The organism is Massilia sp. S19_KUP03_FR1, from assembly GCF_036688685.1.
Lineage (GTDB): Bacteria > Pseudomonadota > Gammaproteobacteria > Burkholderiales > Burkholderiaceae_D > JALYUM01.
In genome coordinates this window covers 55960-137715 of sequence record NZ_JAQQPS010000018.1, presented here as the reverse complement: position 1 = coordinate 137715, position 81756 = coordinate 55960, and the positions used below count along the sequence as shown (strand labels likewise).

Annotated in this window: 72 protein-coding genes and 1 pseudogene (1 of these 73 only partly in view); 21 read left to right on the top strand and 52 right to left on the bottom strand. The window is 59.2% G+C overall.

Going from position 1 to position 81756, the window contains the following annotated elements; translation table 11 throughout:
* The first annotated feature begins 472 nt into the window (after window positions 1–472).
* On the top strand, window positions 473–1144 hold the full coding sequence (locus tag V6M87_RS19805) for a hypothetical protein (RefSeq protein WP_332878377.1): 672 nt from the start codon (window positions 473–475) through the stop codon (window positions 1142–1144).
* A 409-nt stretch (window positions 1145–1553) separates the two neighbouring features.
* Window positions 1554–2078, top strand: coding sequence for a GNAT family N-acetyltransferase (locus tag V6M87_RS19800; RefSeq protein ID WP_332878376.1), 525 nt, complete (start codon window positions 1554–1556; stop codon window positions 2076–2078).
* Between the two features lie 146 nt (window positions 2079–2224).
* On the opposite strand, the gene flgL is transcribed toward V6M87_RS19800, so the two are convergent.
* The 11 genes from flgL to flgB form a co-directional block, all read right to left on the bottom strand.
* Window positions 2225–3451: a flagellar hook-associated protein FlgL gene (flgL, locus tag V6M87_RS19795; protein WP_332878375.1), complete on the bottom strand. Its 1227-nt coding sequence runs from the start codon at window positions 3449–3451 to the stop codon at window positions 2225–2227.
* Window positions 3452–3466: 15 nt separating this feature from the next.
* The gene (flgK, locus tag V6M87_RS19790) at window positions 3467–5434 is read right to left on the bottom strand and encodes a flagellar hook-associated protein FlgK (RefSeq protein WP_332878374.1); all 1968 of its coding nucleotides are present in this window, start codon (window positions 5432–5434) and stop codon (window positions 3467–3469) included.
* A gap of 131 nt (window positions 5435–5565) precedes the next feature.
* Window positions 5566–6480 carry a flagellar assembly peptidoglycan hydrolase FlgJ gene (gene flgJ, locus V6M87_RS19785; protein WP_332878373.1) on the bottom strand — a complete coding sequence of 305 codons (915 nt, stop codon included), beginning with the start codon at window positions 6478–6480 and terminating at the stop codon, window positions 5566–5568.
* A gap of 10 nt (window positions 6481–6490) precedes the next feature.
* Complete coding sequence (locus V6M87_RS19780) at window positions 6491–7597, bottom strand: flagellar basal body P-ring protein FlgI (protein WP_332878372.1); 1107 nt, start codon at window positions 7595–7597, stop codon at window positions 6491–6493.
* A 10-nt stretch (window positions 7598–7607) separates the two neighbouring features.
* Complete coding sequence (locus V6M87_RS19775; RefSeq protein WP_332878371.1) at window positions 7608–8252, bottom strand: flagellar basal body L-ring protein FlgH; 645 nt, start codon at window positions 8250–8252, stop codon at window positions 7608–7610.
* The gene (gene flgG, locus V6M87_RS19770; protein WP_332878370.1) at window positions 8249–9031 is read right to left on the bottom strand and encodes a flagellar basal-body rod protein FlgG; all 783 of its coding nucleotides are present in this window, start codon (window positions 9029–9031) and stop codon (window positions 8249–8251) included. The genes V6M87_RS19775 and flgG overlap by 4 nt, the downstream gene beginning before the upstream one ends.
* A 66-nt stretch (window positions 9032–9097) precedes the next feature.
* Window positions 9098–9841 carry a flagellar basal-body rod protein FlgF gene (gene flgF / locus V6M87_RS19765; protein WP_332878369.1) on the bottom strand — a complete coding sequence of 248 codons (744 nt, stop codon included), beginning with the start codon at window positions 9839–9841 and terminating at the stop codon, window positions 9098–9100.
* Between the two features lie 140 nt (window positions 9842–9981).
* Complete coding sequence (locus tag V6M87_RS19760) at window positions 9982–11520, bottom strand: flagellar hook protein FlgE (RefSeq protein WP_332878368.1); 1539 nt, start codon at window positions 11518–11520, stop codon at window positions 9982–9984.
* A 74-nt stretch (window positions 11521–11594) separates the two neighbouring features.
* Window positions 11595–12287 (bottom strand): flagellar hook assembly protein FlgD, encoded by a 693-nt coding sequence (locus V6M87_RS19755; RefSeq protein WP_332878367.1) that lies wholly within the window; start codon window positions 12285–12287, stop codon window positions 11595–11597.
* 13 nt (window positions 12288–12300) lie between these two features.
* A complete protein-coding gene (gene flgC, locus V6M87_RS19750; RefSeq protein ID WP_332878366.1) occupies window positions 12301–12702 on the bottom strand; it encodes a flagellar basal body rod protein FlgC in 402 nt (133 codons plus the stop codon).
* Window positions 12702–13121: a flagellar basal body rod protein FlgB gene (gene flgB, locus V6M87_RS19745; protein ID WP_332878365.1), complete on the bottom strand. Its 420-nt coding sequence runs from the start codon at window positions 13119–13121 to the stop codon at window positions 12702–12704. The genes flgC and flgB overlap by 1 nt, the downstream gene beginning before the upstream one ends.
* 156 nt (window positions 13122–13277) lie before the next feature.
* On the opposite strand from flgB, the gene flgA reads away from it, so the two are divergent.
* From flgA to V6M87_RS19725, 4 genes are all read left to right on the top strand, one after another.
* Window positions 13278–13979, top strand: a complete 702-nt coding sequence (gene flgA / locus V6M87_RS19740) for a flagellar basal body P-ring formation chaperone FlgA (RefSeq protein WP_332878364.1) — start codon at window positions 13278–13280, stop codon at window positions 13977–13979.
* A gap of 104 nt (window positions 13980–14083) precedes the next feature.
* Window positions 14084–14410: a flagellar biosynthesis anti-sigma factor FlgM gene (gene flgM, locus V6M87_RS19735; protein WP_332878363.1), complete on the top strand. Its 327-nt coding sequence runs from the start codon at window positions 14084–14086 to the stop codon at window positions 14408–14410.
* A gap of 7 nt (window positions 14411–14417) precedes the next feature.
* Window positions 14418–14888: a flagella synthesis protein FlgN gene (locus tag V6M87_RS19730; RefSeq protein WP_332878362.1), complete on the top strand. Its 471-nt coding sequence runs from the start codon at window positions 14418–14420 to the stop codon at window positions 14886–14888.
* Between the two features lie 81 nt (window positions 14889–14969).
* Window positions 14970–15683 (top strand): hypothetical protein, encoded by a 714-nt coding sequence (locus tag V6M87_RS19725; protein ID WP_332878361.1) that lies wholly within the window; start codon window positions 14970–14972, stop codon window positions 15681–15683.
* 52 nt (window positions 15684–15735) lie between these two features.
* Here V6M87_RS19725 and V6M87_RS19720 read toward each other — a convergent pair whose 3' ends face one another.
* The 15 genes from V6M87_RS19720 to rfbB form a co-directional block, all read right to left on the bottom strand.
* Window positions 15736–16221, bottom strand: a complete 486-nt coding sequence (locus tag V6M87_RS19720; RefSeq protein ID WP_332878360.1) for an NAD(P)-dependent oxidoreductase — start codon at window positions 16219–16221, stop codon at window positions 15736–15738.
* Window positions 16218–16358, bottom strand: coding sequence for a hypothetical protein (locus tag V6M87_RS19715; protein ID WP_332878359.1), 141 nt, complete (start codon window positions 16356–16358; stop codon window positions 16218–16220). Before V6M87_RS19715 ends, V6M87_RS19720 begins: the two co-directional genes overlap by 4 nt.
* On the bottom strand, window positions 16355–17032 hold the full coding sequence (locus tag V6M87_RS19710) for a transglycosylase domain-containing protein (protein WP_332878358.1): 678 nt from the start codon (window positions 17030–17032) through the stop codon (window positions 16355–16357). Before V6M87_RS19710 ends, V6M87_RS19715 begins: the two co-directional genes overlap by 4 nt.
* 146 nt (window positions 17033–17178) lie before the next feature.
* Window positions 17179–18018: a DUF5672 family protein gene (locus V6M87_RS19705; protein ID WP_332878357.1), complete on the bottom strand. Its 840-nt coding sequence runs from the start codon at window positions 18016–18018 to the stop codon at window positions 17179–17181.
* A gap of 77 nt (window positions 18019–18095) precedes the next feature.
* On the bottom strand, window positions 18096–18848 hold the full coding sequence (gene motD, locus V6M87_RS19700) for a flagellar motor protein MotD (protein WP_332878356.1): 753 nt from the start codon (window positions 18846–18848) through the stop codon (window positions 18096–18098).
* Window positions 18849–18855: 7 nt separating this feature from the next.
* Window positions 18856–19602: a flagellar motor protein gene (locus tag V6M87_RS19695; RefSeq protein WP_332878355.1), complete on the bottom strand. Its 747-nt coding sequence runs from the start codon at window positions 19600–19602 to the stop codon at window positions 18856–18858.
* Entirely contained in the window at window positions 19584–20315 is a 732-nt protein-coding gene (locus V6M87_RS19690) for an RNA polymerase sigma factor FliA (protein ID WP_332878354.1), read from the bottom strand. The genes V6M87_RS19695 and V6M87_RS19690 overlap by 19 nt, the downstream gene beginning before the upstream one ends.
* A 16-nt stretch (window positions 20316–20331) precedes the next feature.
* Window positions 20332–21153, bottom strand: a complete 822-nt coding sequence (locus tag V6M87_RS19685) for a MinD/ParA family ATP-binding protein (protein WP_332878353.1) — start codon at window positions 21151–21153, stop codon at window positions 20332–20334.
* On the bottom strand, window positions 21146–22465 hold the full coding sequence (flhF, locus tag V6M87_RS19680; RefSeq protein ID WP_332878352.1) for a flagellar biosynthesis protein FlhF: 1320 nt from the start codon (window positions 22463–22465) through the stop codon (window positions 21146–21148). Before flhF ends, V6M87_RS19685 begins: the two co-directional genes overlap by 8 nt.
* 363 nt (window positions 22466–22828) lie before the next feature.
* Window positions 22829–24949 (bottom strand): flagellar biosynthesis protein FlhA, encoded by a 2121-nt coding sequence (flhA, locus tag V6M87_RS19675; protein ID WP_332878351.1) that lies wholly within the window; start codon window positions 24947–24949, stop codon window positions 22829–22831.
* Window positions 24946–26124, bottom strand: coding sequence for a flagellar biosynthesis protein FlhB (flhB, locus tag V6M87_RS19670; protein WP_332878350.1), 1179 nt, complete (start codon window positions 26122–26124; stop codon window positions 24946–24948). Before flhB ends, flhA begins: the two co-directional genes overlap by 4 nt.
* Before the next feature lie 144 nt (window positions 26125–26268).
* Complete coding sequence (rfbC, locus tag V6M87_RS19665) at window positions 26269–26820, bottom strand: dTDP-4-dehydrorhamnose 3,5-epimerase (protein WP_332878349.1); 552 nt, start codon at window positions 26818–26820, stop codon at window positions 26269–26271.
* Between the two features lie 8 nt (window positions 26821–26828).
* Entirely contained in the window at window positions 26829–27707 is an 879-nt protein-coding gene (rfbA, locus tag V6M87_RS19660) for a glucose-1-phosphate thymidylyltransferase RfbA (protein ID WP_332878348.1), read from the bottom strand.
* Window positions 27708–27718: 11 nt separating this feature from the next.
* Entirely contained in the window at window positions 27719–28609 is an 891-nt protein-coding gene (gene rfbD / locus V6M87_RS19655; RefSeq protein WP_332878347.1) for a dTDP-4-dehydrorhamnose reductase, read from the bottom strand.
* Window positions 28606–29664, bottom strand: a complete 1059-nt coding sequence (rfbB, locus tag V6M87_RS19650; protein WP_332878346.1) for a dTDP-glucose 4,6-dehydratase — start codon at window positions 29662–29664, stop codon at window positions 28606–28608. The genes rfbD and rfbB overlap by 4 nt, the downstream gene beginning before the upstream one ends.
* Window positions 29665–29869: 205 nt before the next feature.
* Here rfbB and V6M87_RS19645 point away from each other — a divergent pair, with 205 nt between their 5' ends.
* Together V6M87_RS19645 and V6M87_RS19640 are read left to right on the top strand one after the other, a co-directional pair.
* Window positions 29870–30259 carry a hypothetical protein gene (locus V6M87_RS19645; protein WP_332878345.1) on the top strand — a complete coding sequence of 130 codons (390 nt, stop codon included), beginning with the start codon at window positions 29870–29872 and terminating at the stop codon, window positions 30257–30259.
* A 111-nt stretch (window positions 30260–30370) separates the two neighbouring features.
* The gene (locus V6M87_RS19640) at window positions 30371–30730 is read left to right on the top strand and encodes a diacylglycerol kinase (protein ID WP_332878344.1); all 360 of its coding nucleotides are present in this window, start codon (window positions 30371–30373) and stop codon (window positions 30728–30730) included.
* A gap of 31 nt (window positions 30731–30761) precedes the next feature.
* On the opposite strand, the gene V6M87_RS19635 is transcribed toward V6M87_RS19640, so the two are convergent.
* Window positions 30762–33545, bottom strand: coding sequence for a YjbH domain-containing protein (locus tag V6M87_RS19635; RefSeq protein WP_332878343.1), 2784 nt, complete (start codon window positions 33543–33545; stop codon window positions 30762–30764).
* A gap of 485 nt (window positions 33546–34030) precedes the next feature.
* Between V6M87_RS19635 and V6M87_RS19630 the strand changes: the two genes are divergently transcribed.
* Window positions 34031–35971, top strand: coding sequence for a nucleoside-diphosphate sugar epimerase/dehydratase (locus tag V6M87_RS19630; protein ID WP_332878342.1), 1941 nt, complete (start codon window positions 34031–34033; stop codon window positions 35969–35971).
* 559 nt (window positions 35972–36530) lie between these two features.
* Here the strand turns inward: V6M87_RS19630 and V6M87_RS19625 are convergent.
* The 13 genes from V6M87_RS19625 to V6M87_RS19565 form a co-directional block, all read right to left on the bottom strand.
* Window positions 36531–37094 (bottom strand): sugar transferase, encoded by a 564-nt coding sequence (locus V6M87_RS19625; RefSeq protein ID WP_332878341.1) that lies wholly within the window; start codon window positions 37092–37094, stop codon window positions 36531–36533.
* Entirely contained in the window at window positions 37091–38035 is a 945-nt protein-coding gene (locus V6M87_RS19620; RefSeq protein ID WP_332878340.1) for a UDP-glucose 4-epimerase family protein, read from the bottom strand. The genes V6M87_RS19625 and V6M87_RS19620 overlap by 4 nt, the downstream gene beginning before the upstream one ends.
* Before the next feature lie 62 nt (window positions 38036–38097).
* A complete protein-coding gene (locus tag V6M87_RS19615) occupies window positions 38098–39018 on the bottom strand; it encodes a glycosyltransferase (RefSeq protein ID WP_332878339.1) in 921 nt (306 codons plus the stop codon).
* A 60-nt stretch (window positions 39019–39078) separates the two neighbouring features.
* Entirely contained in the window at window positions 39079–40200 is a 1122-nt protein-coding gene (locus tag V6M87_RS19610; RefSeq protein WP_332878338.1) for a glycoside hydrolase family 99-like domain-containing protein, read from the bottom strand.
* A gap of 4 nt (window positions 40201–40204) precedes the next feature.
* Window positions 40205–41134: a glycosyltransferase family 2 protein gene (locus V6M87_RS19605; protein ID WP_332878337.1), complete on the bottom strand. Its 930-nt coding sequence runs from the start codon at window positions 41132–41134 to the stop codon at window positions 40205–40207.
* Window positions 41131–42210: an EpsG family protein gene (locus V6M87_RS19600; RefSeq protein WP_332878336.1), complete on the bottom strand. Its 1080-nt coding sequence runs from the start codon at window positions 42208–42210 to the stop codon at window positions 41131–41133. The genes V6M87_RS19605 and V6M87_RS19600 overlap by 4 nt, the downstream gene beginning before the upstream one ends.
* Window positions 42211–42224: 14 nt before the next feature.
* On the bottom strand, window positions 42225–43328 hold the full coding sequence (locus V6M87_RS19595) for a glycosyltransferase family 4 protein (RefSeq protein ID WP_332878335.1): 1104 nt from the start codon (window positions 43326–43328) through the stop codon (window positions 42225–42227).
* Between the two features lie 126 nt (window positions 43329–43454).
* On the bottom strand, window positions 43455–44699 hold the full coding sequence (locus V6M87_RS19590; protein WP_332878334.1) for an O-antigen translocase: 1245 nt from the start codon (window positions 44697–44699) through the stop codon (window positions 43455–43457).
* On the bottom strand, window positions 44700–45806 hold the full coding sequence (locus V6M87_RS19585; RefSeq protein WP_332878333.1) for a DegT/DnrJ/EryC1/StrS family aminotransferase: 1107 nt from the start codon (window positions 45804–45806) through the stop codon (window positions 44700–44702). It lies immediately after the preceding gene.
* A complete protein-coding gene (locus V6M87_RS19580) occupies window positions 45803–46738 on the bottom strand; it encodes a WxcM-like domain-containing protein (protein ID WP_332878332.1) in 936 nt (311 codons plus the stop codon). The genes V6M87_RS19585 and V6M87_RS19580 overlap by 4 nt, the downstream gene beginning before the upstream one ends.
* A 236-nt stretch (window positions 46739–46974) precedes the next feature.
* Entirely contained in the window at window positions 46975–48168 is a 1194-nt protein-coding gene (locus V6M87_RS19575) for a Wzz/FepE/Etk N-terminal domain-containing protein (RefSeq protein ID WP_332878331.1), read from the bottom strand.
* A gap of 60 nt (window positions 48169–48228) precedes the next feature.
* Window positions 48229–50490 (bottom strand): SLBB domain-containing protein, encoded by a 2262-nt coding sequence (locus V6M87_RS19570; RefSeq protein WP_332878330.1) that lies wholly within the window; start codon window positions 50488–50490, stop codon window positions 48229–48231.
* Window positions 50491–50795: 305 nt separating this feature from the next.
* A complete protein-coding gene (locus V6M87_RS19565; RefSeq protein WP_332878329.1) occupies window positions 50796–51944 on the bottom strand; it encodes an MraY family glycosyltransferase in 1149 nt (382 codons plus the stop codon).
* 490 nt (window positions 51945–52434) lie between these two features.
* Here V6M87_RS19565 and V6M87_RS19560 point away from each other — a divergent pair, with 490 nt between their 5' ends.
* Both V6M87_RS19560 and V6M87_RS19555 read left to right on the top strand, forming a co-directional pair.
* Window positions 52435–53568: a hypothetical protein gene (locus V6M87_RS19560; RefSeq protein ID WP_332878328.1), complete on the top strand. Its 1134-nt coding sequence runs from the start codon at window positions 52435–52437 to the stop codon at window positions 53566–53568.
* Window positions 53569–53786: 218 nt separating this feature from the next.
* Complete coding sequence (locus V6M87_RS19555) at window positions 53787–54476, top strand: pentapeptide repeat-containing protein (RefSeq protein WP_332878327.1); 690 nt, start codon at window positions 53787–53789, stop codon at window positions 54474–54476.
* 8 nt (window positions 54477–54484) lie between these two features.
* Here the strand turns inward: V6M87_RS19555 and V6M87_RS19550 are convergent, their stop codons facing one another.
* The 3 genes from V6M87_RS19550 to V6M87_RS19540 all read right to left on the bottom strand — a co-directional run bounded on the left by V6M87_RS19550 (window position 54485) and on the right by V6M87_RS19540 (window position 56710).
* Window positions 54485–54907: a hypothetical protein gene (locus V6M87_RS19550; RefSeq protein ID WP_332878326.1), complete on the bottom strand. Its 423-nt coding sequence runs from the start codon at window positions 54905–54907 to the stop codon at window positions 54485–54487.
* Between the two features lie 103 nt (window positions 54908–55010).
* Window positions 55011–55994, bottom strand: coding sequence for a fumarylacetoacetate hydrolase family protein (locus V6M87_RS19545; RefSeq protein ID WP_332878325.1), 984 nt, complete (start codon window positions 55992–55994; stop codon window positions 55011–55013).
* Complete coding sequence (locus V6M87_RS19540) at window positions 55991–56710, bottom strand: pseudouridine synthase (RefSeq protein ID WP_332878324.1); 720 nt, start codon at window positions 56708–56710, stop codon at window positions 55991–55993. The genes V6M87_RS19545 and V6M87_RS19540 overlap by 4 nt, the downstream gene beginning before the upstream one ends.
* A gap of 198 nt (window positions 56711–56908) precedes the next feature.
* On the opposite strand from V6M87_RS19540, the gene V6M87_RS19535 reads away from it, so the two are divergent.
* Entirely contained in the window at window positions 56909–57259 is a 351-nt protein-coding gene (locus V6M87_RS19535; protein WP_332878323.1) for a hypothetical protein, read from the top strand.
* A gap of 251 nt (window positions 57260–57510) precedes the next feature.
* Here V6M87_RS19535 and V6M87_RS19530 read toward each other — a convergent pair whose 3' ends face one another.
* The 4 genes from V6M87_RS19530 to V6M87_RS19515 all read right to left on the bottom strand — a co-directional run bounded on the left by V6M87_RS19530 (window position 57511) and on the right by V6M87_RS19515 (window position 60594).
* Window positions 57511–58512 carry a S49 family peptidase gene (locus tag V6M87_RS19530; protein ID WP_332878322.1) on the bottom strand — a complete coding sequence of 334 codons (1002 nt, stop codon included), beginning with the start codon at window positions 58510–58512 and terminating at the stop codon, window positions 57511–57513.
* Between the two features lie 8 nt (window positions 58513–58520).
* A complete protein-coding gene (locus V6M87_RS19525) occupies window positions 58521–58892 on the bottom strand; it encodes a Rieske (2Fe-2S) protein (RefSeq protein WP_332878321.1) in 372 nt (123 codons plus the stop codon).
* Window positions 58889–59548: an HAD-IA family hydrolase gene (locus tag V6M87_RS19520; RefSeq protein WP_332878320.1), complete on the bottom strand. Its 660-nt coding sequence runs from the start codon at window positions 59546–59548 to the stop codon at window positions 58889–58891. Before V6M87_RS19520 ends, V6M87_RS19525 begins: the two co-directional genes overlap by 4 nt.
* A gap of 65 nt (window positions 59549–59613) precedes the next feature.
* Complete coding sequence (locus V6M87_RS19515; protein WP_332878382.1) at window positions 59614–60594, bottom strand: RluA family pseudouridine synthase; 981 nt, start codon at window positions 60592–60594, stop codon at window positions 59614–59616.
* Between the two features lie 664 nt (window positions 60595–61258).
* Here V6M87_RS19515 and V6M87_RS19510 point away from each other — a divergent pair.
* From V6M87_RS19510 to moeA, 3 genes are all read left to right on the top strand, one after another.
* Window positions 61259–64267, top strand: a complete 3009-nt coding sequence (locus tag V6M87_RS19510; RefSeq protein WP_332878319.1) for an Rne/Rng family ribonuclease — start codon at window positions 61259–61261, stop codon at window positions 64265–64267.
* A 110-nt stretch (window positions 64268–64377) separates the two neighbouring features.
* Window positions 64378–65487, top strand: a complete 1110-nt coding sequence (gene moaA, locus V6M87_RS19505) for a GTP 3',8-cyclase MoaA (protein WP_332878318.1) — start codon at window positions 64378–64380, stop codon at window positions 65485–65487.
* A gap of 17 nt (window positions 65488–65504) precedes the next feature.
* On the top strand, window positions 65505–67352 hold the full coding sequence (gene moeA, locus V6M87_RS19500) for a molybdopterin molybdotransferase MoeA (RefSeq protein WP_332878317.1): 1848 nt from the start codon (window positions 65505–65507) through the stop codon (window positions 67350–67352).
* Between the two features lie 84 nt (window positions 67353–67436).
* Here moeA and V6M87_RS19495 read toward each other — a convergent pair whose 3' ends face one another.
* The 3 genes and pseudogenes from V6M87_RS19495 to V6M87_RS19485 all read right to left on the bottom strand — a co-directional run.
* Window positions 67437–68759 (bottom strand): DNA recombination protein RmuC, encoded by a 1323-nt coding sequence (locus V6M87_RS19495; protein ID WP_332878316.1) that lies wholly within the window; start codon window positions 68757–68759, stop codon window positions 67437–67439.
* A complete protein-coding gene (locus tag V6M87_RS19490) occupies window positions 68759–69148 on the bottom strand; it encodes a group II truncated hemoglobin (RefSeq protein ID WP_332878315.1) in 390 nt (129 codons plus the stop codon). The genes V6M87_RS19495 and V6M87_RS19490 overlap by 1 nt, the downstream gene beginning before the upstream one ends.
* Window positions 69149–69268: 120 nt before the next feature.
* Window positions 69269–69484 (bottom strand): annotated as a pseudogene (locus V6M87_RS19485) (DDE-type integrase/transposase/recombinase); the annotation flags it as partial.
* A 391-nt stretch (window positions 69485–69875) separates the two neighbouring features.
* Between V6M87_RS19485 and V6M87_RS19480 the strand changes: the two are divergent.
* From V6M87_RS19480 to V6M87_RS19470, 3 genes are all read left to right on the top strand, one after another.
* Window positions 69876–71483 (top strand): OmpA family protein, encoded by a 1608-nt coding sequence (locus V6M87_RS19480; RefSeq protein ID WP_332878314.1) that lies wholly within the window; start codon window positions 69876–69878, stop codon window positions 71481–71483.
* Window positions 71484–71549: 66 nt separating this feature from the next.
* A complete protein-coding gene (locus tag V6M87_RS19475) occupies window positions 71550–72980 on the top strand; it encodes a hypothetical protein (protein ID WP_332878313.1) in 1431 nt (476 codons plus the stop codon).
* Window positions 72980–73822 (top strand): hypothetical protein, encoded by an 843-nt coding sequence (locus tag V6M87_RS19470; RefSeq protein ID WP_332878312.1) that lies wholly within the window; start codon window positions 72980–72982, stop codon window positions 73820–73822. The genes V6M87_RS19475 and V6M87_RS19470 overlap by 1 nt, the downstream gene beginning before the upstream one ends.
* 151 nt (window positions 73823–73973) lie before the next feature.
* Here the strand turns inward: V6M87_RS19470 and V6M87_RS19465 are convergent, their stop codons facing one another.
* Window positions 73974–76511, bottom strand: a complete 2538-nt coding sequence (locus tag V6M87_RS19465) for an ABC transporter permease (protein WP_332878311.1) — start codon at window positions 76509–76511, stop codon at window positions 73974–73976.
* Window positions 76511–77521: an adenosine deaminase gene (locus tag V6M87_RS19460; RefSeq protein ID WP_332878310.1), complete on the bottom strand. Its 1011-nt coding sequence runs from the start codon at window positions 77519–77521 to the stop codon at window positions 76511–76513. Before V6M87_RS19460 ends, V6M87_RS19465 begins: the two co-directional genes overlap by 1 nt.
* 535 nt (window positions 77522–78056) lie before the next feature.
* On the opposite strand from V6M87_RS19460, the gene V6M87_RS19455 reads away from it, so the two are divergent.
* From V6M87_RS19455 to V6M87_RS19445, 3 genes are all read left to right on the top strand, one after another.
* On the top strand, window positions 78057–79979 hold the full coding sequence (locus V6M87_RS19455; RefSeq protein ID WP_332878309.1) for a PrkA family serine protein kinase: 1923 nt from the start codon (window positions 78057–78059) through the stop codon (window positions 79977–79979).
* 98 nt (window positions 79980–80077) lie between these two features.
* Window positions 80078–81346: a YeaH/YhbH family protein gene (locus V6M87_RS19450; RefSeq protein ID WP_332878308.1), complete on the top strand. Its 1269-nt coding sequence runs from the start codon at window positions 80078–80080 to the stop codon at window positions 81344–81346.
* 12 nt (window positions 81347–81358) lie between these two features.
* Window positions 81359–81756, top strand: the start of a protein-coding gene (locus V6M87_RS19445; RefSeq protein WP_332878307.1) for a SpoVR family protein. It continues 1126 nt past the right edge of the window; 398 of the gene's 1524 nt are visible here — the first part of the coding sequence; it begins with the start codon at window positions 81359–81361; its stop codon lies beyond the right edge, outside the window.

The window sequence follows — 81756 nt, the reverse complement described above, 5'->3', positions numbered from 1 at the left end:
AAACGGATTTGTGGAACTCCAGTTTGCCACCAACGTGGCCTCGGGTGAGGAGGAGTCCATCCCATTGCTTTGGGTCGTTTCCGGTCTGTAGCGCCGGCGGGTGGATTTCTGACCTGGCAATCTGCTGTGCTCGACCGAGCGGATTCGACCCAGCCTGTGTGAAAACGTGAAGAAAATCCAAGGGCAGAAAAATCGACCGCTCAGGACGACCGCTACGCGATTTTCTCCGGGTCGGGAATGGTAATCCTACCCATGAAATTTTCTAGTTTTTGCGTTTTTACACAGCCTGGGTCGAATGCGGTCCTTCGCTCAGTATTACCGGTGCCAAAAAAGATTTTCCCCAGCAATCCATGCGGTAGACTGAGTCCTCACGAACGACCGAATTCGGCCAAAAATGGTCATTTGTCCAGAGCCATCTGAAAGCAGTAGCAGCATGCCATCGTTCTGCCTTCACCTGCTACGTACTTTTACCATGCATATTCTCGCCACAGCCCTGTTTGCCCTCCTCACATTATCGTCCTCGACTGCTCATGCCGTGCCCGGTTCGCCGTGCGTCAGCGATGACTTTCTCGTGCATCGAGATACCCTCAAGGCTGCCAAGGTGGCCTTGCCAGTGTTTGACCATTTCTGCTATCGCGACAGTAGCGGCGACTACGTGGTGTACCTGACCGAAAGCCGTGACCGGAGCTACGATGGCGAAGCCTTGTCGAGCAAAATCGGCGCGTACTTGTTCAAGATAAACGCTGGGCCGACCCTGATGGCCAGGGGCACGGTCAGCGATGGCGCACCTGAGGGAATGGCCGGTATGCAATGGTGGCCCAAGCTGACAGAGTTGAGCGATATCGACGGCGATGGCCTGGTCGATCCGGTCCTGGTCTACCGCTTCTACGCGAAAGACAGTGGAAAAATGCTGAGCGACCCTTATGAAGGCGGGCTGAAGATGATCGTTTTTCATCGTCATGCCAAGGCCGCTATCAGGGCAATTACGGGCAACCTCGACTTGCAACGCTCGACAACTGCGAGCGCGCCCTACTTCAAGCTGCCGCCCGTTCTGCAAATGCACCTGGTACGCAAGATGAACCGGATGTATGACGAAGATCAGTTTGGATTCGACAACAGCCACGCGTTCAAGCCGCAGAAGTAAACCGGCCTCACACCAACCTAAGGTAATGGCGCTTCAGCGAAGTTCGTGCAACAAGCGGCTGCGTGGCCTCCAGGATACTCGCCGGGAAATTATTGTGAATTTATAGCGAACAGAAACGGATGCGATGCAAGGCCCGCGCCGCGACGCAGTGCAAGCACTGCCAGCGGTGGGAAACGCAGCAGGTCAAACGCTCGATAAAGTTGTGGTTGTCCGACCAAAAATTGTGGACTGCGGATGACGGCGTTGTGTCGTTTCCGCCTTGTCGCGGCAACCGCTGGATTTTCGTGTTAACAAACTGCTATGCTGGGCCGAACGGCCGGGTTCGGCCAAAAACGGCCAGTCGCCGCAGCGATACCTCCAAGGCTCACACCAAGCTGCTCCTTCCAACTCCTGACAGGAACTAAGTACCATGATTAAAGGCAGCAATTTTGTTATCCGTCATATTGTGTCCAGTGATCTATCAGCACTTATTCCTCTGCTAAACGATCCCGACGTGCGTGGCGAATATCTTCCGAGCGCAATACAGTCGCCGGTCGAGCTTGAAAAGAAAATTCAGGCTGATGGTATGGCAAACGATAGTCTGGTGCGTCTTCTAATTGTGGAACAGCAGAGCAATTCTGTGATTGGAACAATCTGGCACTCTAGAGCCGTACCGTATTTCAATGCCCGTGAGATCGGCTACACGCTGTCAAACGAATACCGTGGCCAGGGCATTGGGACAGAGGCTGTCCGTCTCTTGGTGCGTCATCTGTTCAGTTCTACTCTGGTGAACCGGCTCGAAATTCGCATGGACACGCGTAATCAGGCGTCTGAGAATGTCGCGATTAAATGCGGGTTTGTAAAGGAAGGCGTGTCACGGGGAGCCAATTTCGTGCGGGGTCAACATGTCGATATGAACCTGTACGCGCTTCTGCGAGATGAGGCATTCGGTTGACGTTCTGTCGGTAGTCTTGTCAACCCGGACCATGAAGTCGCATCAATCGCGGCGAGACGAACGTACGGAATGGGTCGAAAGCCGCCTCTCAACTTAGGTGTACGTCTGGTCCACGCATGGCCCGCTTCAAATGCGCGCCGCTATGCTTACCCGCTGATGTAATTGAACAGCGACAGCCCCGACATCGTCGTGAACGATTTCTGCGCCGCCGTCAGCGTGACCTGCTGCTGCGAAAACGACGAATACGCCGCCACCAGGTCGAGGTCGGTCAGGTCGGACAGGGTCGACGCGTACTGGATGTTCAGGTCGCTGCCGGTACTGTCCAGGCTGTCGAGCTCCTGCAAGCGCGAGCCAATCGCGGAGCGCGCCGTCAGCACGGTGTCGAGCGCCGATTTGATGTTGTTGCTGGCCTGGTTCAGCCCGTTCGTCAACGCCGCCTTGCCGGTCGAACCGAGGGCGCCGCCGCGCAGGGTCTCGATCAGGCTGGTGATGGTGGTGAACACCGACTGCTTCTGGCTCGGCGCCGTGGTAAAGCTGTCGCCGTTGGCCGGCTCGCCCTTGATGTCCATCGACATGCCGTCAAAGGTGATGCTCTGGCCCGATTTGTAGGGCTGGGCGGTCTGCACGGCGCTCGGCGGGGTGGTCGAGTTATCGGTGATGTTGTAGGTCGTCACGGCCGGGCTGCCGGTTACCGTGAAGTCGAGTGCGTAGTTGTGGCCGGTCAGCTTGGTGACATCCACAACGGTGCCCGACGAAATGATGCCGGCGCCCTTGTTGGTGGTCGCGGCGCTGGTCTGGTAAGTGCCGTTGCCGGTGGGGTTGTTCTCGAACACGCCGGTGCCCGAATCGCTGATCGGCACCGAGCGGGTCGAGCCGATCTGCACCTGGCGCTGGCCCTGGTCGCCGGCGTAATCGGCGCCGGTGGCGGTCTGGTTGAACGGCTGCGTGGCCGACTTGTAGCCGGAAAACATATAGCCGCCATTCCCGTCGGTCGAGTTGGCAAGACCGAGCAAATCGGCCAGTCGCCCTTCCAGTTCGGTCGCCTTCGATGCGCGGTCGCTGTCGGTGAAGGTCGCGTTGCCGGAGCTGACTACCAGGTCCTGCACATCCGTCAGCAGCGCGGTAACGCTGTTGAGCACGACTTCTTCCTGCGACAAGGAACTGCGCGCATTCGAGCGGTTCGTGGCCAGCTGCGTGTTGAGCGACTGCGACTGGGTCACTTCCAGCGCGCGCGACGCGGCAATCGGGTCGTCCGACGGCGTGACCACGCGCTTGTTGGTGGACATCTGCATCTGCAGCTTGGCCATGCCGGTTTGCAGCGTGCCGAGCTGGCGGACACCGGCGTCGAAGATGGTACTGGTGGCGATACGCATGATCAGCTTCCTGGATTAATTGCCGAGCGACAGAAGTGTGTCGAACAGGGTGCCGGCGATTTGCATGACTTTGCCGGCCGCCTGGTAAGCCTGCTGGTATTTGAGCAAATTGGCCGCCTCTTCGTCGAGGTTCACGCCGGACACGTCCTGCTGCGAGGCGGTGACCTGCGCCAGCAAGGTGGCGCCGGCATCGGCATTGACTTTCACTTCGCGCGTCTTGTTGCCGACGAAGCTGACCAGCTGGGCATAGCCCGACTGGAACGTGGCGGTGCCGTTATTGAGGATGTTCTTGGTCTGCAAACCGGCCAGCAAGGCGGCATTCCTGGTGTCGCCCGACGCATCGGTGTTCTTGCTGATCGTGAACTTGTCCTGGTCGCCCGGCACGCCGGAGAGGGTGACGTTCATGCCACTGACGTTGTAACTCGAACCGGCAGTGAAAGGAATATTCGTGGCGCCCGCTGGATACACGGTTTTGGCGCCGGCCGAATTGGTGACGGTTACCGGCGCGGCCGCGGGAAAACCGGACAGGTTGCCGCTGGTTTTGTCGTACGTCAGCGTCACCGGAGTCGTGATGGCATTGCCGGGCTTCAGATAGCCGATGTCGACGCTGCCGGCACTGATCTTGCCGGTGCCGGTATTGGTCAGCGGCAGGCTGGTGGCGATGGGCGCGGCGGCGGCGATCTGGCTGACGTCGGTCAGCTTCACGGCAATATTTGCCGCGCCGTTGACGGTCGGCTTGATCGAAAAATTATCGCCCGCAGCGGCGCTGCCGGTCACCGTGAAATCGAGGCCGTCGATGCGCTGCGCGTTGGCCTGCGGATAAGGATTAATGACCGTTTTGGCGTTATCGGACAGGCGCGTGACGGTAAAATTGGCGCCGTCATAGGCGAGCTTGTAGTCGCTTTGCGTCAGCGCGCTGGCATCGGCCACCACGGCCTTGACGGCAGTGGTGCTGTTGACATCGTTCTTGATGCTGCCACCCACATACGCTTCGGGTGCGACAAAAAAATCCTTGCCTTGGGCGCCGGTCGAATCGATACCCAGGTTTTGCTGGGCATTGAAGGTAGAGGCCAGGCTGATGGCGATGCGGCCAATGGCGTTCTGCGTCTTGTCGAGCGTCTCGCTGCGAAACGCCATCAGGCCGCCCAGCGCGCCGCCTTTCAGCGAATCCTCGGCCAGGTTGACGACCTTGCCGCCGGTGATGACGCCGACTTCGACCCGGGTCTGGTCGGTATCGGACGTCGAGGCGGCCAGCTCGAAGGACTGCTTGCCCACCACCAGCGGCTGGCCGTTGCCGATCGACACCGTCAGGCTGTTGTTGTTACCCTTGCTCACGGTGGTCTGGATTTGCTTGTTCAGCTCGAGCACCAGCTGGTCGCGCGCATCGAGCAAATCGTTCGGCTGGCGTCCGGAACCGCCGGAGTAGGTCGCGATCTGGTCGTTCAGCTTGGCAATCTGGCTGGCGTAGGTGTTTATTTCAGTGACGGTCGAAGTGATCTGGCTGTTCACGCCCGATTGCAGTTCGTCGAGCCGGCCATCGATATCGTTCAGGCGCGTGGTCAACGTCGATGCCGACGACAGCATCGCCTGGCGCGCCGAGTCCGACCCGGTGGTGGCACTGATGCTCTGAACGCTTGCAAAGAAATCCTGCAAGGCCGGCGACAGGCCGGACGTGGTATCGGCCAGCAAATTGTCGATCTGGCTGATTTGGGTGTAATAGTTGTCGAGCGAGCTTTTCGTGGTCTGCGCGCTGGTAACCTGCCCGTTCAGGAAGGAATCGCTGTAACGCATGATGTCGGCCACGGTCGTCCCATTGCCGATGAAGCCGCTGCCGCTTTGCTGCCCGCCCATGCTCGCCTGCACCACGGTCTGGCGGCTGTATCCGGCAACACTGGCGTTACTGATGTTGTGACCGGTCGTCGACAGCGCCGCCTGTGCGGCGAACAAACCTGTCTTGCCGATGTTGAGGAGATTTCCAGCCATGGGGTAATCCTTTTATGTGCTTCACCATTCATTAACGGCAGCAATCGTGAAAGCTTGACTTGACAAATGAACCACGCCACCGTCATCCCCGCGAAGGCGGGGATGACGGTTTATAGGCTTGAGGTCATTCTTTACGCCAGTGAATTTTTGATAATGCGCGTCAGTTTGGTCGCGTAATGCGGGTCGGTCGCGTAGCCGGCTTTCTGCAAGCCCTGGGCAAACGTCGCGGCGTCGCCGCCCGATGCCATGACCTTTTCGTAACGCGGATTGTTCGCGATGACCTTGGCGTAATCCTTGAAACTGTCGGCGTAGCTGTCGTAGGCGCGGAATTTTTCGCGCCGGGTGACCGGCGTGCCGTTCACGTATTCGGTGGTCACGGCGGTGGTCGTCTTGCCGGTCCAGCTAGCCCCCGCCTTGATGCCGAACAGGTTGTGGCTGGAGGTGCCGTCGGCGTTCTTGATTTCGCGCTTGCCCCAGCCCGACTCAAGCGCGGCCTGGCCCAGCATGAACTTGGCCGGGATGCCGGTGGCGGCGGCCGCTTCGTCGGCGTGGGCCGCCAGTTTTTCCTGGAACGCGCGCACGTGCGGCGCCTGCCCGGCGTTGCCGGTACTGGTCGGATTGACGATCGCGGCCTTCGCCGCGAATGCCACGCCCAGCTGATCCGGCGCGGCGTTCATGCTACTGGCAGCCGTGCCCGCAGCACCGCCGCCAATTGCCAGCGCCTGGGCATTCGCGGTCTGCGAACTCATCTGGCGCACCAGCATGTCGGCCAGGCCCATGCCGCGCTTGGCCATGGTCTGGCTCAGCTGGCTGTCGAGCATGGTAGTGAACGTCTTGGTCTGCTCATTGTCGGTCATGCCGTCGGTCGGCGTGGCTTCGCGCATGCTCTTCATCATCATGTTGATGAACATGGCTTCGAACTGGGTCGCGGCGCCGCGCAGGGCTTCCGGCGAGCCGGCGGCGGCCGAGGCTTTCAGGTTGCCCAGGCTCTTGGTATCGAGCGCAAGCTTGCCGGACTGGTCGGCTGAGTTGACAGAGCTGATCATGACGGCGTCCTCAAATGATCTCGAGGTCGGCGCGCAGCGAACCGGCGGCTTTCAAGGCTTGCAGGATGGCCAGCAAGTCTTGTGGCGAGGCGCCGATCGAGTTCATCGCCTTGACCACTTCCTGCAGCGAAGCGCCGCCCTTGACCAGCAGCACCTTGCCCGGATCCTTCTTGATTTCGATCTCGGCGGTCTGGGTGACCACGGTCTTGCCTTTCGAGAGCGGATTCGGCTGGCTGACCTGCGTGTCCGGGCTGATCGTCACCGTCAGGTTGCCGTGCGAAATGGCGCAGTTTTCCAGCGTCACGGCCTGGTTCATCACCACCGAGCCGGTACGCGCGTTCATGATCACCTTCGCGGCAGCCGCGGCGGGGCTGACGTCGATGCCCTCCAACAGGCCGAGGAAGGCGACGCGCTGGTCCGACGAGGACGGCGTGCGCACGCGGATCACGCGGCCATCGAGCGCGGTGGCGATGCCGGGACCGAATTTGTCGTTGATCGCTTCCACCACCCGGCTGGCGGTGGTGAAATCGGTCTGGTTCAGTTCGAGCCGGATCTGGTTGTCCTGGCCCAGGTTCGACACCACCGCGCGCTCCACCGTGGCGCCGGCGGAAATTTTGCCCACCGCCAGGTGATTCACTTGCACCTGCCCGCCGCCCTGGGATTGCACGCCCACGCCGCCCACCAGTACATTGCCCTGCGCCATGCCATACACCTGGCCGTCGGCGCCTTGCAGCGGCGTCATCAACAGCGTGCCGCCGCGCAGGCTTTTCGCGTTACCGATCGAGGACACCGTGATGTCGAGCGTCTGGCCCGGCTGGGCAAACGCCGGCAGCGAGGTTGTCACCATCACGGCGGCGACGTTTTTCAGCTGCAGCGACGTGCCCGGCGGCAGATTCACGCCTTTCGATTGCAACATGGCGACAATCGACTGCACCGTGAACGGGGTCTGCGTGGTCTGGTCGCCGGTGCCGTCCAGGCCGACCACGAGGCCGTACCCGGACAATTGATTCTGGCGCACGCCGGCAATGCTGGCGAGGTCTTTCAACCGCTCGGCGTGGACCGCAGGCGCGGCCAGCGCAGCGCTGAGCAAGAGTAGGGCAAATTTGGCGATACGCATTCGTGACCCCTTAGAACGGCAGCAGCGACTGGAAGAAGCGCGAGGCCATCGAGGCCATCTCGGCCTTGTCGATCTGGCTGTTGGTACGGTATTCGACCCGGGCGTCGGCCACCTGGGTGGACGAGACGATATTGCCTTGCTGGATATTGTCCGGGCTGACCATGCCCGAGAAGCGGATGAACTCGACGCCCTTGTTCATCGCCACCTGTTTCTCGCCGACGACGATCAAATTACCGTTTGGCAGCACTTCGGTGACGGTCACGCCCAGCACGCCGGTGAAGGTGTTGCTGGCGCTCTGGTTGTCGCCGTCGGCAAACTTGTTCGCCGTCGAGGTCGCCACGCTTGCGCCGAATTTGCCTTGCAAGGGGCCGGGAATGCCGATGCCGACCGAACCCGATTTGTTGCCCGAGCTGGCGCCCGCTTTCACGGCCGCGGTTTTTTCGACGATGTTAATGATCAGCATGTCGCCGATGTGGCGCGCGCGCCGGTCTTCGAACAGCGGACGGTAATTCGACGCCTGGTAGATGGCGCCGTCGAGCGCAGGCGAACCTTCCACCATCAAGGGACGGGCGCTGGTCGGGCGCTGCACGATCGAGGTTGGAACCGTCGAGCAGCCAGCCAGCGCCAGCGCGGCCACGGCAAGAATGATTTTCATAATTGGGACAGTTTCTGCAACATCTGGTCGGAGGTGGTGATCGCCTTGCTATTGATCTCGTACGCGCGCTGGGTCTGGATCATGTTGACCATTTCCTCCACCACGTTCACGTTCGACGATTCCACATAGCCCTGCATGATCACGCCGGTGCCGTTGGTGCCGGGTGTATTCGTGTTCGGGGTGCCCGACGCGGTGGTTTCCACGTACAGGTTTTCGCCCTTCGACTCCAGCCCGGCCGGGTTGATGAAGCTGGTCAGCTGGATCGAACCGATCTGGGTGCTGGCGGTGGAGCCGCCGGTGGTCACCGAGACGGTGCCGTCGCGCCCGACCGAGATCGAGGTGGCGTTGGCCGGAATGGTGATTGGCGGCTGGATCAGAAAGCCGCTCGAGGTCACCATCTGGCCATTGGCGTCGCTCTGAAACGAACCGTCGCGGGTGTAGGCGGCGGTGCCGTCCGGCAGCGCGACCTGGAAAAAGCCATTCCCGTTGACCATCAGGTCTTTCGAGTTGCTGGTCAATTGTGGGTTGCCCTGAGTATGCAGGCGCTCGGTGGCGACGGTGGCGACACCGGTGCCGATCTGCAGGCCGGACGGCAAATTGGTTTGCTGGGAGGACTGGGCGCCAGGCTGGCGCACATTTTGGTACAACAAGTCCTCGAACACGGCACGCGACTTCTTGAAACCGTTGGTGCTGACGTTAGCGAGGTTGTTGCTGATGACGTCGAGGTTGGTTTGCTGCGCCTCGAGGCCGGTCTTCGCGATGAACAGGGAACGAATCATTTTCTTCTCCAGTAAGGCGGCAGACAGACACCGCCACGCACAATATGAATTATGCGGTAGAAGAAGTTAATTCAAAGCAAGGATCTGGGTGGCTTTCGCAGCGTTATTCTCGGCGTTCTTCAGCAGGCTCATTTGCGTTTCGAACGAGCGCGCCAGCGAAATCATGGACACCATGGCATCGACCGGATTGACGTTGCTGCCTTCCAGCATGCCGCCCACCACCGTGACGTTCGGGTCGGCCTGGGCGGCTGTGCCATTCTTCAAACGGAACAGGCCGTCGTCGCCGCGCACCATGTCCTGCTCGGGAGGGTTGACCAGCTTGAGCTTGCCGAGGATCGTGGCCGTGCCCGGCTTGATGCCGTTTTCGATGGTGGAAATGGTGCCGTCCCCGCCGACCGCCACCGTGACATCCGGCGGCAAGGTAATCGGGCCGCCCTCGCCTGCCAAAGTCAAGCCTTGCGTCGTGGTCAACAGGCCGTTCGGGCTCATCTGGATGGCGCCGTTGCGCGTGTAGGCTTCGGTGCCATCGGCCATTTGCACGGCCAGCCAGCCTTTGCCCTTGACCGCGATGTCGAGGTCGCGCCCGGTCGCTTGCAGCGGTCCGCTCGAGAAATCGGCGCCGACGGTGGAATCGACCACGAAGGTGCGCGTGGGCAGCGTGCCTTCGGCGACCACCGGCACGGCGCGGAAGGAATCGATCTGCGAGCGGAAACCGGTGGTGCTGACGTTGGCCAGGTTGTTCGCCGTCGTCGCTTGCTGCTCCATCAGGTGCTTGGCGCCGCTGGCGGCGGTGTAAATCAGCTTGTCCATTGTTACTTCTCGCTCTAGCAAACGTCATCCCGGCGAAAGCCGGGACCCATGCTGAGTCTCCGACGTCGGTGACGTGGTATGGGCCCCGGCCTTCGCCGGGGTGACGGTTTTGCGTTTAACTAATCAATCGACCAAGTCGCTTAACGCAGGTTCACCAGCGTCTGCAACACCGAATCCTGCGTCTTGATCGTCTGCGCATTGGCCTGGTACACCCGCTGCGCCGTGATCATGTTCACCAGCTCGGCCGTCAAATCCACGTTCGAATTTTCCACCGAAGACGAATTGAGCGAACCCAGGCTGCCCGTTTCCGGCGTGCCCACGATCGGGTTGCCGGAATCGGACGTCTCGGCCCAGGCGTTGTTGCCCAGTGCCGCCAAGCCGTTCGGGTTGACGAAGTTAGCCAGCACGATCTGCCCCAGCGCTTTCGACTGGCCGTTGCTGTACTGACCCAGGATGATGCCATCGGTACCTGCCGAGAAACGCTGCAGGTGGCCCGAGGTGTAACCATCCTGGGTGGTGGTTTTTTCGGTGGTGGTGGCGCCGTACTGCGTGGTGCCGCCAAAGTTCAGCTTGATCTGCATGGTGCTCACCGAGCCCGTCGACGGGAACACCGGCAGGCCGATCGACAGCGGCAGCGTCTGCGGCGCCATCAGGGCCGAGCTGAGCGCGCCATTAGTGTCGAAGTTCAGGTGGCCGACCGGCACCCCCGGCACACTGATTGCGGCAGCGATGGTCTTGTCGACCTCGGCCGGCGTGAAGCCCACCGTATTACCGGCGCTGACAGAGGCTGCATTGATGGCAGCAATATTGGTGGCGCTGGCGCCGGCGGTGGTGGCGGCAGCGGTGACCATGGTGCTGGCCGCAGCAGCATACGCGGCCAGGTCGGCGGCAATTTGCACCGGATTCGGTGGCACGGCGGCGTTCGAGGCCACCCAGGCGTCGCGCGCGGCATTCACCGTGGCGAAGGCGGCGCTGGTGCCCTGGGCCGCGGCAGCGACGGCCTGGTTGGTGATTTCGGTGGCGTCGCTGGCGACGTACACATCCCACTTGCCGGCGTCGGTCTTGACGTAATACATCGACATCACATGGGAATTGCCCAGGCTGTCGTAGACATCGATCGGCACCTGCTTGTTGTACGAGGCCGGATCGGCGGCGTTGAACGGCTTGGCGATCGGCACGCCGTCGCCCGAGTTCAGGTTCATCAAGGTATCGACCTTGGTGGTCGGCACCGGCGCGATGTCGCCGGTCGAAATCTGGATTGGCGCGGCCGAGCCGGCCAGGATGTTGCCGTTCACGCTGACGCCATAGCCAGTCAGCTTCGCGCCCTGGGCGTTTTCCATGTAGCCGTTCTTGTCCAGTGTGAACTGGCCATTGCGCGAGTACTGGGTCACGCCGTTCGCTTCAGTACGGAAAAAACCGCCGCCGTTGATGGCGATGTCGAGCGGGTTGTTGGTCGATTCGACGTTACCCTGGGTGAACTGCTGGGCGATGGCAGCGACCGAGACACCGATACCGGCATTCTTGCCGGTGGCGCCCACCAGCGAGCCGGCGTAGACATCGGCAAATTGCGCCTGCGCGCTTTTGAACCCCACCGTGCTGGCGTTGGCGATGTTGTTACCGATCACATCGAGCGATTTTGCAGCGCCGTTCAAGCCGCTAAGACCTTGTTGGAAAGACATGGTATTCCTCTAAATAAATAGTATGAGAAGTAAGCGGCTTGCTTACAAAAATTCGAACGGTAAGCTAAACACGCTTACATAACCTGTTTGATATCAGCCAGCGTGACCTGGCCCTTGGTCGGCAGATTCAGTTTGACGCCGTCGGTGGCGCTGGTCGACACGCTGGCCACACTGTCGAAGGCCAGCGCAGTGGCGTCGGTCAACTGGGTGCCTGCCCGCGTGGCGACCACGCGGAAGCTGTACTTGCCGTCTTTCACCGAGGCGGTGGCACCATCGGCTTTTCCGTCCCACGTGATCGGCAAAATTCCGGCCGGCTGCGCACCCAGCTCGATGGTCTTGATGTCCTTGCCGGTGGCCGGATCGGTGACGATCACCTTGACGTCCTCGGCGGCCGAGCCCAGGTTCGCCCCCAGGATGCTCTGGCCGCTCGCCACGTTGACAAAGCTGCCATCGACAAACACGCCGTGGCCGATCATGTTGGTGGCCGACATCGCTTCGGACGACTGGTAGCTGCTTTTCAGCGATTCGAGCGTCGTGTTCAGCTTGTTCACACCGGTCACCGTCGACAGCTGCGCCAACTGGCTGGTGAGCTGCGCATTGTCGAGCGGATTCATCGGATCCTGGTTCTTCAGCTGCGTGACCAGCAGCGTCAGGAATTTGTTGGTGTCCGCCTCGACGGAACCTTCCGCCGCCGCCGCGGGCTTGTTGTTCATGGTCGACATCAGGTCGGTCATGGTGGCTGACGTATTGGAAGTAACGGTGGTCATGGGGCGCCTGGAGTTATTGACCGATGGTCAGGGTTTTCATCAGCAGCGTTTTGGCTGCATTCATCGTTTCGACGTTGTTCTGATAGGAGCGCGAGGCGGACAGCATGTTCACCATCTCGTCGACCACATTCACGTTCGGCATCGACACATAGCCCTTGTCGTCGGCCATCGGGTGTTTCGGGTCATACACTTGCTTCAGCGGCGAGGCGTCTTCGACCACCTGCTGCACCTTGACGGCGCTGCCGCCGTCGGCCAGCGGTACGGCCTCGAACACGACCTGCTTGGCGCGGTAGGCCTGGCCGCTGGCGCTGGTGGCGCTGTCGGCATTGGCCAGGTTCGATGCCACCGTGTTCAGGCGCTGCGCTTGCGCGCTCATGGCCGAACCGGACACATTGAAGATATTAAAGAGCGACATCAGCTGCCTCCCTGGATCGCCGCGAGCATGCCGCGGATCTGGTGGTTGATCATGGTGATGCCGGCTTCGTAGCGCAGCGCATTGTCGGCAAACTGGTTGCGTTCCACATCCATGTCGACCGTGTTGCCGTCGACGCTGCCCTGGGCCACGTTGCGGTACAGCAGCGGCGTGCCGTCCGGCATGGTGGCGCCGTCTTTCGCTGCAGCCAGGTGATGCGCTGCCGTGGTGGCCAGGCCAGCGCTGGTCCCCGTGCCCTTGGTCACGGCACTGGCCAGCGCACTCGAAAAATCGATGTCGCGCGCCTTGTAGTTGGGCGTGTCGGCGTTGGCGATGTTGGAGGCCAGCACTTGCTGGCGGTTGCTGCGGATATTCAATGCCGCTTCATTGAAGCGCATGTACTCGTCGAGTTTGCCAATCATGCCGGCCTCCGGGTGGGGTTCTTGGGATAACAGGATGAATCATACGTCTGAGAAACAAATTGCCATCGAACGAGTAAGGCTGGCAAAACCCGGCTATTCATAGTTTCAGTAAGGAATCATTGGTCTAAGATAGCGTCATTCCACAAGGCTGCACTCATGACCCGTTCGCTTTCTTTCACTGTCTTCCTGTTTTGTATGGCTGTCGCCACGATGGCGGGGGCGCAGTCGCCAGGCGCGCGCCAGGATGGTGCCGTCGTGCGCAAGGTCGTCGAACAGTTTTTACAGATCCAGACGGCGGGCCTGCCGGGCAAGGTCAGCGTGACCGTGAATCCGGTCGACCCACGCCTGGGCCTGGCGGCCTGCCCCGACCCGCAGGCATTCCAGCAGCCAGGCGCGCGCGCCTGGGGCAAGACCTCGGTCGGGGTGCGCTGTAGCGCGCCGGTGTGGACGGTGTACGTCCAGGCCCAGGTGAGTGTGCTGGCAGAGTATGTTGCCGCCGCGTCGCCGCTGGCGCAAGGGCAGACGATCGACGCCAGCCAGCTGGTCATGGTCAAGGGCGACCTGGCCGGCATGCCGAACGGCATCGTCACCGACATGGCGCAGGCAGTCGGCCGCACGCCGACGATCTCACTGCCGGCCGGTACGCCGCTGCGGGCAGACAATTTGAAAAGCAAACCGGTGGTCATGCAGAACCAGACCGTGCGCGTGGTCAGCGGTGGGGCAGGTTTCAGCGTATCGGCCGAGGGCAAGGCGCTGGGCAACGCGGCCGCAGGACAGGTGGTGCAGGTGCGCACGCCATCCGGCGCCATCCTCAGCGGGACGGCCAGAGCCGGTGGTATCGTTGACGTTGCAAACTAGAATTTGCATACGAAAACGCAGTTGCTGCTAAAGTTTGGGGTGACGGCGCCGTTATAGGACGCATGTCGCGGAGTTTTCTGCTCCACCCACCGAAGGATATAGCCGTGAAAATCAACGATTCAGTCTCGAACAACGCTGGCATTCCAGCGACGACCACGCCGGCGACCACCACCAGCCGCGGTGCGGAAAAAGCAGCTGCCCAGCCGGTGCCGGTCCCGACCGACAGCGTGCGCCTGTCGCCCCAGGGCCAGGCCCTGGCCGGCACCATGGCCGCTTCAGCCGCGTCGTCCAACTCGGCCGTATTCGATTCCAAAAAAGTCGAGCGCATCAAACTGGCCATCGCCGATGGCCAGTTCCAGGTGAACTCGGAAAAAGTCGCGGACGGCCTGTTAGAGACCGTGCGCGACCTCCTCCACTCCCGCAACAGGTAAACCACCCATGACGCCATCGACCACTCTGCACGACGAACAGCAACTGATGGCGTCGATGCTCACGCTGCTGAAACAAGAGCAAGACAGCCTGGTCGAGGCGCGTGCAGACGGTGTGGCGGAAGTGACACAGCAAAAATCGGATATGGTGGAGCAATTGAGCGAGCTGGCGCGCCAGCGCCACGCCGCGCTGGCCAGCGCCGGTTTCGACGCCGCTGAATCCGGGATGGAGCCATGGCTGGCAGCAAACGGCAGCGCGCTGGAGCGCGCCACCTGGGACCAGTTGCTCGACTGCACCCGCAGCGCCAAGGAACTCAACCGCGTCAACGGCATGCTGGTCGCGCGCCAGCTGGCCCACAACCAGACCGTGCTCAACGCCATGCGCACGCCAGCTGCCACCGGCGGCGCCGAAGCGGGCCTGTATGGGCCGGGCGGGCAGACTGCCGGGTTCGGGCCGTCGCGCCGGTTTGTGGTTGGCTGAGCGCAGGACGCTGCAAGCTCGTGACAAGACCGCGTCCGCGGCCTTGTTAATGTCTTTTCCTGGCAAGGACACAGTGTGCCGATGACCATAACCGCCAACGCACTGTCGTTCGCCGCTCTCCTGCTTTTTCTCCCGCCAGCCTTGGCTGCCGACCTTCCATCCGTCGGTTTGTCGCTCATCTATTCGACAAACGAGGCGGTTTGCAACGCAGCGACGGAAACTCTACGCCATGACAGGAATTGTCGCGACAGCGACGCCATCAATTGTCCCGACAGTGAAGCCACGCCGGTGCGCGCTGGCGCAGCGATGTTCAACGTGATCCAGGAAATCGCCGTCAACGAGTATGGCTACACGCGCGTGGCACGCGCGCTCGGTGGCACGCCGACATCGACCGCGATTATCTATATCGACAGATTCCAGGGGTACAGGATGCCACCCCTGCTCGAAACGTGGAAGGTCGACGAAGCGACCCTGACCAAGGTCCTGGCGCTGCCGCCAGGTCCCCTTCTATCGACGTCATCGATCCCATTCGCCTCCAGACCCGAGCAGTCGATCCATGCGGACGCCTTTGCCGCGCTGCTGGCAAACGGCGAAAAAATAGCAGATGAATGGTCGCCTGTGCTGCCGCTGGGAGATGAACTTTACGCAGTGAAGCGCGAGTGTTCGGGACTCTGGTTGGTTGGCGGCTACTACGCCTGCAACCGCGTGAACAAGCTCACCGTCATTCGCTTGAACGGGAAAGCAAAGGCGCGCCCGGTCTGCCAGTTTGCAAGGCGGAACCAAGCCCTGCGCTGAAGCCATGCGTGGCTTCGCAATGATCAGCGAGAACACGCCGGCGCTGCAGTCATTATCGACCTTGCCGTGCCGCATGCTTGCCCAGCGCGGCGAAGTCGAGATCGCCGTCGCCATGGTCGACCGCCGCCTGCAGCACGGTTTGCAGCGCGGCACCGAACGCCAGTGGCAAACCGTGGGCACGCCCTGCCTCCACCGCCAGGCGCACATCCTTCTGCCCCAGCGCCAGCTTGAAGCCGGCCGGGCTGTAGCGTTGTTCGGCAATCATGCCTCCGTAACCTTTGTAGACGGGTGAACCGGCAAACAGCGTGCTCGTGATCAGCTCGATGAAGCCGGCGGCCGGAATCCCGTGCGCGCCGGCCAGCGCCGCCCCCTCTCCCATTGCTTCGATGGCGCAGGCCAGCGTCAGGTTGCAGGCCAGCTTGACGGCATTGGCCTGTTCCGGCGCCGCGCCGAAGCGCCAGGTTTTTTGTCCCAACAGATCGAACAGGGGCTGCACCCGGCCGACCAGTTCGTCGGCGCCGCCGGCCAGGATGTTCAACTTGCCGGCTGCACGTCCGCCAGCATGCTGAATACGACATCGGGCAGGCCACATTCACCGGGCGTGGCGGCGACCCGGGCGCCCGGCTGCGCCAATGCCTGCCAGTCAGCCGACCCGGAAGCCGTTACGCGAATCAACCGGGATCGCCGGGCGGTTTGCCAGAACACTGCGCCAGCGCGGTATCGAACCAGCCCGCGGGACGGCATTCGCCAAGAACCAGCGCGCGCACCCGGGCCACGCGCGCGAGGTAGAGATCCCGATGGCTGACCGGATTGAACTGGTTGGGCGCCTTGATCATGGCCGCCAGGCCGATGAATTCATCGTCGGTCGTCGCCGCCAGCGGTTTGTTGAAATAGCTGAGTGCTGCCTGCCCCAAGCCCCTGAGCTGCTGCGTGCGCCAGGTGCCCATGTAGACCCGGCCCGCATACAGCGCCAGTTGGCGCTCCTTGGACAGGCGCGCATTGACGACCACCGCCATCACATCGCGGCCCAGGTCGATCCGTTTGCAACAATGGAACAGCGCGCGATACAGCGTCTGCAAGCTTCCTTTGCCACCCGTGAAATCAGCACCATCCAGGTACAGGTCGCGTGCGACGGCGCCGGAAATGGTGGCGAAGCCCTGCCCTTTTCCCAGGCTGACGCCGGCGTGGTCGAAAAATGCCGGGTCTTCCACGCGCGTCAGGATCGCCACTTGCCGTGCCGTGAGCGGCGCATCGGCTGCGACCGGCGCCGTTTCGATGGCCTCATCGAACGCCGCCCAGGCCCAGCAGCCCACGATGGCCAGATACAGCAGGAGGCAAGCTGGCAGCACGAGCAGCCACTTCTTCCGGAATCGGGCTGGCGCGGATGGCGCTGCCTCAGTCATTGCGCGCATGTACGATATGGGCAAGTCAGCCCAAGGCTAGCCGCAGCACCGATCAACATACGGTGAAATAGCATCGACGTGTCTCCATTGGCTCAGGCGGGACTGCCCCGCACAGTCTGTATAGCCCAATGGTACAGGCAATGCGCTGCCAGCCGGACAGTTTCGGCACGCTGGCGCGGCGTGCCGCCCCAGCGCCGCCTGAGCATGCGCATTGCCATGCCATGCCGGCCACGGTGGTACAACTGCCGCACCAGCTGGCGCGCGGCCGGCGCGCGCAGCATGGACACATCGCACAGCGCGAGATAGGCGTCGAGGCGGGCATCGTCGAGCGCGTAATGAAAATTATTGAAGCCGTGAAAACCGAAGGTCGGGGCTGCCGGCTCGATCATTTCCATGGCAAACCGATCCGCGACCGCGCGCGGCGCAAAGCGGATCCCGCGCGCTTCCAGCTCGTCGCGCCGCAGTTCGCAGATCACCGCATCCTCGGGGTGAACCACGTCGAAGTCCATGCTTGCCAGCAGATCGACCAGGCGCCGCGAGCGCAGCGAAAAACCGCCGTTCCCGACCGCGACCGCGAGCGGCCGGTGCGACCAGGGCGCGCCGATATAGTCGTACTCGAGATACACCGGATCCCACAACTTGCCGTCAAGGATAAAACTGTCCCACTGCACCACCAGCACGAAGTCGCCATCGAAGTAGCGGCCCAGATCGCGCAGCATGAAGGCCGAGTAGGCCTCGACGCTGTCGATCGGCGCGATGGCGACCTGTGCGATATAGCCGGGCAAATCGAAGCGCTGCGGGCTCAGGAGCAGGCATTGCCTGAAGCTGGCGGCGGCAAGGCAGCGGTCGAGCGAAAACTGCGCCAGTTGCGGATAGCGCGTTTCGACGCAGACCAGGCTGACGTTGTGGAGGTGCGGTTTTGGCGGGGTCAAGGCGGGTGCTCTGCTTTACTGTCGAGCCCGAAATTTTACCCCGCCCAAAATGGATCAAACGTTAAGCCAGGTAAAGGTCAGCGCGTTGGCAATTCCGTGGTCGCGTCGGGCAGCGCCGAGAGGATGGTGACCGCCACGCGCCGGTTGCGGGCGCGCCCTTCCGGCGTGTTGTTGGACGCCACCGGCAAATTGGCGCCGTGACCGACTGCCGTCAACCGCGCCGGCGCCATGCCGCTGTCGATGAACAGGCGCACCACGCTGCTGGCGCGCACGGCCGACAATTCCCAGTTCGACGGGAACAGCGGATTGGCAATCGGCACGTCATCGGTATGCCCCTCGACCTGGACGGCGTGCGGGTCATTTTTCAGCAAAATCGCCACCGCGCTGAGCGCCTCGCTCGAGGCATCGGTCAGGGTCGCGTCGCCCGGCGCGAACAGCACGCTGGCATTGATTTCGACGCTCACGCCGCGGCTGTTCTGGGTGACGCGCACCTTGCCCTCCTTCACCAACGGGCCGAGCGTGGCAGTCAGGTCGCGCGCCAGCATGGTCAGCCGATCTTTCTCGCGGCGCATGGCCTCGGCACGTTTGCGCGCCACGATGTTCGGCAGGCTGAAGGGCTGTTCGACCGTGGTGACCGGCGTCGTGGCCGCGCCGCGTCCGCCAAACGCGTCGCCCAATGCGTCCGACAGCACCTTGTACTTGCCGACGTTGACCACCGAGATAGCGTACATGACCACGAAAAACGCGAACAGCAGGGTCATGAAATCGGCATACGAAATCAGCCAGCGTTCGTGATTTTCGGAATCTTCCTGGTAGCGTTTGCGCGCCATGCCAAACTCAGGCGCGTGCCAGCAGGCTGGCCACGCGTTCATCGACGACGCGGGTATGGTCGCCGGTGGCCAGGTCGTGGAACACGTCGGCCAGGATGTCGTACTGGGCCACCTGCTCGGCCACGATGCCTTTGAGTTTATTCCCGACCGGGAAGAAGAACAGGTTGGCGAGGCCCACGCCGTAGATGGTCGAGACGAACGCGACGGCAATGCCGGCGCCCAGGCGCGACGGGTCGCTGAGGTTTTCCATCACGTGGATCAGGCCAAGTACTGCGCCGAGGATGCCGATGGTCGGCGCGTAGCCGGCGGCCGATTCCCAGATGCGCGCAGCCTGGCGCTGGCTGAATTCGTAGGATGTGATCTCGGTTTCGAGCAGGCTGCGCAGGCGCTCCGGTGCAATCCCGTCGACCACCAGGCGCAGGCCTTTCTGGACGAACAGGTCGGGCGTCATTTTCTGGTATTGCTCGAGCTGCAGCAGGCCGTCGCGGCGGGCGGTCAGGCTCCACAGCGCGATCTGGCGCGAGTACAGCTGGCGCTGGCTGGCGGGCGGAAAAAACACCCAGCGCAGCATGCGCATGCCGCGCACAAACGTGGCCGCTTCAGTTTGCAGCAGCACGGCGCCAAAGGTGCCGACCACGACAATGGCAAACGCGGCCGGCTGGATCAGCGACGCGAATTTGCCGCCATCGAGGCTGTGTCCGACGAACAGGCCGGCCAGCGCCAGCCCCAGTCCAATTATGCTCGCCCAGTCCACAGCTGCTCCTTGAGTGCGGCGCGCAGCCTGGCGACAGCCTGGGTGTGCAATTGCGACACCCGTGATTCGGACACGCCCATCACGGCGCCGATTTCTTTCAGGTTCAATTCTTCTTCGTAGTACAGGCCCATCAGGATTTTTTCGCGCGGCGGCAGGTTGTCGATGGCGTTAATGATCGCCTGGCGGAAGTCGGTTTCGAGCAGCGCGCGCAGTGGGTCTTCGTCGTCGATGGAGTAGCGGTCGAGGAAACTGCCGTCGTCGTCTTCGCCCTTGAAATCTTCGTAGTAGACCAGCTGGTGGCCGCCGCTGTCGCCCAATAAATCCTGGTAGTCGCCCAGCGACATTTTCATCGACTTGGCGACTTCGGTTTCGGTGGGCGGGCGCCCCAGTTTTTGCTGCAGCGAGCTCATCGCCGTTTCGATCTTGCGCATGTTCTGGCGCGTGCTGCGCGGCAGCCAGTCGCTGTTGCGCAGTTCGTCGAGCATGGCGCCGCGGATGCGCAGCACGGCATAGGTTTCGAACTGGGCCCCGTGGGTTTCTTCGTAGCGCGAGATGGCGTCGAACAGGCCGATCATGCCGGCTTGAATGAGATCGTCGACCTCCACGCTAGGGGGAAGCTTGGCCTTCATGTGATGGGCGAGGCGCTTGACCAACGGCATATGCTGCGTCAGCAAGAGTTCCTTGTCCGTCTTCTTCCCTTTTGCTGTGTACATGCGTTAGCTATTTTTCTTATAAACCAAAATGGGCACTGCCTCCTGCCGGAATGGCAAAACGGCCGGCCAACTGGCGAAACGCGACCGAGGCACCCGCCAGCGGAAACGCATCGACCACTGCGCGGCCCAGGCGCGCGGCGCGTTGCAGGTACTCGTCGGCTGGTACCGACCCCATCGAACTGAGCTGCACCGCCAGGTAGCGCGTTGCTGCAGTAGCCATATTATCGTATACCACCTTGGCTTCGGCTTCGGATGCGCCGGTGACCAGAATACCGAACGGGCGGCGCCCCAATTGTTGCGACAAACGCTTCACCAGCGAGTACGCCGCGGTGATCGAGGCGGCGTTGCACGATACCTGCACCACGATCTCGGAATTGTCCATGATCGGCAGGGGAAACGTATCATCGCTGCCGAATTCGCCGTCAACGATGCAGATGCCGGCCTGCTTGACCAGCACATCGAAGGTCTTGGCCAGGCGACGCGTATCTTCCTGCCCCAGGTACTCGCCCTGGCCGCGCGCGCGGCGCACCATGCTGGCAACCTGGAACCCTTGCGGCGCCTGGTGAATCACCTGGTTCAGCGCACATTCCTGGCGCGCCACTTGCAGCAGCGAGCCACCCTGGTCGACGCCAAGGCGCTGGGCCACGCCGTATTCATGGGCGCAGGCGTCGACAATCATGACGTCGTTGCCGGCCCGGGCCAGCGAGGCGCCCAGGTTGACCAGCATGGCGCCCTTGTCGTCTTCAGGCGTGGCGGAAAGAAAGGTCACGATGCGTGGCTTGGGGCCAGCCAGCATCCGGCGCAGGCCCTCGGCCTGGTCGAAATCGAAATTACCCAAAGGACACCTCGCCCAGTTTGCGGCCAGCGCTGGTGCCAGCCATCAGAAGCGGCAGGTCGGCATCGCTGATCTCGGCCTGGCGGCCGCTGCGAAAGGCGCGGTCGACCAGCATCGCGCGGTCCGGCAGGTGCAGGTCTTCCGGCACGCGCTGGCCGGTCGAGATGTAATGCAGATTCAGTTTCTGGCGGATCACGACATCGAGCACGTTGCCGAGCGATGCGGCTTCGTCGAGCTTGGTCATGATGCAACCGGCCAGGCCGCTGCCTTGATAGGCGCGCACCACTTCGTTAAGCGTTTCGTTGGTCGAGGTCGAGTTCAGGCACAGCAGGCGTTTTACGTCGGCGCCGGTCTCGCTCAGCATGGCCACTTGCTGCGTCACCATCTGGTCGCGCTGCGAGACGCCGACGGTGTCGATCAATACCGTGTGTTTATTGCGCAGTTCTTTCAGGGCGATGCGCAGGTCGGCTTCATCCTTGACCGAGTGCACCATCACGCCGAGGATCTTGCCGTAGATGCGCAGCTGCTCGTGGCCGCCGATACGATAGGCATCGGTGGTGATCAGGGCCAGCTTTTCCGGGCCATGGCGCATCACGCAGCGCGCCGCCAGTTTGGCAGTGGTGGTGGTCTTGCCGACGCCGGTCGGGCCCACCAGGGCGAACACGCCGCCCTTGTTGAGCATGTCGTCTTCGTCGGCCATCGTGGTCAGATTGCGTTGCAGCACGGTCTTAATCCAGCGCAGAGAATCCGCTTCGTCTTTGCCGGCAGGCAATTTCTCGACGAGGTAGCGAGCCAGCGTGGCCGAGAAACCGGCGGCCAGCAATTCGCGCAGCACGCCCGCTTTCTGCGGTTCGCGCTGCTGGGTGGCGCCCCAGGACAATTCCGCCAGTTGCGATTCCATCTGGCCGCGCATGGCGCGAATTTCCTTCATCATGCCGGACATGTCGGCGGCGGCCGAGCTCTTGGCCTGGGCGATGGCGGCCGACATCATCGACGTCATGGCAGCCATGTCGAAGGCGGGTTGTTCGATCTGTGGCTGTGCTTGGGCAACCCTGCGGTTGGCGTAGGACTGCGGCGCGGGCGCTGCAACCGGCGCCGGCTCCTGCAAATGCTGCAGCATTGGCCGCGGTGCATCCATGCCCGATTCGGCGGAGGGCGACGCCATCGAGGCGACGTCATCGTTGGCCAGGGCCAGGATTTCGACGATGCCGTCGACCGGACGATTCGACAGGATCACCGCATCCGGGCCGAGGGCTTCGCGGACTTTGCGCAGTGCGTCGCGTGAAGTGGCTGCTGTGAATTTCTTGACGTTCATTTTATTGTCCCATTACCGCCGTTGAGGTATAGGACATATTATTAACGATGCCGCGCGGAAACCATCGGGGGATAAAGAGGGGGAAAGGGGTGTATATCGGGGTTGTGGGATTTGACGGCGGGCGTCGGTGCTCGCCTGGGAACCTGGCGAGTGCGTGCGCAGTATGGGTACCGGCCTGCGCCGGTATGACGGTTTTCAAGCCGGTATGACGGTTTTCAAGATGACGGCGAACGGTGGCGCTATCGCGTCGCTCGCTTTCACCACCGCCCTCCAAACCGTCATCCCGGCGCAGGCCGGGACCCATAACCCCTGTCAGAAACCGCGACGCTGGCTTACCCGAACACGCATCGCAGGCGCGAGCAGTTACCCCGGCGCACCAACAAGCGACGTCACCCGAATCGTTTTCGATTCCGGAATCTCTGCGTGCGACAACACCTTCAACTGCGGCAACGCGCGGCGCAGGAAGCGCGCCAACAAGGTCCGCAACTGCGCCGGCACCAGCAGCACCGGCGTCAGTCCCAGCGCCTCCTGCTGCTGCGCCGCATTGCTGGCCGACTGTGCAATCGTATCGGCCAGGCCCGGCTCGATGCCGGCCCCATCGCCGCCATTTCCCAGTGCCTGCAACAGCAAGCGCTCGAGCCTGTTATCGAGCGTCATCACGGACAGTTCATTGGTGCCCGGGAACAGCTGCTGCACGATCGCACGGCCCAGCGCGACCCGCACCACGGCGGTCAGGTCGGACGGATCGGCATTCTGGTGCGCATGTTCCGACAGCGACTCGATGATGGTGCGCATATCGCGGATGTGCACGCCTTCGACGAGCAAATTCTGCAGCACTTTTTGCAAGGTCGACAGGCTGACGACTTTCGGTACCAGATCCTCCACCAGCTTCGGCGTTTCCTTGGTCAGGTGATCGAGCAAGGCCTGCACTTCCAGGCGGCCCAGCAACTCGGCCGCGTGGGTGGTGATCAGGTGGTTCAGGTGGGTAGCCACCACGGTACCCGCATCGACCACCGTAAAACCCATGCTTTGCGCCTGGTCGCGCAGGCTTGCGTCGATCCAGGTGGCGGGCAGGCCGAACGCCGGATCAGTGGTCACCAGGCCCGGCAAGGTGCCGATCGCCATGCCCGGGTTGATTGCCAGGAACTGGCCGCTGAGCGCTTCGCCGCTGCCTACTTCGACGCCTTTGAGCGTGATGCGGTAGGCCGACGGTTTCAGCTCCAGGTTGTCGCGGATGTGCACCGGTGGCGCCAGGAAGCCGACTTCCTGTGCGAATTTCTTGCGAATACCCTTGATGCGTTTGAGCAGCTCACCACCCTGCCCTTTGTCGACCAGCGGAATGAGGCGGTAGCCGACTTCCAGGCCCAGGGTATCGACTGGCTGGATGTCTTGCCAGCTGGCTTCTTCCTGCTCCGGCGAGGTGGTCGCGGCGGGATCGGCGGCGCCGCCCGCGGCCGGGCTTCCGCCCAGCGCGGCGGTTTCGCGGATGATCCGGGCTTTCTTCGAGACCAGATAGGCCGAGCCTGCCAACAAGCTGGCCAACAAAATGAACACCATGTTCGGCATCCCCGGGATCAAGCCCATGCCGCCGATGATGGCGGCCGTGATGTACAGCACTTCCGGCTTGGCGAACAGCTGGCCCACCAGCTGGGCGCCGATGTCCTGGTCACTGGCCACGCGCGAGACCACCATACCGGCTGCGGTCGAGATGATCAGCGAAGGAATCTGCGCCACCAGACCGTCACCGATGGCCAGCAGGGTGTAGTTCTTCAGCGCATCGGCAAAGCCCATGTCGTGCTGCACCACGCCGACGATCAGGCCGCCGACGATGTTGATGACGGTAACCATGATGCCGGCCACCGCATCGCCCCGCACATACTTCGAGGCACCGTCCATGGCGCCGTAGAACTCGGCTTCCTGGGCAGTTTCGGAACGGCGTTTTTTGGCTTCCGCTTCGCCGATCAGGCCGGCGTTCAGGTCGGCGTCGATGGCCATTTGTTTACCCGGCATCGCATCCAGCGCGAAACGGGCGCCCACTTCGGCGATCCGGCCCGCACCCTTGGTGACGACCGTGAAGTTAATGATCGTCAAAATGATAAACACGACGATACCGACCGTAAAATTGCCGCCAATGAGGAAGTGGCCGAAGGCCTCGATGACCTTACCGGCCGCAGCAGTACCAGTGTGGCCTTCGGTCAGCACCACGCGGGTGGAGGCAACGTTGAGCGACAGGCGCAGCATTGTCGACACCAGCAAAATCGCCGGGAACGCCATGAAGTCGAGCGGTTTGACCGTGTACAGCGCGGTCAGCAGCACGATCACCGACAGCGCGATATTGAAGCTGAAGAACACGTCCAGCACGAAGGCAGGCAGCGGCAGGATCATCATCGACAACAGCAGGATGATGATAATTGGCGCGGCTGCGGCGTTGCCGCCCTTGCTTGCCATCTCAGTCAGCCAGGCGGGCAATCGGATGCTGTTCATTGTGCTGGTCCAGTACTGTTGTCTTTGGGTTTCTGCGAAGCCGGATTGTGCGGATCGAGCTCAGGCGGCACGGCCAGTTTGGTCGGACGGTCCGGATAATTGCCGCCGGCCGCTTTATAGGTGCGCAGCTGGAACACATACGCCAGCACTTCGGCCACGGCTGCGTACAGCGCTTCCGGGATTTCGTCGCCAATTTCCGTGTGCTTGTGCAGGGCACGGGCCAACGCCGGGGCTTCCAGCAGCGCCACCTTGTTTTCTTTCGCCAGTGCGCGGATCTTGGCCGCCACTTCATCGGAACCCTTGGCCACGACGCGCGGGGCGCCACCCTGGCCATCGGTGTACTTCAAGGCAACCGCGTAGTGCGTCGGGTTGGTGACCACCACGTCGGCGGTCGGCACGTCGGCCATCATGCGGCGCTTGGACATTTCGCGCTGCATCTGGCGCACTTTGGCTTTCATCTGCGGGTTGCCGTCCGACTCTTTCGCTTCCTGGATCACTTCCTGGCGCGTCATTTTGAGTTTGTCGGCGTAGTGCCACATTTGATACGGGCCGTCGATCGCGGCGATCAGGCCGAGTCCGCCAACCATGAACAGGAAGGCGGTACCGACCAGGTTGCCCACGTGGACACTGCCGGCCAACAAGGGCTCGACGGTCAGGGCCAGCACGGCGTCCTTTTCGCTCATCACGACGAACCAGGCCACCACGCTCACCACCAGGGTCTTGGCGAGCGCCTTGAACAGTTCGACCAGGGAGTTCTTGGACACCATATTGCCCAGTCCCTTGAGCGGGTTGAGCTTGCCGAAGTTGGGCATGAAGGAATTGGCGCTGAACAGCCAGCCACCGACCAGCAGCGGCGACGCCAGCGCGACCACCATGATGGCAAAGGCCAGCGGCAGGCAGGCGATGAGCACGCTGCCGATGTCAGTGGCAACGCGGTTGATGAGAACGTCGGAGTTGTAAATTTGCTCACGGTCGAGCGAGAGGCCCGAGACCAGCGTGGCCGACAATTGCCGCACCAGCGAGCCGCCAAATACCCACAGGCCAACGCCGGAGGTCATCAGGACAGTGAATGTCGCCAGTTCACGCGAGCGCGGAACGTCACCCTCTCTACGCGCATCGTCGATGCGCTTCTGTGACGCGGGTTCGGTCTTTTCTGCGTCGCTTTCGTCGGACATCCGGCTCTCCATGTGACCGCCGCACAGAAGGTGCGGCAGGATCAGGAGACATTATGCAAGATATTGCCGTATGGCTATCCTTGAAGCAGGCATGCAAAGCGGGCTTTAATTGCCCGCTTGCGCCCGCTTGCTGATGATTACTTATCAGTCGAACAAGTCTGCTTCAGCCAGCAGCTTGGCCGCTGCATCCTTGGCCGCCAGTTGCGGCTCGAAATCGAACGGCCAGTCGATGCCGAGCGCCGGATCGTTCCACAACAGGCTGCGCTCATGCGCCGGATACCAGTAGTCGGTGGTTTTATACAAAAACTGCGCGGTTTCACTGAGCACCACGAAGCCGTGCGCAAAACCCGGCGGCACCCACAGTTGCCGGTTGTTTTCTGCGCTCAGTCGCACGCCGACACTCTTGCCGAACGTAGGCGAGGACTTGCGCAAGTCCACCGCCACATCAAACACGTCGCCATCGATCACGCGTACCAGTTTTCCCTGCGGATGCTGGATCTGGTAATGCAGGCCGCGCAGCACGCCGCGCGCCGACTTGCTGTGGTTGTCCTGCACGAAAGCGACGTCCAGGCCAGTCGCGTCGGCAAATTCGCGTGCGTTAAAACTTTCATAAAAAAAGCCGCGTGCGTCGCCGAAGACTTTCGGCTCAAGAACCAGGACTTCGGGCAGCGCGGTCGGGGTAACGGTGTACGGCATTCAAAGGCTCACTTCAACAGGTTCAACAAATATTGGCCGTAGCCGTTCTTGGCCAGCGGCACGGCCAGCTTCTGCAGTGCAGCAGCGTCGATCCAGCCTTGGTGATAGGCGATTTCTTCAGGACAAGCCACTTGCAGACCCTGGCGCCGCTGCAGCGTGGCAATGAAGCTGGATGCTTCCAGCAGGCTATCGTGGGTACCCGTGTCGAGCCAGGCAAAACCGCGGCCCATGATTTCAACGTTCAGCTTGCCCTGTTCCAGGTAGACCTTGTTGACGTCGGTAATTTCGAGCTCTCCGCGCGCGGACGGCTTGATGTTGGCGGCAATGTCGCACACCTTTTCGTCATAAAAATACAGACCGGTGACGGCGTAGCTGGACTTTGGCGCGCTGGGCTTTTCTTCGATGCTGGTGGCGCGCATCTGCGCGTCGAAATCGACCACGCCATAGCGTTCCGGATCCTGCACGTGATAGGCGAACACCGTCGAACCTTCAGTGCGGTCGTTGGCGCTGGCCAGTTGCTTGACCAGATCGTGGCCATAGAAAATGTTATCGCCCAGCACCAGCGCGCTCGGCTTGTTATCGACAAAATCCTTGCCGATGACGAAAGCCTGCGCCAGGCCGTCCGGGCTTGGCTGCACGGCGTAGGTGATGTTCATGCCCCACTGGCTGCCGTCGCCCAGCAAATCGGCGAAACGGGGCGTGTCTTGCGGCGTGCTGATCAACAGCACATCGCGGATACCACTCAGCATCAGCGTGCTCAGCGGGTAGTACACCATCGGCTTGTCGTACACCGGCATCAGCTGTTTGCTGACGGCCTGGGTAACGGGATACAAGCGGGTACCGGAGCCGCCGGCGAGGATAATGCCCTTGCGTTGATTAGTCGACATTGAGTTTCTCTCTAGAAAATTTGTTGCAGCACGTGGCGCACACTTTGCCGCCAGTGCGGCAGATGAAGACCGAAGGTCGCCTGGAAATAACTTGTATCGAGCCGCGAATTGGCCGGGCGCGCGGCCGGCGTCGGATAAGCCGCCGTTGCCAGCGGGACCACCGCATCGGGCCCCAGCTTCAGCGGCTTGCCGGCGGCAATCGCTTCGGCGATGACGAACCTGGCGTAGTCGTACCACGTGGTGGCGCCAGCGCCAGTGACGTGATACGTGCCGAAGGCCAGCTCGCCCTCCACCTGCAGGTAGTCGCGTACCAGGTGGGCGGTGAGGTCCGCCAGCAATGCCGCCGAGGTCGGCGCGCCATGCTGGTCGGCCACAACCGACAGCGTTTCCCTCTCGCCGGCAAGGCGCAGCATGGTCTTGGCAAAATTGCCGCCATGGGCGCCCACGACCCAGCTGGTACGCAGGATCAGGTGGCGCGGATTGGCCAGGGCCAGCGCCAGTTCGCCCGCCAGCTTGCTGGCGCCGTAGACGCTTTTCGGCGCCGGGGTGTCTTCCTCGCTGTAGCTGCCGTCCTTGGTGCCGTCGAAAACATAATCGGTCGAATAATGGATGACCAGGGCATTCAGGCGGGCGGCCTCTTCACCGAGCACGCGCACGGCGTCGCGGTTGATGAGGAAGGCACCGTCGCGGTCGGATTCGGCCTTGTCGACGGCCGTGTAGGCCGCCGGATTGACAATCACGTCCGGCTGCACGCGCGCCACGAAGGCGCGCAGGGCGTCCAGGTCGGCCAGATCGCATTCGCTGCGATCGACCGCAATAATCTCGCCCAGCGGCGCCAGGGCGCGCTGCAATTCGAACCCGACCTGGCCGTTTTTACCGGTAATGAGAATCTTTGGCATCATGCACCGTACTGCTGACCGAGCCATTCGCGGTAAGCGCCGGACGTGACATTGCCGACCCAGGCCTGGTTATCCAGGTACCACTGCACCGTTTTGCGGATGCCGGACTCGAAGGTTTCGGCAGGTTTCCAGCCCAGTTCGGCTTCCAGTTTGCCAGCATCGATCGCATAGCGGCGATCATGGCCAGGGCGGTCGGTGACGAAGGTGATCTGGGTGGTGTACGAGGCGCCATCAGCGCGCGGGCTCAGGTCGTCGAGGATGGCGCACAGGGTGTGCACGACATCCAGGTTGGCTTTTTCGTTCCAGCCACCGACGTTGTAGACCTCACCCAGGCGACCGTCGGCCAGCACGCGGCGAATCGCCGAGCAATGATCCTTGACGAACAGCCAGTCGCGGATCTGCTGGCCATCGCCGTAGATCGGCAACGGTTTTCCCGCCAGCGCATTATGGATGCACAGGGGAATGAGTTTTTCCGGGAAGTGATATGGACCGTAATTGTTCGAGCAATTCGTGGTCAGAACCGGCAGGCCATAGGTGTGATAGTAGGCGCGCACGAGGTGATCGCTGGCTGCCTTGCTGGCCGAATATGGGCTGTTCGGCTCGTAACGATGGGTTTCCGTGAACGCAGGGGCATCCTTGTCGAGCGAGCCATACACTTCATCGGTCGATACGTGCAGAAAGCGGAATGCCGACTTCGCCTCCGTATCGAGCGCGCCCCAGTAGGCGCGCACCGATTCGAGCAGGTTGAAGGTACCAACAATGTTGGTTTGAATAAATTCGCCCGGCGCGCTGATGCTGCGGTCTACGTGACTTTCCGCCGCAAAATTAATAACGGCACGTGGACGGTGCTCGGCCAGCAGCTTGCTCACCAGCTCCCTGTCGCCGATGTCGCCTTGCACAAAAATATGATGAGCGTTGCCCTTAAGGCTGACCAGGTTTTCCAGGTTGCCCGCGTAAGTCAGCTTGTCCAGGTTGAGGACGGTCTCGCTCGAGCCAGCCAAGAAGTCCAACACAAAGTTCGCGCCGATAAAACCCGCGCCGCCTGTTACTAAAATCATGTCATTCTCCAAATTACATTAGCGTATCTATACGACTTGCTGCAACCCTGCCAGACCCAGCCGGCGCGCACGCATCCCACGGGCTGCAGGCTCAAATCGTCCAAGGCGATATGCTAGCCTAATTGTTGAGCGATGGAAACGCAACTCGTTATAAACCCGAACATATAAGCGAGAATCGTCTGGATAACATCAAAATAAGAATCGCATGACCGAGAAGACAACAGTTTCGGATCGCATTTCGTGTTGCAAGATCGCACAATTTTCAGAACGGACTCTTTTAGTTGTTATAATAAAGCGGCAACACGTCTCTAACAGGCATCCATTTCCGTACACCAAGGATCAAAACATGAAAAAACTCTTCGCAACCGTCGCCATCCTCAGCATGATCTCGGCCCCAGTCTTCGCTCAATCGACCGCTCCTGCTGCTGCCGGTTCGGCTGCTCCTGCTGCTCCAGCTGCGGCCGGTACCGCTGCTGCTGGTACAGGTTTCGGCGTCGCTGGCCTGTCGACCGCTGCCATGGTCGGTATCGGCGCAGCTGTCGCCGCCGTTGCTGTCGTCGCTTCGGACAACAACTCGACCACGACTCACCACTGATCCACCGGGAGCGCACTCGCTCCTGATCCTGGCCGGCCTGCCCGGCCAGGTGCGCATCTTCGCTATGCAATGTGGGCAACACCTGCCCACACTTTACTTCCCCCACCTACAATGAAAAAAAACCAGCCTTTTTACAAGCGCCTGGGCTTTGCCATGCACGGCATCCACGCAGCACTGCGGAACGAAGCAAGTTTCCGCACCCAATGCTGCGCCACCGCCCTGGTCATACTGGTACTCGTGTGGCGCCAGCCGGCGCCGCTCTGGTGGGCACTGTTGCTGGTCAACTGTGGCACGGTGCTAGCGGCCGAATTGCTCAACAGCGCACTCGAGGCGACCCTCGACCTGCTGCATCCTGAGGTGCATCCGGCAGTCAAGCTGGCCAAGGATTGTGGCGCCGCTGCGGTGCTGGTGCTTAGCGCAACCGCCGCCTGCGTGTTCACGGCATTCGTGGTTGCGACATTTCAAGGATAAAAAAATGACGCCGCAGCGCCATTTCATTTCATCAGTAACTGGTTTGCCAGGCTACATTGATCTGTTTCGGACTCGGCAGAATCGAGAAACTGGACCGGCGCTGGTCGCGCTGCGACTGCCATAACCAGCTGCCCATCACATAGCCCACCACAGAACCGGCCACCACATCGGATACCCAATGCTGGCGATTAGCCACCCGACCGGCAGCGCCCAGAGCTGCGACACCATACAGCCAGGGCGCATCGTACTCCTGGGCAAACGGCGTCACGGCGGCAAAGGCCACCGCGCTGTGCCCGGACGGAAACGATGCATCCGAGCGCTTGCCGTTGCTGCCAACCCTACTCCATGGCCCCTGCTCTTCACCAGGACGGGCACGGCCGACAACATACTTTGCGCCATACGACACAGCCACCGAGGCCGCTACCGCCTGCAGAGAAATAAGGCCGATGTTCTGCACGCGCTCGTCGCCAAACGCGATAGCGGCACCCGCAGCGCCGACCAGCACGACCGGCATGGCCTTGCCAACGTTGCCCCATTTGTGCAGAACGGTTGATGCCGCGTGGTGCTTGACGAACCGGTCTGCCGGCTTATCGAGCAAGGCACTCGCCAGGACTGCGCCGCCCGCAACGGCTGCGCCCCCAGCCCACTGCGGCAGCGTCGGGGTAGACGACGTCGACTGTTCGAGACGCGTGCGGAATGCCGGCCACGGACTCGGCAAACCGGTCACAGGAGGATTGATTGCCGCCAGGCTCTGCTCGTCGGCGCGCTCGGCGAAATTGCCGAGGCCGTCCGCCTGATTCAGGTCGCGCCGCGGCTGCTCGATCATGTCGTACAAGTCGCCAGGCGAAGCCACCATCTGGCCGACGTCGCGCGTCCACGGTGAAATGGCGATACCGGCATTGGCCTGCGAATCCATCGGCAGCACGCCATTGAGCGGGATGGACAGGAACACGCCCTTGTCGTGGTACGGGCTGCCTGGCGCGCCGGGATTGGTAATATCGTTGCCGTTGGTGTGCGCATACCAGGCGCCAATCTCGATACCCGACTGAAACCGGCGCTTGAATTCGAAGCGTGCGCCCGTGTCGCGCGCCAGGAAACGCCCGACGCGTGCGGTAACGGAAACGTCGTACGGCAGCCGGTAGTGCAGCGCGCCAAGGGCGGTGACAGTCTTGTAGTCACGCTTGCCCAGCCAGCCTTCGTAGCCGCGCTGCTGCAAGGCGTCGACGGTCAGATCGGTTGCCCAACGACTATCCTTTGGCAAGTACAGCACCTGGCCGCCGAAGCCCCGGTACATCTCCTCGTAAAAGCCGCCGGATACGCGCGTATACACACGCTCGGCCGGCTGCATGTACTGGTTCAGCATCGCCTTGTTCAGCTTGAAACGGCCGCCACGCTTGTACTCCGCGATGTCGGTGCGTACATGCGGCAGCAGGCTGTTCGATGCCTGCGTGACGCCGGAAATGTTCTCGAACAGGCTGGCGCGTAGCACGCTGTTGAAGTACAGCCCTTCGCGCAGGCGCTGATCGTAGTTGGCTGCCGCCGCGACCTCATAGCGCAGTGCACCACTCGGGTCGTTGAAGAAGAAGCCCAGCTTGGGCACAAGTTTGAAACGGTTGGTTTCGCGATCTTCGGACCCAAGTTGCACCATATTACCGTCGCGGCCCACCTGCACGGTCAGCCCGTTGTCGTCCTTGAGCGCGACCAGCATGGCCTGCTCGTCGCCGATGCGATCAGCCGGCGTGGCATAACGCACTAGCACGGTTTGCAGGAACGCGGTGCGACCGACCAGGCCGGTGAAGTAGTCGGTGAGCCGCTGCAGGTCGAAAAATTCGAAGGTGACGATGGGCTGCTCGAGCTTGGTGTATGTCACATGGATCGCACGCGTGCCCTGGGGTGCAAACGCCAGCGCCGTACGGGTAGCGCGGCCAATGGCGCGGCCTGTATTGACGATCCGGTTGTTGGTCAGCGTCAACTTCAAGACACCACGGTCGAGCTCGACGCGGATATTCTTGAAATCCTGCTTCGCCAGTGCCTGGACCAGCGCGGCACCATGCGCCGGATCGGCCTGCCATTCGCCGGCCGAGACTGGGCCCGGCGCATCCTTTGCCTGAAAATATTTTGGCTCGTAAATTTTAGGGATGTATTCGCGTTCGCCTAACGGGATGCTGACGTAGGCATTTGCGCTGAAATGGTCGCGATGGCGTGCCACTTGCGCGCCCAGCCAGCCCCAACGGTATTCAACGCCTACAGCGGGCCCCTTGCTGCGGGCGCCAGCATCGGTTGCATCAGCGCGAAAATCTTTTTTGTAGTCATTCGCATCGTACTCCGCCACGAGAGCCAAGCCCGGTGTGTCAACGGAATACCAGCGTGCCCCGGCAAACATGCCAGATGGACGTCTTCGTCCGTAGCCGAGGCTCGCTTCGATGTTCCTGACGCTGCCAAATGTCTTCGTGGCAACGATATACTGGCCCTTGAACAGCTCGGTACCAAACAGGTCAGTGGCACCAACCGCAACCGACGGCAGCCATTTCGATTCCTCGAGCAGGCGCAGTTTGCCGCTGACGACTTTGTCCTTGAAGCGTCCGTAATTGCTGCCGTATTCGCCCGGCACATTGCTAAATCCCGGAATGCCGTTGATCGACACATATCGCGCCGTAAATTCCAGGAACGGAAATACCGTAGCGGTTGCCCACAGGCTGCCATAAGGTTGATCGTAGCTATAACCCGTCGAAAGTGTTCCGTCCAAGCCCACTGCGGCGCTAGGCATATTGATATAGCCTGACTGCCCATTCAGGGTAGGGGTAGCTGCAATCACATTAGTAGTGCCAAGAAGAAACAGACCGCACCAGCTGTATTTAATCGAATTTTTCAGAACTATGAGCACGTCGGCAACCTGGCAAGCCCATCCATCCCTTTATGACTGAAAAGAGACTATTGGGAAATTGATGGCAAAGCCCATGAGTGTAACACTTGCCGCGAATGTGGCCAACGACACGACACGATTTATTTTGTTGCTATTATGCAACTAATTCCGGAACAGCGCACCTCGCTCGCTCAGAATGTGGCCTCAGACTGGGTAATTATATCGAACGCTGTATTTTACTTCTCGCATCGTTTATCATGAGAAAGTAAGAACGTATTACGCTGGCTCATACGTCGCATGCAATTTTCGCATCAATGAATTGTGACGAGGTGGTTACATGGACTCCCATCCCTCCCATTTGCTCCACGTTGTAGGGAATGCCGGCCAAAACTTGTGGCGCTTAGAACTATGCAAAATTCATAATTTGTCAATCGTAAATGAAAAAAAAGTTTCTGAACCTTTCGCGGCTTAAAAAACAAGTTGTGGCAGCAGCGACGGACTTCGTGTGTATTCCGCTGACCCTAACTGCATCGATAGCGCTCCATCTTAACTCGATTCATGTCCTTGCCTTGGGCGACTACTGGATATTGATTCTCGCCGCCCCTTTTATTTCGATACCGATCTTCGTTCGCGTTGGGCTATACCGCGCCGTGATCCGCTATATCGATCATAAAATCGTGCTGACCGTAGCAGGCGGTGCAGTGATATCCGTCATGGTACTGGCCGCGCTTGGGAGTCTTTTGCCCGGTGTCTCGTTTTCGCTCTCGCCCTACGTCATTTTCGGCGCGATCCTGATACTCTACCTATTGATCAGCCGTTTCACCGCGCGTGGATTTTTTCTGGGCGACCGCCGCGCGCCGCAGCGGATGCGCGTCGCAATTTACGGCGCGGGCCACGCTGGCATTCATTTGGCGAATGCCCTGCGGCCGAGTCTCGAATATTTGCCTGTCGTCTTCCTTGATGACAATCCGCAACTGCAAAAGACAACCATTGCCGGCATCAAAGTCTACTGTCCGACGCGTATTCGGGATATTCTCGAAAAATACAATGTCGCAGCGATATTGCTGGCTATGCCAGCGCTGAACCACGCCGAGCAACGCGCGATCATCGATAAGTTGACCCCATTGAAGATCAAGATCAAGGTCACGCCGCCGATCCAAAGCCTGGTCAAGGGGGAGCTGCGGGCAGAAGACGTGCGCGAAGTGGAAATTGAGGACTTGCTCAGCCGAGATACCGTGGCGCCAAATAGCGTTCTCTTGCCCATCTGCATCACCGGTAAATCCGTCGCCGTTAGTGGAGCCGGTGGCTCAATTGGCTCCGAATTGTGCCGCCAGATTGTGAAGCTAGCGCCGACCCGCCTGATCATGCTCGAAATGTCGGAATACGCCCTGTATGCGATTGACCAGGAGTTACGTGCATTTATTGCGCTACACAAACTGCAGGTCGAACTTGTGCCTTTTATGGGGTCGGTCTTGGACTACCATAAGTCGCTTGATATTTTTAAGCTGTTTGAAGTTGAAACTGTCTATCACGCTGCTGCCTACAAGCATGTGCCGCTGGTCGAGCAAAATCCGGTTGAGGGAATCCGCAACAACGTGTTCGGGACATTGCGTTTTGCGCGAGCAGCGGTGGATGCGAGGGTCAAATGCTTTGTGCTGATCTCTACTGACAAGGCTGTGCGGCCAACGAATGTGATGGGGTCGACGAAACGGCTGGCGGAATTGATTTTGCAGGCGTTTTCGCGGCAACATGTCGGCACGCGATTCTGTATGGTGCGTTTCGGCAACGTACTGGGTTCGTCCGGTTCGGTCGTGCCGTTATTCCGTCGCCAGATCGCCGCGGGTGGCCCGGTGACGCTCACGCACCCGGAAATCACGCGCTACTTCATGACGATTCCCGAGGCGGCGCAGCTGGTTCTGCAAGCTGGTGCCATGGGAACAGGAGGCGACGTATTTGTGCTGGACATGGGCGATCCGGTAAAGATCGCTGACCTGGCCAAGAAAATGATCAACCTGAGTGGACGTGAAGTAAGTTCAGTTGAATCACCGGACGGCATTGAGCTGCGCTTTGTCGGCTTGCGCCCAGGCGAAAAACTGTACGAGGAACTGCTTATTGGCGACAACGCAACAGGCACCGAGCATCCCCTGATTATGCGTGCCCAGGAAGCAGAAATCGCATGGCCGTTTCTGGAGCTGATGCTAAATCAACTCGAAGCTGCTTGCGTGCATGGCGACCATGATGCAATTCGTCGCCAGTTGCAAAAGATTGTCCCTGAATTTAAGCCATCCTCAGTAGTCGACGATCATTTATGGAAACTGCGGCTAAATGCGCGCGACAAACCGAATGTCGATGACGCCCTCGCTGGAACCACTGGCTAAATCCAGGCCAAAACACGAAGCGTCGCAATACGAAGTTCGACCCAGCGCCAACCCGTATACTTGACAAGCATCCCCGTATCATTGCGGATAGCCGCAGGTGGTGGATGAATTTGAGGTAGGACTCAACAGTGTGGATAACTGGCGCTAGGATTGGGATAGATTCGCCTCGTCAGTTCGTTTGAATGTAAGCGATCACCGCCCTGCCGTACAAAATAATCCGGCTCATCTATATCCTACTTACCCGTAAAGTGCCCTACCCCGATCCTGAGATTGATTCCGAGGCAATGAGCGCGAAGAAGAACGCGCCACGTTGGATCAAGCAACCGCAATCGATCGGGAGGTGGCCAAACACAGCGCCTGCGTCCAGCCGGACGTAGCATTGCCGTCATAACGCAGGGTCGGGCCTAGCCGCATCCATTAATTCGTATTAATGCGGGCCAGATATTCACGTGCCTATACCAATCAGCTTTCAGGGTAACGAGGCGCCCTTACAGCGGCCTGCGAAAGATGGACCCCTTAGTACTAGATCTCTAACGCCTATGTGTGTCGGCCGAGCAAGCTAGTGCACAATTCCGTCACGGCGAAGGACCTTCATAACAGTCAAAGCGATCACTTTCAGATCAAACCAAAGTGACTGCTGCTGCAAATATACAAGGTCCAAGCGCACCTTTTCCGACAATGGAAGTTCATCGCGCCCATTGATCTGCGCCCACCCGGTCAGGCCGGGACGTATCATATGAACCCCTTGCTCTGTCCGTAAGTCAATGAGGTTTTGCTGATTGAACAAGGCCGGCCTAGGGCCGACCACACTCATGTCACCTCGAACAATACACAACAACTGGGGAATTTCATCTAAACTAGACTTACGGAGAAAACCTCCGACCGGTGTCAAAAATCTCGCCGGATCCGTCAATAAATGCGTCGCAACAACAGGAGTATCGACGCGCATGGTGCGCAACTTCGGCATTGAGAAAATTCGGTTTGCACGGCCCACGCGATTTGACCAATATAATACCGGCCCCTTCGATGTAGATTTTACAACCAAGGCAAGCACACAAAACGGAATGAAAAAGATCACAAATGCAATCAAACCCAGGCCCAAATCGAGTAATCTTTTCGTCATTTACTACGCCCATTTATCAAAAAAAAGTGTTCGACTGTCTGTTTAATAGCGGTTTGTGGTGTTACCACCGGTTGCCATCCTAATATTGTTCGAGTAGCGGAAATGTCAACCTGCAACGAATCAAGTAGCCGATCCGCAACCGCTCGCCTTCCGAGTAGTTTTGCTAGCAAAACAATGAGAAATGGCGGGAATGGCAAAATTAATACACGTTTTTGCATTGCGTCCGCAATTCTCGCAACTAGTTCATCTATTCCCATGTCAACCCCATCGCTGACCATGAAGATTTTACCGGCCGCTTTTGGATGGTTCCCGCAAACGATTAAGAGATCAACTAAATTATCAAGTGCGACCATACTACGCCGGTTATGAACGGAGCCAAATGGAAGAGGAATTCCCATCTTGACCAACTTGATCAAATTAAGAAAATTGGCCTTCACTCCCGGTCCATAGACCAGAGGCGGTCGTACAATAACCACCTCCAAACCGGTCTCCTCACCGAGTTTCTGCAACGCCTGCTCAGCCTCCATCTTCGATTGCCCGTAGGGATCGCAAGGCTCAGGCACATCCGAGGAACCAAAGAGCTGCGTCGTGGTAGATTCCCCGTTCACCTTAACACTGCTCACGAAGATAAATCGCCGAACACCAGCAACAACTGCCTGCCGCGCAAGGTTGAGAGTACCGACGACATTTACTTCGCGATAAGCGCTTAACGGATCAGTTTCATCGTCAGACATCACATGAACTCGGGCCGCCAAATGGTATACCACTTCGCACCCTCTTAATGCTAATCTCCAATCGGTTTTACCGTCAAGATCGCCAACCTGAACATCGTTCATTGTTGTCGGCTTTCTTACCGCAGACACCACCCGCTCGCCCCGGTCTGCCAGCGCCGTACATAATGCACGACCAACGAACCCGTTACCACCTGTGACAAGATTCATGGCGCCAATCCAAACATCGAATTTTTATATTGGTAACAGAACATCATAAATTTCTCTAGCAACTAATACCGAACAAACATAATCAAACACGACAAGCTAAATAGCCAACGTTCCGACCACCTCCTGCGGCACTTAGCACCGTTGACAGCGAGCCATAACATCCCGATGCGGCCGTTACTGGTCCAACGTAGAATAAAAGGATGCTTATCCACGCCAACGATTTCAGCAATGAGCGCCGCCTGTCCAATTGCCCATCCTCCAGTAACTTTGCGCACACGGTGGAGAAATGCCTTTAGTCCAGAATTGACACCAACCTGGTTTTCCGCATGCTGACGATATAACATATTCGCTTGTTCGTCGATAAACCATTGAAAGTTGTTCGCCCTCGCGAAGGCGTAGATCAACCAATCGTGCAACCCGACATTCTGTACCCGATCCCAATTTCCCAGAACTAAATTCTGAAAATCCGTTGCGAACGCATTCGTCAAAACATAAGTACAACCAGGCCCGGCAGCCTCAAATAAAAAGTCCCAACGAACCTGCGGATGACATTTCTTGATCAGAGCCCTGCGCCCATCAGGCCAGAAGGCAATAACATTACTTGAGTAAGCATCTATGCTCCGTTCAGAAAGAATCGAGACGGCGCGTGAGAGCTTGTTAGGTAGCCATATGTCGTCTTGATCAGCCAAACTAACGTAGTCATACCCGCCCAAGTTCACATCACGAAAGAGCCGCAAAAAATTTGGGGAGGCCCCTCCGAACTTCATTCCGTGCGGAAGAATAACTACCCTGCCGTCACCAATTGCCCGTTTTTCAACCCACTCCTCAGTGCCATCAAGTGAAAGATCAACACTAATGTAAACCGTAACCTTCACGCCCTGTTGGGCCAATATGCTATCCAATTGCTCGCCGAGCCAACGAATTCCATTAAATGCGGCAAGTAACACTGCGACAGAAGGCACTGAAAAAGATTTATCATTCATTCAACGTCCCAAACTATCTAAACGAATTTCCAATAAGTCGGAAAATAAAAAAACGCAAGTTCATGATGCTCGGCTCAATACTTGCAAGAAAGAATGGCGAAACAAATTGTTGCGCTGACCCAACTCGATCGCTGCCCCTTCACTCCACTCATTCCAGGAATTAATCAAAACGGGCAAACCAGCATCCGAATTAATTTTCCGCAGCACTTCAAGCGACTCTTCAGAAATACCATCGTGCGTAACTTCCGTTCGATTTAGTCGATAACGTGGAACATTATTCCAAGACAAAAACGAAGAGCGCATTAATGGAAATGTCCCAGTACTAGCGCGCAAAGAGGACTCAATTCTCCCGCTGGAGATCGCATCGATATAATCGCCATACCTAAATTGGCGAGATCCGTCCTTCACCAATAGACGCTGGCGTTGCGAGCCAATCCACTCGAATATTTTTGGAAACTTAGCTTTAGCCGGAACAAGCAAGTTACTAAGCAATGACGAAACCTTGTGGTTAAAAAAGAAACGAGGTTGAAATTCGCATCCAAAATCATAAGGTTGCAGTTGCGCAGGAGATTGAGGGTAGGAGATACAAGCACCAATCAGCGGATTATGACCGAGTTTGGCGAACTCATCACGGTAAATAGATATTACCTCGGGCAATGATTTACTCGCCTGCGCGTTATAGATAATAAATAATGGACGACCACCAACGCAGTGATAATGGGGAAGGCAGAAAAAACGTGCTAGATACGCCGCGTGCTCAGCAATCATTTCTTTCACTGGCCGGTGAGTTTGTTCAACCAACACATCACCTGGTTGTCCAATCCACCGCTTAGTCCAAGTCTCATTTGCCCAGCAAAGGAAAAATGGAATCTCCACATCCGGTTGCGCTAACAACTGCCGCTCGAATCCCCCGAGCGCCGAAACCCCATCGAAATGATAATGATAGACCATGACTCCAGCGTTCGACAAAGGCAGCGCACGAAGATCGTCAGCTAATGTCCGCAAATATTCACGCGAACTTGGATCGTAATAGCCCCTTTCTGGGATAAAGGATGAACGCTGAGTTTCTGGCAAAGCACGAATCAGATCCCAGTCCGTAAATCCAGCCCCCCAAGCTTTATCATTAATCGGATCAGGGTTGAACTGCGGAAAAAAAGAGAAGAAATACTGCGGAGTAGACATAATTTTAAAATCGGTTCGTGAATATGGCAAAACGAGTAGTCAGAGTAAGCAGGGTTGACTGGCGCGAAATAGGAATTGAAAACGCCAATAATACCCGTCTCCAAACACTACATTTCGCTCGCAGCAACGCGGCGAGGATATAACGAGATTCCGGACGCAATAGAGCTCCGTATATTTCAGAAAAATCCGATAGCTGTTTCGAACGAATTGAACTTCCGGCGCTGAACAGGGTACGGACTCTCATGCGCATAGCAGCAAATCCAGTAGGGCCTGCGCCGATTGCATTCGACCCATGCTGCCTGTATTGAAGAGTCGGTGCGGAGTCAAAACACAGCCTTGCATTCACGCACCCAGTAGCAATCAGATAACACCACCAATCGTGCATTATCGCATGTTGTGGCATCCCTTTGGCCACCAGCAACCTAAATGAGTGGTTAAACGCCAGCGTGCAACCTGTCAACAGGCTCTCGCACGCGGCGCTAGCAAATGAAAGATTTGAGGGCAAAGTCGAAAGCCGGATTGCATTGAGATTTTCGTCGACCACGCGAAGCCTTGACGCATACAGCGCCGGCATGGCATCTCGATCGGAACCAAGCGCTTTTACGGCCAGTTCAATTTTTCCTGGCTCCCAAAAATCGTCTTGATCGCAAAAAAAATAGATGTCTGCCTCAATCGCGTGTCGGACAGCATAAAGGAAACTGCGCGCTGGCCCGAGCCGCGGTCCATCCAGCTCCTGCAAAATCACTCCTTCCTTCCGGGCCCACGTTTGTACAATCGCTACAGAATTATCATTCGAGCCGTCGTCACGAAGGATAAGAATATCAATTTTTCGACTCTGATTCGACAAAGATGCTAACTGCTCAGGCAAAAACTTTTCACCATTATAGGTAGCGAGGATTACGGCAGTCAAAGGTGTTTTCAGAGTACTGTTCATTCGGCACCGATCGACGGGTCCAGCAAATATGGACTATAAAATATAAAAAGAAAGGAAAACATTCCCGCAAGCAGAAGCAACACAATGTGGGCGATTTTTTGGCTAGATGACCTCAGTGACGCGAGCCATACCCCCAAGGGCAAAAGCGCGAAAAAATGCTCACTTATACGAAATGCTGCAACAGAAACGGATGAAAGAACCGTTAATGCACAAACACCAAGAAGAAGCGCGCAAAAGACTGCATCGGATACACCGTAGCGCGTCATTACTGCCTCATCCTCAACAACCTCACAACGCCTAAAATGCAACCCAATTAACGAAGTCGCTAGAGCAAGCATACTGAGAAAACTATATGGGTTGGGCCGATCCCAAATACCTTCCGCAGCCAGCTTCAAATAAATAGCAGTGCGCGGGTCAGGAATTGCAGCCAACACAGCATATCCTAATTCGTCAAAAATACTTGTAGCAGCCAATGCAACAATAAGAGCCACAAAACCGCTGAAGATTAATCGTCCCCTGCGTGATCTGGTCATATATAAAATGCCGGGAACAAGAAAACCAATCGCGGCCTGCACATGGATTAGCGATGCAAGCGCCGTTAACAAATAATATCGTCGGCGATCCTTCTCGATATTAGAGAGCGCATACATCCAAATGCCAATTGCCAATCCGGCGCGAATTTGCGTAAAGTCATGTAGGAAGAAATAAGACGCAACGTAAAGCAAAATTACGATCGTTTTATTTCCGCTGAGTCGGCACAACGCACCAAGTTTTATCCAAAGCCCCAATGCACTAAATGCCGCATAAAATACCTCGCCGGAAACACCGAAGTTACTAAATAACCATACTGCACCACCATAGAGCGGATCCTGACCGACGGCTTCCAGAAAACCAACCTGGCCGATATCGATGAAATCCCGCAGATAAGTCGTATAGTCACGACTCCCGATCGGCATCAGCCAGCAAGTCAATACAACGGTACCCGCCCACACAAATAACCTCGATGTGCGCGACATCTCACTATTTAATAAATAGGCAGTAAGTGCGGGGAGAACAAGAAGTAAGTAAAGCCACATTATTTAGGCGCCAATTACTTGCCGCAGTTGCGGACGGTCAACAAGTTCAAAAAGTCAGCCGCCACACTGGTCCAACCAAATGGACCAATTGCCGATTCGGCAGCGTCCAACGTTGCCTTGAGTGCTACTGGCGTCTGCGCCGCAATCGACCTTACAGCGTTAGCGATTGCCTCGGGGTTGTTCACGGGAACAATCCAAGAATTGCTCGAGTCCGCCGGAAGGTAACCCGTCGTTATAACAGGGGTACCACTTGCCATTGCTTCCAGCACGGGGTAGTGACACGCACCATGCTGCACGGTTCCCGCAGCAACCAGAATATCGACCTCTCGATAATATTCGGCAAGGGCAGTATCGCCGTCCGGATAAACAATCTCGGCCTGCGGATGGGACCATCCTTCAGGCAAATTTCCAAAAGCAACGCGAAGGCGAATAAAGGAATTGTCAGCCGCAAGAATTTCGAAAGCCTTCAGGACATCAACGGTACCTTTTGTCTTTTCATGACGTCCTATCGTGCCGATCACAATAGTCTTTCCTTCTAGAAACGAAGGTTCTATTTCCCGTCGTTTGAACAAATCAAGGTCGAGTCCTGGCGGGATCCAGACGTCGGCGCGGATTCCGCGATACCCGATATAAATTGGCGCATTCGCAACTTGCCGCAGCGGTAACAGATAGCTTAACGCCGAATACGCTTGCAGCACTCGTCCGCGCCAGCCTGGCGTGAAGCTGTAATATTCCGGTTCATACGCCTGCACGTAGTACCATTTTTTTGCGGCACCAGTCCCGGCTAAAGCAATGGGCAAGGCCGTGAACGAATGATTGGCAAGAATCACATCGTACTCGGCACCAGATTTTCGAACAGCGCGAAACATACCGATAAAAATCTCAGCACCGTTACCAGACTTTTTAAATCCCTTCTGTGCAGATCCCTGATCAACAGTGTTACCATTCTTATCGAATCGTATAATATTTGCATCAGTTGGGAAATATGGATCAGCAGAGCGGGCATCAACTAAAAAGTCAACGGAATGACCTGCGTCTACCCAGCGGCTCGCCAGCTCTGCAAGTACACGGAAACCGCCGCCACGTTCAAATGTGGCGACTGGAATGAGAATTTTCATCACTACGACTTTCGGTTAAACTTAATAATATTAAATATAAACATGAAGGAGCAATATTTCAACCAATGGTGGTTTAATATAAACATTAAGAACATCAAATTAATAGTGGTGCGTCTTAATTGAGCATCAAGTTAAATTTTTTCTACAAACCACATACATCGCAAACCAATAAATTAAGTAATTCACTGCGAATGCAAAAACAGCTCCCTCAAGTCCCATTTTATTTGTAAAAAATATTGTCAGTCCAATCAGACTAAAATTAAAACAGACTTCCGACACAATATATTTTACTGTCATCGCTCTGGCGATCATGATGAAAGCCAATAACCAGCTTCCAATTTTCATTACATCACCTACAAGCTGCCAAAAAAACAGCTCCTTAACAGGAATGAATTCTTTGCTAAACAGTGTCTCAGTGACAAAAGCGCGCATGTAGTAAATTACGCAGACTGAAAAAATAAGTGTAGGAAGCAAAACAGCGTATGCTTTGAGAATTTCTCTGCGGAGTTCTTGTCCGTTACTGATCTCTGATAGACGTGGCAAGTAGTAAAAGGAGAGCGCAGCAGTAACCACCATTAAGTACATGTCGCTAATTCTACTCATAGCTTGCCAATAGCCGGCCGCATCTAGTCCGAATTTCGATAACAACAAGTCACGAATCACCATTTGTGTAAGAGGCGCGGCTATTGCTGACACGAGCGCCATTAACACGAACCCGCTGAGTAATCTTGCGTGGAGTCGACTGAAATTCGTCAGAAACGATCTTGGCTTGAACCATGGCTGCGTCCAACACATCAATATCGCTACGAAAAAGGTGGCTACAGGACTAATGACAAGCGCTGCCATTGCGCCCGGCAACCCAAACGCCATGACCAACACTGCAGAAACAGCAAGTCCAATAACGCTGCCCACAACACCAATGGTGATAAACCGACGTAACTCCTTTTTACCGTTTAATACGGCCAGAATCAGCCCATTCCAAACAAGAAAAACCAAAGTCAATCCGAACCAAATAAACAAGTACGCGTATTGCTTATCTTTTAGAAACCATATCGCTAGCTCAACACGAAAAAATATTGCTGCTGCACCAAGCGATGCAGCAGCGGCTGTAGATAATATGAATGCTGTACTCCATAGAGCCAGCTGCAATTCACCCGTATCGCTATTTTCCGCAGTGTACTTAGTTACACCGGTATTTATACCACCACTCGCGAACGCAGCACCAATACCAATGAAACTCTGAAATTGACCAATGATCGCGTAACCGCTAGGCCCGACAAATATTGCAAGAACTTTGTTTAGGGCCAACCCGGTAGCGAGACGAATAATGATTGCCGCAGCATTGAGGACGGTAGATTTAACCGCTCCCATCTATAATCCGTCGACTACGCCGTGAATAATATCAACTACCCTGTTGGCGTCCTCGTCCGTCATTGTTGGGCCCATAGGAATGCTTAGTACCTGATTGTGCATGCTTTCGGATATCGGAAAGCTACCTTCGCACAAATTCATACTGCCGTAGCAAGGCTGCAGATGGGGAGGAACCGGGTAGTGAATTACGGTTCCAATACCAGCTGCATTTAATTTTTGAGCTAATTGGTCGCGTTTTGCGTGACGAATCACATAAAGGTGCCATACTGGCTCGGCCCATTCGGGCGAATCTGGCAAAACCAAGTTGGCCAACTCCGATAAACCTGCACTATAGACGCGCGCAATTTCCTGTCGTCTCGAATTCTCGCTATCGAGTTTGCCAAGCTTTACACGAAGAAATGCAGCTTGCAGTTCATCCAACCTCGAGTTAAAACCCAAAAACTCGTTGTGGTACTTGACCTTTGAGCCATAGTTGCGCAGAGCACGCAATGATTCCGCCAACTGACTATCGTCGGTTGTAACCGCGCCACCGTCACCCAATGCGCCTAAATTTTTACCTGGATAAAAGCTGAATGCGGCAGAATCACCGAGGCTACCAACACGGCGCCCTTTGTAGCGTGCCCCGTGCGCCTGCGCGCAGTCCTCAATTACTTTGATGCCGAACCGGCGGGCAACGTCGTTAATTGGATCCATATCAGCAGCCTGACCATAAAGGTGAACTGCAATGATAGCCTTGGTACGTGACGTAATTGCACTCTCAATTTTCGCTGGATCTATGTTGTAAGTCATCGCATCAGGCTCAACCGGGACCGGGACTGCGCCACATTGCGTCGCCGCGAGCCACGTTGCAATATACGTATTGCTAGGAACAATCACTTCGTCGCCTGGGCCAACTCCATAAGCCTTAAGGATTAGAAAAATTGCGTCTAATCCATTGGCAACACCTATAGCGTGGTCGGCGCCACAATATGATGCAAATTCCTTTTCAAATAAGTCGACTTCCTTCCCCAACACGAACCATCCGGAGTCCAGTACTCGCTTAAGAGCCTGCTGCATTTCATCCGCATAACTTAAATTTATTTTTTTAAGATCGAGAAACGGAATCATTTTCCCTCCACCAATAATTTGAACTCAGAATAATCGCGGATATAATCAGCCGCGTCATAGTTATGCGATGCAAAAACCAGTAACACGGCGCCTTTGGAGTATTTGTATTGGATACCCCAGGTCATCGGCGGCAGATGAATGCCTACATCTGGGCTATTCAATAAAAACTGCTGACGATTTCTTCCGTCGTCAGCAACAACCTCGCATGATCCGCTGATACAGATAAGAAATTGATGGCAAGTGCGATGCGCATGCTCACCGCGAGTTTCCACGCTTGGGACGTCAAAAACCACAAAGTATCGTTTGGTTTCAAAAGGAATATTAACTCCAAATTCCCCTACAGATAGGCTCCCTCGAATGTCAGCAACTTTCGGCATTCGCCAAAGCGTTACACCTCCTACGTCAGTTGGCACACTTCCCACAACAGCAGGAACGTCAAAATGGGCGTCCACGTTATTCGGAAAAGTATCGACATAGCCAACAATTTTTGCCGGATTTCCCATAACAATTGCGTTTGGTGGCACTGATCTTGTAACAACGGCGCCTGCCGCAACCATGGCGTTTTCACCAATTGTGATTCCCGGTAGGATGATCGCGCCCGCACCTAGTGATGCGCCATCATTAATTGTTGTTCTTAAGAATTTTTCCGGCCGATGGCGGCTACGCGGAAATTTATCGTTCGTGAACGAGACATTTGGTCCAACAAATACGTCATTACCGAGTCGAAGACCGTCCCAAAGTTGCACTCCACTCTTCAACGTGACCCGATCGCCAACAATCACGTCATTCTCAACCAGGCAATGAGCACAAATATTGCAGTCAGCGCCAATTTGCGCTTTTTCCATGACGACGACGAACTGCCAGATTCGACTACCCTTACCAATAGACGTCGAATTCACATCTGCAAGGCGGTGAATGAAAATATTATCCATGAATCTTCTAAGGTATGAAGCCTTGCGGCCAATTTAATTATTGATACGCGCCACTTAAACCATCTCGTATTGTCGGATGCATCTCTCTAGCGTAAAAGCGGTGCGCATTTTCTTGTACTATTTCATTCGCAGAAACGAGTTTGACAGGCCTGTAAAGTATATTATTTCATACCAATACCAACCACAATGCATAGCAATTTATTTATGCAAAACGCCATTGCAAATAAGTCGTCCGTTCAATCCGATGTTTTCCGAGTAAAACGCATCAGTGATCTAAATTCACCCCATTTGTATTTAAATTCCGTTGAGCTAAATATCGAATCTCTTTTATCCAAAAGAAACGCTAAAAGGATAGACAATAAAAAAGCGGCAAATGTGGACGCTAGCACAATCAGCGCTCGCTTTGGCCGGGACCGCAAATCCGCTTTTACTGCAATGTCCAGCACTTGGATAACCGAACTATCGCGTGCCTCATCGAGGCGCGCTGCCTCATACTGCTTAGCCAGCAACTCATATAACATCTGATAATATTTAATATCGCGCAATATTTTTATATTGGCAAGTCCTTTTGGGACACTTTCGATCTTGTCATCGTTCAATTCGGAGCCATTCCCATTTTGCAATCTTGAGACCTGGCTTTTTAGACTGATGAGATCCTCTTGAGCTCGCTTATAATCTTGATTATCTTTCGTAATGAACGCCTCCATGGAACGGAGTTGTATTTCTTTGGCAGCGATTTGGGCGCGCATACGACCGACGGTTTCCATCAGTGCTGCGGTATCTGCATCGACACTAATCACCCCGCGCGTTTCGATTGCATTTTTAAACAGAACTTCTGCGTTAGCGAGGTTATCCTTAGCCGTTTCAAGTTCACGTTCGAAAAATACACGTCGTTGCGAAGCCTCAGTGAGCGTTAACGCTTTCGTTAATTTTAACAATTCTGCCACGTACGAATTTGCGATGTTTGCCGCACGCTCGCGGCTCTCGTCTTCAACTTCGATAGAGATCAGATTGTCCTTCCCAGCCATAATCTTTGAGTTACTTTTCAGCTGCGCTCTAGCCTTTTCCAAAGTTGGCATTCCGTAAACCTCTACCAACCCAAACTTCATAATCAATCTATCAGCAATAGTACGACTCGTTAACATGCCGACATAGAGTTCATTCGGGCTCTTGAGACCGACCGCTCCTAATCCCGCACTCAACGGTGCAAGCTGAGACAGAATAGCGCCCGCCCCAGATTGGGCCTGCTGTGGAGGCAATAGCTTGGTCGTGGACGTATAAACTTCAGGCAATACGAAGCTTACGGCAGCTGAAACAAGGGCTACAGCAATAGGCAAACCGACGATAAGTCGTTTACGTTTTGCTAAAACTAATAGAAAATCTATTATTCCATTATCAGGCTTAGCGGATAATTTAGGCGTTTCAATCATTGGCGGATCGCGTCTGGTTTATGCATAGATATGAGTGGAATTCGGCCATCGCAGAGCCCATTATTGTTTCAACACCTTGATCGATGCGGCGCCCAGGCCAAAGTTTGCAAAAATCTGCGCCCATTCACGCGTGCCTGCCATGAACTTGGACCAGCGGGTCTCTTTGTCAAATTTCTCAGGCACTACAATGCTATCGCCTGGCATGACTTCGGTGCCGCCAAAGCCACCCGAGTACCAGCTGCGTGAATTGCGCGAGATAACACTACCATCGACGCGCAGAATGAAGATGTTTTCTTCATCTGCCTCGGATGTCAGCCCAGAAATCTTGAGGTAATCGCTGACCCGGCTGTTCGCTCGCCACAGTGGGGAAGATTCAGCATTGACAGCACCAAACACACTAATGAACTCTTGCTGCGCTGGCACGACCAGGCGGTCACCATTTTCCAGCTTGAGCTGTGGCAGCACAGCGAAACGATTGTCGTGTGGGTCGAGACCAAAGGCGATGCGGCCGGTAGGCTTCAACTGGCGAACCCGGGCAATTGCCTGGCTGGCAGCAACCAGTTCTGCCTGCCGGCGCGCTTCCAACAACTGCGCGTCGGCAGTTGAACGAGCGTTCGCAGCGGAACTCGTCCGCTCCGCTGCTGCCTGGCTCTCCAAACGGTTCGCCGCTTTCTGAAGATTGACTTCCTGCTGCCTGCGTACTTCTTCGCGATAAAATGCTGTGCCGAAAAGATAAGCATTATTTGTTGGGCCACCGGCCTTTGCCAACAGCGACTGAAGATTCTCACCTGCGGTCATTTGATACACCCCAGGCACGTTGACTTCTCCTTCAACGCGCACAAAAATTCGCCGCTTGTCCATCGGAACGGCAACATCCTGTTGCGAGAAAATCGTCACCGTATCGCCAGGCTGCAGCTGAACATTGTCCGGGCCGGCTGGATTGGTAAAAACATTACCGAGATTGAATGGCACGAGGCTCACGCTGAGGTCAGCGCGATTGATGCGCTCGACGACCGCGTAGTCCCAGTTGACTTCATCGACGAGGCCACCAATACGCGATGCGATATTGCCTGCGGTTTCATTCGTTTCGCGCTCGTCACCTGCATTGACTACGCCGTTCTGACGCTTGATCGAATTACGCGTGAGGAGATATTGGCGATTCGGAATCAGGTCGCTGACGCGCATGCCCGGTTTAAATGGTGCGCGCACTGCCTGGTCGACATTACCGCGCAACACCACCGCGTTCGAGAAATCTGGCGTGATCGACGTGACGTTCAGGACATCCCCATCTTTCAGCGTTCGTTTCAGGCCTTCGCCGTTCAGCGCGAATTGTTCTACACTGCGCGGCTGGCTGCGGGTCGCGTCGATGCGCTCGAGGAAGGCGCGGCGCGCATCAGCCACTACAGGCGTCCCGCCAGCATAATCGAGCAACGATTCGATGGTATCTGTGTTGCTTTTCAGCTCATAGATCGCTGGCGTATTCACCTTGCCGACCAGCGCCACGTGGCCCACAGCGGTCGGGATGAAAATCGTGTCGCCGTCCTGCAACTTCATGTCGGCCGACTTGTCGCCCTTGCCGATGAACGAATACAAGTCCAGCTCGACGGCGACTTTGCCGCCGCGCTTGATTTGTACATGACGCATGCTGCCGTTGGCGTTCGGACCGCCACTGGCAAACAGCGCCGTGACGAGCGTCGACAGGCTCGACACATTGTAGGTACCGGGACGGCTGGCCTGGCCCACCACATACACGGTGATCGAGCGCAGGCGGCCAAAATTGACGTTGACTGTGACGCCTTTGTAAAGACGCGCCACCGCATTGCGAATGACGCCCTCGGCATCGCCTGCCCGCACACCGGCAAGGGCGACCGAACCGACAGTCGGAATCGAAATCAGGCCGTTCCGGTCGATCGTGGCGCGGTAATCGATATCGATGCTGCCCCAGCCGCGAATCATCAATTCATCGCCCGGCCCCAACGCGTAGTCGGCCACCACCGGTGCATTGGCGACTGGTGAAAAAGTCGAAGGCGCGTTGGTGAAAAATTCGGCACCGAAAATCGGCAACGTTGTGCCCGTACTGTCCGCCACGAATTTCTGAAATTCACTTGGGGTGGAAGCGCGGGCACTGCGCACCGCTTCATTGGCCACGCGCTGGCGCGGCGCACCGTCGGTGTCGCTCTGTATCACCTTCTCAGTTTCTGCAGCTGGCGAATTGGTGATGCTGACGCGTTTTGGCGCCGCTGCCGCGGGCACATCCGCCACGGACTCCTGCCCGAACATATCGTTCTTGCTGGCCTGAATGTTCTGCGCCATTGAGGACATGGATGCTGACGCCAGAGAAACGGCGATGAGACAAGAGTGAAATTTTGACATTAAACTGTGTATTTGAAAGATGAACAGCGGGATGCGTATGGTCTAAGCACGCTATGTTACCGCAGATCATTAGCCACTAAAATAGCAAAATGCTATTTAGTGGACATTCAGAGGACACCGATTGTCCAGAATGCCGTTGCCCTGGCATCAAATTTGCCGGAACTACTTGACTCGGCGCTCCATATATGCGTCCAGCATATTGGCGATCCTGACGAAGGCCGCGCTATCACGACGAGCCGCGCAGGCTTGTACCGTCACAGCGCCTCGGTACCGATCGTAACCTCGATCACCACAGGCGTGCTGCCAATCCAGCGTCCACGCGCCAGGCGGCGGTAGATGGCGATGTAGAATACGATCTGCAAGAGCACCAATCCCATCGATAACACAATCGACTGGCCGACCAGCACGCTGACCAGCGCCATCACGGCCACCCACGGCACGATCACGCCAGCAGTGGTCGCATTCTGCAGCCACGCTTGCGGCGGCTCCACTTTGATCAGCTTGCGCACCACGCGTCGATACACCAGCGTGTGCAGGTGCAGGCGATCAGGGGCACCCGGACTGACCTGCTGGATGACGCGGCGGCGATACATACTGAATAACACTTCGATGACGGGATAGGCGCAGATCGACAACACCTGCCACGCGTTGACGCTGGCGTTGCGCACCAGCAGAAGCACGGCGCCCTCGGCGATCCAGAAGCCAAGGAAATAGGCGCCGCCATCACCGAGGAATAATTTACCACGCGGGAAATTGACTAACAGGAAGCCGGCTGCGCTACCGGCGCCCAGGACACCCAAGGTGGCAACCAATGGGTCGTTGTGCTGAAAAGCGAGCACTCCGATCGCCAGGGCCATGATGATGATGACCGATGCGGCCAGGCCGTTGAAGCCGTCGATGATATTGACCGCGTTGGCGCCGCCGGCAACGACCAACGCCGTCACCAGGACGGCAATCGGTGTCATCTGCAACAGATTGTCGACGCCCCAGATGTCCAGTTCGCTGACCGTGGCACCCAGCACGGCGCTGGCCAGCAGCGCGCTGGCGAACGTCGCCAATAAGCGGATGCGGACCGAGATGCGCTTGGTGAAGTCTTCGGCCATGCCGGAAACAAAGGCTGGCATGCCGCACACGGCCAACAACAAGACGGCGTTCAGGGACGTTGCAGAGACGTCGCCCGGAAACATCAATACATGGGAGAGCACGCCCACCACCACGCCGCTGACGACTGCCAGGCCGCCAATGCGGGGAACGGCAAGCCCATGAACCTTCTGCACACCAGTCAAGTCATGATCGTTTGAAATGAAGCCATGCCACTTTTGCGATTGGACGATGAGCAGGCTGACGACAAAACTGACCAACGCTGCCGCGGCGCCGATTTCTAACAATGCGTTCAACTGCATGTGTGGATTTCCTTCTGATTCTTATTCAGTAATCACAGCATGAAGCCGATGACCGATCGGGCATGCGCTCACTACAGCGCGCCACTGAAAGAAAAGTTTCTTATCGAGCAAATTTCAGCTGTTTTCTATTCTACAAGACGGGTTTTTTAAGCCTCTTCGGAACGCGTTAATTGTTTGCCAAGAATGCGATGCCACATTCAATTAAAGCAGGTGCGAAATAGCCAATATTTGAGGCAAAACCTTCGAAACGCCGCTCTTTTTACGCAAAATTCCATGCTACTCGTGGACTGGATGGCAAGCCCGTGACAGTGAGCCGGCAGATTGCTTCAAATGTGACAAAGTTGTAATAATTTGTACGCGCTCCTAAATCGTTGTTATTGCGCGCCATGACCGGCCGCTATTTCGATGACTTGCATGAGCTTGATGAATAACAATATTTCCGTAGGATAAAGATTAAAACTGGACGCTTGATTGCATTCAGGAGGCGACCATGCCGGCAGTGCGCATCCACGTTTTGCTTTTCCTGTTGCCACTTTTTATAGCGTTACCCGGGTACGCCGCCGCACCCGACAGCGACGCTACGGTGGCGCTGCGCGAAGCCGAACTGCGCCGCGCGCTGGCGGAAGCCGAGCGCGCCGAATGGCTGGCACGGCTGCCGCCAACCACCAGCAAGGCACTGGCCGGCAGCGTCGATACCAGCCACGCCGGTGTGGTCGCGCTGATGAAGTCGGTCGACCTGGCCGGCGAGCTGGCGCGGGAACTGTGCGCTGCGTTGCCGCCGCTGGGGGCCGTGGCACTTTACGACCCGGCCAGCAGCCAGGGCATCGTGGCCGCCCGCAGCGTTGACGATGGTATCTTGCACATCACCGAACAACTGACCCGCCAGCATCGCCAACTACAGCAACTGATCGAACAACACAGCCCGCCAGCGGGCGCACGCGCGCCGCTGGCAATGGTTCCGCTGGCCGCGATTCCCGCGACAATTAAAACCGCGGCCGATATTGCAGCACTCTTTAAAAGCGACATCACGCTCACTGGCGTGGCGTTTGGCGACGGTGCACGCGCCCTGTTCGGCAGCGCCCTGTTCAAGGCGTGCCCGCAGCGTATTGCAGGACTCGGTACCGGCTACCTTGGCGAACTCGACACACGCACACATGGCGCGCTGATGGCACGGGTGCGCGCGCTCGCTGGCCTGCGCGGCGAATATGCCAACCAGATCGCCATCGCCGATACGCTTGCCGACGCCGCCAAAGGTGCCGAAAAACGCCTGCTGGCAAGCAGTGTGGTCAATGCCAACGCGTTCCTGAAGACAGTCGACGCCTTCATCGAATCCCTCAAGACGGGGGAAACCGGCGACAAAAGCCCACTGTTCAACGCCGCCCGTTTCCTCGCCTACGCGGCCAGGACCCAGGATGCACTGCTGCTCGACGTGGACCTGCGCCTGGAAGGCGTCACCCTCATCAAGAATGGCTTGTTCACGGGAGAGAAATTGCGCGTCGCGGGCGCGGCGGTGCTGTGGTACCGGCTGCATGCCCCGGACGGCACCTTGCTGCAGGCCGACGCGCTGCGCCGGATCACGGCACCGGTCGAACTCGATCTGCGCGCGGCCCAGCCCTTTCAGTAGGCCTGCCGCCGTTGACATCGCTCGGGCCAAGCGCATAAAATCGGCGCAGTCAGAACGAGGGCAGGCTGGATGGTTAGCCCAGCCGGCACGAGCAGCAGTCACAACAGCGCGCCACTCTCCACCCATGCGGATCCAGACAGTTCACTGCACGCGCAGCTGGGCTGGTCGCGCGTGCGTTCCGGTCCAGCCGGCGTGCGCTCTCTTTTCACGGGACCGACATGCCAGACCTTGCACTACCCATTTCCGATCAAACCCTGGCGCGCGCCGACTTGGAAACCTTGCTGGCCGGCCGCACTGCCGCCCTCACCTTCGAGCGCTGCGATTTTGACGACGCCGACCTGTCGCGCCTCGACCTGCGCGACTGTGTCTTCATCCGCTGCAGCGCCGCTGGCACCTCGTTCGCGCGCGCACAACTGAGCGAGACGCGCTGGCAATCGTGCCGCATGGGCCGTGCCGATTTCGGGCTGGCCGACCTGACCGACAGCCGTTTCAATGCCTGCGACCTGAACAACACCAACTGGAACCGCTCCCTGCTGGCATCGAGCGCCTTCGATGGCGTCAAATTGACCGGCGCGACGTTCTCCGACGTGCGCACGCTCGGCCTGTCATTGCGCGACAGCCTGCTGGTAGGCGCCGATCTGCGCGGTGTGGGGTTTCGCAAGCAAACCTTGGTGGGCATCGATTTTTCCAGCGCCGACCTGGCTGGCTGCGATTTCCGCGAAGCGATTTTTCAGGGCGGCAGCCTGGCCGAAGCGAATCTGCGGCAAGCGAAATTTGAAGGGGCAGATTTGCGCCAGGTGACGCTTGGGTCCATGACGGTTGACCAGGTTGCAAGCTTCCGGCGGGCCACCATTTCGCAGGAGCAGGCAGCCATGCTGGCGGTGAGCATGGGGATGCTGGTGGCGTAAGCGCGGCTTCAGGTCTTGCGCAGCGCGGCGCGCACCAGCCGGTTGCGGCGCACCACGTGGCGCATCAGCCACGCGCCGCCGCACAGCGCCGCCAGCGCCACCGCACCGGCGGCCCAGGGACCGCCGACGTAAATACTCAACGCCACAATGGGCACGGCAACCCAGTACCCGCCCCAGGCAAGATCGACGATCACGTGGCGCAGGCGATGGTTCAGCGTGGTGCGCTGGGCGCCCAGGTCACGCCATCCCAGCAAGGTGGACCAATCGCCGGGCTGCCCGAAGGCAACGGCCCAGGTTTCGCCTTCCTGGGGAATCACCTTGCAGGGCAGGTGCACGCTGTAGGTCACTGCGCCGGCGCTGGCAAAACTGAACATGCCGAGCTGCTGCTGGACGTCGAACACTTTATCGAAATGGATGCGTTGTATGTGCACGGGCAGAGTCCGTTTGCTGGTGAAAGGCAAGTCTAAACGAGACATCCCGCAAATTGCTGCTGAAATTCCGAACGACAACTACCGTTTTATCAGATGCCCAAAGCTAGCCCAGCCGTTTGATGGTCTGCTCGATCGCCCCGAACACGCTCTTGCCGGCCTTGTCGAGCATCTCGATCCGGATCGTGTCGCCAAAGCGCATGAATTCGGTGACTGGCTCCGCGCCCGCAATCGTCTCCAGGCTACGCTTCTCCGCAATGCAGGAATAGCCGCGTTTCGGGTCCTTGTTCGACACCGTCCCGGAACCGACCACCGTGCCGGCGCGCGCATTGCGCGTCTTGCACAGGTGCGCGATCAACTGCGCGAAATTGAACACCATGTCCTCGCCCGCCTGCGGCTGCCCGACCAGCGCGCCATTCCACGTCGAGCGCAGCGGCAAATGCAGCTTCGCCTGGCGCCAGGCCTCGCCCAGCTCGTCCGGCGTGACCGCCACCGGCGCAAAGGCGGTGGCCGGTTTCGATTGCAGGAAGCCGAAGCCCTTGGCCAGCTCGGCCGGAATCAAATTGCGCAGCGAAACATCATTTACCAGCGTCACCAGGCGCACCTGCGCCAGCGCCTGGTCCGGCGTCGCGCCCATCCGCACATCGCCCGTGATGACGGCCACTTCCGCCTCGAAATCAATGCCCCACTCTTCGTGCGCCAGCACGATATCATCCATGGCGCCCAGAAAATCGTCGCTGCCGCCCTGGTACATCAGCGGCTCTTCCCAGAACGATGCAGGCATTTCAACGCCACGGGCACGCCGCACCAGCTCGACGTGGTTGACGTAGGCTGAAGCGTCGACCCATTGGCAGGCGCGCGGCAGCGGCGCCATGCACTGGGCGGGATCGAAGTCGAAGCTGCGCCCGGCGCGGCCGGCGTTGAGCAAACTGGACAAGTCTTCCAGCTGGGGCGCGATGAAGGCCCAGTCGTCCAGCGCCGCCTGCAGCGTCGGCGCAATGCCGTCGGCCAGTTGGGCCGTTTTCAGGTCGCGCGCGACCACCATCAACTGGCCGTCGCGGCTGCCGTCGCGCAGCGTGGCCAGCTTCATGCGCTGGGCGCCAGCAAGGCCAGTTGCTCGTCAGTCAGATAGCACCATTCGCCTTCGGCAATTCCGAGCGCCTCGAGCGTCAGGCCGCCGATGGCCGAGCGGTGCAGCGCGCTGCAATGGTTGCCGGCCGCAGCCAGCATGCGCTTGACCTGGTGATATTTGCCCTGCTCTAGCACGATTTCCAGCTGATGGTCACCACGCGCGATGCACGAGACCGCCGCCAGCGGCGCCGGCTCGTCATGCAGTTGCACGCCTTTTAATAGTTCGGCGACCAGCGCGTCGGTGATCGGCTGTTCGGTGGTGGCCTGGTAAATCTTCGGCACGTGGCGCTTGGGCGATGACTGGGCGTGGATGAAGGGGCCGTCGTCGCTCATCAGCAACAAGCCGGTGGTATCGTGGTCCAGGCGGCCGACCGGCTGCACTTCGCGCCAGGTAAATTGCTCGGGAAGCAAGGTCAACACACCGGGATGGTGACTCGGTTTGCGCGAACATTCGAAGTTGGCCGGCTTGTACAGCGCCAGGTACAAATGCGCGCGATAGATCCACTCTTCGTCGAACACGGTCAGCACCAGGCCATCTGTCTCGTAAGTGGTTTTGTAGTTGGTGGCGGGGGCGCCATCGATGATGACGTCGCCGTCTTCAATCAGGGCGCGGCAGTATTTGCGCGTGCCAAAACCCTGCGATTGCAGGATGCGGTCAAGGGATAATTTGCTCATGCGCGAGACTGTAACAGAAGGCGTTTGTGCCCAACAAGGTGTGGTGGAGGCCGCACAGTGCAGAATCTCGTTTGCGCCAAATCAAGGCTCGGATTATTCCTAATTGATAGACTGAAACTTCAGTAGGAATCGGCCTAACCAACTCAGCGAATAATCCCGGGTGCATTAGGACAACACAACCGTATCACGAGGACAACCATGTACAAGGTCTCACCGTCTGCACCATCGAGCCATGCCCCCAGCCCGCCGTCCCATGCCGGCAACTGCGCCATTTTCGACGCCCGTACCCTGCTCTACCAACCCGCCTTGCGCGCCGTCATTATTCAGGAGCAAGTTGCACTGCTGGCCACGCGGCTGGCAATGGCACGCTGGACCAGCGCCAATACCGTCGCCTTACCGGAAAACGGCGCAGATGCGCCGCCGTTCCGCGCCGCCTTCTATGCACGCCAACAGGACCATTTTTTCGCCTGGATCGCGCGCGGTGGCGTGTGGGACGATGACGCTGCGCCGGCACATACCGATGCGCCATCGTCCAGCGATCTTGACTGACACAAAAGCAAAACGACGGCGCGTTGCCGTCGTTCGTACTGCGGGAAGAACATATGAGGAATGAAAATTCTCTCGAAAGCCGCATGCAACTTCGCGGCGCAGGCGCAATTTAGGCACAGCATCGGGACCAGCAGGAAACGACGATAAACTTCTCCTTTTGTTGCAGACTACACTTTTAATATACGCCGGCCACGCCAATTTACAAGGGGTTTGTTGCGCCCGCTCAGCGGCCCCCGCTCAGCGGGCGTAGCTCAGCGCACGCGCGGCAGGGCCGTGCCAGACACAGCCTTCACGGCGCCGCCGCCCACCGAGGCGCCAAATTTCTTCAGCACGCGCTCGGGCAATCCTTCGTGGGTCGTGTAATCGATGATGTCTTCGGCCTTGACGATATCGCGCGCCACCGTGTCGACGGTGCCGTAGCCATCGGCCAGGCCCATCTCGACGGCGCGCGCGCCGGTCCAGTACAGGCCGGAGAAGGTTTCCGGCGTTTCCTTCAGGCGCTTGCCGCGCCCGGCGCGCACGACCGAAATGAACTGGCTGTGGATTTCGTCCAGCATTTCCTGCGCATGGGCCTTGTGCTTGGCCGACTGCGGGCTGAACGGATCGAGGAAACCCTTGTTTTCGCCGGCTGTCAGCAAGCGCCGCTCCACGCCCAGCTTTTCCATGGTGCCGGTAAAGCCGAAGCCATCCATCAGCACGCCCACCGAACCGACGATGCTCGCCTTGTTGACATAAATATTGTCCGCCGCCGCCGCAATGTAATAGCCACCCGACGCGCAGATTTCATCGACGACCACATATAAAGGTTTCTTTGGATAGCCTTTTTTCAGGCGCAGGATTTCATCGACGATGATGCCGGCCTGGACCGGGCTGCCGCCGGGGCTGTTGATGCGCAGGATGACCGCCGCCGAACCGCTGTCGGCAAACGCCTTGTTCAGCGCCGGCAGGACGGTGTCGGCCGAGCCGCTGCCTTCCGAGTCAATTTCGCCGTTGATTTCGATGAGCGCCGTGTGGCGCGCCAGGATATCGTCGTCCGAACCGCTGAAGTTGAAATCGAAGAACGCCCACAGGCAGAAAAAGGCCAGCACCAGGAACGACAGCTTGAAGAATATGCTCCAGTGGCGCGCCGCCTTCTTTTCCTTGATGGTGGCAAAGACCAGTTTTTCCAGCGTTTCGCGTTCCCAGTTGCCGACCGTGGGCGACTGGGCCAAACGGCTGTTGTCAGGATAGTTGGTGCTGGTCTCGTCCGTCATAGCTCACTTTAGGTTGTCGGCGCCTGGATCTGCTGGTCCGGCTGCCAAAAAATCTTGCCCGCTTCTTCGCGCACGGCGATCGCACGCAAACGCCCGCCGCGGCAGGGTCCGCCGACACAGGCGCCCGTGTCGGGCGCATAAATCGCGCCGTGCGTCTGGCACATCAGATACAGGCCGCTGGACTCGAAAAAGGTGCCCTTTTCCCAGTCCAGTTCGATCGGAACATGGGCGCAACGATTCAGGTAGGCGCGCGCCTGTCCGTGGTGCCGCACCACGAAGGCGGTGGCGGCGCTACCGAACGCCAGCACCGCAAAGCGCACCCCGGGGCCACCGTCCTGCACGTCGTCGGTGCTGCACACCAGTACCTCCGGCGCGCTCATGCGTTGTCGCGCAACCAGTCCCGCAGTTGCGCGACGTTCTGCGCCGAAAACAGGGAGTTGCAGGTTTCCAGCTGGGCCACCGGATGTGCGCCGTACTCGACGGCGATGCCACCGGCGCCCGCATTCATGGCCATTTGCAGGTCATGCGTCGTGTCGCCGATCATAACGGTACGGCGCAGGTCCTGGCCGAGTTCCCTGGTCAGTTCTTGCAACATTGCAGGATGCGGCTTGGAAAATGTCTCGTCTGCGCAACGGGTGGCATCGAACACAGACAGCAAGCCGGTTGCATTCAGCGAACGGTTCAGGCCGACACGGCCCATTCCTGTCGCCACGGCCAGGAAATAACCTTCCTGTTTCAGTTCGGCCAGCATGGCGCGCACGCCGTCAAACAGCACCAGTTCATGCACATCGGTCATGAAATGGTAGCGGTAGCGCTCAACCATGCGCTGGTATTGCCCCGGCTCGATGTCGGGCATGATGTGCTGCATGGCTTCGGCCAGGCCCAGGCCAATGACGTGCGAGGCAGCGGCATCGGTGGGCGGCGTCAAGCCGACGTCTTTCGCGGCGGACTGGATGCATTTGACGATCGTTGCGGTGCTGTTCATCAGCGTACCGTCCCAATCGAAGACGATGAGATCAAATTGCTTTCTTGGCATGTCTGCCGGTCGCTTGTGACGACCGGCGCTCCTGAATAAGTAAGGGGCCGGGATTCGGATGAAATTCAGCCCTGTGGTTTGCCCAAGCTTACCAAGAAACGTTCGCATTCCGGTGGCAATGTTGCATTCAGTGTCATGGGCTTGCCGGATTCCGGATGGGTAAACGTAATCTGATGGGCGTGCAGAAACATCCGTTTCAAGGCACCACGACCAGCATCAGCCTTTAACAGCTGGCGGTTGAGCGCAAAATCGCCGTACTTGTCGTCGCCAAGAATGGGAAAGCCAGACGATGACAGATGAACGCGAATCTGGTGTGTGCGCCCGGTTTTCAGTTCCGCTTCCAGCAAGGCAAAGTTCGGCCACTTGCGCAATAAACTGAACACGGTGTGCGATTCCATCCCGCCGGTTTGCACAACCACGCGGCGCTCGCCTTCCGCCGTCGTGTACTTGTGCAGCGGCAGCTTGATGTGCTGGCGCGCATTCTTCCATTCGCCCGCCACCATCGTCAGATAGCGCTTGTCGGTCAGGCCATCACGCATCTGCTCGTGCAGATTGGTCAGCGCAGAGCGTTTTTTCGCCAATAGCAGCAAGCCCGAGGTTTCACGGTCGAGCCGGTGCACCAGTTCCAGGAACTTGGCGTCCGGGCGCGAGGCGCGCAATTGTTCGATCACGCCATATGAGACACCGGAACCGCCGTGCACGGCGGTGCCACACGGTTTGTCGATGACCAGTAAATGGCTGTCTTCGTGAATAATCGCGAATTCCGCACCCGGCACATGCGCCGTCGATTCTTTCTCGGCAATGCGGATTGGTGGAATACGTACCATGTCGCCATCCTGCAGGCGATACAACTGGTCGATACGGCCTTTATTGACGCGCACTTCGCCCGACCGCAAAATGCGATAAACGTGGCTTTTTGGCACGCCTTTGCAGATTCGCAGCAGGTAGTTATCGATGCGCTGTCCGGCGTCTTCTTCGTGGATGGTGATGAACTGGGCTTGCAGTGCCGGTGATGAAGGTGGGGCCACATCGCTTTGCTTCTTCATTTCCTTTGTCTTCCCAGAAATTCTGTCTAAGTCCTTCATTTTGAATATATAATCGACCGGCGGTGGTCAAACCTCTGCTGTGTAAGAATTAAAACGATATTTTACACATGGGCGTCTCCATCGGCCCTGCCAAATTGCGAATTCGATGGAAAAACGTGTACGCACATTCCTGCGCGCGTCAAGGTTGCACCGTTGTTGTAATCGGATTGTCGCGCTGGCATGAAGGACTGGATAGTTTGGATTATTAAGGATAAGTACCGGCAAGCCGCCATCGGCTCGCCGGTTGATGGCGTCGATAACGCTTGCCGTTTCGCCCGACCCGATGTAAGCCTCATCCTGAAGGCTAGCGAGTAAAGGCAGAGTCAATCGCCTGGGAATCGAAGTCTTGGTGTGTTCGCTGTTCACATAGGTCTGGCTGGTTGTTGCACCTCGCCGCGTTAATCTTCGTGCCCTTCCTGCGGCACCGGTTACCGGCTGATGCGTGCGCTCGGCATGTCGATCGACCTCTCAAGCGCCCTGCCGCGCACCGCCCAGTTCACCGTGGCGTGCACGGCACATTCGGGCATACCCCCTCCAACGTTCTGCTCCCCCGCGTGCTTTCATGTACCGGCCGTCCTGACAAGGCGGCCTTGAGCGGCCCTGCGGGGCCGTGGAGCCAATAAAAATGAAACGTATGTTGTTTAACGCGACGCAGCAAGAAGAGCTGCGCGTCGCCATCGTGGACGGTCAGAAACTGATCGACATCGATATCGAATCGGCCGGGCGCGAACAGCGCAAGTCGAATATCTACAAAGGCGTGATCACCCGCATCGAGCCATCGCTCGAAGCCTGCTTCGTCTCCTACGGCGAAGATCGCCACGGTTTCCTCCCATTTAAAGAAGTTGCGCGCACTTATTTCCGCGAAGGCGTCGACGTGCGCACCGCGTCGATCAAGGAAGCCCTGCGCGAAGGCCAGGAAATCATGGTCCAGGTCGAAAAGGAAGAGCGCGGCAACAAAGGCGCCGCCCTGACCTCGTTCGTCTCGCTGGCCGGCCGTTACCTGGTGTTGATGCCGAACAACCCGCGCGGCGGCGGCGTATCGCGCCGCGTCGAAGGTGAAGAGCGCCAGGAACTGCGCGAAACCATGGACAAACTCGACTTGCCCCAAGGCATGTCGGTGATCGCCCGCACCGCTGGCATCGGCCGCAATGTCGAAGAATTGCAGTGGGACTTGAATTACCTGATGCAACTGTGGCGCGCCATCGAAGGGGCCGGCAAGTCGGCCACCGGCGCCTTCCTGATCTACCAGGAATCGTCGCTGGTCATCCGCGCCATCCGCGACTACTTCCAGCCGGACATCGGCGAGATCCTGATCGACACCGACGAGATCTACGACCAGGCCCACCAGTTCATGAGCCACGTGATGCCCGACATGGTGCACCGCGTAAAACGCTACAGTGACGATGTGCCGCTGTTTTCGCGTTTTCAAATTGAACACCAGATTGAAACGGCGTACTCGCGCACCGTGCCCCTGCCGTCCGGCGGCGCGATCGTCATCGACCACACCGAAGCACTGGTCTCGGTCGACGTCAACTCGGCGCGCGCCACGCGCGGTTCCGACATCGAAACGACCGCCTTCAACACCAACTGCGAAGCGGCCGAAGAAGTGGCGCGCCAGTTGCGCTTGCGCGACCTCGGCGGCCTGATCGTCATCGACTTCATCGACATGGAAGTGGCAAAAAACCAGCGCGAAGTCGAAACCCGCCTGAAAGACGCGCTGCACCATGACCGCGCCCGTGTTCAAATGGGCAAGATTTCCCGCTTCGGCCTGATGGAGCTGTCGCGTCAGCGCCTGCGTCCGTCGTTGTCGGAAGGTTCGCACGTGACCTGCCCGCGCTGCTCCGGCACCGGCCACATCCGCGATACCGAGTCGTCCGCCCTGCAAGTCCTGCGCATCATCCAGGAAGAGGCGATGAAAGAGAATTCGGCCACCATCCACGTCCAGGTGCCGGTCGATGTGGCTGCCTTCCTGTTGAATGAAAAGCGCGGCGAAGTACTCAAAATCGAGAACCGCCACCGCATTTCCGTGATCCTGGTGCCAAACAAACACCTCGATACGCCGCACTACAAGCTCGAGCGCATCAAGCACGACGATCCGCGCCTGGAGGAAAGCCAGGCCAGCTACACGCTGGCCGAGTCGGCGGAAACTGACATGGCTTACAGCAAGCGCCAGAAGGAAGATGCCAAGCCGCGCCAGGAAGCCATGGTCAAAACCATCACGCCGGCCCAGCCTGCGCCCGTGGTCGACCGTACCGAGGCCGTGAAACCTGCACCGGCACCAGCGCCAGCCGCGCTGCCAGCGCCAGCGCCGGAAACCTTCATGGACAAGGTGCGCAATTTCTTCTTTGGCAAACCAGCAGCGGCGCCTGCCCCGGCCGCCGCCCCGGTCCGCCCTGCTGCCCCGCCGCCGGTCGTCACTGCCGGTGAACGCAACAGCGCCAACAACCGCGGTCCGCGCGCCCGCACCGGCCGCAATGGCAAGCCCGAGCGCGAACCACGCGAGCCGCGCGACCCGGCCATCAAGCCGGTGTTCGACGATGCCGTGAAACCGGCGAACAGCGCCGCGGCCGATATGGAAGCCAAACCGGCCCGTCCGCCACGGCCACCGCGTCCGCCGCGCGAACCAGTCGATCCGGCAGCACCAGTCGTCGCGCGCGCCGAGCGTCCTGAGCGCGGCGAGCGTCCGGAACGCCAGCCACGGGCACCGAAAGAACGTGGCGAACGTCCTGAGCGGGTCGAACGCGCAGCGCCGGTCGAAGGCAAGCCTGAAGAAATCGCACTGATCCAGACCGTGTCGTCGCAGGCTGTTACCGTCGTGACGAATGGCCCGGACGGCTTGCAGGAAGAGCACATCGAAGTGACCAAGACCGTCACGTCGCTGGGCCCGAATGGTGAAGAACTCGACGAAGGCGACGAGCCGCGCCGCCGCCGCCGCCGTGGTGGTCGCAACCGTAACCGCCGTGACCGCGAAGGCATGGAAGGCGACGAAAACGGCCAGGCCGAAGGCGCCGAACCGGCCTTCATGCCGGTCGCCGACGAAGCGGCCAAAGAGCAGAGCCGCGCACCAAAAGCACCGGTCGAGGTGGTTATCCCGGCCGTGAAGCCGGTACCGGAAGCGTGGGCGTTCCCGACGTCCGCGTCGATGGCATCCAAGCATGTCGAGGCAGTGGCCGCGGCCGAAGCTGTGGTGGAAGTTGCACCTGTCGCCGAGCCAGTCAAGCCTGCGCCGGTCGCAGAAGCGCCAGCGGCATTCCTGTTCCCGACCACCGCATCGGTGGCGGCCCAGGTTGCCGAAACCGCAGCCCATGTGCATGCTGCCGAAGCCGAGCGCCTGGCTGTCAAGCCGGTGGAATTCCCGGTGGCGGCGCCTGAACCAGTAGTCGTCGCAGCAGTCGAAGCGGCGCCGGTGCAGTTCCCGGTAGCGCCAGCGCCGGTCGCACCCGCGCCGGTTGCCGACCTGGGCCAATTGCTCGATTCGGCCGGCCTGACCCTGGCGGCCACCGACCCGGAAAAACTGCGCGCCGCCCGCGCTGCAGCCGAACAGGTCGCCCCGCCAGTGCGCGTGCCGCGCACGCGCAAGCCCTTGCCGCCGCAAGCGGACGAGCCGCTGATCCAGGTCGATACGCGTCAATAAGCCCAAGTGATTGCCTGAGCGACTAAAAAGGGACGCCGCGTGCGTCCCTTTTTTATGTGCCGGCCGGGGTCGCTTCCTGTGCTGATTCGCCCTCCGTGCTATCGTATCGGATGGCCGAAAAAATCATCATGCTCAGCGACGCACGCTCGCGCATTCCTGCTGTCCCTGCCCTGCTGGCGCTGCCCGACGGCCGGCTGGCCGACGCGCTCGCCCGTCCGCTGCAAGACCTGCGCATTTCCGTGACCGACCGCTGCAATTTCCGTTGTGTGTATTGCATGCCGAAGGAAGTGTTCGACAAGGATTACGCGTATTTGCCGCATGCAGCCCTGCTGTCGTTCGAGGAAATCACCCGCATGGCGCGCATCTTTATCGCCCACGGCGTCGAGAAAATCCGCCTGACCGGGGGCGAGCCGCTGCTGCGCAAAAACCTCGAAGAACTTGTCTCCATGCTGCGCGCGCTGCCGACCGCGAGCGGCCGCCCGCTCGACCTGACACTGACCACCAACGGCTCCCTGCTGGCGCGCAAGGCGCAAGTGCTGAAAGACGCTGGCCTGGACCGCGTCACCGTCTCGCTCGATGCAATGGACGATGCCACCTTCCGCAGCATGAACGACGTCGATTTTTCCGTCGCCGACGTGCTCGAGGGTATCGATGCGGCCCATGCCGCCGGCCTCGGGCCGATCAAGGTGAATATGGTGGTCAAGCGCGGCGTCAACGACGACCAGATCCTGCCGATGGCGCGCCATTTCAGGAACACGCCGTATGTGCTGCGTTTCATCGAGTACATGGACGTCGGCGCATCGAACGGCTGGAACATGATGGAGGTGGTGTCGTCCGGCGAAGTGGTCGAACGGATCGGCGCCGAAATGGCGCTCGAACCCATCGATCCGAATTACGTCGGTGAAACCGCCGCGCGCTGGCGCTATGCCGACGGCAGCGGCGAAATCGGCGTCATCTCCAGCGTCACGCAGGCCTTCTGCGCCGATTGTTCGCGCGCGCGCCTGTCGACCGAAGGCAAACTGTACACCTGCCTGTTCGCCTCGCGCGGGCACGACCTGCGCGCGCTGATGCGCGACGGCCGCAGCGATGCCGAACTGTCGAACGCGATTGCCGGCGTCTGGCACAAACGCGCCGACCGCTACTCCGAAACCCGCACCATTAACACCGACGGCCTGGTGCCGGGTGTGCGCAAGGTGGAAATGTCGTACATCGGCGGCTGAATTTGATGCCGACGCTTATGCAAACTATGGATGGACTGATCCTGGCCGGCGGGCGCGCCACACGCATGGGCCACGTGGACAAGGGCTTGCAACCGTTTCGCGGCGAGGCCATGGTGGCGGCCGTCATGGCGCGCCTCGCGCCCCAGGTCAAGCGCCTGGCAATCAGCGCCAACCGCAACCTCGACACCTACGCCGCGCTCGGCGTGCCGGTCTGGCCCGACGCGACCGGCGATTTCGCCGGCCCGCTGGCCGGACTGGAAGCGGGCATGCGCTGCTGCGCCGCACCGTTGCTATTGACCGCGCCGTGCGATTCGCCGTTCCTGCCGCTCGACCTGGCCGAACGGCTGCTGGCCGGCTTGACCGCACAGGATGCGGACATCGCCATCGCCGTCAGCGCCGACGGCCAGCGCCAGCCCGTGTTCTGCCTCGTCAAGACCAGTCTGCTGCCGGTGCTGCAAGCCTACCTTGCCGGCGGTGGCCGCAAGATGGGCGCCTGGTATGGCGACGCGAACGTCGCCGAAGTGGTGTTCGCCGACAGCGACGCGTTTCGCAATATCAATACCCTCGAGGAGCTGCGCGTGCATGAAGCGACCAGCATGCGCGACGTTGCCAGCTGTTTGGCGTCGTATGACCCCGAGGCGCTGGCGGTTCGCGACGCCCAGCAGCTGATCAAACGCTTCGTCACACCGGTCAATGCGGTCGAACGCGTGGCGCTGCGGGCGGCCCTGGGCCGCGTGCTGGCCGCCGATATCATCTCGCCGATCGACGTGCCGGCGCATGACAACTCGGCGATGGATGGCTACGCGCTGCGCGGCGCCGACCTGCTGCCCGATGCCGTCACCACGCTGACCGTCACCGGCACCGCATTCGCCGGGCGGCCGTACGCTGGCGCCGTGGCGCCGGGCCAGTGCATCCGCATCATGACCGGCGCGGTCATGCCCACCGGTTGCGACACGGTCGCGCCGCAGGAATGCGTGACGGTCGACGGCGCCACGGTGCGCCTCGCGCCCGGCGTCATCGGCGCGGGCGACAACCGCCGCTTCGCCGGCGAAGACCTGGCACGTGGCGGTGCAGCGCTCGCGCGCGGCAGGATCGTCCGTCCGGCCGACCTGGGCCTGATCGCCTCGCTCGGCATTGCCGAGGTCTCCGTGCAGCGGCGCCTGCGCGTGGCGTTTTTTTCGACCGGCGACGAACTGCGCTCGGTCGGCGAAGCGCTCGACGCCGGCTGCGTCTACGACAGCAACCGCTACACCATCTATGGCATGCTCGAGCGCCTCGGCTGCGACATCCTCGACATGGGCGTGGTGCGCGACGATCCGGCTGCATTGGAGGCCGCGTTGCGCGCGGCCTGCGAGAACGCCGACGCGATCATCACCTCCGGCGGCGTCTCGGTGGGCGCGGCCGATTACACGCGCGAGATCATGGCGCGCCTGGGCGACGTCACATTCTGGAAGATCGGCATGCGCCCGGGCCGCCCGCTCGCCTTCGGCAAGATCGCCTCGAACGGCCGTAGCGCCTTTCTGTTCGGGCTGCCCGGTAATCCGGTGGCCGTAATGGTCTCGTTCTACTTTTTTGCGCGCGCGGCGCTGCTGCAGATGATGGGTGCGGCCGCCGTCGTGCCGCCGCTGCTGCAGGCGATCTCCAGCGCGCCAATCCGCAAGAAAGCCGGCCGCACCGAATACCAGCGCGGCATCTTTTCGCTCAACGCCAGCGGCAGGACCGAGGTGCGCCTGACCGGCGCGCAGGGTTCGGGCATGTTGAGTTCGATGACACAGGCGAACTGCATCGTCGTGCTGCATGAAGAAACGGGCAATGTGGCCGCGGGCGCAATTGTGGATATTTTGCCGTTTGAAGGGCTGGTTTAGCAGTCAGCAATCGCACGAAGCTTTTTATCACCACTACCCTCAAAACCGTCATCCCGGGACGGTCTTTAAGACGCAGGAATTGACCTATTCCGCCGCATCATCCGCAGCCCCCAGCATCAACTGCGCCGCCTCGCTCGGCAACGCTTCAACTGATTTGAGTTTGCGCGCCATCTGACGACTGCGCACTTCGGCGTTCTCGATGTTTTTCGCTGCCCGCTCGAGCGTCATCTTGGTCGCGGCCAGCACGTCGCCGAACTTGCCGAATTCCGTTTTGACCGCACCGAGCACCTGCCACACTTCGGACGAGCGCTTTTCCAGCGCCAGCGTCCTGAAACCCATCTGCAGGCTGTTCAGGATCGCCGACAAGGTCGACGGCCCGGCAATCGTCACGCGCAGGGTGCGCTGCAGATCGTCGGCCAGGCCCGGACGGCGCATGACTTCTGCATATAAACCCTCCGTCGGCAGGAACAGGATCGCGAAATCGGTGGTCTGCGGCGGCGAGACATATTTTTCGCAGATGGTTTTGGCCTCGCTGCGCACGGCCCGTTCCAGCTCGGCGCCGAATTTGATCACGCCCTCGGCGTCGGCACGGTCGGCTGCGTCGAGCAGGCGCTCGTACTGCTCTTTCGGGAACTTGGCGTCGATCGGCAGCCACACCGGCTTGCCCCCATCAAGCTGCCCAGGCAGCTTGATGGCAAATTCGACGCGGGCGTTGGTGCCGGCCACCGTCTCGACGTTCTTGCCGTACTGGTCGACAGTGAGTACCTGCTCCAGCAACATCTCCAGCTGCACCTCGCCCCAGGTGCCGCGCGTCTTGACGTTGGTGAGCACCCGCTTCAGGTCACCGACGCCAATGGCCAGCTGCTGCATTTCGCCCAGCCCCTGGTGCACGCGCTCGAGTCGCTCCGACACCTGCTTGAACGATTCGGACAGGCGCGTCTCCAGGGTCGCATGCAGCTTTTCGTCGACGGTCTTGCGCATCTCTTCGAGGCGCTGGCCATTATCAAGCTGCAGGTCGCGGATCTTGTGTTCGAGCGTGGCGCGCACTTCCAGCATGCGCTGGGCGTTCGATTCGGTCATCGTGGCCAGGGCCTGGTTCAGCGAATCGGCCACGCGCTTCAAACTACGCGCCTGCTCGTCGCGGCCGACGGCTGCGTTCTCGCCAATCTGCTTGCGCATGGCGTCGAGGTGGCCGACGGTGGCGGCGTGGTACTGGGCCAGGCTGGCGGCAGTATCCTGGCGCGCAGTCTGGGCACCAAGCTGCATCTCGCGCCGCAGTTCGCGCTCGAGATGGTCGAAGGCAGCGGCGGAGTTGGCCCCCGTGCGTGCGCGCAGCAGGGCCAGCGCCTGCAGGACGATCACGACCAGGACCGCGCCGATGAGCAGATAGAAATGGGAGTCGGTCATCAGTCGGCCTTGTTGCGCATCCAGTCGGCGGTTTCATAGAACGACTGCATCAGGCGCAGTCTTAACGCCTCGTCCATGCCCACTTCGCCGGTCGCTTGCGCCATCGCGTGCAGCCACTGGTCGCGTTCTTTGGTGCCGATCGCATACGGCAGGTGGCGCGCGCGCAGGCGCGGGTGGCCGAATGCTTCGATATATAAATCGGGGCCACCCATCCAGCCGGACAGGAACATGAAAAGCTTGTCGCGCGAGCTGTCGTTGGGGACCGGGTGCATGGCGTGGATACCGGCGAAGTCAGCTTCCAGCTGCATGATGTCGTAAAAGCGGTCGACCAGTTCACGCAGGCGCGCAGCGCCGCCGATGGTGTCGTACAGGGTGGGAGTGTCAGGCATGCGGCATGATACCTCGTCCCCGCGAAGGCGGGGATCCATGGCAGGACTGCGCTGCATGACTGGCGGCTCTGTCGGGTTGATGATTAACGGCGGAATTTCCCTGGAAGAGCATTGTCCCGCTCAGACTGGACGGACCATTCCTGCCAGCGTAGAAAATTCGTCTGCGACCCACATCGCATCCGCGCCGTCAATCGCGAACTGGCCTTTGCGGATCATGTGGGCCAGCTCAATGCCGGCGAGAACGGAACCGGCGGCGCGAAATGATTTGAAATTTAGCATCGGCCTGGCCACCCGCCTAATGGCGCGGTAACCCTGTTCAACGATGTTGTTGAGATATATGGCCTTGTCGAAGAAGCGCTTCGCGGCGGGAAACGAATCGCCCACAGGTTGATCGATGAATCGTCGATCGGAAAACGCACACCTTTGAAGTTAACCATGTTGATTCGTCCTGGATTCGGGAACCGTAGTTTCCTCGACCGGCCCGCAGGCGTTCGCTAATGCGACAGAACCATTCCCTCTGTCTGACTACTGTTGTAACCAACCATCATTTCCCACGTATCTCTGAAATACATGTTCAATATATGCATTTAAACAATTATTTCTATTATGATATTTTCTTACATCAACGTATACCAAGAATATGTCAATAACGTTATCTAGTGCCCGCCGCCAAAAGCCGGTTGCATCGCTTATTATTTTGGCACTTATCACGCAAGGCTGCGCGCCCATGGCATCGCAGCCTGGACGAACGGGCGGCGCCCACCAGGCCGCGATCGACCCCTGCCTCGATGAGAGTCCGCAAAACGCCGGCGCAGTGCTGGGCGCGCTGGCGGGGGGCTTCGTCGCTAAAAAAGTATCGAACGGGAAGTATGCGGTGCCGTTCGGCGCGTTGCTGGGCGGCGCCATCGGCCACGCGATCGGCAAGGATGTGTCGCGGCGGCGGTGCGAGCTGGCCACGATCGCGAAAAAGCATGACCTGGAAATGCGCACGGTGGTGCTGCAGTTGCCCAAAGCTGGCCAGCAGAACGGCGCGAACGAGAATGCGGTGGGGATGTCGGCCAGTGTCGTCGACAAGGGCGGCGCCGCCGGCCAGTTCATGCCCAATTCCGATGTGCTGACCCCGACCGCGCGCGGTTACTTTGCCGATATTGCCGCCACTTACACGCCGAGGGCGCGCAGCCAAGGCATGGATGCGCAGGAGGCCGGTTCGCTCCAGAGCAGCAAGGTTCTGATTGTCGGCCACACGGACGACCACGAAGATACGCGCGCTGCGGCCGATCTTTCGGAGCGTCGCGCGCGCGCGGTCGCGAACGTGTTTCGGGATGCCGGCGTCCCCGAATCGTCCTTGTATTTCCAGGGCGCTGGCGAAACCTTGCCGGTCGCCGACAACAACAGCGCGGCCGGGCGGGCGTCCAACCGGCGCGTGGAAATTGTCGATGTCGCCAACGACAGCGTCATGTCCAGTTACCTTGCATCGCGGGTATCGGTGTCCAGCTATTTCCAGCCGGTGACCGAGGTGACTGCGGCCACCCCTGACAAGGATGGCGTGCGCCCGGGTACCGGCAGCGCAGGTGCATCGAAGAAAGTAGCGTCCGCCGCACCGGCACGCAGCAATGCCGGCGTCAAGCCATTGCCCAAGGTCGCCAGCAGCGCACCAGCGCCAGCCCGCGCCGCGGCGCCGGCGCCCAAAGCCCCGGCCGATACCCCGGCCCGGGTACTCGCGGGGGCAGCAGCGCCTTTACCCGCGCCCGCCAATGGCCTCGACCTGGGCGGCGTCAAATTCGATACCCGGCGCCATCAGGTGAACGTGGGCCAGGTACTGCGCAACGACGGTTTCAGTTTGCTGCCGCTGGCCATCGCCGACGAGATGCCGATGCGCTCCTGCGTCGACGATCGCGCGCGCGTGTCCCATTCCGTCAAATCGCTGCGCGGCGGCGCCGAATACAAGACCGGCGACTACCAGCCAGGCGCCTACGGAACATCGTGGGTGGGCACGGTCAACGGCAATTTGGTCAGCATGAATAATGTCGCGGTCATCCGCGCTGGCGGGCTGCCGGCGAGCAACCCGACGGTCCTGATTTTCAAGGATTTCAGCGAGAAAGGTGGTGTCACCCGCAAGCCAGATTTCACCATCGTCCCGGTCGTTAATACCTATACGGGCAGCCGCGGCACACTGTACCGCGTGTTCTTCGAGCAGGGTGCGCCCTTGCGCTGCATCGATGTCGTGCTGCCCGCGGCCGGACCGTTCAAGGCCGAGCAAGGCTATGTCTACCAGAGCCGCAATGCGCAACTGTTTGCGTCCGAATTCAAACCCGAGGTACCGCGTAGCCGATAAGGCCCGGGCGCTGTGTCGCGGCGGGCGGGCTTGCCCGCCGTATTTTTTCACTTAGGAGTGTTTCACATGTCTTTGATTTCCTCAGGGTTTGTTCTGTTGCTGGTCGTCGTATTCGGCGCGCTGGTCTGGTACAGCATCAACAATACTTTCCATGGCAAGCTGTTCTATTACCGCATGCTCAAGCTGCGCGCCATCAGCGGCAAGACCAGCACGAGCGCTGATGGCTGGACCAAGGCGGAAAACACGCTCGGCGGCGACTTCAAGAAATTCATTCCTGCGATGGATCGGGACGAATTCGACAATTCGAAAACATACCTCACCAAGGCAGGCGACCTCGGGCGCCAACCGCTGCCGTTCTGGCTGATGGCCGTCATCGGCATCCTGATCATCGCCGAGGGCCTGGGCTTTTCCTACCTCCTCGGCACGTTCATTGCGCCGGAAGGCACGGCGGACACCTATACGCTGTTGATGGTGGCGCTGGTCCTGGTGCTGTGCGTGGTACTGGGCATGATCATGCACGCCGCCGGCCATCAGCTGTACCGTACCCGCCTCATCGGTGCCGCCCGCGTCGACTGGCAGCAAACCAATGCACGCAACGACCGCCAGTTCAAGACCCACGAGGTCTCGCTGCACCAGCCGCAAACCATCGATGACGGCGAGATCGCCTGTACCCAGCTGGTCAATCGCGTGGGCGACAACGGCAAGTACACGATGGTCTACGTGGCGGTCTGCACCATCCTCGCGATTGCCGTGCTGTCGACGTTCATGCGCATGATGGCGCATGAGAAGACCGAGGCGCAAAACACGATGGGTACCCAAACCAGTGCCGACGTATCGAATCCATTTGGCGCAACCAGCCCGAACGGCTTGCCGGCGTCCGTGACGGCATCGAACGACAAGGCCAACGTCATTGCGGCCACGAGCGTGCATGACGCCGCCAAGTCGGAAGCGATGTCGGCGTTTATTATCCTCGCCGTGATTTTTGTCATTACCCAGATCGTTGCGATCTACGCCGGTTTCAAATGGGGTTTTGGCGGCAAGGAGAGTCCCGCTGCCTATAAACGGACACGTGGCTTTGCCAGCTGGACCGAAGTGAGGGAAGTGCGGGGCGCATTCGTCGAGCCGGTCGAAGAACTGATGACGGGCCTGCACGCCAAGTTCAGCGAAACCAACCGCAAGCTGACCATTCACAGTTTCAAGCAATACCTGGCCAAGACCGCCAGCGAAGCGGCGACGGACGACTATCCGCCTGCGGCCGTGGTGCCCGCAGCGGCACCAGCACAGATGCCAGCACCGGCTGCCGTGCCGGTCCCGGCCGCAGCGCCGCACGGTACCGTGCAGTCGCACCTGGATGCGCTCGACGCCCTGGGGGACAAAACCGAAAAAGAACAGTACGTTCTGAGCCTGGATGCGGCGACCCGTGCCGAGATCATTGCAGCCATCAAGGCGCGCCATCAACGCGATGCCGCCGCCAAGGAAGTCGAGGGCCTGTTTTGATGCGCCTGCCCGCTTTTGCCCTGTCCCTTGCACTGGCGCTCGTTGCCACCGGCCCGGCCCTGGCCCGCGATGGCGACGTCCCATCCTGCTATGCCGCCAATAAAATGGGGACCGCAGCGCCCGCGCCGTTGCGCTCGGTGTTCCTGCTGATTGACGAGACGACGCTGCTCAGTCCGGCTTTGCAGGCATCGGCCTGGCAAGCCGTGGCCCCGCAGATCGTCGCCGGCACCGAATTGACCGTGGTGCGCTTTTCCGCGTTTTCGCAGTCACGCTATACCAGCACGGTGTTTTCAGGTGTGCTGGAGCAGGGCGTGCCGGAATCCGAACGCCATGCCATCAGCGTCAAGAAATTGCGCCAGTTCGACGAATGCCTGGCCGGCCAGCGCGGCTTCGTCGTCAAAAAAATGCAGGCCGCGATGGCACAGGGGTTCGCCAGCGCCAGTGGCGACCTGGCCAAATCCGATGTCATCGCCGCCATGTCCGACGTGTCGGTTTCAGTACGTGCGGCCACCGCGCCCGAGAAGCTGGTGCTGGTCATTTCCGACATGCTGGAAAACTCGACCATCGCCTCGTTCTACGAGCGTAACGGCATGCGCAACATCGACCCCGCCGCCGAGATGGCGCGGGTGCGCAAGGCCAGCATGCTGGCCGACTTCGGCAATGCCCGGATCTGGGTCATGGGCGCAGGGCTGATCGCCAGCGACACCACTGGCCAGAAAGCGGTGTATCGGGATCCGATCCGCCTGAAAGCGCTGCAGGGTTTCTGGGCCGATTATTTCGCCCAGTCCAAGGGCAAGCTGGTCGACTTCGGTACGCCGGAACTGAAACAGTCCATTCGTTAAGGTTCGCCATCATCCTGTTCGGCAACGCCAGCGCCGCGGCGCCCGCCAGGCTGGGGCAGATTGAAGACGGCAGGTTCTGTCGCATTAGCGAACGCCGACCTGACTGAAAACCTGGTACGCCCAGGTGCTATGGCCCCCGCCTGCGCGGGGGTCAAGCCTCGCGCAAGGTCTGCAACGGCGCCTGCCTGAGCACCTGCCGCAACCCGAACCAGCCGCCAATCAGCGCGCAGACAATGCCGGCAACCAGGCCGGCCAGCCACACCGCCGGCTCGAACACCCACGGAAACTTGAACTGGTAAGTCGCCAGCGCCCACCCGAGTGCCGCCGCGCCGGAAGCCGCCAGCAGGCCGGCCAGCGCACCCACCATCACGAACTCGATCCGCTGCGACGTCGCCAACTGCTTCCTCGTCGCACCCAGCGCGCGCAACAAGGCCGACTCGCGCGTGCGCTCGGCTTGCGATCCCATCAGCGCCGCATACAGCACCAGCACGCCGGAGGCCAGCGTGAACAGGAACAGGAACTGCACCGCCATGACGACCTGGTCGAGCACATCCTGCAACTGGCGGATGATGCCACTGACATCGATCACGGTCAGGTTGGGGTAGGCGCGCGTGAGCGTGTTGGCGATATTGCCGTCTTTCCCACCAGGCGCGATATGAAACGCCGTCATCATCGTCTGCGGGGTGGCGGCCATCGCGGCCGGGTTGATGATGACAAAAAAGTTCGCCCGCATCGAGCCCCATTCGAGCTTGCGCAGGCTGGTCACCTTCGCGTCCACGATCGAGCCTGCGATATCGAAGCGCATCATGTCGCCCAGCTTCAGGCCGAGCGTTTTCGCCAGCCCCTGCTCCACCGATGCCTCGGCTACGCCAGGCCCGTCGACGAACCACTTGCCGGCGATGACCTCGTTATTGTCCTGCAGGTCGCGCATCGTCGACAGGTTGAATTCGCGCTCGGCCAGGCGGCGCGCATTCTCGTCCGGGTAGGTCGTGGCCGTGATGTCGGCGCCATTCACGCTGGTCAGGCGCCCGCGGATCATCGGATACAGCACCGGTGTTTTAACGCCCGCCGCGGCCAATTGCTGCGCCACTCCGGCCTGCTGGTCGGGCGAGATGTTGATCACGAAGCGGTTCGGCGCATCGGGCGGCGTGGCGCTTTGCCAGGCGCTCATCAGGTCACCGCGTACGACGGTGAGCAGCAGCAGCGCCATCAAGCCGAGCGCCAGCGAGACGATCTGCACGATGGTCGCGCCAGGGCGGCGCTGCAGCGACGTGATCGCGAAGCGCCAGCCCTGGTTGCGCACGCCACCGCGCACGCTTTTCAAGGCCAGCAGGGCCAGCCACGCGACCAGCGCGAACACGGCAAACGCGCCGAGGAAGCCGCCCGCCGTGGTCAAGGCCAGGCGCGTGTCGCCGGTCTGCCACAACAGCAAACCAAGGAAGGCCGCAACGCCGATGCCGTAGGTGACCACGGCCATCGGCTGCGGCGCCGCCTGCTCGCGCCGGATCACACGGTTGTGCGGCACATTGCGCAGCTGTAGCACGGGCGGCAATGCGAAGCCAACCAGCAGCAGCATGCCGGTGGCGATGCCCTGCAAGGCCGGCAGCGGCGAGACCGGCGGCAGGGAGGTGCCCATCAAATTTCCCACCAGTTCCAGCAGCACGAAGTGGGCGCCGAAGCCGACCAGCACACCGAGCACGGAGCCGGCCAGGCCGACGATGGCGAACTCGATCAAATACATCGCGCCCACCTGGTTTTGCGTCATGCCGAGACAGCGCAGCATGGCGCAGGCGTCCAGGTGGCGCTGCATGAAACGGCGCGCAGCCATCGCGACCGCCACCGCCGCCAGCATGGCCGACAGCAGGCCGACCAGTGACAGGAAGCGTCCCGCGCGGTCCAGTGTCGAGCGCATTTCGGGCCGGCCGTTTTCGAGCGACTCGATGCGCACGCCTTTGACGTTACCGCTCGCCAGGCGCGCCTTCAGCCACGCTTCGTAGCCATCGACTGCCGCGCGCTCGTTGGCATTGGGCGCGGCCACTTGCAGGCGGAAGGTGGCGCGCGCGCCGTTCACGGTCAGGCCGGTGGCGGCCAGGTCGTCGAGGGCCAGCATCACGCGCGGCGCGAAGTTGGCAAACGACGGGCCGCGATCGGGTTCGGCCGCGATCAGGCGCGCGATGACGAAACTGCTGTCGCCCATCTGCAGCGTCGCGCCAATTCTGGTTTTGAGTTTGTCGAGCAGGGCGGCGTCGATCCAGACCGTGCCGCGGGCCGGAATGGCGTCGGTGCCCTCCCCGCGCGCGTCCAGCGCCTGCGCCGTATCGGTGGTCACACGCACCGTGCCGCGCAAGGGATAACCGGGCGAGACGGCTTTCACGGACGCCAGCACCGCCTGCGAATCGTCGCCCGTGCCGGCTTGCGCCATGCTCGGGAACGTGACGGTATCGGCCAGCAGCAAGCCGCGCCGCTGCGCTTCCGCGCGCCACGCCGGCTGGATCGGTTCATCGGCGTTGACCAGCAAATCAGCGCCCAGCAGCTGGTGCGCGTCGCGTTCCAGGCCGGCGCGCATGCGGTCGATGAAGAAGCCGACCGCAGACAGGGCCGAGACGGCCACAATCAACGCAATGAGCAGGAAACGCAGCTCGCCGGCGCGCCAGTCGCGCGCTGTCATGCGCAGGGATTGCAGCAGCATCAGGCCGCCTCGGCGAAGAACGCGTCCACCTCGTCGAGCCACACGCGTTTGCGCTCGTCGTCGACAAAGGATGCATTGAAACTGTTACGCGCCAGCGTGCGCGCGTGCGCGCGGGTCAACGGCAGCGCCTCGAAGGCCGCGATGAAATTGTCGTTGATATAGCCGCCGAAATACGCCGGGTCGTCCGAATTGACGGTGGCCACCAGCCTGGCGTCGAGCAGTTCGAGCAGGTTATGGCCCGCCATGTCGCCAAACACGCGCAGCTTGATGTTCGACAGCGGGCACACCGTCAGCGCCATCTGTTCGCGCACCAGGCGCGCCACCAGATTGGCGTCGTCCAGGCAGCGCACGCCATGGTCGATACGTTCGACCTGCAGCACGTCCAGCGCGCTCTCGATATAGGCTGGCGGTCCTTCTTCGCCGGCATGCGCGACCAGGCGCAAATCGAGCTGGCGGGCGCGTTCGAACACGCGCGCAAATTTTTCCGGCGGGTTGCCCACTTCGGACGAATCGAGGCCCACGCCCAGCAGGCGGGCGCGATGCGGCAGCGCTTCTTCCAGTGTGGCAATGGCTTCTTCTTCAGACAGGTGGCGCAGGAAACACAGGATCAGGCCGGTGCTGACCGGGCTGTCCTGGCAAGCGCGCCAGATGCCGTCGATGACGGTGGCGATCGGCACGCCGCGCGCTGTATGGGTTTGCGGATCGAAAAAGATTTCAGCGTGACGCACATTGTCCTGCTCGGCCCGGCGCAGGTAAGCGGCGGTCATGTCGTAGAAATCCTGCTCGGCCAGCAGCACGCTGGCGCCCGCATAATAAATGTCGAGGAACGACTGGAGATCACTGAAAGCGTAGGCGGCACGCAACGCTTCGACCGAGTCGTAAGGCAGCGTGACACTGTTGCGTTGCGCTAGCGCAAAAATTAGTTCCGGCTCGAGCGAGCCTTCAATGTGAATGTGCAACTCGGCTTTGGGCATGCCAGTTACAAGCTGACGCAATTGCTCGTCGTGCATGATGTTTCTCCGCGAAAAATGGTGGTGTGCAGGGGATGGCAAGCAGTGTAGCGCATGCGCCGCTCCCTCTCATTTCACCGGGAAAGAAACGCAGTGGCGGATCAGGCGCAGGGCGCTTTTTGACGCAAAATGCATCAGAAAACATACTGGATGAGCTCGTATAAAGGCTGAAAACCGCGTTGTAAATGTGGTTAAAAGGTCGTTGAAAATTTGCTTATTTAAGTCAAATTTTTAAATAAAATCAAACACTTATACCCCCTACACGGCTGACGTGACATTGCTTTGACATCGTCCGGCAATAGGGACATAATAAATTTCACGAACGTAATTAGCCGTTCTCAGCGTACACCAAGACCGGATCTCATCCGGCATCAATCAAGAACATCGCATCCGTGCCGCAGCGCCACCCTCCCGGCGTGAACCACGGGAAACGCGAGCCCGAGAAGGCGGATTGCCACGCCCGGGGCCAGGCGTCGCCGCAAGCGCGACTGCCACTCAACATCAGTTTTCTGCATGCACATTAAAGGACATTTACATGACCATTTTTGACAACTACGCAGCCCGCTATGAGCGCACCCGGGAAGAGGAGTATTCGCTGTCGGAATACCTCGCACTGTGCAAAAAAGATCCCCTGACCTATGCCACCGCGCCCGACCGCATGCTGGCCGCCATCGGCGAGCCAAAAGTGGTCGACACACGCCAGGATCCGCGCCTGTCACGCATCTTCGCCAACAAGGTGATCAAGATCTACCCGGCGTTCCGCGAGTTTTATGGCATGGAAGAAGTGATCGAGCAGGTCGTCTCGTATTTTCGCCACGCGGCGCAAGGCCTGGAAGAGCGCAAGCAGATCCTGTATTTGCTCGGTCCGGTGGGCGGCGGCAAATCGTCGATTGCCGAGAAACTCAAGTCGCTGATGGAGCACGTGCCGTTTTATGCGATCAAGGGTTCGCCCGTCAATGAATCGCCACTCGGCCTGTTCAACGAGGCGGAAGATGGCGTCATCCTGGAAGAGGATTACGGTATTCCGCGGCGCTTTTTGCGCAGCATTCCCAGTCCGTGGGCAGTCAAGCGCCTGCACGAATTCAATGGCGACATCAACCAGTTCCGCGTGGTAAGGCGCTATCCGTCGATCCTCAAGCAGGTCGCCATTTCCAAGACCGAGCCGGGCGACGAAAACAATCAGGATATATCTTCTTTGGTCGGCAAGGTCGATATCCGCAAGCTGGAAGACTACGCGCAGGATGATCCGGATGCGTACAGCTATTCGGGTGGCCTGTGCCTGGCCAACCAGGGCCTGATGGAATTTGTCGAAATGTTCAAGGCGCCCATCAAGGTGCTGCACCCGCTGCTGACGGCCACGCAGGAAGGCAACTACAAGGGTACCGAAGGTTTTGGCGCCATTCCCTTCGAAGGCATTATTCTCGCGCACTCGAACGAATCGGAATGGAAAACCTTCCGCAACAACCGCAATAACGAAGCGTTCCTGGACAGGATTTATATCGTCAAGGTGCCCTACTGCCTGCGTGTGAACGATGAAATAAAGATTTACGACAAACTGCTGCGCAACTCGTCGCTGGAACAGGCGCCGTGCGCGCCCGGCACCCTGAAAATGATGGCGCAGTTCGCCATCCTGTCGCGCCTGAAAGACCCGGAAAACTCAAGCATTTTCTCGAAGATGCTGGTGTACGACGGCGAAAACCTGAAAGACACCGACCCGAAAGCCAAGTCGATGCACGAGTATGTCGATTACGCCGGCGTCGACGAAGGCATGAACGGTTTGTCGACGCGCTTCGCGTTCAAGATTTTGTCGAAAGTGTTCAACTTCGATACCACCGAAGTGGCGGCCAATCCGGTGCACCTGCTATACGTGCTGGAGCAGCAGATCGAGCGCGAGCAATTTCCGCCCGAAGTCGAACAGCGCTATTTCTCGTATATCAAGGAACACCTGGCGCAGCGCTACGTCGATTTCATTGGCAAGGAAATCCAGACGGCCTACCTCGAAAGCTATTCCGAGTATGGCCAGAATATTTTCGACCGCTACGTCACGTTTGCCGACTTCTGGATCCAGGACCAGGAATTCCGCGATCCGGACACGGGCGAGAGTTTCGACCGCGAGTCGCTCAACAGCGAACTGGAAAAAATCGAGAAACCGGCCGGCATCTCGAACCCGAAGGATTTCCGCAACGAGATCGTGAATTTCGGCCTGCGCGCACGGGCAACGAATGGCGGCAAGAATCCGGCCTGGACCAGCTACGAAAAATTCCGCACCGTCATCGAGAAGAAAATGTTCTCGAACACGGAGGAACTGTTGCCCGTGATTTCGTTCAATGCCAAGGCCAGTGCGGAAGATGCCAACAAGCACGCCGACTTCGTGGCGCGCATGGTCGAAAAAGGCTACACGGCCAAGCAAGTGCGGCTGCTGTGCGAGTGGTACCTGCGCGTGCGCAAGTCATCGTGACGGGGGTGTGGGCGCGCCACGCGTGCCGCCCACATTTTTGAACGTCGTATTAAGATAGTGGTACCGGACCCGCAGGATCTTTCCGCAGGAGGCATGTTTTGACTTACCTCATCGACCGACGCTTGCAGGGCAAGAACAAGTCAGCGATTAACCGCGAACGCTTTCTGCGCCGCTACAAGGGCCAGATCAAGGACGCGGTGGGGCGCGCGATCAAGGGCCGCTCGATCACCGACATCGAAAACGGCGAAAAGGTCGCTATTCCCGTCAAGGATGTGAACGAACCAAACTTTGGCCACGCCCACGGCGGGGTGTGGGAAACCGTCAATCCCGGCAACCGCGAATACCAAAAGGGTGACCAGTTCAACCGTCCGCGCGGCGGTGGCGGCACCGGCCGCGGCAAGGCCGGCAACAGCGATCAGCCCAGCGAAGACGATTTCATTTTCGAGCTGTCGCGCGAAGAATTCATGAACTATTTCTTCGAAGATCTCGAGCTGCCGAATATGGTGAAAACCCAGCTGGCGCAGGCGATCGATTTCAAGCAGCAGCGCGCCGGCTACAATATGTCGGGCACCCCTTCGAATATCCATGTACTGCGCTCGCTGCGCGGTGCGCTGGGCCGGCGCATCGCCGTCGGCGGCGGTTCGCGCAAGGCACTGCTGCACGCCGAGCGCGAATTGCTGGCCTTGCTGGAAGACGCTGTCCCGCTCGACGATACACGTGTCGTCGCGCTGAAAAAAACCATCCACCATCTGCACACGAAGCTGCTGGCCATCCCGTTCCTCGATCCCTTTGACCTGCGCTATACCAACCGCATCAAGGTGCCGAAACCGACCACGCAGGCGGTCATGTTCTGCGTGATGGACGTGTCCGGTTCCATGGACGAAAGCCGCAAGGATACGGCCAAGCGTTTCTTCATCTTGCTGTACCTGTTCCTGAAACGCGCCTACGAAAAAATCGACGTGGTGTTTATCCGCCATCACACCGCCGCGGCCGAAGTCGACGAGAACGACTTTTTTCATTCGCGCGAATCAGGTGGCACGGTGGTCTCCTCCGCCCTGCACCTGTTGCAAAAAATCATCGCCGAACGCTACAGCAGCGGCGAGTGGAACAGCTACGTGGCGCAGGCATCCGACGGCGACAACTGGGACAACGATTCGGTGCTGTGCAAGCAACTGCTCAACAACACCATCATGCCGGCGGTGCAGTACTACACCTACGTCGAAATCACCGATGGCCCGCCACAAAACCTGTGGGAGCAGTACATGGAAGTGGCGGACCATCACCAGAATTTTGCGATGCAAAAGATCGTCACGCCGGCCGACATCTATCCGGTGTTCCGCGAACTATTCAAAAAGCAAGTCAAATAGCGAGGCAGTCCCATGCCAAGAGATCCCAACCATCCGCGCGCCCTGCCCGAGCAGTCGGAATGGACGTTCGAGCTGATCGAGCAAATTCACGAAGAAATCCGCCGCGTGGCGCGCGACTTCGGCCTCGATACTTATCCCAACCAGCTCGAGATCATCGGCGCCGAGCAAATGATGGATGCCTACGCATCGGTCGGCATGCCGGTGTCTTATAACCACTGGTCGTTCGGCAAGCATTTTCTCTCGACCGAAAAGAGCTACAAGCGCGGTCAGATGGGCCTGGCCTACGAAATCGTTATCAACTCCAATCCGTGCATCGCCTACCTGATGGAGGAGAACAGCCTGACCATGCAGGCACTGGTCATTGCGCACGCCGCCTACGGGCACAACTCCTTCTTCAAGGGCAATTATCT

Coding starts and splice junctions, on each gene's coding strand:
- V6M87_RS19805 (WP_332878377.1), top strand. CDS start 473: ATGCATATTCTCGCCACAGCCCTGTTTGCCCTCCTCACATTATCGTCC.
- V6M87_RS19800 (WP_332878376.1), top strand. CDS start 1,554: ATGATTAAAGGCAGCAATTTTGTTATCCGTCATATTGTGTCCAGTGAT.
- flgL (WP_332878375.1), bottom strand. CDS start 3,451: ATGCGTATCGCCACCAGTACCATCTTCGACGCCGGTGTCCGCCAGCTC.
- flgK (WP_332878374.1), bottom strand. CDS start 5,434: ATGGCTGGAAATCTCCTCAACATCGGCAAGACAGGTTTGTTCGCCGCA.
- flgJ (WP_332878373.1), bottom strand. CDS start 6,480: ATGATCAGCTCTGTCAACTCAGCCGACCAGTCCGGCAAGCTTGCGCTC.
- V6M87_RS19780 (WP_332878372.1), bottom strand. CDS start 7,597: ATGCGTATCGCCAAATTTGCCCTACTCTTGCTCAGCGCTGCGCTGGCC.
- V6M87_RS19775 (WP_332878371.1), bottom strand. CDS start 8,252: ATGAAAATCATTCTTGCCGTGGCCGCGCTGGCGCTGGCTGGCTGCTCG.
- flgG (WP_332878370.1), bottom strand. CDS start 9,031: ATGATTCGTTCCCTGTTCATCGCGAAGACCGGCCTCGAGGCGCAGCAA.
- flgF (WP_332878369.1), bottom strand. CDS start 9,841: ATGGACAAGCTGATTTACACCGCCGCCAGCGGCGCCAAGCACCTGATG.
- V6M87_RS19760 (WP_332878368.1), bottom strand. CDS start 11,520: ATGTCTTTCCAACAAGGTCTTAGCGGCTTGAACGGCGCTGCAAAATCG.
- V6M87_RS19755 (WP_332878367.1), bottom strand. CDS start 12,287: ATGACCACCGTTACTTCCAATACGTCAGCCACCATGACCGACCTGATG.
- flgC (WP_332878366.1), bottom strand. CDS start 12,702: ATGTCGCTCTTTAATATCTTCAATGTGTCCGGTTCGGCCATGAGCGCG.
- flgB (WP_332878365.1), bottom strand. CDS start 13,121: ATGATTGGCAAACTCGACGAGTACATGCGCTTCAATGAAGCGGCATTG.
- flgA (WP_332878364.1), top strand. CDS start 13,278: ATGACCCGTTCGCTTTCTTTCACTGTCTTCCTGTTTTGTATGGCTGTC.
- V6M87_RS19730 (WP_332878362.1), top strand. CDS start 14,418: ATGACGCCATCGACCACTCTGCACGACGAACAGCAACTGATGGCGTCG.
- V6M87_RS19725 (WP_332878361.1), top strand. CDS start 14,970: ATGACCATAACCGCCAACGCACTGTCGTTCGCCGCTCTCCTGCTTTTT.
- motD (WP_332878356.1), bottom strand. CDS start 18,848: ATGGCGCGCAAACGCTACCAGGAAGATTCCGAAAATCACGAACGCTGG.
- V6M87_RS19690 (WP_332878354.1), bottom strand. CDS start 20,315: ATGTACACAGCAAAAGGGAAGAAGACGGACAAGGAACTCTTGCTGACG.
- flhF (WP_332878352.1), bottom strand. CDS start 22,465: ATGAACGTCAAGAAATTCACAGCAGCCACTTCACGCGACGCACTGCGC.
- flhA (WP_332878351.1), bottom strand. CDS start 24,949: ATGAACAGCATCCGATTGCCCGCCTGGCTGACTGAGATGGCAAGCAAG.
- flhB (WP_332878350.1), bottom strand. CDS start 26,124: ATGTCCGACGAAAGCGACGCAGAAAAGACCGAACCCGCGTCACAGAAG.
- rfbC (WP_332878349.1), bottom strand. CDS start 26,820: ATGCCGTACACCGTTACCCCGACCGCGCTGCCCGAAGTCCTGGTTCTT.
- rfbA (WP_332878348.1), bottom strand. CDS start 27,707: ATGTCGACTAATCAACGCAAGGGCATTATCCTCGCCGGCGGCTCCGGT.
- rfbD (WP_332878347.1), bottom strand. CDS start 28,609: ATGATGCCAAAGATTCTCATTACCGGTAAAAACGGCCAGGTCGGGTTC.
- rfbB (WP_332878346.1), bottom strand. CDS start 29,664: ATGATTTTAGTAACAGGCGGCGCGGGTTTTATCGGCGCGAACTTTGTG.
- V6M87_RS19645 (WP_332878345.1), top strand. CDS start 29,870: ATGACCGAGAAGACAACAGTTTCGGATCGCATTTCGTGTTGCAAGATC.
- V6M87_RS19640 (WP_332878344.1), top strand. CDS start 30,371: ATGAAAAAAAACCAGCCTTTTTACAAGCGCCTGGGCTTTGCCATGCAC.
- V6M87_RS19630 (WP_332878342.1), top strand. CDS start 34,031: ATGAAAAAAAAGTTTCTGAACCTTTCGCGGCTTAAAAAACAAGTTGTG.
- V6M87_RS19625 (WP_332878341.1), bottom strand. CDS start 37,094: ATGACGAAAAGATTACTCGATTTGGGCCTGGGTTTGATTGCATTTGTG.
- V6M87_RS19620 (WP_332878340.1), bottom strand. CDS start 38,035: ATGAATCTTGTCACAGGTGGTAACGGGTTCGTTGGTCGTGCATTATGT.
- V6M87_RS19615 (WP_332878339.1), bottom strand. CDS start 39,018: ATGAATGATAAATCTTTTTCAGTGCCTTCTGTCGCAGTGTTACTTGCC.
- V6M87_RS19610 (WP_332878338.1), bottom strand. CDS start 40,200: ATGTCTACTCCGCAGTATTTCTTCTCTTTTTTTCCGCAGTTCAACCCT.
- V6M87_RS19605 (WP_332878337.1), bottom strand. CDS start 41,134: ATGAACAGTACTCTGAAAACACCTTTGACTGCCGTAATCCTCGCTACC.
- V6M87_RS19600 (WP_332878336.1), bottom strand. CDS start 42,210: ATGTGGCTTTACTTACTTCTTGTTCTCCCCGCACTTACTGCCTATTTA.
- V6M87_RS19595 (WP_332878335.1), bottom strand. CDS start 43,328: ATGAAAATTCTCATTCCAGTCGCCACATTTGAACGTGGCGGCGGTTTC.
- V6M87_RS19590 (WP_332878334.1), bottom strand. CDS start 44,699: ATGGGAGCGGTTAAATCTACCGTCCTCAATGCTGCGGCAATCATTATT.
- V6M87_RS19585 (WP_332878333.1), bottom strand. CDS start 45,806: ATGATTCCGTTTCTCGATCTTAAAAAAATAAATTTAAGTTATGCGGAT.
- V6M87_RS19580 (WP_332878332.1), bottom strand. CDS start 46,738: ATGGATAATATTTTCATTCACCGCCTTGCAGATGTGAATTCGACGTCT.
- V6M87_RS19575 (WP_332878331.1), bottom strand. CDS start 48,168: ATGATTGAAACGCCTAAATTATCCGCTAAGCCTGATAATGGAATAATA.
- V6M87_RS19570 (WP_332878330.1), bottom strand. CDS start 50,490: ATGTCCTCAATGGCGCAGAACATTCAGGCCAGCAAGAACGATATGTTC.
- V6M87_RS19565 (WP_332878329.1), bottom strand. CDS start 51,944: ATGCAGTTGAACGCATTGTTAGAAATCGGCGCCGCGGCAGCGTTGGTC.
- V6M87_RS19560 (WP_332878328.1), top strand. CDS start 52,435: ATGCCGGCAGTGCGCATCCACGTTTTGCTTTTCCTGTTGCCACTTTTT.
- V6M87_RS19555 (WP_332878327.1), top strand. CDS start 53,787: ATGCCAGACCTTGCACTACCCATTTCCGATCAAACCCTGGCGCGCGCC.
- V6M87_RS19545 (WP_332878325.1), bottom strand. CDS start 55,994: ATGAAGCTGGCCACGCTGCGCGACGGCAGCCGCGACGGCCAGTTGATG.
- V6M87_RS19540 (WP_332878324.1), bottom strand. CDS start 56,710: ATGAGCAAATTATCCCTTGACCGCATCCTGCAATCGCAGGGTTTTGGC.
- V6M87_RS19535 (WP_332878323.1), top strand. CDS start 56,909: ATGTACAAGGTCTCACCGTCTGCACCATCGAGCCATGCCCCCAGCCCG.
- V6M87_RS19530 (WP_332878322.1), bottom strand. CDS start 58,512: ATGACGGACGAGACCAGCACCAACTATCCTGACAACAGCCGTTTGGCC.
- V6M87_RS19525 (WP_332878321.1), bottom strand. CDS start 58,892: ATGAGCGCGCCGGAGGTACTGGTGTGCAGCACCGACGACGTGCAGGAC.
- V6M87_RS19520 (WP_332878320.1), bottom strand. CDS start 59,548: ATGCCAAGAAAGCAATTTGATCTCATCGTCTTCGATTGGGACGGTACG.
- V6M87_RS19515 (WP_332878382.1), bottom strand. CDS start 60,594: ATGAAGAAGCAAAGCGATGTGGCCCCACCTTCATCACCGGCACTGCAA.
- V6M87_RS19510 (WP_332878319.1), top strand. CDS start 61,259: ATGAAACGTATGTTGTTTAACGCGACGCAGCAAGAAGAGCTGCGCGTC.
- moaA (WP_332878318.1), top strand. CDS start 64,378: ATGGCCGAAAAAATCATCATGCTCAGCGACGCACGCTCGCGCATTCCT.
- moeA (WP_332878317.1), top strand. CDS start 65,505: ATGCAAACTATGGATGGACTGATCCTGGCCGGCGGGCGCGCCACACGC.
- V6M87_RS19495 (WP_332878316.1), bottom strand. CDS start 68,759: ATGACCGACTCCCATTTCTATCTGCTCATCGGCGCGGTCCTGGTCGTG.
- V6M87_RS19490 (WP_332878315.1), bottom strand. CDS start 69,148: ATGCCTGACACTCCCACCCTGTACGACACCATCGGCGGCGCTGCGCGC.
- V6M87_RS19480 (WP_332878314.1), top strand. CDS start 69,876: ATGGCATCGCAGCCTGGACGAACGGGCGGCGCCCACCAGGCCGCGATC.
- V6M87_RS19475 (WP_332878313.1), top strand. CDS start 71,550: ATGTCTTTGATTTCCTCAGGGTTTGTTCTGTTGCTGGTCGTCGTATTC.
- V6M87_RS19470 (WP_332878312.1), top strand. CDS start 72,980: ATGCGCCTGCCCGCTTTTGCCCTGTCCCTTGCACTGGCGCTCGTTGCC.
- V6M87_RS19465 (WP_332878311.1), bottom strand. CDS start 76,511: ATGCTGCTGCAATCCCTGCGCATGACAGCGCGCGACTGGCGCGCCGGC.
- V6M87_RS19460 (WP_332878310.1), bottom strand. CDS start 77,521: ATGCACGACGAGCAATTGCGTCAGCTTGTAACTGGCATGCCCAAAGCC.
- V6M87_RS19455 (WP_332878309.1), top strand. CDS start 78,057: ATGACCATTTTTGACAACTACGCAGCCCGCTATGAGCGCACCCGGGAA.